This window comes from Arthrobacter sp. NPDC055585, from assembly GCF_053619115.1.
In genome coordinates, this window is record NZ_JBSHIT010000001.1 from 9010 (window position 1) to 124079 (window position 115070).

Below are 115070 nucleotides of genomic sequence, written 5' to 3' on the forward strand. Positions count from 1 at the left end.
CAAAAACAATCCCCTGTTTGGTGGGGGGTGCCAGGGGCGCCGGGTTTTTTTTTTCTGGGGGGGCGGGGGGGGGGGGGGCGGGGTGCGCTGCCCCCCGCCCGCGCCGGCACAGCAGCTAAGGATCAGGCGGTGTGCCCCGGAAGGACGGGCCCCGACGCTGCAGCTACCGCGGCCGCCACAGCCGGTGCCACGCGCGGATCGAGCGGGCTGGGCACAATACGGTCGGCCGCCAGATCCTCTCCCACCAGGTCAGCAATGGCCTGCGCGGCCGCCACCTTCATGGCGGAGGTAATCCTGCGTGCGCCGCTGTCCAGGGCTCCGCGGAAAATGCCGGGGAACGCCAGGACATTGTTGATCTGGTTCGGGAAATCGCTCCGCCCGGTGGCCACGACGGCGGCGTAGCGGGCAGCGACGCCGGGGTGGACTTCAGGATCCGGGTTGGAGAGCGCAAAGATGATGGCTTCCGGGGCCATCGTAGCCAGGATTTCCTCCGGCACCGTGCCGGAGGAAACACCAATAAAGACGTCCGCGCCGGCCATGGCTTCGGCCGGGCCGCCCTCGAGGTTCCGCGGGTTGGTTCGGGCAGCAAGGCCTCCCTTGGCGCCGTCCAGACCACGGCCGGAGGACAGGATGCCGCGGGAGTCAAGGACAACGACGTCGTGCACTCCGGCTTCCAGGAGGATGTTGGCGCAGGCCACGCCGGCGGCTCCGGCACCTGAGATGACCACGCGCAGGGCTGGCATATCGCGTCCGGTGACCCGAGCGGCGTTGGTCAGTGCTGCCAGCACCACGATTGCCGTGCCGTGCTGGTCATCGTGCATCACCGGGCAGTCCAGGGCCTCAATCAGCCGCTGCTCAAGTTCGAAGCAGCGCGGGGCGGAGATGTCCTCAAGGTTCACGGCACCGAAGCTGGGCCGCAGGCGGATGAGGGTCTCGATGATTTCATCCACGTCCGTGGTGTCCAGGACCAGAGGAATTGAGTTCAGGCCGGCGAAGGTCTTGAAGAGCGCGGACTTTCCTTCCATCACCGGGAGTGAGGCGGCGGCTCCGATATTGCCCAGGCCAAGGACTGCAGTGCCGTCGCTGACCACGGCGACGAGCCGGGAGGCCCAGGTGTGGGTGCCCGCCAGCTGCGGATCGGCGGCGATCCCGCGGCTGACCTGGGCCACTCCCGGCGTGTACGCAATGGACAGGGCGCGGGTTGAATCAAGCGGCTGCTTCGTTTCGACGGAGAGCTTGCCGCCCTCGTGGGCTGCGAAGATCTCTGCTTCGGTAATGGCTGCGGATACGGCGGTAGAGGTCATGGCTGTGCTCCTGATGAAGGAAAAGATTAAGGACCGCGTCTGCGACAGCCGGCTGGATCAGCGGCATCGCGTGCGCGAAAAACGCAACGGAACAGTAGGGTTCCGGCATGGGCATCAGGATAGGTACGCCCCTGGCGCCTGCGGCACCGGATATGTGGTGGATCCAGTGCTCTTTGCAGCGGCAGAACCCCAGTGTAGCCACTCAAACTGAGGATTCCGCAAACCGGCACCGCGTACGGCGCGCCCGTGCGCGCAGGCGGGATTCGTGCGGACCGGCCGCGGATACACCGAAGGCCCGCAACACTGTTACGGGCCTTCGGTCAGTTGCTCCCCCGACTGGACTCGAACCAGTAACCCTTCGATTAACAGTCGAATGCTCTGCCAATTGAGCTACGGGGGAAAGCGGCGACAATCAGTCTACACCGTACAGGCCGCTGTCACCGACAGCCTGCGGCGCTTCCCGCGTTCGGAAACCGAAGCAGGAAGAAGGCTCCTGACCTGTTTTTATTCAGGTCAGGAGCCCATTTGCTCCCCCGACTGGACTCGAACCAGTAACCCTTCGATTAACAGTCGAATGCTCTGCCAATTGAGCTACGGGGGAAAGCGCGACTATTACTTTACAGACGAAGCGCCGAGAAACGAAATCCGCGTCTCACTGCATCTCACGCAGGGCGCGGCGCTGCATTTCGAGCTCCATCAGCTCCCGGTTGAGCTGCTGGAACAGGGCCGGATCAGCACTGGGATCCAGCCGCTGCAGCTGCCCCAGCTTCTCAGCCTTCAGGTGCGTCACCTGCAGCTCAAAGAGCCGGTTGAGGATATCCCGGCAGTACATCGCCAGCGCATCCGCGTCCCGGGCGGGAATGGGTGTCACCGCGAGTTCGCTGACAAAACCGCGCAGCGCGTCCGGCAGTTCCTGGCGAACCTGCTCAACCCAGGCGGCAGCAGAAGACGGCACCTCACCGGCGGCGCGGACTGCATTGTGCACGGCAACGTACGCCGGCACGGTGAACCGGGCGGCCTTGAAGCGCTCCCACTGGCCGGCGTCGAGGAGGCCGGGCTGCTGGAGCACGACCTCCAGTGCCTGGCGTTCCATCCTCGCCGCGGGGTCGTTGGGATCCGGGCGGGCGAAGGCCTGCGTCTGAGGCGCCTCCGCGGGATCCTGCCCCGGGTGCTGGGAACGGGCGCCGCCGTCGCGCCCGGGCTGGAGATGAGGCCCGGACTGGTTGTGCTGCCCTGACTGGCCATGCTGGTTTTGCGGGCTGTTCGGATCCCGTGCCTCGCGCTGGCGCTTGGCCGCGGCATTGACTGCGCGCAGGACGTCGTCAACTTCGCTGCCCAGCCAGCCGGCGAGCTCACGCGCATAGGCAGGCCGCATGGCGGAATCACGGATCTCGGCCACCACGGGAGCGGCCGCCCGAAGCGCGGAAATGCGTCCCTCCACGGTGTTCAGGTCGAACTTGGCCAGGGTGGAGCGGATCGCGAATTCAAACAACGGACGGCGGGAACGGATCAGTTCCGCCACGGCAGCGTCGCCCTTCTGCTGGCGGATGTCGCAGGGGTCCATGCCGTTGGGGTCGACGGCCACGAAGGTCTGGGCGTTGAAGCGCTGGTCTTCCTCGAACGCACGCAGTGCCGCCTTCTGTCCGGCGGCATCGCCGTCGAACGTAAAGATCACTTCTCCCCCGGTGCCGTCATCGGAGAGCAGCCGGCGGGCAATCTTGATGTGGTCGGTTCCGAAGGCCGTGCCGCAGGTGGCGACGGCGGTGGTGATCCCGGCCAGGTGGCAGGCCATAACGTCCGTGTAGCCTTCCACGACTACCAGCTGCCGGTCCTTGGCGATGGAACGCTTGGCCAGGTCAATGCCGTAGAGGACCTGCGATTTCTTGTAGAGCGGTGTTTCGGGGGTGTTCAGGTACTTGGGACCCTGGTCGTCCTCGTAAAGCTTGCGGGCACCGAAGCCGATGGTGGCTCCGGTGAGGTCGCGGATGGGCCAGATCAGCCGTCCGCGGAACCTGTCGTAGAAGCGGGAAGCGTCCTGTCCGGTGGAGAACATGCCGGTCTGGGCCAGTTCCTCGCGGCTGAAGCCGCGGCCGGTGAGGTGCTTGAGCAGCGAATCCCAGCCCTGCGGTGCATAGCCCACGCCGAAATGCTCCGCTGCCGCCGGGTCGAATCCTCGTTCGGCCAGGAAGCTGCGGGCTGCGGCAGCGCCGGGTGTGAGCAGCTGCTCACGGAAGAACTCCGCGGCAACCTTGTGCGCATCCAGCAGGCGCTGGCGCTTGCCCACGTCCTCGCGGCGCGGCCCGGTGCCGCCGTCTTCATAGTGCAGTTCGTAGCCCAGCCGGGAGGCGAGTTTTTCCACCGTCTCGGAGAACGTGCCGTGGTCCATCTTCTGCACGAAGGAGATCACGTCGCCGCTCTCCCCGCAGCCGAAGCAGTGGTAGGTGCCTACCTGGGGCCGGACGTGGAAGGACGGGGAGCGTTCGTCATGGAAGGGGCACAGTCCCTTGAAAGATCCGATGCCGGCGGACTTGAGCGTGACATACCCGTCCACTACCGCCTTGATGTCGGTGCGGGAACGTACTTCATCAATGTCTTCGCGTTTAATCAGGCCGGCCATGCTTCTACCTTATTCCCCGGCACCAAACCCGGGTTCCTACCAAAGTGCAGGAACCGGGCCCACCAGGCGTTCGTGCAGGGCCAGAGCGGACCCGTCCGTGAGCGAGGCCACCTGGTCGATGACCACACGGAGCCGGGCGCCGTCGTCGGCAGCTTCCCGCCAGTCAGCAGCAAACATTGGTTCAAGGTGCCGGTCACCGGTGGCGGAGAGCTGGGCAACCAGGTTGGTGAGGACCTCGCGCTGGCGTTCGTACAGCGGCTGTCGCTGGTCCGTGGTCATCACGAAGGTGGTGGCCAGGCCCTTCATCACGGCAATTTCCAGCTGCGTTTCCTCGGGAACAACCATTTCCGCGTTGTACCGGGTCAGCGGGTCCGGTCCGTAGATCTCCCGGGTGGCGTCCATGGCGCTGGAACAGAAGCGGCCGATCAGCTGGCTGGTCATGTCCTTCAGCGCGGCCATTGAACGGCGGCTGCCGTCAGCTTCCCGGACCCAGACGCCTTCGGCTTCCAGCCGGGCCAGTGCGGCGTCGACGGCGGCGGGATCTGCGGTGGGCACGTACCACTGCTGGGTGTAGCCGATGACGCGGGCGCGCTGGTCGGGGTTGTCCAGCCACTTGAGCTGCACGTGCCCGGCCACGATCGCGTCTTCGACGTCGTGTACGGAGTAGGAAATGTCGTCGGCCAGGTCCATGACCTGCGCTTCCACGCAGGACCGGCCCGCCGGGGCACCGTCGCGCAGCCAGGTGAAGACCGGCAGGTCATCCTCGTACACGCCGAACTTGGTGGTGCGGTGGCCGTTGACCAGCGGGGCGTCGACGGCGGACCACGGGTACTTGCAGGACGCGTCCAGGCTGGCGCGGGTCAGGTTCAGGCCGGCCGGCGAACCGTCCGGGGCGATGATCTTCGGTTCCAGCCGGGTGAGCAGGCGCAGGGTCTGTGCGTTGCCCTCGAACCCGCCGATCGCATGCGCAATGTCATTCAGTGCCGTCTCACCGTTGTGCCCGAACGGCGGATGCCCCAGGTCGTGGGAAAGGCAGGCGGCGTCAACGACGTCGGGGTCGCAGCCCAGCGAATTGCCGAGTTCGCGTCCCACCTGCGCCACTTCCAGGCTGTGCGTGAGCCGGGTGCGGACAAAGTCGTCAGTGTCCGGTGCCACTACCTGTGTCTTGGCGCCGAGCCGCCGCAGGGCCGAGGAATGCAGTACCCGGGCGCGGTCGCGGCCGAACTGGGTCCGGTGTGTGCTCTTGGCCGGTTCGGTTACCCAGCGCGCCTGATCGACGTCGGTGTAACCGGCGGTACGGAAAACCTGCGGAAGGGTCATATGTTCTTAGCCACCTGATACGTCGAGTTCGGCTGCCGCAATGATGGCCTTCTGGGCGGGGTTCAGTTCCCGTCCGTCCAGCCAGCCTTCGGGCAGGGCTGTCTTCTTGGGTGTGCCGGCCCGTCCGCGGGGGCCTTCGGCGTCCGCGCCGGGGTACGGTGCGGTCGGGTCGAGCTCCGCCAGGAGCCCGCGGAGCACCTCGAGGGAGGGCACAGTCGCCAGCTTAGCCCGCAGCTCTCCCCCTACGACGTAGCCCTTGAAGTACCAGGCCATGTGCTTGCGGATGTCCCGTAGTGCAATGACTTCATCCCCGAAGGTTTCAACCAGCAGTTCCGCGTGACGGTAGACGCTGTCTGCGACTTCCTTCAGCCCGGGGCGGTGCCGTTCGTCGCGGCCTTCGAAGGCCGCCTGCAGGTCCGCGAAGAGCCACGGGCGGCCCTGGCAGCCGCGGCCAATAACGACGCCGTCAACACCGGTCTGCTCGACCATGGCGATGGCATCCTCGGCTGACCAGATGTCTCCGTTGCCCAGCACCGGCACATCGGGCAGGGATTCGCGCAGTTCGGCAATCGCGTTCCAGTCGGCCTTGCCGGAGTAGAACTGTGAGGCGGTCCGGCCATGCAGCGTCACGGCGGCCACGCCGGCGTCGCGGGCGATCTTGCCGGCCTCTCGGAAAGTCAGATGGTCCTCGTCGATGCCCTTGCGCATCTTGATGGTCAGCGGGATCTCTCCCTTGGAGGCTTCCCGGACTGCCGTCTGGACGATTGCGGTGAACAGGTCCAGCTTCCAGGGCAGGGCTGAGCCGCCGCCCTTGCGGGTGACCTTGGGGACGGGGCAGCCGAAGTTCAGGTCAATGTGGTCGGCCCGGTCTTCCTCCACCAGCATCCGGATGGCTGCACCGACGGTCACCGGGTCCACGCCGTAGAGCTGGACAGAGCGGATCGACTCGTCGTCGTCGTGCTGGATGATGCGCAGCGACTCCGGCGAGCGTTCAACAAGGGCCCGGGACGTCACCATTTCGGTCACGTAGAGTCCGCCGCCGTATTCGCGGCAGAGCCGGCGGAACGCCTTGTTGGTAATGCCTGCCATGGGAGCCAGGATCACCGGCGTATCAATGGTCAGCTTGCCGAGCTGCAGCGGGGGCAGTTCAAGCCTGGTCTTAGTGGTTGCAACGCTCACCTTCCTATTCTCGCAAGCGGGTGCAAATCCTGCGCGCATTCGGCGGAGGGTGTTCCTGCAGCAGGCCTTTTCGAGGCGCTGGCGCGGGCCGACTAGTCCCGGATCCGGTCCTCCGTCGGCGCACCAGACGCCGAGCGCCGGGCCCGGGCGCTGCGCCGTGTACCGGGCTCGGCCGAGGCCGCGGCGGCGGCTCCCCCGGGAACCCAGGCCACGTCACCGGCAGGGTGCAGTTCCGCCGGGCCTTCGGTGCCGGCGCTGTCCGAGCCCTCCCGGGCACCGGACAGTCCCACGGCCTTGACCACCAGGACGGCGACGGCGGTGGTCACCGGGATGGCCAGCACCAGTCCTATCGAGCCGACCAGGGTGCGCACAACCTCTTCGGCCAGTTCCCCGCTGGTCAGGGTTTCCATCAGGGTCCGGTCATACAGGGAGACCAGGATCAGCACCGGCAGCGCGGCACCGGCGTAGGCGAAGGCGATGGTGTAGACCGTTGAGGCAATGTGGTCCCGGCCCACGCGCATCGCTCCGGCAAAGAGGCGCCGGGCGGAGGCTCCCGGAGCCAGTTCGTACATTTCCCAGACGGCGGAGGACTGGGTGATGGTCACGTCATTGAGGACACCCAGGCCGGAGATGATCAGTCCGCACAGAATGATGCCGGAGATTGACAGTTCATCGGAGGCGTTGATGAGCGTGTAGGCGTTCTCGTTGTCGACGCCGATCAGGTGTGCGGCATCCGTGGCCCAGGCAGCCAGCCCTGCCGTGATGCCCAGCCCAAACAGAGTGCCCAGCAGCGCCGTCGAGGTCCGCGCCGAGAAGCCGTGGGCGAAGTACAGGACCCCGATCATGATCACGCTGGATCCAACCAGCCCCAGCAGCAGCGGCGGTTTGCCTTCCACCAGGCCGGGCAGGATGAACCCGGCCAGCACCGCATACGCGCCGCCCAGCCCGATCAGTGCCCGCAGTCCGCGCCAGCGGGCGACGGCGATGACGACGCCGGCGTACAGCACCGCGAGAGCCGCAATGGGAACGCTGCGGACAAAGTCCATAAAGATGTACGGCGGTGCGCCGCTGTCCACCATCACGGCCTCGAGGTTGAGGTAGCGGATGCTGTCCCCCGCCTCGATTGCGTTGGTCTTGGCGACTTCGGGCGGAACTTCCACTGCTACGGCGGAACCTCCGGAAGACGGCAGCACGTGGGCCACCTGGCACTGCGGAGCCTGCACTCCGGCCTCGGTAAGCGTCGCGGAGGACGGGCAGTCCTCGATTCCCACCCGCTGGACGGAACCGGTGTCGATGCTGACGCCCTGGGCGGTGGCGTAGGGGTCCGCGATGGTGATCTCCCCCGGCTGTCCGCTGGGCCAGAGCGCGATCATGCCTGCCACAGCCAGCAGGCCGAGCGGAACAAGGATCGCCGTCAACAGCCGGTTGGCCTTCCGGCGGGCGGCGAGCGCCGCGCGGGTGGGGGTGCCGGCGTCGTGCAGGTGGCTGTGTCCCATGCAGGTCCTCACTGGGTTGGGCTGACCGGATGCCCGGTGCGGGTGCGCATTCCCATTCTCCCCATGCCGCGGGCGGATTACCGAATCCTGCCCGGCAGCGCGCTAGACTGACTGGTCAGTACAAAAAGTCGATTTCCCGAAAGGCACTTCGTGCAACCGGTTATCTCTGCGGAAGAGCTCAGCCTCACCGCCGCCAGGGGCCGCGTCTACGGCCCGCTCAGTTTCACCGTCGCTGATCCGCTCAGCCTGATCTGCGGCCCGGCCGGCAGCGGACGCACCAGCCTGCTGCTCACCCTGGCCGGACGCATGAAGGCAGGCAGCGGCCGCCTTGAGGTTCTGGGCTCTGCCCTCCCCCGGGACGCCCGCCAGGTACAGAAACGCACGGCCATTGCAGGGTTCACCGGTATCGATGACCTGGAGCCCGGAGTCACGGCCGGCGCCGCCCTGCGTGAGCGGCTGGCCTGGCTGTCCCCCTGGTGGCGTTTTGTTCCCAGGGTCTCGGACCGTCAGCTGGCAAGGGCCTGCAGCCCGGTGTTCGGGAGCCTCGGGGCGCCCGCAGCCAACGCAGTGATCTGGGACCTCAGTGAGGAGGAGCAGTTCCTGCTGCGGATCTCGCTGGCCATGCTCTCCCGCCCGGACATCCTGTTTGTGGATGACATTGAGCAGGTCCACGCCAGCCGTGCACGTGTCCTTGTGGAGGAGCGCCTGGCGGCCATCGCAGCATCCGGCACCGCCGTCGTCGTCGGGGCAGCGTCGCTGCCAATCCAATCGTGGAGCGGTTCGGAGACCCAGCCCTCCGCCGTGCTGATCGCCGAGGAGGCGCACTGATGTTTGCCCTGTTTTCCCCAGGCACCGAACTGAGCCGGTTTAGGCGGGGAACCCTGCCCAAAATCGCCGTTGTGGTGATGCTGTTCATTCCGCTGATCTACGGCGCCCTGTACCTGTGGGCCTTTGACTCCCCGGACAAGCACCTGGACGGACTGTCCGTGGCACTGGTCAATGAGGACAAGGGGGCAGACCGGGACGGTGAAGCTCTCAACGCCGGCGACGAACTTGAGCAGAAGCTCCTGGACGGCGCAGACCTGGACTGGCACGCCACGGATGCCGCAGATGCGGCAGACGGCGTCTCCGACGGGACGTATTACCTGTCCCTGACCATTCCGGAAGATTTCTCCGCCAGCGCGGTGTCCGTGGGCACCGAACATCCTGTGTCCGCGAAACTCAAGGTGGACTACAACGACTCCAACAACTTCCTGGCCGGTGTGCTGGGCAAGCAGGCGATGGCACAGGTCCAGGCTGCGGTCTCCTCCCAGCTGGGCAACCAGGTTGCCTCCACGCTCCTGGTGGGCCTGAACGACGCCGGAACAGGCCTGCGGGACGCAGCTGCCGGTGCCGGTGAGCTCACCGAGGGCATTGATTCCGCCGTATCCGGTGCCGGCCAGCTGACCGCTGGACTGGGCAGCCTGGCGGACGGAACGCTCACCCTGCAGGACGGTGCTTTCCGCCTCTCCGCCGGAGCCGGCTCGCTGGCCTCCGGCCTGAACGACCTCTCTTCCGGAACCTCAGCCCTGTCCGCGGGCAGCGGCGACCTCGCAGCGGGTGCGCAATCCCTTTCCGACGGAACCGCCCAGCTTTCCACCGGCGCCTCAGGCGTGGCGGCCGGCGCCCAGTCGCTGGAAGAGAACCTGTCCGCGCTTTCCAGCAAGCTCAGCGGTGCCGTACCGCAGGCCGGACAGCTGGATGCCGGTGCAGCCCAGGTCTCCTCCGGGCTGGACAAGGTGGTGGCCGGGATCACGGCCCAGGATCCGAACAGTCCGCTCCTGGCACAGCTGCAGCCGCTGGCCGAAGGTGCACGCCAGGTGGCCTCCGGAACGGACGCACTCCAGACCGGCATCGGCCAGGCCGCCGACGGCGCGGGCCGGCTCGCCGCCGGAAGCTCAGACCTCTCCGCGGGCGCGGCCCAGGTGTCTGCCGGGGCACAGTCCGCGGCGGACGGGGCATCTGCCCTCTCCTCGGGCGCCTCGGACCTTGCGGCGGGCGCTGCGCAGGTCGACGCGGGTGCCCGGTCCGCTGCCCAGGGTGCCGCTGAACTGAACGCCGGCGCTGCCACACTCAGCGGAGGCACCACTGACCTGGCGGCCGGCGCCGGTGAGCTGCTCGACGGCGGTACCGCGCTGTCTGAAGGAGCCGGGGAACTTTCCGCCGGCAGCCATACCCTTGCAGATGCACTTGCGGACGGCGGGGACGCCCTTCCTCAGGACGATGACTCGCTGATTGAGTCCAAGGCTGCTGTGGCCGCGGACCCGGTGGAGCTCGACGCCGGTTTCGCCACCCAGGCGGACAGCTTCGGTGAAGGTTTCGCTCCGTTCTTCCTGGCGCTGGCTACCTTTGTGGGCGCGCTGATCACCTGGCTGCTGCTCCGGGCCCTGCCCACCCGGGCACTGGCAGCAGGAATCTCCGGTTTCCGGGCCGCATCCACCGGCCTCATCCCCGCCCTGGCCATCGGACTGGGCCAGGTGCTGATCATGATGGCAGTGCTGGTCTGGGGACTGGACATCCATCCCGCGTACCTGCTGGGCACCGGCGCCTTCCTGTACCTGACCACGGTGGCGTTCCTGGCCCTGCAGCAGATGCTGATCATCGTGCTGGGAACCGCTGCCGGCCGGGTGGTCTCCCTGGTGCTGCTGATGCTGCAGCTGAGCTCCTCCGGCGGAACCTATCCGGTGGAAACCACCCCGGGGTTCTTCCAGGCGCTGCATCCGTTTATGCCGGCGACCTACGTGGTGAACGGCCTGCGGGCCCTGATCACCGGCGGCGTGGACGCCCGGATGTGGACCGCCGTCGCCGTGCTGGGCACCCTGACGGCCCTCTGCGTGGCGGTGAGCTCGCTGAGTGCAGGCCGCCAACGGATGTGGACGATCAAGCGGCTGCACCCGGAGCTGCACCTCTAAGATCAAAGGGAACCACCGGAGAAACAAAGGACTCATTGCATGCCACGGGTATCAGGCACCAAGCGGTCGATCCTGGACGCCGCTTTGGAGCTGGCGTCGCTGAACGGGATCACCGGCACCACCATGGAGGACGTCGCGGTGCGCGCCGGCGTGGCCAAGGGCAGCGTCTACTACAACTTCTCCTCCAAGGACAAGCTGTTCGAGCAGCTGCTCCTGGACGGGATCGGCGCCCTGGCCGAAACCCTGCGGCAGGCCAGGGAAGGCAAGTCCGGAGCCGGCGCGCTGGGGGCCATGGTCACCGCGATGCTCGAAGTAATCTCCGGAAACCAGCCGCTGGCCAAGCTCATTGCGGCAGAGATCTTCCGCACCGACCGGTCCTGGCAGACCCATCTGCAGATGGTCCGGCGGGAAGCCCTCGCGGAGTTCACGGCGGTCATCCGGGAAACCCGTCCGGAGCGCACCGACGCAGAGCTGATGGCCGGCACCATTTTCGGAGCCGTCCTGGTGGGCGGCATCGAGTGGCTGGTCTTCTCCCCCGAACGCTCCCTGCAGGAAGTCTCCGAGTCGGTGCTCTTTACCCTCTCCGGCCGGCTCACTGCCTAAAAACCGACACCAAACAACGACGGCGCCGGACCCCCTCAGGGATCCGGCGCCGTCGTTGTTTCGGTCCTGCCGCAGCGTTAGCTGGACAGGATCAGCGTGTCCGCACCGTCCTGCCGGGCGGCGCCGGCTGCCAGCAGCCGGTCCAGGACCCGCACCAGGGCGGTCATCGAGTCATCGACTTCCAGCTGTACCGGGTACTGGTAGGCCAGCATGGCCAGCAGTGATTCAACCGCAGCTTCCGCTTCGGTCTCCTCCAGCGTGGTGTCCCAGCCCAGCAGCACGTCCGCCGGGGCGTCGGTGCGCTCGGAGGTGTAGCTCACGGCGAACGCCGCAATCTTCCCGCCTTCATGCTTCGGCTTGTCCCGCAGCACCACAGCACCGGAGGCACCCGTTGCCTCGTGCAGCAGCATCTGCTGGGCACGGCCGATTCCCATGTCCGCGCGGTCCCAGTCGTGGACGGCGTTGTAGAAGTCGGCGACGGCGCGGGTCAGTTCCACCGAACCGGTTGCCGCTTCCTCCAGCTGCGGTCCGTGGTCTTCGAACACGGGCAGCTTGAGCTTGCCCGGTTCCACGATCACTGAGCGGGCGCGCTGGATGGGCTCCATCCCGGCGGCAGCAGCGAACGCCGCACCCGGAGTGTCCGGAGATACCTTGGCGCGGAGCTTCGTGACGCCCGAAGGCGCGTGCTCGGCTTCCTTGCGCAGCATTCCCAGCAGCGTGGAGCCCAGGCCGGCTCGCCGGTTCTCCCGGGCGACCTCGACATAAGCCCACAGCCGGTCCGGGTGCAGGCTGGTCTCGTAGACCACCCCGGCAGCCACGGGCACGCCGTCGTCCTCCGCCACAATGCAGCGGCTCCACGGCTCGTTCGCCGACGGCCGCAGCACGGAACGGAAGTGCGCAGCCTCTCCGGTCTCCGGGTCGCCCCAGAGCTGGATCAGCGTGAGGTCATCGTCCTCGCGCCATTCACGGAAAGAGATCGCCATTACGCGCCGATCAGCCGTTCGGCCAGGTAGCCCTGGACCTTGTCCAGGCTGACACGCTCCTGGGCCATGGTGTCCCGTTCGCGGACGGTGACGGCCTGGTCTTCGAGCGTGTCGAAGTCCACCGTGATGCAGAACGGGGTGCCGATCTCATCCTGGCGGCGGTAGCGGCGGCCAATGGCACCGGCGTCGTCGAAGTCGATGTTCCAGTTCCGGCGCAGTTGTGCTGCCAGCTCCTTGGCCTTCGGGGACAGGTCCTCGTTGCGGCTCAGCGGCAGCACGGCTGCCTTGACCGGGGCCAGGCGCGGATCCAGGCGCAGCACGGTGCGCTTGTCCACGCCGCCCTTCGCGTTCGGTGCCTCGTCCTCGGTGTAGGCATCCACCAGGAACGCCATGAAGGAACGGGTCAGGCCGGCCGCGGGCTCGATCACGTACGGGGTGAAGCGCTCGTTGGTGGCCTGGTTGAAGTAGCTCAGGTCGGTGCCGGAGTGCTTGGAGTGCGTGCCCAGGTCAAAGTCGGTGCGGTTGGCGATGCCTTCCAGCTCGCCCCACTCCGAACCCTGGAACCCGAATCGGTATTCGATGTCCGTGGTGCCCTTGGAGTAGTGGCTCAGCTTCTCCTGCGGGTGCTCGAACAGGCGCAGGTTCTCCGGGTCGATGCCCAGGTCCGTGTACCAGTTCTTCCGGGTTTCGATCCAGTACTTGTGCCATTCCTCGTCCGTGCCGGGCTCAACGAAGAATTCCATCTCCATCTGCTCGAACTCACGGGTACGGAAGATGAAGTTGCCCGGGGTGATCTCGTTGCGGAAGCTCTTGCCGATCTGGCCGATGCCAAACGGCGGCTTCTTGCGGGAGGTGGTGAGCACGTTGTTGAAGTTCACGAAGATGCCCTGGGCCGTTTCCGGGCGCAGGTAGTGCATGCCTTCTTCGCTGGCCACCGGACCCAGGAAGGTCTTGAGCAGGCCGGAGAATTCCTGCGGCTCGGTCCACTGGCCCTTGGTGCCGCAGTTGGCGCAGGTAATGTCCGCGAGGCCGTTTTCCGGGGCGCGGCCCTTCTTCTCTTCGTATTCCTCTTCGAGGTGGTCGGCGCGGTAGCGCTTGTGGCAGCTCAGGCACTCGACCAGCGGGTCGGAGAAGACTTCAACGTGGCCTGAGGCTTCCCAGACGGCGCGCGGGAGGATGACCGCGGAATCCAGGCCTACGACGTCGTCGCGGCCGCGGACCATGGACTGCCACCACTGCTTCTTGATGTTTTCCTTCAGCTCGACGCCGAGGGGCCCGTAATCCCAGGCGGAACGCGAACCACCGTAGATCTCACCCGACTGGAAGACGAAGCCCCGGCGCTTGGCCAGGGAGATGATCGGATCCAGTTTGGATTTGGTCGAAGCCATGAAATGGTACCGCCGTTCTTTCTGCTCGCGCAGGCCGCTGGGTGCGGTCCGCTTTCGATCCCGTGCCGCCCGGTTTTCCGGCGCTGAAGTGCGCGGATTCCGGGCGGAGGGCAAAACTTATAGATACCAGCTTAAGGTCACGGCGGCGAAAGGCTGTTACCGGCGCTCCCGCCGGGGCCAGGGACGGAATCCGGGCATGTTCCAGGGCAGGGTGGCCACGACGATCGCGGCCAGGGTCAAGGCGGTGCCCAGCACGGTGGCGGCCACCACGACGGAGCCCGGGGCGGGTACGAAAATGTCCAGCAGGAGGGAGCCGATCAGCTGTCCGCCGATCAGGCCGAGGCTGGTGAGCAGCACACCGAGGGTCTTGACCAGCATGGCGCTGACGCCGATGAAGATGCAGCCCAGCGGTCCGCCGAGGTAGAACCACCAGGTGTCCGGCAGCGGGTTGCCGGTTCCGGAGACTGCGATCTTGATCAGCCAGAGGATTGCAAGAGCGGCAAAGCCGGAGACGAAGTTCAGCAGTGTTGCGGTGATCGGGGTTCCGTAGTGCATGCCCGTGGTGCCGTTCATGGCCTGCTGGAAACTCATGGCCATGCCTGCGCTCAGCGGCAGCAGGACGGCCAGCAGCCAGTCCCCGCTTCCGCCGGAGCCGGAGAGCTTGGGGCTCACCGCCCAGGCGACGGCGGCGATGGTCAGCACGGCGCCGACCACCCGCATGATGGTCAGGGTTTTCTTGCCGCCCGGACCAATGCCCATCCGGTCCACCACCAGTCCGGTCAGCGTCTGCCCGGCGACGGTGGCGACCGTGAAGACGGCAACGCCCAGCACGGCGATCGTGAGTGTCTGGGTGAGCACGAACCAGGCGCCGATCACACCGGCCAGAATGTAGATCCGCGGAAAGCGCCGCTCACGCAGGGCCGGCAGGATCTGCCCGAAGCCGACGCGTCCGCGCGGCAGCACTGCGGTGACCAGGATCATCACCACCAGCCCGACGCCGAAGCTCACCAGGGCGGCCGCGAGGGAATCATCCAGCGCGGCGCCCAGCTCCCCGTTGACGCGGGACTGGGCAGGGATCGCCATCCCTGCGGCTAAGGCAAGGGGAAGTCCGACGGCGGCGGGGATGCGGGCAGGCTGTGGCACCGTTTCACCCTACTCCGGCTGCAGGCTCCTCCCCGGCTGCGCCGGGGATCCGTAACTTGCGGCAACCGGCCCGTGCCGGCGTCGTGCGCTTTCTCCGGCAGAATAGGGGCATGAGCTCAACCGATCCCCAGGACCTGCCCATCCGTGACGACATGATCCGCCTTGGCCAGGCGCTGAAACTTGCCAGCCTTGCCGAGGACGGCATTGAGGCGAAGGAACTGATCGAAAACGGACTGGTGAAGGTCAACGGTGAAATCGAAGAGCGCCGCGGCCGGCAGCTGCACGCCGGGGACACCATTGAGGTGAACAGCCAGGCCGTGCGGATCGTCTCCGGCAGCTGAGCCCTACCGGGAGCCGAGGACCGTGTGGGTGAGGAATTCCCGCACGTGTCCCAGTTCCTGCATGTTGATGCTGTGGCCCATGCCCGCGTAGAGCACCTTGGTGAGCTTGGTGTGGCCGTTGAGCCAGGCGTGGGTGTATTCGATCCGCTCGGCGTCGATCACCGGGTCGGCCTGGTCCCGTCCCCAGAAGAACGGCACCTTCAGGGCGGCCAGTTCCTCATCGTGGAAGAAGCCGCTGCCCTCCGCGGGCACGACGAAACCTGAGAGCCCGACGACGGCGGCAAACTCCTCGGGGCGGTGCCGCATCAGGGTGCTGGCCACGGCCATGCCCATGGAGAAGCCGAGCAGGCTCACGCTGGAGTGCTGCTCCCTGATGCCGTCCAGCCAGTCCGAGACGTCCTGGACGGCGGCAACCACCCGGTCCACTGAATACTCCGGTTCGTGCATCAGCGGGAACCATGAGTACCCCGGCCCCAGTGCCTGCGGGGCACGCACCGACGCGATGGTGAACTCCTGCGGCAGGTACTGCGCCAGCCCCATGAGGTCTTCCTCGTTGGCCAGGTAGCCGTGAAAGAGCACCAGCAGCGGCGTTCCGGCCCGCTCTTCCTCCGGCTTGGAGAAGAGCACAACAGGGTTCCAGGGAGAGATTTCAGTCATAAAACCCATTCTGGCATGCAGCTGCGCCAACCTACGGTCGCGTAGCCAGCCGCCCACGGGCAATCATGGTCTGGTGACCGAAAACGTGCAGCATCCTTCCGAACCAGTACCGTCCGCACCGCAGACCGGCTTCGACCCGGCAGTACAGCCAGCCCCGCCGCAGGGGCACCCCGACCATCCCTTCAACCGGTACGTGGCGCTGGGCGACTCGTTCACGGAAGGGATCGGAGACCCCAGCCCGGAGAGCCCCGGAGGCCACCGCGGCTGGGCCGACCGCCTCGCCGAGGAGCTTGCCGCCGGGCACGACGACTTCGCCTACGCGAACCTGGCCATCCGCGGCCGGCTGCTGAACCAGATTGTGGCTGAGCAGCTGCAGCCCGCCATCGACCTGAAACCGGACCTGGTGACCATCTGCGCCGGCGGCAATGACGTCATCCGCCCCGGCGGGGATCCGGACCGGCTGGCCGAAACCATGGACACCACCATCGCCGCGCTGCGCGAAACCGGTGCCACCGTAGTGCTGTTCACCGGCCCGGATATTGGAGCCACCCCGGTGCTGGGCAGCGTCCGCGGGCGGGTGGCTATCTACAACGAGAACCTGCGCACCGTCGCCTTGCGGCACGACGCCGTCATTGCGGACATGTGGGCGCTGCGGGAGCTGAGCAACCCGCAGATGTGGGCGCCGGACCGGCTGCACTTTTCCCCGATGGGACACCAGACCATCGCCGCCATGGTGCTGGAGACACTCCAGGTACCGCATACGCTTGAACCCGCCGTCGTCAAGGAGCTGCCGCCCAAGAACTGGCGGACGGCGCGCTCCGAAGATCTCTTCTGGGCCCGCGAATACCTCATGCCGTGGGTGATGCGCCGGGTCCGCCGCCGCTCCTCCGGTGACGGTATTTCGCCGAAGCGGCCGGATGCCGGCCCCTACTTCGGCAAGCGGATGCCGCAGGGCTCCTCCGAAGGTGCCGGAACCGGGCCGCTCAGCCAGAGCTAGTCCGGTTCGGGCTGTCCTGCCGTCCGGCTGGCCTGAGTCCGGTGCTGCGGCTTCCGCCGCGAGAGCACCAGGTAGGTCAGGAGCGCGGCGCCCCAGGCGAGGAACAGCGGATCCCACAGCCAGGCGTGGCCCTTCAGCCCGTCAAGATCGGCGTCCGGACCGGCGGGGATCCAGCCTGCCAGCACGGCTGACGCCGCTACTGTATTGACCGCGCCGTACAGGCACAGTGCCGCGCCTCCTACCCAGCTGAGCGCGCGGATGAGCCGGGGAAACGGAAACCTGCCGTGGGCTGCGGCCAGCGGAATAACCGCCGCAGCGGCCTTGAGCAGCGCGGCACCGCCGAGGACCGCGGCGGCCTGGGCCGGGGACTCCTGCCGGTTCTGCACGGCGAAGCGGCCTACCGTGGCCAGCAGCCAGTCCCCGCCCAAGGCCCAGTACGCGCTAAACGCCGCATGGACCAGGCCAAGGATGCAGGCTGCCCGGAGGAAGCCGGTGCCGCGCCGGGGCCAGGCGTCCGCTCTGCGCGGCGGTTCCTGCGGTGCACTGCGCATCCCCCCATGGTGCCGCGCAGTTCCTAGGCGAAGAAGTCCTGCCGCAGAACATCCTGGAGCTGGAGCACATCGGTGAGGAAACCGTCGTGTCCAATCGGGGCATTGATCAGGTGCACGCGGTTCTCGCCGGGCAGCGCTGCGGCCAGTTCATGCGACTGTTCGGGGAAGTACAGCCGGTCCGAGTCCACCGCTGCCACCAGGAACTGCGCCTGGGTGCCCGCGAGCGCCTCGGTCAGGCTGCCCCGGCCCCGGGTGACGTCGTGGCTCATCAGCGCCTCGGTGAGGACGACGTAGCTGTTGGCGTCGAACCGGCCGGCGAGTTTTTTGCCCTGGTGGTCCAGATAGCTCTCTACCTGGTACCGGCCGCGCTCAGCCGGCAGCGCTGCTCCCAGCGGGTCCTCCCCCGGCTGCGGTGTCCGGCCGAACCGGTACTGCAGTTCTGCCTCGGAGCGGTAGGTGATGTGCGCGATCCGGCGGGCCAGACCCAGCCCGGCCAGCGGGGCGCGTCCGTTGTAGTAGTCCCCGCCGTTGTAATCCGGATCCAGCCGGATGGCAGCGACCTGAGCCTGGGCGAAGGCGATCTGCTCGCCCGTACTTGCCGCCGTCGCCGCGATGACCGCGCACCGGGCCACCCGTTCGGGTTCAGTGACGGCCCACTCCAGTGCCCGGGCGCCGCCGAGGGAGCCGCCCAGCACGGTGTGCCAGCGGCGGATGCCCAGCTGGTCTGCCAGCCGGGCCTCGGCGTGCACGGAGTCCCGGATGGTGACAAACGGGAACCGGGATCCCCAGGGCAGCCCGTCCGGGTCCGCCGATGCCGGACCGGTGGAACCGTAGCAGCCGCCGACCATATTGATTGAGACAACAAAGAACCTGTTGGTGTCGATGGTCCGGCCCGGACCCACCAGGGGATCCCACCAGCCGGGTTCGTCCGTGCAGCCCTGGGCCACGTGGGTGCTGCCGGTCAGGGCGTGCGGAATGAGGACGGCGTTGGACGCGTCGTCGTTCAGCACACCCCACGTTTCGTAGCCCAGCACCACGTCCGGAAGGACGCCGCCGGTCTCCAGGGCCAGGTCACCGATCGAGGCATACTGCAGCACCCCGTCCAGTACTCGGACAGGGTGCTGCGGTGCAGGAGGATACGTTGTCACGCTGTGCTTCATGCTCCCTTGGCGGCGCGGAAACCGGCGTCGAGGTCCGCGATGATGTCATCGATGTGCTCCAGGCCCACGGACAGGCGGACCAGTCCCGGGCTGACGCCGGCCGCTGCCTGTGCTTCCGCACCGAGCTGGCTGTGCGTCGTCGACGCCGGATGGATCACCAGTGAGCGCACGTCGCCCACGTTCGCCACGTGGGAGTGCAGCTCCAGGCCGTCCACAAAGCGCTTGCCGGCCTCGACTCCGCCCTCGATTTCGAAGGACACGATCGCTCCGGTACCGCGTGGGCCGTACTTGCGTCCCCGTTCGTACCAGGGGCTCGACTCCAGCCCTGCATACGCAACGGAAATGACGTCGTCGTGCGCTTCCAGCCAGCGCGCCACGGCGACGGCGTTTTCAACGTGCCGCTCCACGCGCAGGCTCAGGGTCTCCAGTCCCTGGGCCAGGAGGAAGGCATTGAACGGGGAGAGCGCAGAGCCCAGGTCGCGGAGCAGCTGAACCCGCGCCTTGAGGATGTAGGCCAGGTTCGCGCCGAGGACGCCGTTGGCGCCCAGGTCGCGGGCGTAGACCAGCCCGTTGTAGCTCTCATCCGGGGTGTTGAAGCCCGGGAACTTCTCCGGGTCGGCGCCGAAGTCGAAGTTGCCCGAGTCCACGATCACGCCGGCAATCACGGTGCCGTGCCCGCCCAGGTACTTGGTGGCTGAATGCACCACAATGTCAGCGCCCCATTCGATGGGCCGGATCAGGTACGGCGTGGACAGGGTGTTGTCCACGATCAGCGGGATCCCGGCCTCATGGGCGACGGCGGAGATCCCCTCGATGTCCAGGACGTCCTGGCGGGGGTTGGACACCACTTCGCCGAAGAAGGCCTTGGTGTTGGGGCGGACTGCTTCCCGCCACTGGTCCAGGTTGTCCGGGTCCGCGACGAAGCTGACGTCGATTCCGAACTTCTTCAGCGTGTGCTTGAAGAGGTTGTAGGTTCCGCCGTAGAGGCTGGGGCTGGCCACAATGTGGTCCCCAGCCTGGGCGAGGTTGAGGATGGCGTAGGTCTCGGCGGCCTGGCCGGAGGCGAGTAGCAGGGCTCCAAGGCCGCCTTCCAGGGAGGCGATCCGGTTCTCGACGGCTTCCTGGGTGGGGTTGCCGATTCGGGTGTAGATCGGCTCCAGTTCGGCCAGCGCAAACCGGTTCGCTGCCGCTTCGGCGCTGGGGAAGACGAAGGACGAGGTTTGGTAGATGGGCAGGGCGCGGGCACCGGTTACGGCGTCGGGCTCCTGACCTGCATGGATCTGGCGGGTTTCGAAGGACCAGTTGGCAGACATTGTGCTCCCTTTATGACCAGGGGCCCCACAGGGTCGGGTCCGGGATACTCCGGAGCGACACGTGTGGCCCGCGCTTGCCGGTACGCCTGTTTGCGTACGGCCAGGTCTTCACCCGGGGCACCCCACCGCGGTTGGAGGGTTGCCGGCCAGCAAGCCGGGGCTATCTGCTGGCACTCATGACCTGTACCTATAGAACCAACGCTCCCGCTGTTGCGCAACCCATATGACGCAGCGTGAAAGTTGCTCATTACGCTCCTTAGGCTTGCCTTAGTCGAGACACAGGTCACAACGTGCCAAGATGTTCGCATGCGCCTGGATCACGTCTCTTACGCCTGCGAATCCGACGGCCTGCTGGCCACCACGGAACGCATTGCTGCTGCCCTGGGAACCGACTTCGTCAAGGGCGGAGTCCACCCCCGTTTTGGTACCCGCAACATGATCCTCCCGCTGGCCAACCACCAGTATGTTGAGGTTGTTGAAGTACTGAATCATCCCGCATCGGACAAGGCTCCCTTTGGGCAGGCCGTCCGTGCACGCTCCGAAGCCGGAGGCGGCTGGATGGGCTGGTGTGTTGCCGTTGAGGACCTGGCTCCCTTTGAAGAACGCCTTGGCCGCGCCTCCGTTCCCGGCAACCGCAAGTTCCCCGACGGGCAGGAACTCACCTGGCGTCAGATCGGCATCAACGGCCTGATCGCGGACCCGCAGGTTCCCTACATGCTGCGCTGGGATGAAGACAAGGCCGACCTCCACCCCTCGCGTGCCTTCGAAGGCACTGTCTCGCTGCAGTCGCTCACCATTGCCGGGTCTGCCGCACGGGTGACCGAGTGGCTGGGTATGCCGGTTGAGAGGCCCCTGGAGTCCGTGGACGTCACCTGGGTCTCCCCCAAGGGCACCCCCGGCATCATGTCCGTCACCTTTGCCACTGAGAAGGGTCTCGTCGAGATCTAGTTTCCGGATTCGCTCCGGTTTGGGAAATCGCTCCGGTACGCCGGGGACGATTTCTCCCAAGCCGGAGCTTTTCCACATATTGGGGTCCCTCCCCACGACCTAGCCGCTGCGTCTCCAACTATTGGGGCATGGAACCCGAGTTGATTTTCACTGCCGATGCCGATGCCTATGGGGCCGGCCGATACCTCCTTGCCGAAAGTTGCCGGAGGGGCAGCATCGTGCGGTTGCGCACCGGGGTCTATGTCGATGCTGAAACCTGGCACGGACTGGCGCCGTGGGAACGCGAACGCGTCCGGGTCCGCGCAGCAGTTGCCCAGGGTCAGGAACGCCGGATCCCTGTGCAGGAATCTGCAGCCGTCATGTGGGGAATGCCCCTTCTTCAACTTCCATCCGAGGTGCTCCTCCTGGCCGAAGCCCCCTCCCACGGCCGACGTCGTGCAGGGATCCGGTGGACGGTCAGGAACCTGCTTGAACCCCTCGACGCGGTCTCCGGCGTGAGCATGACGTCACGTACCCAGACCGCCCTGGACATAGCCGCGTACCTGGACTTCGAGGCAGCGGTTCCTGCTTTGGACAAGGTGCTGCGGAGCGCTCCGGCCCGTGGGCTGCCCTGCTACAGCAAAGAACATCTGCTGCGGCTGGCGGAAAACCTTCCGAACAAGAGCAGGCTGAACCGTGCCGTGCGCGTGATTGGCTTTGCCGATGCGCGTTCCGAGTCGGCCGGCGAATCCTACTCCCGGGCGGTCATGTTCAGGCAGGGATTCCCTGCGCCTGACCTGCAACATGAATTCGTTACTGCAGCAGGACGTTTCCGCGCCGACTTCTTCTGGCCGGAGCAGAGCCTGGTTGGAGAGTTCGACGGCGCCTTGAAGTACGGCCGGGGCAACCCCGCGGTTCCACCGCAATGGGACATCCTGATGAAGGAGAAACGCCGCGAGGATGCCATCCGGGCCACGGGCGTGGGCTTTGTCCGCTGGTCCTGGGCCGACATCTCGAGACCCGCATCGCATCCGGAGTCCCTGGTGCAGCGGCTCCTGCGGGCTGGCCTGCCGCTCCCGGGCCGGCCGCGTTCTCGCCGAAGCTGAGTTCGCTCCGCTTTGTGCAGATCGCTCCGCGGCGCGGCGGAGCGATTTCACAAAGTGGAGCGATCTTACAAAGCGGAGCGGTCCCCGCGGAAGGCACGGACAAGGTCAGCGTTCAGCGCGCGGACAGCCTCCGGATCAACCTTGAGCACCTTCCGATCGTAGGTGAGCAGGCCGTTGACCTCATCCTCGACGTCGGTGAGCTGGGTGTAGACGGTGGCGGCAAGGCCTTCCCGCAGCGCCGGCTCAATCTGGGTGCGGTGCAGCGAGGTGTACGCCCGCTCCAGCTCGGCCCGGGTGTGCAGGGTCTTGCCGTAGCCAAAGACCTTGCTGTTCCAGGTATACCCGTCCAGGGGAAGGCTGAAGCCGCCGTACTCGGAGAGCACGATCGCCCTCGGGTCGCGCTGCCAGCGCCGGCGGATCCGGAACGGCACCGCATAGACGTGCAGGCTCTTGGCATCACCGGCGCCCTGGTCGTGCCAGCCGCTGGCATGGTCGATGAGGCGCGTGGGGTCAAGCTTCCGGAGCTCGGGGGCGATGTCCGCAGCGTCGAACTGGCCCCAACCCTCGTTGAACGGCACCCAGAGCGCGATGCTGGGGACGCTGCGCAGCAGGTCGGCGGTTTCCCGCATCTCCCGCCGGAAGGCGTCCCGTCCGGCGGCGTCGCTGCGGCCGAATTTGGCGTACCGACGGTCGCTGCGGCTGCCACGGCCCGGCAGCGGTACGGGCTCAGGTGCCCGGCCCTCCCCCATTCCGCCGTTGACCAGGTCCTGCCACACCAGCATGCCCAGCCGGTCGCAATGGTGGTACCAGCGCAGCGGCTCGATCTTGATGTGCTTGCGCAGCATGGTGAAGCCGAGGTCCTTGGCAGTCTGGATGTCGAACACCAATGCCTCGTCCGACGGCGGCGTGTACAGCCCGTCCGGCCAGTAGCCCTGGTCCAGCAGGCCGAGGTGCAGGTACGGCTTGCCGTTGAGCAGCAGCCGCTGATGGCCGGAGGAATCGGTCCCGGCTCCAAAGGTGCGCAGACCAAAATACGTCTGGACTTCGTCAGCTCCGAGCCGCACCCGGACGTCATACAGGAACGGATCCTCCGGGCTCCACAGCCGCGGCTCCGGCAGGCCCAACCGGAACGGCACGCCGGGAACTAACGGGGCTGAAGCCACCTCAGCGCCGTCGGCGAAGACCACCGCTTCTGCTGCGCCGGCGGAGCCGCTGGACAGCGCACCGCCGGCGAGCACGGTGATTTCGACGCCGTCGAGTGTCTCCAGCGGCGTCAGCACCACGTCCCGGATCCAGGTTTGAGGCACGCGTTCAAGCCAGACGGTCTGCCAGATTCCGGACTGTGCCGTGTACCAGATGCCGCCGCGTTCCAGCTTCTGCTTGCCGCGGGACGCCCCGTTGGTGTCGGTGGCATCGAGCACCCGCACCAGAAGCTCCTGCTCGGCGGAACCGGCGTCGAGCAGCGCGGTGATGTCCAGGGTAAAGGGGAGGTAGCCGCCGTCGTGCGTCCCTGCCGGCTGCCCGTTGACCGTCACGGTGCAGGACTGGTCCACCGCCCCAAAGTGCAGCAGCACGCGCCCGTCCGGCCCGTCAGGAACAGTGAAGGTGCGCCGGTACCAGAGCGCTTGGTCGGGCTGCAGCTGGCGCCCGACGCCGGAGAGCGGCGCCTCGGGCGAGAACGGCACCAGGATCCGGCCGTCCCAGGACTGCGGCGGATCGGTCTGGCGCGCGGAAGTGATGGCGTAGTCCCAGTATCCGTTGAGGTTCAACCAGTTCCCGCGGACCAGCTGCGGCCGTGGGTATTCGGGCAGCACGTTCTCCGGGTCCAGGGCTTCGCCCCAGGGTGTCAGCAGTGCCATCGAGGCGTCAGTCTCCAATTCCAATGGCGGATCCGAACAGGGCAAACCCCACGAACCCGGCGATGTCCACGACGGCGTGGGCGATAACCAGCGGCATCACACGCTTCGTCTTGTAGTAGGCGTAGCCGAACAGCAGCCCCATCAGGAAATTGCCAATTCCGGGGCCGATCCCCTGGTACAGGTGGTAGCTGGCCCGGATGAGGGCGCTGGTGAGGATCATGGCCGGCACGGACCAGCCGAGCGCGCGCAGCCGGGTGAAGAGGTAGCCCACCACAATGACCTCTTCCAGGACAGCGTGCCGCATCGCCGAAAGCACCAGCACCGGAAGGGTCCACCAGTAGGTGTCCAGCGCGGCGGGGACAATGGCAGTGGTAATGCCCATCGCGCGGCCCGCGGCGTAGACGCCTAGCGTGCCCGCGCCGATCACGGCCGCCAGGGCGAAACCGAGCCCGAAGTCCAGTACCGGCCGGGAGAACGTAAATCCGATGCGGCGGAACGCTGAACGGCCCGGCTCTGTGAGCAGGAAGAGCACCAGCGCCACCGGGACAAGGGAGAAGAAGATGCCCAGCAGCTGGTAGACGAGGTCAAAGACGGGACTGTCATCAAGGACCGGGTTGAGGGTGGTGGTCTGGCCCTGCAGGGGCCCCTGCGTCATCTTGTCAATGAGGCGGACGACGGCGTACACGCCTGACTGCCCCAGGGACAGCCCCAGCACGATCAGGATTTCGACGATCAGCCTGCGCCGGGTTCCGGCATCGAGGACGGAGGCGGCGGAAGCAGGGCGCATGTGCCTATTGTGCCTGATCCGGTTCCCGGGCCGCGGCGGCGCCACTTGCGAATAACCGCCCGGTGCATTTCACTGGTTGAAATGCCAATACCACTGTGTGGCATTTCATAGTGCTCTGGCAGATCAGCACGGCCGGCGAACAGACAGGATAACGGTCTTGGTTCTTTCTCCTCAGGGTTTCACCCCGGATACGGCCCTGCCCGTCGAGGTCGGTACAGGACCGCTGGATCCGCAAGCGGTCCTCGCCGTGGCACGCTCCGGGGCCAAGGTGGCTCTGACTCCCGAATCCATCGCAGCGATGCAGGCTTCCCGCGCCGTCATCGAATCGCTGGCCGCTGACTCCAAGCCCCACTACGGCGTCTCCACCGGATTTGGGGCCTTGGCAATAAAACAGATTCCCCCCAGTCAGCGGGCCATACTGCAGCGCTCGCTGGTGCGCAGCCACGCGGCGTCGTCCGGACAGGAAGTGGACCGCGAGGTGATCCGCGCCCTGATGCTCAACCGGCTCTCCACCCTGGCCACAGGCCGTACGGGAGTGCGGCCGGAAGTGGCCCGGGCGTACGCTGCGCTTCTCAATGCGGGCATTACCCCGGTGGTCGGTGAGTACGGCTCGCTGGGCTGCTCCGGCGACCTGGCACCGCTCTCCCACTGCGCACTGGCCCTGATGGGCGAGGGCAGGGTGCGCGACGCCGCCGGCCGGGAACAGGACGCGTCCGCAGCCCTCGCCACGGCCGGCCTGGAACCCCTTGAGCTGCAGGAGAAAGAGGGACTGGCCCTGATCAACGGCACTGACGGGATGCTGGGAATGCTGGTCCTTGCGACCGCCGACCTGCACCGGCTGCTGACGATCGCGGACATTGCCGCGGCCATGAGCGTCGAGGGCCTGCTGGGGACCGACGCCGTGTTCGCCGCCGACCTGCAGAGCCTTCGTCCCCAGCCGGGACAGGCCGAATCTGCGGAGAACATCCGTACCGTCCTGCGCGGATCGGTCCTGGTGGAGGAACAGAAGACGGGCGAGTTCACCCGGGTACAGGACGCCTATTCACTGCGTTGCGCCCCGCAGGTCCACGGTGCCGCCCGGTCAACGCTGGCCCATGCGGAGCAGGTAGCGGCCTGCGAGGTGGCGTCCGCCGTGGACAACCCGGTGGTGACTGTCGACGGCCGGGTTGAGTCCAACGGCAACTTCCACGGTGCGCCGGTAGGTTACGTCCTGGATTTCCTGGCCATCGCCGCCGCGGACGTCGCGTCCATGAGCGAGCGGCGTACCGACAGGTTCCTGGACCGCAACCGCAGCCACGGGCTGAACGCGTTTCTTGCGGATGATCCGGGTGTGGACTCCGGCCACATGATCGCCCAGTACACGCAGGCCGGGATCGTCTCCGAGCTCAAGCGGCTGGCGGTTCCGGCGTCGGTGGATTCGATTCCGTCCTCCGCAATGCAGGAAGACCACGTGTCCATGGGCTGGGCGGCCGGACTGAAGCTGCGCCGGTCGCTGGACGGTTTGGCACGGGTGCTGGCAGTAGAGGTGCTTACCTCAGCGCGGGCACTGGATATGCGCGACGGCGGCCTTGCCACGGCCCGCAGCGCGCCCGTCTCCACGGCTGTGCGGTCCGCTGTCCGGGCCGTAGTCCAGGGTCCGGGTCCGGACCGCTACCTGGCACCGGAGATCGAGGCTGTCTACCGGCTGGTCTCCGGCGGCGAACTGCTTGCAGCAGCCAACGGTGTACTGGATGAGCCGCTGCACTAGGCTGCAGGCATGAATTCGCTGAACACAGGTACCGGATCTGCAGGCTCCCCCGGAGATGATGTCCGCGTTACGGCAGTGGTCCGCGGAGTCGTTCAGGGCGTCGGGTTCCGTTACCGGGTCCTAAGGCAGGCACTCAAGCTGAACCTGAGGGGAACCGCAGTCAATATGCCGGACGGATCCGTGGTGATCACCGCGGAAGGGCTGCCATCTGCACTGGATGGACTGCTGCTATGGGTACGCTCTCCCTCTGCGCCGGGAGTCGTGGAAAGTGTTCAGGAGCACCACTCCCCTGCAACCGGCGAATTCAGCGGCTTCGACGCCGGATAACCGCGGCAGAATCACCGGCCGACGCCGGAACCAAACGGGCCGCGGCGGAACACGAGCGGCCGGGCTCGCCGGACAGAAACCGGGGCAGACCGCTGGGAAACGACTCCAGACATAAAGAACGCCGGACATGAAGAACGCCGGCAGACTGTGGGGTTGGTTGGGGGGAACAACCCTAGTCTGCCGGCGCCGGATAGTTCACTACGCTATCCATTCATCACTCGCACCCTTATGAGGTACTAACTACGTTAGGACAGCGGTCTGGAAAGCTCCTGTCAGCAAGCTGGCAACTTCCTGAGAGTGAGTGGATGCCTACGCTGCGCGCTTCATATCCGGGGCTGCGGCTCCCGGCTTCCCCTGCGCAGCGGGAAGCTGTCCGGTCCGGGGCCTGCCGGACTTCTTCTTCTTGGACGATGCCTTTTTGTTCACCACGGACTTGCCGGCGGCCGGCCTTCCCGCGGGCTGCTTGTCCATCGCGCCGCCGGCGGCCGGCCGGGCAGCTTCCGGCGCGGCGGGCTTCGGTGCTGAGGACTTCGGTGCTGAGGATTTCTGTCCGGAAGGTTTTGGTTCGCTGACGCGCCCCTGGCCTGCAGCGGCAAAACCGGCGGCCGGCCCTATGAGCGCCTGCTCCGCCAAAGAGTTCCGAAGGGAAGGATCCTGTGCGCCCGGCTCCCGGAACACAGGGACCGCAGCAGCACGCTGCTCAGCACCTGCCTTCCAGGCCGATGCTGCCGGCACGCTGCCGGAGCGCGAAGGGCTGAGGGCTGACCGGATCTCTTCGGCTGCGAAACGTGTGGCGTCCACGAATGCCGCTGCAGCTGCGTCCTGGGGTGCAGTCTCGATCCGGCGCACGGCGGACCGCTTCACGAGCCGGTACAGCGCGGAGGCTACAACCAGAATCGCCATGCCTGTGCCGTACATCAGCGCCAGCGAAAGTGCCAGGGACGTCGTACCGCCAGAGAAGGAGCCATACCCCGCCACGGCCAGGATCAGCCACAGAATACTGACGGCGGTGATGATGGAACGGGCTTTGACGTAGAAGGGACGCTGCTGCACGCCGGCAAGCTGCGGCGGCATAATTTCTGGCACTGACGAGACCTCTCAAAAGCACAAACAGCAGGCTTGGAATAGGAAGTTGGCCGGAGCCGGCCTGCTCTTCAACTCTAGGTTTCCCGGCAGCTTCATTCGACCATTCCCGCGCCGTTTGACCGATTCGTTACACCGTAATGATGAGAGATTGGTCACAGCCCCGCGCGGGTAGGTGAAAGGTCCTCGGAGACGTCCAGCACGGGCTGTATTCCGAGCAGCTGGGCAGCGGCCAGTTCGGCTATCCCGGAGGATGTCTGGAACCCGTAACCGCCCTGGCCGGCGAGCCAGAAGAAGCCGGGAACGGCGTCGTCAAACCCCACCACCGGCACGCCGTCTGCTGCCTGCGTGCGCAGTCCTGTCCAGGCCCGAAGGGTACGGCCCAGCTCCAGGCTGGTCAGTGAATTGACCAGTGCCACCAGCTCCGCCACGTCCTCAGGCCGGTGCCTGGCGTCCTCGGCGGGGCTGGGGACGGCTTCGGACGGGGAGATCAGCACGCCTTCCAGATCCGGCCGGTAGTAAAAGTTGTCCAGCGCTCCGGCCACCATGGGACCGTCCGCCGCGGGCGGATTGGCCGCCTCCACGATGGCGGCTGTCCGGCGGTAGGGCTGCAGCCCCCGCGGCCGGGCACCGAACAGCCCGGCAACGGGGTCAGCCCAGGCTCCGGCGGCGTTGACCACTACGCCGGCGGTGAAGGTCTCCCCTCCTGCCGTTACGGTCCAGGTCCCGCCCGCAGTGCGGGCAGCGGAGTCCACTCTGCGCCCGGTGAGGATACGCCCGCCGCCCGCTTCGATCCGGTCACGGTGCCAGGTCATCAGGATGTCCGTATTGCAGGAGACTGAGGTGGTGTCCAGGCCCGCTGCTTCAAAGTTCCCGGCGGCCAGTTCCGGTGCCAGGCCCACCGCCTCGGCCATGGTGATCGGATGCATGTGTCCGCTGGCGCGGTCCCTGACGTCTTCCTCCCGGCCCACGAGCATAAAGGACCGCGGCACCAGGATCGGCTCGGGAAGGCCGGCTTCGAGTTCGCGGATAAGTGCCAGCGTACGCACCGTGAGGTCCTGCACCACGGGCGGGCCGTAGCTGGGGATCAACTGCCGCGCTGAGCGGGAGGACGTGTGATAGCCCAGTTCGTTTTCCGCTTCTAGGAGGACGACGCCGGTGTCCCCGCCAAGCCGGGAAGCCAGGGACAGGCCGGCGATGCCGCCGCCGATGATCAGAACGTCTGCTGCTGTCTCAGGCACCGGGCACCACCGTCAGGATGGTGGCGTCATCGGCTTTCTCGCCGGTGGCGGCCTGCCGCTCCCGCAGCTCAAGAAGCAGCTGCTGTGCACCAAGCGGCGTGGATGCCGCCCGCAGGAAACTGCACGGACTGTCCACCAGTCCCAGTTCCACCGCCCGCCACGCGCCGTCGGAGGCGAGCACCACACGCCGCGGTGCGGGCAGCCGCACCAGATGGGCATGCTGCACTGCTTCCGGTTCACGGCGGGCCACCCACAGCCGTCCGGGCGTGTTGCGCAGTTCCCGGTCCCGGCGCAGCAGTTCCCGCGCCTGGTCCGGATCCGCAGGGTGTTCACGGTGGACGCGCAGGTCTGCGGGTTCGCTTGTTACGTGCACGACGGATCCATCCTCCAGTTCCACTGCCGCGTGGCAGTCAGCCAACACCAGCACTTCGATGCCTTCCGCAGTGAGCTGTGCCAGGGCCACGGCCGCGCTCGGAAAGCGGGTTCGTTCGCTGCCGGCGCGTTCCTCTGCCACCCGGTCCACCCGGCGCAGCGCGTCGGCCACTACGGCGCCGGCTTCGGAATCGGTTTCCTCCGGGACGGGGGCGCCGGCACTCTCGGCGAGCAGCAGGTCCAGTGTCCGGGCGTACCAGGACGGGTTGGATGCCCCGGGCAGGTCCAGCTCCGGGAGAAGGGAAGTAGCTCCATCAATCACCCAGGCGCTGGCCGCTGCAAAGCCGCAGCTGTCTTCAATGACGTGCCCGTCCCCTTCGGTCTGTATACGGACAGAGTGTCTCCAGGAGTTGGGCATAGCTCATTCTGGCACGGCCCCTAGAGCCAGGAGAGGTCATCGGTGAGGATCTCCATGAGAGTCTCCGAGCCCACGAGGTACAGTCCGGGATGCCGCTGTGCGGCTGCCAGCAAATTCGATGCCATGCACAGCGCCCAGCCCCGTGCCCGCAGCCAGACATAGGGATCGGCGTCGTACCGGGTTCCCAGCGCCGCGCGGAAGGCCCGCCGTCCGGCCGGTTCGAACACCAGCCACGCGGCGGCGAGGTCTGCAGCGGGGTCGCCCGCGGTGAGGTCGCCAAAGTCGATGATGGCCTGGAGTGTCCCGTTTCCGGCGATCAGGTTGGCTGGATGCAGGTCCCCGTGCAGCCACACCGGGTCCGAGTTCCAGGCGGGCGCTTCCAGTGCCTCAGTCCAGAGTTCGCCTATCCTGGCGGCGTGCGGCACCATGCCCGCATGCAGCCGTTCCTGGACGGCCGTGTCCTGTGAGGACAGCGGCCCGCCCACCATGGGGTTGCGCGGGTAGTCCTCCGGCGCCGGCTTGTGGAAGGCGTTGAGGAACTCCGCCAGCGGCGCCGCCAGGGCCACGTTCCGGCCTCTTGGCTGCAGCGAGACGTCCAGCCCGTCAAACCAGGTGCTAATGCTCCAGGGGTAGGGATAGGGCTCCTGCGGAACCCCCGCGAACACCGGAGCGGACGTGGCCGTGGGAAGCCCTGCGGCCAGCGCCGGCAGCCACCGCTGCTCCTTGGCCATCAGGGCTGCAGCGTCTTGCCGGCGCGGCAGCCGCACGGCGAAGTCACTGCCAAGGCGGAAGACGTGGTTGACCCAGCCTTCGCCCACTTCCACAAGCGGGTGGTCCGCCAGCTGCGGCTGCTGGGTCCGCAGCAGACCGCGCACCAGCTCTGCATCCACCCTGAGCTGGGACGGCACGCTAGACATGCCTTGCACCCTACCCCGCCCGCAGCCGTTCGGGCAGGGCGGTTAATGCCGAACGGCCCCGGATCCGGTGCATCAGGTCAGGTGACCATCAGCACCGGCTCCGGGGCCGGAGCGGGTTTGGGCGCGCGCTAGGCGGAGACGCCCAGGCGTTCCAGGATCAGCTCGCGTACGCGGCCGGCGTCGGCCTGTCCGCGGGTTGCCTTCATAACGCCGCCGACGATCGCGCCGACGGCCTGGATCTTGCCGCCGCGGATCTTGTCCGCAACGTCCGGCGCTGCGGCCAGGGCGGCGTCGATGGCTTCGAGCAGGGCTCCGTCGTCGGAAACCACGGCGAGGCCGCGCTTCTCGATGACTTCCTCCGGGGTGCCTTCGCCGGCGAGGACGCCGTCGAGGACCTGGCGGGCCAGCTTGTCATTGATTTTGCCGGCCTGGACCAGGCGGTCCAGCTCCACGATCAGTTCCGGGGTGACACCGGTATCCACCGGGTCCACTTCGGCTTCCTTGGCGCGGCGGGCAACTTCACCCATCCACCATTTGCGGGCTACCTGGGCGGAGGCACCGGCGGCGATGGTCTCCTCGATGGCTTCCATGACGCCGGCGTTGACGACGTCGCGGAACTCGGCGTCGGAGTAGCCCCAGTCGGTCTTGAGCCGCTTGCGGCGTTCTGCCGGCGGCTCGGGCAGGCGGGAGCGCAGTTCCTCGATCCACTCCGGGGTGGTGACCACGGGCAGCAGGTCCGGTTCCGGGAAGTACCGGTAGTCATCGGCGTCGGACTTCGGCCGGCCCGAGGTGGTGGAGCGGGTGTCCTCGTGCCAGTGGCGGGTTTCCTGGACGACCTTCTCGCCGGATTCAAGGACGGCGGCGTGCCGCTGGATCTCGAAGCGGACGGCGCGTTCGACGGCGCGCAGCGAGTTCACGTTCTTGGTTTCCGAACGGGTGCCGAACTTTTCCTGGCCGTACGGGCGCAGGGAAACGTTGGCGTCGCAGCGGACGTTGCCGCGCTCCATCTTCGCGTCGGAAACACCGAGGTTCTTCACGATTTCCCGGATGGCTGCCACGTAGGCCTTGGCGAGCTCGGGTGCACGGGAACCGGCGCCCTCGATCGGCTTGGTGACGATTTCCACCAGCGGAACGCCGGCACGGTTGTAGTCCACCAGGGAGAAATCCGCGCCCTGGATACGGCCTGCCGAACCACCCATGTGGGTCAGCTTTCCGGCGTCCTCTTCCATGTGGGCGCGTTCGATTTCGACGCGGAACACGGTGCCGTCTTCCAGCTCAACGTCCAGCCAGCCGTCGTACGCGATGGGATCTTCGTACTGGGAGGTCTGGAAGTTCTTGGGGGTGTCCGGGTAGAAGTACTGCTTCCGGGCGAAGGTGCAGGATTCGGCGATCTTGCAGTTCAGCGCCAGGCCGATCAGGATCGAGTACTCCACGGCGGTCTTGTTCACCACCGGCAGCACGCCGGGCAGGCCAAGGTCCACGGGGGTGACGTTGGTGTTGGGCTCATCGCCGAACACGTTCGGGGCGTCGGAGAACATCTTGGTCTTGGTGTTGAGCTCCACGTGGACCTCGAACCCCAGTACCGGGTCGTACTTCTCCATGGCCGTCTCGAAGGGAAGGGTTTCTTCCTGGGTGTGCACGGACATTACTTCACTCCTCCAAGTACGGGTGCCGAGGCCAGCAGCGGGCCGCCCCACTTCTGCTCCAGCAGGCCTTCAAGTGCCGCGCCGGCACGGTAGAGGCGCACATCTTCACGGGCCGGTGCCAGGAACTGGATGCCAACCGGCAGTCCGTCGGCCAGGCCGCCGGGGATGGAGATGCCGGGGACGCCGGCCATGTTGGCCGGGATCGTGGCGACGTCGTTCAGGTACATGGCCAGCGGATCGTCCAGCTTCTCGCCCAGCTTGAACGCGGTGTTCGGCGAGGTCGGGGAGATCAGCACGTCAGCCTGCGCGAACGCAGCGTTGAAGTCGCGCTGGATCAGGGTGCGGACCTTCTGGGCTGAGCCGTAGTAGGCGTCGTAGTAGCCGGCGGAGAGGGCGTAGGTGCCCAGGATGATGCGGCGCTTGACCTCGTCGCCGAAGCCGGCGGCGCGGGTCGCGCCCATCACGCGCTCAATGGTGAGCGGCGGATCGGAGGGCAGGCGGCGCATGCCGAAGCGGACGCCGTCGTACTTCGCCAGGTTGGAGGAAGCTTCCGAGGGCATGATCAGGTAGTAGGCGCCCAGGGCGTACTTGAAGTTGGGGCAGGAAACCTCAACGATTTCCGCTCCCGCGTCCTTGAGCAGTTCCAGTGACTCATCGAAGCGGGCCTGCACGCCGGGCTGGTAGCCCTCGCCCTGCAGTTCCTTGATGACGCCGATGCGCATGCCCGCGACGCTGCCGTTGCGGGCGGCGTCGGCGAGGTTACCCACCGGATCGGTCAGGGAAGTGGAGTCGCGCGGGTCGTGTCCGCCAATGACTTCCTGCAGCAGCGCGGCATCCAGCACGGTCCGGGAAACCGGGCCGATCTGGTCCAGCGACGACGCCATGGCGATCGCGCCGTAGCGGGAGACGCCGCCGTAGGTGGGCTTCACGCCCACGGAACCGGTGACGGAGGCCGGCTGGCGGATGGAGCCGCCGGTGTCAGTACCGAGGGCCAGCGGGGCTTCGAAAGCGGCCACGGCTGCTGCCGAGCCGCCGCCGGAGCCGCCGGGGATGCGGTCCAGGTCCCACGGGTTGCGGGTGGGGCCATACGCAGAGTGCTCGGTGGAGGAACCCATGGCGAATTCGTCCAGATTGGTCTTGCCGAGCATCGGCATGCGGGCGGCACGGATCCGGGAGATCACGGTCGCGTCGTACGGGCTCATCCAGCCTTCGAGCATCTTGGACCCGGCGGTGGTGGGCTGGCCCACCGTCACAATGAGGTCCTTGATGGCGATGGGAACGCCGGCCAGGGTGTGCAGTTCTTCACCGGCGGCGCGGGCCTTGTCCACACCGGCGGCAACTTCAAGCGCCTCATCGGTGTTGACGTGCAGGAACGCGTTGATGTCCCCGTCCACGTCGGCGATCCGGTCCAGGTGTGCCTGGGTGACCTCGACGGCGGAAACCTCACGGGAGGCCAGTTTCTCCGCCAGGACGGCAGCGGGAGAGGTAATCAGTTCACTCATGGAAGTCTTTACTCCTCATCCAGGATGGCAGGGACCTTGAAGCGGCCTTCGGCGTTGTCCGGCGCGCCGGACAGGGCCTGCTCATTAGTCAGCGTCTGCCCCACAACATCCTCGCGGAACACATTCGCCAGCGGGATCGGGTGGGAGGTGGCCGGGATGTCCTCGCCGGCAACTTCGCTTACGGATTTGATCGAATCCACGATGACGTCAAGCTCGCCGGCCATTTTGTCCAGCTCGTCATCGGTCATCTCAATGTGGGCCAGCCGCGCCAGATGCGCCACAGCCTCACGATTGATCTCAGACATGAGTCTCCCATGCGTCTTATGCAGTATTTTCGGCCTTACGCCGGTATCCGTACCAGTCTACGGCGTTTGGGCCTTCGGTTCGGGTGGCCGGGACATACAGGGCGCGGCTGCCTCTCCGGCAGTCAGAAAGCAGTGCCCGACGCCGGAGGGTGTGTTCCGTCTGGGGTCAGAGTTCCAGCCGGAAGACCCAGAGAACGTAGTCTTCGCCGGGAACTGTCCAGTCCCGCTCAGGCACGCGTTCGAAGCCCAGGGACAGGTACATGCTGTGCGCCCCGAGCATGCTCGTCATGCTGGTCAGCGACACAGCATGGATTCCCTCCAGGCCGCGGGCGTGCTCCACGATCGCATTGACCAGGGTGCGGCCCACTCCCCCGCGCTGGACAGCAGGATCAACGGCCAGCATGCGGAATTCAAGCTCACCTTCGACGGCGATGTCCGTGTAGGGCTGGCCGGCGAACGTTACGGCAGCTGAGCCTGCAACAACCCCGTCCTTTTCCGCCACCCAGAGCTCTGCATGCTGGTCCCGGTGCTCAACGTTTTCGAGTTCCTGCACGTAAGGATTGTCAGCGTCAATGAACCCGGCCTTCAGGTACGCCTCGCGGGTGATCCGGCGGATGTCTTCATAGTCAGCCGGTGTTGCCCGCCGGACGGTGATGCTCATTGGTGTTACGAATCCTTACGTGGGGGTTGATTTCCACGGTCGATTCTAGCTGCGCATCAGCTGGTCCGGACGCCGGAGGTGACGGCGGGCACTTTCGGCCGGGTCTCCGCCGGCGCCGGGGCTGCAGACGAGCTTCAGCGCCGGCGTGACGCTGCGGCGCAGGCGACGCAGAAACGAGCTTCGGGCCGGATTTCCAGGCGCGCCTCGGGGATGGGCTCTCCGCAGCGTTCGCAGATTCCGTAGGCACCGTCGTCGAGCCTCACCCGGGCGTCCAGGAGCTCTACGAGCGAAGCCTCCAGTGCTGCCAGCATGGAAACCTCATTCGCACGTTCAACGCTCACGGTTGTGCCTTCGGGATCATGCTCGTCATCCGCGGGAGTGTCCTTTGCGGCGGCCGTCACTTCCCGGATATCCGCCAGGACTGTGTCGATTTTCGCGCGGGCCTCATCGATGTGCTCATCAATAATGGCGGCAAAGCGGGCGGTGTCCAGGTCTTTGGGCGTTTCCGGCTTTGGTTCCTGGACACGTGCAGTGACGACGGGTGCCAGCTTGCGCGATGCCGCTGTGACTTTACGTGGCATGGTGCGTCCTTCCGGGTCCATGAATGTCGCTAAGTTCCAACAATTATCCGCGTGGTGGCGCCAATTGCCCGCCCCTGGAAGCCCTGCTTCCCTCAGGGCTTAAACCTCGGCTTCAGGTCCGTGATGCGTGTGGCCAGAGTGCTCCCCGGGAACAAAAGCTCAAGATTCGCTCAAGGCTGGCGCAGGAAACCCACAATTGTCTGCCCCTGCCGAAAACAGGTCAGCCGGATCCGCCCGTTCTGCGCCCCTGTTGGCTAGTCTCGCTTCACCGTTCCTGATTGGTCTCGGAACGGAGTTCCAACACTGGGGGTAGGCATGAAACAGGAAATCCGGCTGGCGCCGGGCATGATCGTCAGCTGCCAAAAAGGCATCAGTTCCGTGAAGCTCCGTGTCATGGGGGCCAGCCGCTGCGATGGCTGCAGCAAGATGGGTGTCATTGTCCAGGTCATGGAGGACGCCGTGGTGGACAACTTCCATTATTGGAGGGGGCACGTGATCGTGATGGACCGGGACAAGATTACGGTGGATTCCAAGACGGCAGTGCCGTCCTGGACCGGATCGTACTAACCCGCCCCGGGGAAACGCGGGGCCCGCTGCCCGATGCCGGTTCGGGTCGTACTGCAGACAGCGTTGCCAGGCCGGTGACGGTTGTGCACCAGGCCTCCAGCAGCATGCGGTCATGGCTCAGTGCCAGGACACCCATGCCGCGGGTCTGGACCTCGGTGCTGATTACCCGAACAAGCCACGCGGTGGTGGCAGCGTCCAGCATCGCCGTCGCTTCGTCGCAGATCAGATACAGCGGCTCTGCGGCCAGCGCCCGCGCCAGGCAGGCCCGCTGCAGCTGCCCGTCAGAGACCTCGCGGGGATACCGCTCCAGCAGGTCGGGTGTCAGCTGCACCTCCGCCGCGAGCTCCCTGACGCGGAGCGCCGCCTCTCTCCGGTTCAGCCGGCGCACCCCTTCGGTTATGACCTGGCGCAGCGTCAGCCGCGGGCTGCAGGAGGCGCGGGGCGACTGGAAGAGCATCGCGATGTTGCCTGCGCGCCCCTTGCCTGCGGGGGGAACAGGCTCGCCGTTGCAGGTCACTGTTCCGGCGGCAGCCGGGATCAGGCCGGCCAGCAGCCGGGCCAGGGTTGTTTTCCCCGTTCCGGAAGGCCCCGTGAGGCCCAGCTGGCGTCCCGCGGGCACCCTCACGGTGACATTGCTCAGGACGGGGACGCCGCCGTAGGGAAAGCCTGCGTTTCGGGCTGCGAGTTCAGCGGGCATAACCTGCTGCCTCCTCCGCCCCGGCCGCCAGCCGGCGGGCAGAGCTGTACTCCACGGCAAGGTCCGTCAGCTCCGGAGAGGTACCGGCCATAGCCTGAAGACCGTTAACGGGGAGGGCTGCCAGCAGGTCCCGTGTGTAGGGATGGGCCGGCAGCCGCAGAACCTCTGCCGCCGGGCCGGTCTCCACGATCCGCCCGGCGTACATGACGGACACCTCGTCTGCGGTGCCGGACTCCATGAGGCGCTGCAGATCGTGGGTGATGAGGACGACGGCGGTCCCGGAGTCGGCGACGCGCCGCAGCATCCTCAGGGTCAGCTGCGCCAGGTCCGGGTCAAGTCCGGAAACCGGTTCATCAGCCAGCAGGACCTCGGGCCCGCCGGCCAGCGCGAAGGCAATCGCCGCCCGCTGCAGCATTCCGCCGCTGAGCTCATGTGGAAATGCTTCAAGGGCGTCCCGGTCCAGGTTCACCTGCTCCAGCAGCTCCTCAGCGCCGGCTGCTCCCCCGAGTTCCCGTATTGTTTCCCGCAGCTGGGAACCCACCCTCCGAACCGCCGTCAGATAGGTTGCCGGGGATTGGGGGACATAGCCGATGGTCCGCCCGCGCAGCTGGGCCGCCCTGGCAGCTCCGCTCCGGCCCGCCGTCAGCGGGATCCGGTCGCCGGAAGCGGCCACGTAGTCCAACCGCCCACCTGCCACCGCACCGGGAGGGAGCATGCCGAGAATCGCGGAGGCCAGGGTGGTTTTCCCGCACCCCGATTCGCCCACCACCGCGTGTACCCGTCCCCGGTATGCGCTAAACGTCACGTCGGTTGCCGCGTGGACCCACGCAGCCCTCCGCTGCCTGCGGACCGGAATCCGCACGGTGTGCCCCTCGGCCCGGATAGCGATGCTGTTCATTGTCTTCCTTCCGTTCGGGAGAGGATGCCGTTCCCGCACGCCGCGACGGCCAGGGTAGTCATCAGCAGGAGCAGCGCCGGGAAGACCAGCGCCCACCAGCCGCCGAGCATCACCTCCGACTGCGCTTCTTTCAGGAGAGTCCCGAGGGACGCCTGGTCCGGGGACAAGCCCAGTCCCAGGAAGGAAAGGGTGGATTCGTGCCAAATGGCGTGCGGAAGGAGCATCACAGTGGCCAGCACCCCCTGCGCAAGCGTTCCGGGAAGAAAGTGCCGCCGGAGCACCTGTCCCCGGGTCAGGCCAAGGAGGTAGGCGGCGTCCACATACTCCCGGCTGCGCAGCGAGAGGACCTCGGCGCGGATAATCCTGGCCACCTGGGTCCAGTGCGTGAGCGCGATGGAGGCGATGATGGCTGTCACTGAACCCCGGAACAGCGCAACGATCACCACTCCCAGCAGCAGATGCGGAACCGCGTTGATGCCGTCGATGACCCGCATCATGATTCGGTCCGTCCGGCCGCCGAGCGCCGCCGACGCAGCTCCTGCGAACATCCCGAGTCCCATTGAGAGCAGTGCACAGAGCACCGCGATGAGCAGTGAAACGCGCAGCCCGGAAGCTAGCCGGAGAAACAGGTCGCGTCCGGCATGGTCGGTGCCGAAGAGATGCTCGGACGACGGCGGAAGCCGGGCAGAGCTGAAATCGGTCAGCTTCTCATCCGTGCCGGCAAGCATTGGAACGAAGAGGGCGTAGGCCGTAATCAGCACCAGGACGGCAATCCCCAAGATGGTGCCCGCGGCGCGGAGTCCCCGCTTCCGGGCAGCGGGACCAGTGAGCCGAAGCTCGGCTGCGTCCACGGCGCTAGACATCGGCCCTCACCCTTGGGTCAATCCAGACGTACAGCAGGTCAGCGAGGAGCGAGCCGGCCAGCACCGCTGCCGTCGTGAGCACCGTCAGAGCCGCCAACAGCGCAAAGTCCAGGGCCTGCGCAGAGGAAACCACCGCTGCGGCCAGTCCCGGCCAGGAAAAGACCGTCTCCACCAGCACGGCCCCCACTATGACCTCCGGGAGGCGGGAGCCCAGAACGGCGATGAAAGGAACCAGCGCGGAGGGCATCACGTGCCTGCGGATGACGGTTTCCTCACGCAGTCCGCGCAGCCTCGCCCCGCGCACGGCGTCGGAGGCGAGCGCCTCGGCGGTGGAGGCCCGCAGGGAAAGGACCAGCCAGGGAACCTGCGAAAGTGCGGTAGCCGCAACGGGGAGCGCCATGTGGCGCAGCACCTGCCCCGCGGTCGGCTCCGTTCCCGGATCGCTCAGCCCACCCCCGGGCAGAACCGCCAGGCCGAGAGCAAAAACGGCAAGCAGCCCGAGGGAAATCACAAACGGCGGCAGCCCCTGCAGCAGCGTTGCGGCGGCGGCAGCGGCCCGGTCCAGGATGCCACCGGGACGGCGGGCGCAGCGGGCAGCGATCAGCAGTGAACCGAGGGCTGCCAGGAACAGTCCGGTGCCGGCCACCAGCAGTGTCCAGGGCAGCCGTTCGAAAATCACTGTCGTGACAGGCTGCCGGAACACCCGGGAATAGCCCAGGTCCCCGGACAGTGCTGATGTCACCCAGTGCCACCACGCCTGGATCCAGGAGCTGCCCAGACCAAGGGATTCCGAGAGCACTTCCCGCTGCTCCGCCGAGGTTTGCGCAAAGCGGTCCCCCAGGTACGCGGCGAGCGGGTCGAACGGCGAGACGCTGGCCAGTAGGAACACCAGCAGGGAGACACCCGCTGCGACGGGCAGCCCCAGGGCCAGGCGCCGCAGAATGATCAGGCGCACCTCCCGCAGGCGCCTCCGCCGTCGGGCTGGCCGGGAGACGGCCGGGAAGCCGGGCACCGGGCTAGTCCTTCGTCCAGTCGCGGAGGCTCCACCAGAAACCCCAGCCGACGTCGTGGGCATGCGGTTCCAGGACGGTCTGGACGTTGTTCCAGCCCTGGTCCTCCTGGACGTAGTTGTGGTCGGTGAACGCCAGCATCACGTAGCCGGGATCCTGGATGTACAGGTCCTGGACGGCCAGATAGTGTTCCGTGCGTTCGTCCGCGTCCAGGCTGCTGCGCGCGGCCTGGAGATGGGAGTCCATTTCCGCGCTGCCGGTACCTCCCGGGTTCGCGAAGGGCGAGCCTCCCGGAAGGGGGCTGTGGAGGGTTTCAAAGAGCTGGGTGTCCAGGTCGTAGGGTTTGTCGCCGCCGCCGAGCAGGATGCCCACTTCCCGTCGGCGTTCCTCGATGACGTTCCAGTCCGTGCCCAGGAGTTTCACATCTACACCGAGTTCGGCCATGTCGGAGGCAAAGGCGAGCGCCAGGTCCCGGCGGAGCGTGTCCGTGGCGTTGTACGCAACCTCAAATGCAGCACGTTGTCCGTCCCTGCCCCGGATGCCGTCTTCGCCGCGCAGCCAGCCGGCGTCGTCAAGCAGCTGCCCTGCTCTCTGCGGGTCGTACGGGAAGACGGCTTCGGGGTCGAAGGCTTCTCCGTAGATCTCAGCAACGGGAGTATGCGCCGGCGTGCCGTGCCCGCCCAGGACGTGGTCGACCATTCCCCTGCGGTCGGCAGCCATGTTCATGGCCAGAACGGCGGCGGGATCCGTGGCAAAGGCATTGTCTGCAGGCAGCGAAAGCCCGCGCCAGTCTGCCGTCTTGACTGCCTCGTAGGAGTACCCGGATCTGCCCTCATACTGCGCGGCCAGCAGCGGCGGCAAGACGGTCCCGTCCACCTCCCCGGCCTGAAGCCGCTGGGCGCGGGAATTGTCATCCGGCACGTGGATGACGGTAACGGTCTCCACCTCCGGAACGCCGTTCCAATGATCCTCGTTGGCTGTGAGGACCGCTTCACCGGGGCGGAGCGACGTCACTTTGTACGGTCCGGATCCTACGGGGTCCGTGTTGAGGGAGGATTCTGCCGCCAGGCCCGGAGTCAGCCGTTCGGACGGAGCGATGCCCAGCAGCAGCCGGCTGGGGAATCCCGCATACGGGTATTTCAGACTGAACGTGACTGTTCCGTCCTCGGCTGCTTGGACGTCCTGGAGCATGTCGTAGGACGTTGCCAGTTCCGACGCCGAGGCGGGATCGATGACGGCCCGGTACGTGGCGGCGACATCTCCGGCATCCAGGTCCGTCCCGTCAGTGAACCTCACGCCGGAGCGGACCTGAACGGTCCATTCGGTTCCTTCGGGATTGCTCTCCGGCATCGCCATTGCCAGCCAGGGCTCGAATCCCGGCAGACTTGAAGACCCGTTCGCGGGGGAAAGGCGCAGCAGGCTGTCGTAGATCTGGGACTGGCCGCTGTCCCCGTGACCGCCCACGGGATTGAACTGCCCGGGTTCGTTGGCGTCAGCCAGAACGATTCCCGCGGCCTCCCCCGGTGGGCCGCTGCAGCCTGCCACTGCCCCGAAGATCAATACGGTGCCGGTGGCCAGGGCCCTGCTCGAATGCTTTTCTGCTGACATAGGGAAACCCCTCAACGTATGCATACGTGTGCAGCTATCGGTGGATCAATTCTCGACTCCCGCGCCGGGCCCAGCTAGGGTTCAGGCATCGGAGGGACGTCTCCACCCGGAATTCGTCCGCGGCCGCAACCTGGAAGGGACGTGGAGCATGGGAGCCCCTCCCGGCGGGACCTTGGGAGATCCCATCTCCCGTGCCTTGGACGCCGTTGATGTTCCGGCCTGGTCCACCCGGTTTGAACTGGTTTCAGACCCCACCCGGCTGCAGCTGCTGCTGTGCCTGCACTTCAGCCCCGGCATTACCGTGACCCGTCTGGCTGAGGCCTCCGGAGTCTCACAGACCGTAGTCAGCCAGTCGCTGCGCAGGCTGCGCGACCGCGAATGGGTGGAGGCGGCGAAGGTTGGCCGGGAACACCACTACCGGATTGTGGATGATTCACTGCACCGGCTGCTTCATCTGATCGGCGCCCCGCACTCTGAGCGGAGCGAAGACCACTCAGACATCCATGGCGCGCCTGGATCCGGTTAGGACGGTGCCGCGGTCCACGCCGTAGTCACGGCAGCCAGCCGCTCGGCGTCGTCCATCCTGCGGTCCGGGGAACCTGGACGGCCCACCGTGAGGCCAGCTTCCTCCGCGATAAGTGCGCCGGCGGCGAAGTCGTGCTCGTTCAGGCCGCGCTCCGCGTAGGCATCCAGGGTGCCGTCAGCCACCATGCACAGATCCAGCGCCGCGGACCCGAGCCGGCGCAGGTCGGCATAGCCGTCCATGAGCTCCGCGAGCCCGGCGTACTGTTCGGTCCGGACCTCCGGTTCGTAGGAGAATCCCGTGCCCAGCAGCTTGCCCGTCCGCTCGGGGTCCGGTCCGTGGAGCTGCCGCAGGGTGCCGTGCTCTGCCAGCCAGGCGCCGTGGCCCTTCGCGGCCCAGTAGACACGAACCAGCGCCGGGGCGTGGACCACACCGGACAGCCACTCGCCGTTGGCGTTCACCGCGGCCACGGAGGTGGCGTAGAAGGGAATGTTGCGGATGAAATTGGTGGTTCCGTCCAGCGGGTCCACTGACCAGCGGATGCCGGAGGGTTCCTCGGGAACGCTGGCTTCAAGTTCCTCGCCGGTCACTGTGTCGAAGGGACGCAGCCGGTTGATCACTTCCCGGACGGCGTACTCGGCCTCGGTGTCATAGGCGGTGACCCAGTCGCCGGAGGCTCCCTTGTTCTCGACGTGCAGCCCCGCCTCCGAGCGTTTGGCCAGCACGGCGGCTCCGGCGGCGGCAGCCTGCCGGGCGACGTCGAGCAGTTCCAGCGGATCGGGTGCGGGTGCTTGGGTCATGGCGTGGTTTCCTCGTCCTCTGCGGTGTCTTCTGCGTTGTCCGCCGGAGCTGAGTCCAGCGGTCCGTTTTCAAGCAGTTGCCGGAACCCGTCCTCGTCCAGCACGGGAACCCCCAGCGACTCGGCCTTGTCCAGCTTGGTGCCGGCGTTCTCCCCCGCCACCAGGTAGTCGGTCTTCTTCGAGACGGAGCCCGAGGCTTTGCCGCCGCGGGTGATGATTGCTTCCTTGGCTTCGTCCCGGCTGAAGTTCGGCAGGGTACCGGTGACGACGACGGTGAGGCCTTCCAGGGTCCGGGGCTGGGAGTCATCCCGTTCGTCAGCCATCCGCACGCCCGCACGGGCCCAGGAGTCGACGATTTCAACGTGCCAGTCCTCGGCGAACCATTCTTCCAGCGCCGCAGCGATGGTCGGACCCACGCCGTCCACGTGCGCAAGCTGCTCTTCCGTGGCTGCCCGGATGTTCTCCATGGAGCCGAACGCGGTGGCGAGGGCGCGTGCCGCAGTCGGGCCCACATGCCGGATGGACAGGGCCACCAGGACGCGCCAGAGCGGCTGCGATTTGGCCTTCTCGAGCTCCTCGAAGAGCTTGCGGGTGTTGGCGGAGGGCTCGGACGGCTTCTTCGCGGTGCCCTTCGTGTAGAAGTACGGCACCAGCTCGGTACCCACTACTACGCCCTTGGAGCGCTTGGGCCGTTCGATCCGAACGTCTGCCAGATCTTCGATTTTCAGGTCGAACAGGCGTGCCTCGCTGGTCAGCGGCGCGTTCTCCGGTTCGGCGGGCGAGGTCAGCGCGATGGCAGCTTCCCAGCCCAGGGCCTCAATATCGAAGGCTCCGCGGCCGGCCAGGTGGAACACCCGCTCGCGCAGCTGGGACGGGCAGGAACGGGCGTTGGGACAGCGGATGTCCACATCGCCTTCCTTGGACGGTTTCAGCGCGGTGCCGCAGGAGGGGCAGTGCGTGGGCATCACAAAGTCCCGTTCGCTGCCGTCGCGGAGTGCGGTGACGGGTCCCACGATTTCCGGGATAACGTCCCCTGCCTTGCGCAGGACCACGGTGTCGCCGATCTTCACGCCTTTGGCCTTCACCACGTCCTGGTTGTGCAGGGTGGCCATCTCCACGGTGGACCCGGCCACCTTGACCGGCTCCATCATTCCGTACGGGGTAACGCGGCCGGTGCGGCCCACGTTCACCCGGATGTCCAGCAGCTTGGTGTTCACTTCCTCAGGCGGATACTTGTACGCCACGGACCAGCGGGGCACCCGGGAGGTGTGGCCGAGCGCGCGCTGCAGGGCGAAATCGTCCACCTTGACCACAATGCCGTCGATCTCGTGGGCCAGGCTGTGCCGGTGCTCGCCGTTGGTGGCGATGAACTCCAGCACCTCGTCATAGGTGTCCAGCACCTTGTAGTAGGGCGAGGTGGGCAGGCCCCAGGCCTTGAGGAGCTCGTAGGTCTCCGACTGGCTGGCGGCTCCCAGGCCTTCGCGAGCACCGATGCCGTGCACGTACATGCTCAGCGGACGCTCCGCGGTGACCTTCGGGTCTTTTTGCCGCAGCGACCCGGCGGCAGCGTTGCGGGGATTCGCGAACGGCGCCTTCCCGGCGTCGACCATTTTCTCGTTGAGCCGCGTGAACTCCTTGGACGGGATAAAGACTTCGCCGCGGATCTCGACCTCGGCGGGAAGGTTCTCCCCCTGGAGGCGGCGCGGGATGGAGTCAATCGTGAGCACGTTGTGGGTGATGTCCTCACCGGTGGTACCGTCGCCGCGGGTGGCGGCCCGGACCAGCTCGCCGTTGCGGTACAGCAGGTTCACCGCCAGACCGTCGATCTTGAGTTCGGTCAGCCACCGGACCTTCGACCCCGGTGCGATGGACGCGATGGAGGCTTCGGCGCGCTTGACCCACGCATCGAGTTCATCCAGTGAGAACACGTCTTCCAGGCTGTACATCCGGGAGAGGTGTTCCACCGGGGCGAACGCCGCGGATACTTCGCCGCCGACTTCCTGGGTGGGGGAATCGTTGGTCACCAGTTCGGGATGGAGTGCCTCGAGCTTCTCGAGCCGGCGGTAAAGCTCATCGAACTCGGCGTCGGAGACCAGCGGGGCGTCCTCGTTGTAGTACGCGAAGCGGTACTTCCGGACCTGGTCGGAAAGGGTCTCGTACTCTTCGCGCAGACTGTCGCTGGGAGGGGTATCCGTGCTGACGGCGTCGACGGCTTCTTCGGGGGAGGTCTTGGCTGTGCTCACCTACCCAATCTTGCCGTATGTGCGACGGCGGCGGGAGCTTTGCGGTGCCCGCCGGCTGCCGCGCGTCCCGGGTCCGGCAAAAAACTTCCCGATGGTTGTCGATATCCATGCGGCCCGTTCGACGGCATAGTAGGAGCTGCACCGAGCGCTCCCTCTAGAGGTCAGGAGAATGCCATGAAGTACATGATGATTATGCGGACCACTGATTCGGCCGTTGAAGCATCCAAGGACATGCCGTTTGAAGAAATCATCAACGCCATGGGCGCCTACAACGAGTCGATGATCAACGCCGGTGTCCTGCTGGCCGGCGAAGGACTGGCCGAGGCAACGGAGGATGCCAACTTCCTGGTGGACTTCGCCCAGGACCCGCCGCTGATCACCGACGGCCCGTACGGCGAGACCCACGAGCTCTTCAACGGATTCTGGATCATCCAGGCTTCCTCGAAGGAGGAGGCTGTGGAGTGGGCCAGCCGGTGCCCGCTTGGCCCCGGCGCCAAGCTGGAAGTCCGGCGGGTTACCGATGCCTCTGACTTTGAGGACTTCGCTGACAACGAGTACATCCAGAAGGAAGAAGGGTGGCGCGCGCAGGAAGAGAAGCTGCGCGCAGAGAACCCCTAGCGCCGTGGCGGATGCAGGCAGCGGGGTCCCGGCGGGTGAGGAGACGGCTGGTGAGGACGCGGCGGCAGTCCGCCACCGGATAGACGCCGTGTGGCGGATTGACGGTGCCGGGATTGTCGCGGCCCTGGCCCGTGCCACCGGGGATCTGGGTCTGGCGGAGGACGTTGCCCAGGAAGCAGTGGCTGAGGCGCTGGCCTCCTGGCCAGCTGGGGGCGTGCCGCGGAACCCGGCTGCGTGGTTGACCTCCGTCGCCAAGCGCCGCGCGATTGATGCCTGGCGGCGGGCGGAGCGTCTCGAGGAGCATTACGCGGATCTCGGCAGGGAGCTCCGGGACGAAGCCGCCCCGGCATGGGATCCGCTGCCGGACGACGTCCTGAAACTGATTTTTGTGGCCTGTCATCCGGTGCTGTCCCGTGAAGCGCAGGTGGCGTTGACCCTGCGGATTGTGGGCGGACTGTCCACCGGGGAGATCGCGCGGCTGTTCCTGGTTCCGGTGGCTGCGGTGCAGCAGCGGATTGTCCGGGCAAAGAAGACCCTGGCCGCCGCCCGGGTTCCTTTCGATGTGCCGGAACCGAATGAATGGGGAGCCCGTCTCGGCGGGGTGCTCGCGGTGATCTACCTTCTGTTCACGGAGGGGTACGCGGCGTCTGCCGGACAGTCGTGGATGCGCCAGGACCTTGCAGCAGAGGCACTGAGGTTGGGCCGGCTGCTGTCCCGGCTTGTTCCGCGGGAGCCGGAGGCGCTCGCCCTGGTAGCGCTGATGGAGTTCCAGGCGTCCAGGTTCCGCGGCAGAACGCTTGCGGATGGGTCACCCGTGCTGCTGGCCGACCAGGACCGCACGCTGTGGGACCGCGCCCAGATTGAGCGCGGACGGGCTGCCCTGGCTCAGGCTGATGCTCTGGGGCGGGGCCGGGGCAACTATGCGCTGCAGGCTGCGATTGCGCAGTGCCATGCGGTTGCGCCGAGTGTCGAGGGTACGAACTGGCAGCGGATCGTGTTGCTGTATGAGGCTTTGGGCCGGATGGCACCGTCTCCTGTAGTGGAGCTGAACCGCGCGGTGGCGGTATCCATGGCCACCGGTCCGGCGACGGCGCTGGAGATCGTGGACCGGCTTGCTGCCACGGGTGCGCTCCGCGGTTCATATCTGCTGCCCAGCGTGCGGGGTGAACTGCTGTCCCGCCTCGGCCGGGTCGAAGAGGCACGGACTGAATTCAGTACTGCTGCTGCGCTGGCGCGCAACGACCGGGAGCGGGAGGTCCTGGAGGGCCGCGCTGCAGGAATGCCTTAGCGCGTCAGCAGATCGTGCTCGGTCAGAACGAAGTCGGAGAGGTCTTCCCAACGAAACTTTCCGTGATAGTCACCCGGTCCGGCGATAGTGATTTCCGGGATCTCTCCGCGGTGAATCTGTCCCCCTGCAGCACACCGTACATTCCCGGGACCCGCATCCCGTTGGGCAAGTATCGCTGTGCGCGCCGGCACTCTGGCTCGGCTGCCCTCTCCTCTCCGGTATCGGGGAGTGGTGGCACCAGCCGTAATCTAGTCACCGGGTCACCCCCGGAATGCCAGGGACGGCAACCGGTTCTGGATCACCTGAACATCCTGCGCCTGCGACGCCGGCACCACCGTCCAATACACCCCGGCATCAGCCTTGTTCAGCCCCAAAGCCTCAGCCCGGTCCGCGTTATGCCCGGTATAGAACAACCGGTAGACCTGCCCGTCCCTACCCTGGGCAACGTCGGTGATCCTGAACGGCTCCCCCTGCCACGAACACGTCGCCAGCAGCTCATAGAAGTCCTGAATCTCCCCCAGCCCTACCGTCCGGCGCCAAACCCCCTTCGGGGTCCGCTCAAAACCCTCCGCTCCGGGATCCGATGTAGCCGCCACTTCAACGGAACGGCCCTCGTCCACCAAATCAGCACGGAACACCTGCCCCTGCCACACCGCCGACCAGCCCATAATGTGCGACGGCATATGAGCACCAGGCCGGGAAATCCCCGAGGCATCGGATACACCCCAGCCGGTCGCCACCTCAAAATAGACGGCAATCAGTTCCTCAGGCTGCCCGGCCCGGATCCGCCACAGCTCAGCTCCCGGCGGAATGGCACATTCATCCAGGAAATACACCGGAACCACACCACCGGACCACGCCGCGAAACCCGTCCCCGTAAACGGTGGACGGTCCACAAACTCCGGACCTGCCGCATCGTGCACATAAACGGACAACGGCACCTGGAACCGCAGCACATCAACGTACCCGGCAGCCCGGTCCCACGGCGACCCCGGGAAATCCAGGCCATGAACAGCAAACAAGTCCTCCGGCGTCCGCGCATCCGCCGCATCCCCGGCATTCACCACAAACCCCGAAACCGTATCCCGGTTACCACCCACCAGAAAATCAACCTGCACCGGACTCAAAGCCTTCTGAAAATAAGCCACTGCTGCCCCTCGGTAGATCAATCAGTCCGTGCCAAACGGAATAGTTTCTACTCTGATATCCCGAACCCGGTCTGCGGGAAGCCAGCCGGCAACGAATACGTATTCCAATGGTTCATTCTCGCTAAACGGCGTGAAATTGTGGTTGTTGATGAGTTGACGCTTGTACTGCGTCGCCATCGGGTCAATACTTTGCACGGCCAGCTTCCCCTCATCATCTTCCGCGATGACCACAAAGTTACGTCCCCGGCCCATATTCCCAGTCACCTCAACACTGTGACGGTTGGTAACTTCTCCTGCCGGGACATCGAGGCTGTGGGCAAGAGGGGTCTTTGCAAATCGGTTGGGAAAGGTCGCAGTATGCCATTCCGGGCCCGGTGAGTCGCCGCCGTTCTGAACCAGGGTCAGATACCCCTCATATGGTTTCAGAGACCACAGCTCGAACTCTTGCCCCTTCCATGTCCCGTAATTTCCCGTGAGTTTTGACCCATCTCTTCTCCACATAATTACAGGCTTACCCATCCGGTTTTTTGATTAAAGACTCCCACTAATACTTCGTTCCCGTCTCTGTCGATCCGCCACATTTCCGCGCCCGATTCCATTATCACACCCCTGTCGACCTTGAGTTCCGGAACCACAGGCAAAGCGTCCACCCTGCTGCTCGTTAGGCCGTGGCCGGTGTTCGGCCATTCCGCGCGGTCAGCAAGTGTTCCTGCCCCTGATTCGGTATTCGCGTGTTCCCGGTAGATTGCGATGTCCTGCTCCATGAGCCGGATATCTTCGGGCGTGAGCGCTCCGTCGGCTTCTCTGATCTGCTCTGCGACCCGGTCACGGCGCAGCTCCTCGACGCGGAGATGGTTGGAATAGTCAGGGATGTGGATAGGTGCCGCCTTTTCTGCGTGGAACCGGACCGCATAAACAGCTTCAGTTCCTCCGACCTTGTAAGGCATGCTGCCGTCGGGAAGAACGTAGTCCAACCGCAGGCCCAGGATAATCTCGTCTACTGTTCGCAGTAAGGCGGTGTCGGACGCCTGCGAGATGAACCCGCCCATACTGCCTGCAAAGCGGTCCTCATTGGCTAGGACAACGCGGGCATCGTCAGCGCCCATGATCTTCTGGAACGGCTGGCTGATGTCGCCGCTGCCCAGCAAATGCCGGACATCGTGGACCATAATCGCCTGTGCATCGGTCAGGTCGTAGTAATAGCGAGTCGGGATTCCGCGCAGTGCATTCTCCAGCGGGCCGGCACCAGGGTGAACCGGTCCCCGGGCCTCGCCGGCGAAGGCCTTCTCCAACAGGTCAGCAACCTGGGACTCCACCACATTCGGCGGCAGCTTGCCGTCCGGGCCGCGCAGCCCATCCAGGGTCTGGAACTCTGCCGGCGAAAGATGGGTCCCAAGGAAATCGTCGGTGTTCTTCCACGTCGCAGGATCCAGGGAACGCTGCAGCTGCGCAATCTGGTCATTCCGGGTCGAGACAGTGTGCGTACGTTCCCCGAGGTCCACCTTCTCGGCCCGACCTTCAGCGTCGTAGTGCACAACCGGCTTGGGCGCAGGCGCATCCATTGCATCCGGCGCATCAGCTGACGCGGGCGAATCAGCGTCACCGTTCCGCGGTCCACCGGCAGCATCGTCAACCGCAGCAGCACCAGGGGGCACATCGTCGGCATCGCCCTTTCCACCCGGACGGGCGTCGTCGCCATGCACACGTCCCGCTGGAGCAGACGTCTCCGTTGTGTTGCTCGACGGCGTGCGGTCCTCCGGGACGGCATGGCCAGGCTTGCCCGACGGCGGCTCTGCGCCAGAACCGTTGCCGCGCGCTGGGACATCCGGTGCAGATGACCGGCCGTTACCGGAGGACTCAGGAACGTTCGTGCGCACCGGGGCATCCGGTGTCGCCGTCGAATGCGGGACCGTGGACCCGGCACCCGAACCGCCGCCGGTGCGGGCCGGCGGAGTGTCCGGAGTGAAGGCCATGACGCGGGGGCCTGCCCCGCCGGCACCAGCCAGCGCAGGAGTGCCAAAACGGCCGTGCCCGGCATTGGCCAGCACAGTATCCACCTTGTTCACGGCCGCCCGGCCCGAGTCGATCAGGAACTGATCCGCTGCCTGCCACGCAGCGCCGACCTTCCCGACGGTCACGCGGGAGGTGTCCACCACCGTGGTGATGGCGTTGATCTTGAATGCCTGCGCGGCGTCGGTGACCTTCACCGTCACCCCGGCTACCTTGCCGATACCGGTGGCATTCACCACGGCCGAGACCTTGCCCGAGGCATTGGCGACATCGCCGATCTTCCCCGCTACCGAACCGACCTTCGCCGTGGCACCGGCACCGGCTGTGAGCAGGATCGTAGCCAGGTCGAACGACGTCGCTCCGGCAGCGTACGCGGGATCGGTCTGCCACTCGTCCCAGTGGATGGCAGCCTTGCCAACTGCCAGCAGCTCATCCCCCGCCTGCCGAACACGGTCACTGTTACCGCTGGCGTGCAGGGCAATCTGGACCACAGGGCTGGTCACGATGGCCAGGTTGACCGCGAGGTTACCCAGGCCCTTCCAGGTCTGTTCAAAGGCCTCCGCGCCGCCGAGCCCAACCATGTTGCCGAGCCCGGTGACGGTGCCGGTAACACCGCTCCACACACCCTTGCCAAAGGACGCCACCCCGTCCCAGGCGTCCCGGTACCAGGGTTTGTCCCATTCGGTGGGCTGTCCCCAGGGCACGTTGCCCTCCACCGCTGCGGCGTCGAGCTGTTCCCCGCTGAAGCCGAACTCCACTTCGCCGGTCCCGGCGCCTTCTTCGGTGGTCAGCACATACTTCGGGCCGCCGTAGATGGCGCTGATCGCGTTGGCGCAGACGCGCTGGGCTTCCTGGAGATCTGAGTACAGCCGGTTCAGGTCGCCGATGATGTTCTGCTCGGCCTGGATCACGCCTTCGTCGTCGTCCCAGTCATCCTGGCTTCGGCCGCGAATCCGGGAGAAGAAGTTTGCAGCGTCGGCTTTAACCGCGTCCAGCCGCAGCTTGAGGGAGTCCACGGTATCCGCGTAGGCCAGGACCGCTGTATCGACGGTGCCAACGTCCGAATCGAGATCTGTGGCGGAGGACGTAACCGGGCGGAAAGCGTTGAACACCACTTCGGAACCGGCAATGTCGTAAACATCCGGTGACTGCAGGTGTCCCCATGCGACGGCCGATTCCTCCGCGGTGTCCACGACCTCGCCGACGGCGCTGACGAGCGCGGCGGCGGCTGCCCGGATCGCTTCCGGATCCGGCAGCACAGCTTCGAATGCTGCGATGTCGATGCTCAATGGATTCCCCCGGTTTGAACTGGATACGAGTGCTGGTGCGCCTGCGGCAGGACTAGACGGCTTGCGGACCCGGCCCGTAGTGGGCCGCAGGTTCCGGAGCCGGCGGCGGATCGTCTGCGGCAGCCTGAGCCGCGCGTATTGAAGCCTCGCGGGCATCGGCGTCCATCTGTGCGTCCGCTTCCAGCAGGATGTTCAGTACGTTGTTGACGGCGTTCACGGCGTTTGAGGAGCGGCCGGCAATGTTCGTAAACGCCGGGTTGATCAGCTTCTCCGTCAGTGCGCCCAGTTCGGCTGCCACCGGCTCGGCCATGCAGGCTGTGGCCAGCTCGCTGATTCTCTCCCCCACAGCCGTGAATTCTGTGCCGTAATCCTCCAACAGGGGGGCTACCTGCTGGAGGACACCGGCCACGGCGCCGGGGCTGACGTTGTAGCTCACCGGCTAGCCAATGTTCTGGACAGCGCTCCTGGCGCGGGAGCCGGCGCTGGAAGCGGTCTGGTCGTTGAGGTTCAGCGTCTGCTTGACCAGGGCAATGATGTTGCGGGTCTCGTTGGCGGCGTTGCGGAAGCGGTTCTCCACCGCCTGGTACTCCTCGGAGACTCCGTCGGCCTGGAAATCGGACATGGCCGCGTTCACGGCCTTCTCCCGTTCTCCGATCAGGGACTCAAGCCGGGCAACAATGGCCTGGATGTCCCCCTGCACGGCAGCGGAAGTGTCGGTGTCATAGCTCAAACGGTCCTGGGACATGGCGATTCCTTCTCTAAGACTGTGTAAAAGGGCGGGAGTTAGCGCGAGGAGCCGAAACGTGCTGCGTCAAAGCTGGCTGCGCCCTGCTGCTGGGCTGCGTTGTCCGCGGATTCCTGGTCGCCCATTTGGAAGGAACGGTCCATTTCCGACTGGCCCATCAGGATCGCTGACAGTGAGCTGTTGAGCTCATTGGCGATCTCATCCGTGCGGGCCTTGAATTCGTCGAAGCGCACCCGGCCCTGGCCGTTGAACTTGCCCTGGAGCGGGGTGACAGCGTCCATGAGGTTGCGGACCAGCTGGCCCAGGTCCTCATTGGAGTGTCCCGTCTGCTGCGTCAGTGTGCCGAGGGTCGATGACCCCATATCGAATTTCATGCTCAAACCACCTCCGGCACCTGCGTGCCAATTGTCCGGTCATTCCCCCCGCTGCCGGTCCCCCTGCCACGTAAGTGGCCTGGCCGCCGCGCGGTACCCCCTCATACAAGCCGCACATCTACCGGCCCGCAATGGGGAGAACTACCCATGTTGATAACCGCCCGGCCGCGCCGGGAAAGGCGCCGGGGCATGTAAGGATAAGGAGCGTACTTGTGATTGGGGGACTACGCATCGTGGCAAGCGACTACGACAACCAGCTCATTGAGTCTGTTGCTGTCCGCCGGAACCGGCTGCTTACGGCCCTGCTCTACGGAAGCAATCCCAACGAACGCCGCTGGGCAGACACCGTCAAGCTGTTCCTCTTCAGCATTGCCGTCGCGGCACTGATCGCAGCTGTCTGCGTCGGGTACTCCTTTGTCACGAATCTGCTGGAACAGAACCGCGCCAAGCAGGAACAGCAGCAAAGCACCGCTGCGGGTCCCGGAACGGCCTACGACGACGGATCGGCAGCTGGCGCAGGCGCCGGCACGGACAGCAGCACGGGCCCTGCCAACACAAGCATCGAACACCTCAGCTACGAGACGGGAGCCTGGCAGCCATGGCGCATGCCTACACACGGGTGACACTGGTGGGCCAGCAGCGTCATCTGGATCTGCTGCTGCCCTCGGACCAGCCGGTGGCGGCGCTGATGCCGCAGGTGCTGGACCTTCTGGGCGATGAACCCGCCGCGGACGTCGCCGCCAAGGTCCTCGTTGCTCCGGACGGGTCCGAACTTGCTCCTACGGACACCCTGGCGCAGGCCCAGGTGCTGGATGGCACGGCCCTGCAGCTATGCGATGCCTCCGAAGCCCCGCCCGCTCCGATCGTGTACGACGTCACCGACCTGGTGGTCGCCGAAACCGAAGCCGTGCGCGGGCGCTGGAACCGGCACTGGAAAAACGCCACCGCCGGCGTCTTCGCAGCAGCCGGGCTCTGGGCAGGAGCAGAGCTGCTCCTCGCGGCAGTGGCGCCGGAAGCCGCATGGTGGCTGCTCGCCGCCCTCTCTGCCCTCGCCGCAGCGGCAGGAGTCCTGGTTTCCCGGCGCAGCCCCGGCTCCGCTGCCGGCCCGGCCGCGCTTGCGGCAGGATGGCTTGCCGGACTCGGGTCCGCCCTGCACACCGGCAGCATGGACGACGGAAACTACGGACGCGCCGGGCTGGTTCTGGCTGCTGCAACAGTCCTGGCTCTGCTCGCACTGGGTGCCTCCAACCGTCGGCCAAAAGCCATGTACACCGGCGCCCTGGTGGCCGCCCTTGCTGCCGCGGCATGGACCGGTGCAGCCCTGCTGACCGGCAGTGCCGTCCAGGCGGCTGCACTGGCTGGCATCGCCAGCGTGCTGCTGCTCGGCCTGCTCCCCGGCATGGCGCTGGCCGCCTCGGGACTGGCGGCACTGGATGACCGCCGGGCCAAGGGTGGCCAGGTGGGACGGCCGGACGCACTGGTCGCTGTCGCCTCCGCACACACCGGCCTGGTGGTCAGCACCGCTGCCGCCGCGGCTTCGGCTGCCCTGGGCTTCTGGCTTTTGGGCACCGATACAGCGCAGCAGGCCTGGTCGCTGCCTCTGCTGGCGGTGCTCACCCTCGCGGTGTTCCTGCGTGCCCGGGCTTTCCCTCTGGCACCGGAGCGGCTGGCACTCTATGCCGCGACCGCCGTCGGGCTTGCAGCACTCGCGTCCGGGAGCAGCAGGTGGTTCAGCGACCAGCCCTGGGCTCCCGGGGTCATGGTGCTGGTGCTCGCGGCCGCCGTCTGGATCGCCTTGTCTCTGGACCTGCCGGATCATGCCCAGGCCCGGTTCCGGCTGGCGGCGAAGCGGCTGGAAACCCTCGCAATCCTCGCATCCGTCCCGCTGGCCGCAGGAATGTTCGGAATCTTCGCGCAACTGCTGGAGAGCTTCTAGATGACACAGATAACTTCGGGCGACGGCTTCGGTGCGCCGGCAACGGCCCAGGGCGACGGTTTTGAGTCCACTCCCCAGCGGCTGCGCCGCACACTGCGCACCCGTCCTGCCGAAGGTCCGGCCCGCCGGTTCCTGCAGCAGGCCGCAGACATGTTCCGCGGCGATGACTATCCGCAGTCGCTGGCCGAGGCCGCGGCCGGCGTCCAGCAGCCGGTAACCACTGGGCGCCGGATCGCCGTTGTGGGGTCCCGCGGCGGCGCAGGCCGGAGCACGGCCGCCGCCCTGCTGGCCCGCACCTATGCTTCGCTGCGTTCCGACGCCGCGGCCGCTGTGGACCTGGCCGAAGCCGGAACGCTCGCGCTGCGCCTGGCCGCTCCTGCGGCACCGTCGCTGGACGCCGCCGCGGCGCGGCTGGGACGCACCATTCCGGGTTCGCTGGCAGGGGTGCGGGAGTTTCTTGCCTCGCCGGGCCCGGAGAACCTGCTGGTCACCGGACGCCGTCCGCCCGGCGGAACGAAGACGGCCGACGACGACGTCACCCATCTTCCCCGGGTGCTCTCCCGCTACTGTCCGGTCACCCTGTTCGACTGCCCGCCCGGCCTCGGGCCGGACGCAGTCCGCTGGGCGCTGGGCGAATCCCATCTGGCCCTGTTCGTCACTCCCGCCAGCGTCGCAGGCCTTGACGACGCCGAGCGCGCCGCCGACCTGTGGCGGACCCGGCCGGATCTTGGCTCGGTTCCGCTGCTGGTCCTGCTCACCCGGACCTCGGCGCGCAGCCCCTTCAAACCTGAGGCCGAGGCGCGCAGGCTCGCCCGGTCCGGCGTTGATACCGCTTACCTGGACTATGACGCGCACCTGGCTGCTGGTGTGGAGATCCAGCCGCGGCTGCTTTCCCGTGCAACCCGGCTGCAGGGCACCGAGCTGGCTGCCCGCGTGCTCTCCGCCGCGTCCGCCGCAGCCGGCCGGCCCGGCGCACCCGTTGCCGCCCGGCGCGCCGAAGCGGGATCCGGCCGGAGGGCCCGCACATGAGTGTGAAGCTGCTGCACCGTCCGGCCCGCACCACTCCCCCGGCACGCAGCATGGATCCCTTCACCCTGGACGCGCCGCCGCAGATCGAAGGCGGCAAGGGCGGAATGAACATGATGTCCCTGGTGCCGCTGCTCGGCGCAGGCGTCTCGATGACCGTCATGATGCTGTTCCGCGGTTCGCCGCTCGCCGCGGTGGGCGCGCTGATGATGATCGTAACCATCCTCGCCTCGATCGTGATGATGGTCAGCCAGCGCGGCAAGCAGGGACGCGCCCGCCGGGAGCAGCGCGAGAACTACCTTGAATACCTCGAACGCTGCCGCACCACCCTGCGGCTCCAGGAACAGGAGGCCGCCGCCGTCGCGCGTGCCGCCAATCCGCCGCCGGAAGCGCTCTTCGACATCATCCGCAACCACCGCCGCGTGTGGGAACGCCGCCGCCACAACGAGGATTTCCTGCAGACCCGCATCGGCACCGGCACCAGGACCAACCGGGAAATCACCGTCCTGGACTCCGGTTCCGCGCTGGCCCGCGACGACACCTTTATGACCACCGAGCTGCAGATCCTCAAGCGCCGCTACGAGGCCAGCCCCGATCTGCCGGTCACGGTGCCCCTGGACGGCGCCGGAACGGTCAGCGTGGTCGGGTCCCGGCCGTTCGTACTGCAGGTGGCGCGTCTGCTGCTGCTCCAGTCGGCTTCTTTCTCCTCCCCCGAAGACCTGCACCTCGCCCTGGTTTCCCCAGAGGAAACCCGCGCGGACTGGGAGTGGGCCACCTGGCTGCCGCACCTGGCCGACCAGGACAAAACGCACCGGACCGGTCCGGTGCGCCGCATTGCGCCGAGCGTGGATGCGCTGGCTGATCTGGTGCAGGATGATCTCTCCCGCCGCTCCAACATGGCTGCGGAAGCCCGCAAGAACTTCCTGCGCGGCGGCATCGGCTCAGCGCTTCCCCGGCTGCTGGTGGTGGCCGACAGCTACGGCACGCTGCCCTCGGAGCTGCCGCTGCCGGACCGCCAGGCCGCGCCCGGGCAGCTGGGCATCACCACGGTCTTCCTCGCAGCCGAACGCGGACAGGAACCCGGCGAGGTGGCCGTCCGCATCTCCGAAACCGAGTCCGGTTTTGTGCTGGAGAACTACCGTGAAGATCCGGTGGATCCGCAGGTCGGCACCGGCACCCTGGATTCCCTTCCGGTCGCCCTCGCGGAGTCGCTGGCCCGCTCCCTGGCGCCGCTGCGACTGTCCCCCGATTCCCTGGAACACGAGAGCACGGGCAGCTCCGAAGGCTTCCTGGACATGCTTGGGCTGTCCCCGAACCTGGACGAAGCAGACATCCGCCGGCTCTGGCAGCCGCGCAGCGAGGTGGACTTCCTCCGGGTTCCGCTCGGCGCTGACGACCGCGGGCGGCCGGCACTGCTGGACCTGAAGGAATCCGCCCAGTTCGGCCACGGCCCGCACGGTCTGTGCGTCGGCGCCACCGGCTCAGGCAAGTCCGAAATGCTCCGGTCGCTGGTGGTGGGCCTGCTCGCCACACATCCCCCGGATCTGCTGGCCATGGTCCTGGTGGACTACAAGGGCGGCGCCACCTTCGCCCCGTTTGCGAACGCGCCGCAGGTCACGGGCGTGATCACTAACCTCTCCGACGACGTCAGCCTGATCGAACGCGTCTACGCCAGTCTCTCCGGCGAAATCCAGCGCCGTCAGGAAGTGCTCAAGGACGCCGGGAACCTGGCCAACATCACTGATTACCAGCTGCACCGCAAACACCGGCAGGGGCAGGGCGAAGAGCTCCCGCCGCTGCCCCATCTGGTGGTCATCATCGACGAGTTCGGTGAGCTGCTCACCGCGCGCCCCGACTTCATCGAACTCTTCCTATCCATTGGCCGCATCGGGCGGTCCATCGGCGTGCACCTGCTGCTCTCCAGCCAGCGGATCGAGGGCGGCAAACTGCGCGGCCTGGACACGTACCTCTCCTACCGGATCGGCCTGCGGACCCTCTCCGAATCCGAGTCCAGGACTGTCCTGGACACCCCGGATGCCTTCCACCTTCCGCCCGTGCCGGGCTTCGGATACCTCAAGGTGGACACCACCACCTACACCCGGTTCAAGGCCGGGTACGTCTCCGGCCCGCTGGAAGACGCTGCAGCCCCCGCGGAACAAGACGAGGACGAACAGCCTCCAGTGCTGGAAGTCCCCCGCTACGCGGCCTCGCTGCAGGCCCCCGGCGACGGCGGCGGCGCGCCCGCGGCGGCCACGGCGTCGTCCGCCAAACGCACCACCGGACCCACTGTGCTCTCCACCCTCATGGACACCCTTGCCCGCTTCCCGCGCGCCGTGGACCCGATCTGGCTGCCGCCGCTGCCCCGCGGCCTGGCCCTGGATACGGCGGCTGGCGGGGTGCTCACCACCAGCCAGGGACTCCGGCTGAACGCCGGCGGCAACCTGTCCATCCCCATCGGACTGCTGGATGACCCGGCCAAACAGTGGCAGGGCATCTGGAACCTGGATCTGGCCGCCCACGGCGGGAACGCCGCCATTGTGGGCGGGCCCTCCACCGGCAAAAGCACCGCCCTGCGGACCATCGCCGCGTCCCTGGCACTGACCCACACGCCGTCGGAAGCCGGCATTTACGCCGTGGACCTGCTGGGCAGTTCCCTGCTGCCCCTCGAAGGCCTGCCGCACGTAGGCGGGGTGGCGGTGCGTACCAACCGCGAGGTGGTCCGCCGAACCGTGGACGAGATCCTCGGGATGCTCGCCCAGCGTGAACGCATTTTCGAGAAGCACCAGATCGATTCGCTGGGAACGCTGCGCACGCTCCATGCCCAGGGCCGGATTCCGGAGCTGCCCAGCGCTGACATTGTGCTGCTGGTCGACGGTTACGGGCAGCTCTCGGACGAGTTCGAGGACATCGAGAAGTCCGTCCACGCACTGATCTCCCGCGGCGGCGGCTACGGCATCCACGTGGTGGTCACCTGCTCGCGGATGAATGAGATCCGAATTGCACAGCAGAGTTTCTTCGGCAACCGGATCGAGCTTCGGCTGGCAGATCCCGGCGAATCCGCGCACGGACGCAAGCTGGCCGAGGCGCTGAGCCCCGGCACACCGGGGCGGGCGCTGACCGACCGGAAACTGCAGGGACACCTTGCCCTGCCCCGCATCGACGGAAACCCGGACGAAGGTTCCGCCATCCAGGGGACGCGGGATCTGGTGGCTGCTGTCGCCGCGTCCACCGACGGCCGGGCTATGGCCGTGCGCGTCCTTCCCTCCGTGGCGCCGGCGGATCCGGCAGCGGTGCCGTCGGTGCCGGGCCTGGTGCCGCTGGGGCTGAGGGAAACCGACCTGGGCACCGAGAACCTGGACCTCCAGGGCCGCGAGCACCACCTGGTGGTCGTGGGCGATGACGCCTCGGGCAAGTCCAATGTGCTCCGCAGCGTGGTCCGCACGCTGGCTGCGCAGCACACTGCCGAGAACATTGTGTTCGCGGTCTTTGATCCGCGCCGTGCCCTGGCCGGCGAGGTGCAGGAAGATTATCTGGGCGGCTACGCCACCAGTGCTGCCATGGCCGAGAAGCTTGCCGCCGCCGTCGCCGCCGAACTGGAGAAACGGGTAGGTGCTTCACCCGAGGAAGTCGCAGCCGCACCGCGCGTCGTCCTGGTGATCGATGACTATGACGTCCTGACGGCGGGCGGTTCCTCCCCGTTGGCTCGGCTGACCCCGTACCTGCCGCTCGCCCCGGAAATCGGACTGCACGCCGTGCTCACCCGCCGGGTCCGGGGCGCCAGCCGGGGCATGTACGAATCTTTCTTCACAGCACTGCGCGACTCCGGCAGCGCCGCCCTGATCCTCTCCGGCGACCGGACCGAGGGCGGACTGATCAACGGAGTCCGGGCCCGTGTGCTGCCGCCGGGCCGCGCCCAGCTGATCCAGCCCGGCCGTCCGGTGCAGATGCTCCAGCTGTTCCTCAATGATCCGGCCGGCGCTGTCACCTCGGTGGGGACGGGCCAGTGAGTTCGCGCTGGGTGGTGGTGAGCACCGGCGAACCGGACCGGCGCACCGTCGTCGAGGCCCTCGCCAGCACCACGCCGGACATGAGCATGCGCGAAGCCGCCGCCGGGGAGGTCCTGGAGATCCTCGACGGAGACAGCGTCCCTCTGGTCATTGAACTTCCCCGCCTGATCCGGCTCCCGGGCGAGGTGATGCGCCTGCATCCGGGCGCGGAAGTCAGTGCGCCGGCAGGATCCGCCATTCCGGAGTTCTTCACCGCGGAAGGCACCGGTTCGCCCGCACCGCTGTGGTGGCTTGAGGTGTATGCGGCGTCAGGGGCGCCCGACGGCGGCAGGCTGGCCGATGCACTCAGCCACGCCATTGCGCGGCTTGCCGGCGGCGTGGTCCTGCTCCCGGACGGAGTACGGGCCTGATGCACGATTCCGCCTACGATTTCCTCACCGCGTCCACGGCTATGGTGTTCTGCGACCAGCCCGTCGTGGGGCTGAGTCCCTGGCTGGCCCGGGCGCACGCAGGCGCCGTGGAGTCCGGCCGGCGTTTTGTGCTGCTGACCCCGTCTGCTTCCTCCATCACCCTTCCGCTCTCGGCGCTGTTCGACGGCGAGTCCTCCGCGTGGCTGGCCACCGGCTCCGACGGCGGGTTCTTTGACGCAGTGACCGGCCAGACGCAGGTCTGGAACGGTGCCGATCTGATGCCCGGCGGGTCCGTTGTCGATGACTTCCTGGCCGCCGAGCGGATCCCCACCGCCTACGTCCACGTCCGCGCCGCTGTGCTGCACCCGGCGTCGCTCTCTACCCGTGCCGGATCCTTCAGCGCACGGATCTTCGAAGCGGTCACCGGCTCGGCGCCGCTGGGCTGGGGGCTGTACGAACCGGTGAGCGAAATCTGGGACGAGGCCGCTTTCTCCGACTACTGCTACCGCCGTGCACCGCGTCCCAGCCGGCTGATCGTCCTCGGAGCCGCATACGGCAGTGCGGGCAGCCCGGGGTCCGCGGCAGGATCCATCGCCGTCGTCACGGTGGAACGCACCCGTGCGGGTGTGGTGGAAAGCATTGAACTGCTGGCCGGGGCTGATGCCCCGCTGGACGCCGCCGGGCAGGATGCCTTCCTGTCCGCCATGCACCGTGCCCGGGCACGTACCGCAGTGCTGGCCTACGGGCTGGGTTACCGGGACCTGCTGCGTCCGGCCCGGTTCACCGGAACAGCCGTTCCGGGTGCCGCGCTCTATGGCCCGGAAGCCCTCGCCGGACGGCAGGCTTCAGCCGTGCTGGCCTCCGCCGGTCCCCGTGCGGAGCTGCTCGGCACCGCACCGGCGCAGTCCCTGGGTGTGCGGTATTCGCTGGAACAGGTGCCGGGAGAACTCCATCCGCTGGAGGCCTACGCGCGCCTCGCCGCCGAGCTCTCCTCCCCCTCGAGATAGCAGAAACTGCACGTTACAGCGCTGTATCGTGCAGTTTCTGTAATCTCGATGAGCGCCTCGCCTAGGTCAGCCGACGGTGAAGTGGCGGTCCCCGAAGTAGACGGTGCTGCCAGACGGCGCGAGCACGGGACTGTGCGCAGCGAGGGCTTCGTGGCGGCCGTCGGGAGCCACGATGGAGCTGCCGTTGGTCGAGTCCCGGTCAGTGATCCAGAGCCCGGTTGAACCGTCTGCCTGCAGATGCAGGTGCGTCTTGGACACGGACCGGCCCATATCTGCGAAGTCGATAAGCTGGTTGACCTTCTCACCAATAGCCGGGGCAGGGTTGCGGCCCAGCAGCGCGGTGCCGGTAATGCGGACGGCCGCGCCGTCGTCGAACACCAGGCGGCAGCCGGCCCCCTGGCCGCGGGAAACGATGCGCGTGAGCTCAGCGTCCTCTTCATCTTCCGCCGGGGGCATGTTTGCTGCAGGCTGGACGGCGGTTGCTGTCCGCACCCCGGGCACGCTGCTGATCGGAGCGGCCGACGGCGGCGTCGCAGCCGGCTTCGCGGCAGGCGCCGGTTCGGCGGACCGCGGCACCCATCCGGCAGCGGGTTCGACAGCCGGGGCCTGTTCAGCGGGTCCCTGCCCGGGAGCCGCGCCGCCCGCCCAGCGCCCACCGGTCGTCAGAGGATCCCGGCCTGCCCGGACGTCCACCACCAGGGTGCGGGCGGCCTTGTCATGCCAGCCCTGCCGGCGGGTGGGATGGTCGAAGAGATTGGTGACCGTCAGGATCCAGGGGCCCACCACTGTCACGGCGGAGACAGTCAGCAGAAGGTTCCGCACCAGGACTGCCCCAAATCCAGGGGCGAACCCGTCTTCATTGACGGTCCGCAGGCCGACCACCCGGTTTCCCGGAGTCTGTCCGCTGGCTGCTTCCCAGAGCCAGGTCCAGGCGAGGTAGCCCGCGGCGCCCACGGCGCACAGCAGCAGAGCCAGCTGTCCCGGAACCAGCAGCGCCACCAGCACCAGGGCCAGCAGCGGCACGCTGTCGACGGCACGGGCCGCCAGCCGCTGACCGGCGGTGGCGTTCACAAGATTCGGGTTGGCTGCCATTACCTCTTCGTTCCTAGCTTCAAATCGAGATCCGCCCGTCAGGCGTCGGAGTCTGTGGAGACCTGGTCCAGCAGGACCAGGTCTGCGGCGGTCACCAGCTGGGAAGTGACCGCGTGCTCTACCAGCCGGGCCCTGCGGTTGACCGCCAGTTTGCCGGGCCCGCCGCGCAGGCCGGCGACTCCTACCCGGTCCAGTTTGTCGCACACGTTGTCCAGCTTGCGGTTGAACCTGGTCTGCGACCAACCCAGCCGTGCAGCAGCATCTGCTGATGTGGGGAGGGCGCTGTAGCCCGTACCGTCACGGCGCAGCATCGGTTCGGCAAGCGCCACGATGACGGCCCGCTGCGACTCGGTGAACACTACCGGCCCAATGGTGGTTTCCCCGGATCCTGAGTCATCCAGCGGATCCGGGCGGAACGCCGGCGTCTTCAGATGCACGTCGAATTCGTAGGTCGTCGGTCCGGCGGTGAATACCACCCGGGTCTGCTCGAAGACCAGCGGTATGCGGGCTCCGGGGGCAACCCAGGCCTGCATGCCGCCCTTTGAATCGGAAATGGTCGCGGAGATCCGGCTGCCAATGTTCGTCAGCCACCAGATTCCGTGTTCCTGCGAGATGGTCAGGAATTGCCGGTGCAGGTACGGATTGTCGTCGATGGCGAGGTCCCCCTCGCGCCCAATCCGGAACACCGTTCCGTCTCCCGGCTCATACCATTCCCCGCTGAAATCTATCGCCAGATCCCCCAAGATCCCTCTCCTTCGTAGCGGCTCCGGCGCAACTGCGCGCGGAACCTTGCCCAGGCTGCACCGCTCGGCGCTCCCCCGAGGCTCATTATGTCCCATCCCTGCTTTACTCCCGTGCCCGGCGCTCCCTCACACCGGCGGCTGCCTATCCGGCACAGACGGCCACAGGTTCTGAGGCCCGCCCGTTGGCGCGTGCCACCTGCACCTCAATGCAGGTCTGTGCACCCGCGGCCGGCAGGACGGCCTCGGCCTGCGATGTGCGCACCAGCTCCCCTTTGGCCGTGGCGGTCACGCTGCGCCAGAGGTAGATGTCGCCCGCCTGCGGTTCGGGGTTTTCCCAGGTGAACACGGCTTCGCCGGCTTCGTGCACGCCGGAAACCTCCGACGGCGGAGCAACGGAACCTTCCAGGCCCCCCAGTGCGTTCGACGGCGGCTGGGACGGCGGCGATGCATCCTGACGCGGTGGCGGGTCCGGTGCCAGCACCAGTGCTGCGGCCGCGGCTGCCACCAGGGCGGCGCCGGCAACACCTGCCAGGATGCGCCCGCGCTGTGTTGCCTTCTGCCCTGAGCCGGCCGGTGTTCCGGCGGAGACGTTCGTCCCCGGAATCGGTGCTGCTGACGCTTTCCCGTCAGCTGGTGCCGCGGTGGACGGCCCGGCGTCGGACTGCCCGGCCTGGCCTTTGGTACGCAGCGGCCCGGCTTCCCTGATCGGCGCCTGGGCGCGCAGCACCGTCCCCTCCGCCGTGTGATCGGCGGCCGCGGGGGCAGCGCCCATCAGGTTCCCCCCGTTGCGGAGGGTGGGCGGGAACGTTGTCGCCGCCGGGTCGATCGAGACGATCCTGCGCACCCGGGTGCGGTCGCCGTCGTCGTGGGCTGCCTCCTGGCGTCCGGCCTCATCAAGCACCGCGAACTCGGTAACGGAGAGATTCAGCTCGGCCTGGATCCGCTGCAGCGCCAGGGCGAATGCATAGGCAGAGGAGTACCGCGATTCGGGGCTCCTTGACATCGCGGTGGCCAGTGCCAGTTCCAGTGACTCCGGCACGTCGCTGCGGCCGGTGGGCGTGAGCTGTTCGGACATGATCCGCGCCACCAGATCGCGCTGGGCGTTGCTCCGGCCGGGACGCAGAAAGGGCGACCGCCCGGCGAGCAATGTGTAGAGCGTGGCTCCCAGGGAGTAGACGTCGGCACGGACGCCGTCCACCCGCGCACCGCCAAGTGCCTCGGGCGGCGACCACGGAATGGACATCCCCACGTCGCCGTCTTCCTCGCTGTCCATGGTGCCGGAGATCCCGAAGTCCGTCAGGGCAGGCCGGTTGTAGTCCGTGGTAAGGATGTTCGCGGGCTTGATGTCGCGGTGCGCGATTCCCGCCCGGTGCGCAGTCTCCACGGCGGAGGCTACCTGGACCCCGACGGCGAGCACCTCCGCCAGCGGCAGGCCGCCCTGGCGGTACCGGGCGTCAAGACTGGGCCGGGAGCAGTACTCCATGGCCAGGTAGGACCGGCCCTCTGCGGTGGTGTCCGCTTCATAAATCGTGACGATGTAGGGGTGGGTGGACAGCTGCGCCATAAGGTTGGCCTCGGCTTCGAAGCTCGCCCGGGAGGCTTCCCCGCGCAGGTCGGAGAGCAGCACCTTCACCGCTACCCGGCGGCGGGGCCGGTCCTGTTCATACAGATAGACGTCAGCGAAACCGCCCGAGCCCAGATGTTCCAGGAAGCTGAACCCTGGTATCCGGGGAGGCGGCGCGGGCGGCCGCTTTTTCATGCCAGTCCTTCAAACCGCAGCGTCACGCCGTCGCCCAACTCAGCGATGTCCCCGTCAAGCAGGATCGCCGCCTCGCCCTGTGCCAGGCGCCGGGGCAGGGAACCCTCGCGGATGAGCACCGTTCCGTTCGTCGAGAACAGGTCCCGGAGCATCACGTGCCAGCCTTCCAGCCGCACCTCGGCGTGGGAGCGGGAGATGTCCCCGCTGTCACTGGGAACTTGCACCATCCGGGGCAGGGCAGCCCCGGCAACACGCGACGCCGAGGGCTGGCGGCCGATCACGATGTTCCGGTCCAGTTCGTACACTGCACCGGTGGACAGCCGCATCAGTCCCAGGCTCGGCCGGGATACGGGACGCGGTTCCCCGGACAATTCTGCCCCGCAGGACCGGCAGGCGGAAGCGGTGGGCGGGTTGATGTGGCCCTGCGGGCAGGTGCGGGCCAGGACGGTGGGACCGGTGTCCGTGCCCGGAACAGGACCAGTGGCCGGCACTGGTCCAGCGGCCGGAATTGGTCCAGCGGCCGGAACTGAGGCCCCGGGAGCCGGAGCGGAACGGATGGTTTCGCCGTCGTCGTCTTCCGGGCCGGCCGGAGCCGCAGAATCGGGTGCCGGTGCACCGGGAAGCGGTGTCCCGGGCAGCGCTGTACCGGGCTGGGGCCTGAACCCCATGACCGTGTTGCCGTCATGGTCCACCGGGGGAAGGGTTTCGGTGGGCTCGCCGCTGTCGGGAACGCTCTGGGATTCCTCGTCCTCCGGGAGCGCGGTTTCAGGTGAGAGCGGCGGCGGGGTGAGGTTCAGCCAGGGTATTGCCGCACTGAGGTCAGGCCCGGAGACGGCGGCAGGTGCGTCCTCCCCGACAGCTGGTTCAAGGGATTCAGCTTCAGCCGGTTCAGCCGGATGCGCACGGTCTACGGGTTCGGCATGCACTACCGGGGCAGCCGGTTCAGCCGGCGCAGACCGCACGGCAGGAGCGGGCCGGGATTCAGTACCGGGCCCGGCAACAGCGCCGAGAGTGATTTCGATGCCCTGGACGGCCGCCATTCCCTCACGCAGGAAGAGCACCGGCCCGGCGGCAGTCCTGTCTGAGGCTGAAGACCGCAGCACAAGCCGTCCGGAAGCAGGGTAGACCTGCTCGCTCCAGGTCCGCAGGTTCCGTCCGGACGCCGCCGGAGAACCGTCGACTTCCAGCTCCAGGTCTCCGCGCAGCAGCACGTTGACCTGGCCGTCGACCGAAATCAGGCCGAAAGACGGCAGCGCGCTCAGTGAACCGGCGAGCCCGCCGGTGACGGCGTCGAACACGTCCTCCAGCGAAGCGCTGCCCTGCAGCGACGCCCAGACCTCGTCCAGCCGCTGCTGGCTGGTCTCCGCCGGCAGAAGCACCACCCGGGGACCACGCACCAGCACCAGCCAGGCGGCTCCCGGAACCGACTGATACCGCAGTCCGTCCATCAGCTGATCACTGTCCGTTTTCTGCCGGTCCCACCGCGTCGGGTCCGGGGTTGTTTCCGGTGGCGTCCGCGGATCCGCCGGAGGCCGGGCTGTCCTGTGCGGCCAGTCCGGGCAGAGTAATGGCTCCGGAATCAGGGTTGGCAGAACCGGAGTGGGCGTCGATCACCAGCACCGTGATGTTGTCCCGCCCGCCGGCGCGCAGGGCTGCCTGCACAAGTGCCGCGCACGCATCCTGCGGGTTGGGCACGGAGGAGAGGATCTGGAAGATGTGGCCGTCGCTCACCTCGCCCGTGAGGCCGTCAGAGCAGACCATCAGCCGGTCCCCGGGCTCCACCGGAATCAGCCAGAAGTCTGCGTTGGTGTCATTCCCGGTGCCCAGCGCGCGGGTGACCACGTGGCGGCGGGGATGGACCAGTGCCTCGTCAGGGGTGATCTGGCCCAGGTCAACCAGTTCCTGCACCTCGCTGTGGTCAACGGTGATCTGTTCCAGTGCACCGTGCGCCAGCCGGTACGTCCGTGAATCGCCCACGTTGAAGACCAGCCAGTAGGGGCGGGATTCTTCCTGCACCAGCACCGCACCGGTGAGGGTGGTGCCGGCGCGCCCGCCGGTCGCTTCACGGATCTGCCGGTCTGCCTTGGCCAGCAGCTCCTCGATTTCGGCAGCCGGAACCTCGGGCAGGTGTTCGCCGACCAGCCGCGAATCGGCCAGGGTGCGCACGCAGATGCTGCTTGCGATCTCCCCGGCTTCATGTCCGCCCATGCCGTCTGCAACGGCGAAGACTGGATCCGCTGCAATCAGCGAGTCTTCGTTCAGTTCCCGCCGCAGGCCGCGGTCGGAGGCATACCCAAAGACCGCTTCCAGTTCCAGGGGCTCAGATGTCGTTTCGTCGGAGTTCATTCACGCCCTATCCGGAAGCTGCTCACTGTAGTGATCTGTCTTACCTGTTCTCTCCATTACCCTAACGGACCTTGGGTGTCTTGAGCAGCGCCGGTGCGGCGGGTCACTTTTGCAGCGGCACGGTGTACCCGCTGCGTTATTCCCGCCGTCCTGGACCGGGCACCGCCGGGGCGGGCTGTGAGGCGTGATTCGAGGCGCAGTGAACGCAGTGAATACCGGGCGCGCTGCCGCTGCCAGAACCCTGCCGTTCCGGTCAGGGAGAGACGGACGCGTTCAACGTCCTCCCAGTAGCCGCGGACCTCTTCTTCGGTGGGATTACCCGGTCCGAAGATCCCGGCGTCGGCACGGCGGGCGAGCGCTGCCGTGGCTTCGGCACCGATGGGGAAGGCGCGACCCAGGGCGGCAGCATCTTCGCGGCGTGTGCGCCGCCCGGTGACTGCAACTCCCAGGTCCGCTGCGGCGCCGAGGACTTCGCGCCAGCCGCCGGCAACCCGCTGCGCCGTGCCTCCAGCCGTCCGGCGCTTGTTCCGCAGCCGGCGCTTGAGCAGCAGGATGAGCAGCAGCGGCCCGAACAGGACCAGCAGCGGGAGGGACGCCAGCCCCAGAATGCGCAGGAACCCTGACACACTCTCCCACAGGTCTTCGTCCTTCTCTTCAGCGTCCTGCGGGTCAGCTGCTGTGTCCGGCGGGAGTTCCGCCGGTTCCTGCGGCGGTGGCGGCGGCTGGAGCACCTGCGGCTTGGGTGTGGATTTGGGTTGCTGCTGCGGAGGAACGGGTTCGTTGTCCTCATCCGGGGTGGGGAAGAATGGCACCCAGCCAACACGTTCAAACTCAACCTCCACCCAGGCGTGGACGTCGTCACCGGTGATATCGATCTTCCCCGGCGCTCCTCCCAGCTCATCCCAGTCCGGATAAAACCCCATCACCACGCGTGCCGGGATTCCCAGCTTCCGGGCCATCAGGGCCATCGCCACCGCATACTGTTCGTCATCGCCCACCATCTGCTCGGCGTCGAGCAGGCTGACCATGCGGGCGGCACCGTGGCCGGGCATGGATGGCGTCTGCCCGTCCTTGCCGTTGCTGAAGTAGCCTTCGGTGGCCAGGATCTGCTGCAGCTTCCGGACCCGCTGGATAGGGGTGGTTTCCTCTCCGGCGAACTCGGCGGCCCTGGCCCCGATGATCGGCGGGTCCTGCTGCAGCCGCGGCATTGCGGTCTGGGCGAAGCCGTACTGGGCCAGCTGCGCGTCGTCGTACTCATCGGGGAAGACGACGGCTGTTTCATAACTGTCCCCCGGGCGGATGCCCGCGGCGGAGAGCAGCGTGCCGCTGCCGGCGTCGTGATAGAGCCCGCCGGCGATCTCCCGGGCGCGCTCCCCTGCCGGGCGGAGCGCACGGACCTCACCGCCGGAGGGCAGCCAGGCACCGCTGTAGTCCCGGATCTCGAACCGAAGTGTTGCCTCCGTTCCGCGCTCCGTGTCCGGTCCGAGCGCTCCCGCGTCGCCTACCCTGGCGAACCCGCCGGAGGCCTGGCCACTGACGTTGTAGACCACCCCGTCATAGGCGTCCATCGCTGCGAGGCGGACGCGCTGGCCTTCCGGCAGCCCCTGGACCGTGAACAGCGTGGTGTCCGCGTTGTCCTTTACGTAGCGCCGGAAGTCGGTGAGCGGGCTGGGAAAGTTGAACAGGTCCACGGGAGGCTCGACGGCGTCGCGGAGCACCTTGCGCTCCACGTCCGCGCCCAGCAGCGGGGACGCCGCCAGGGACAGGGCCGCGGCCGCAGCGACGACGGCACCTCCGTAGAGCCGGCGGCGCAGACGGGCTGCCCTGGCCGGTGCCGAGCTCAGCGCAGCCTGGGGCGCCGCGGAAAGTGACTGTGCCTGGTTCCGCCGGTAGGAAAGGAACACCAGCAGTCCGCCTGCCAGCAGCAGGGCACGCAGACCGGGCAGCGGCACGTCCTTGGTGCCAAAGGCGATGCCCGCCGCGAAGAGCACCAGCACCGGCAGCGCCGGCCAGTACGCTCCGCGCGCCCGCCAGCAGAGCAGGCCCGCGGCGAGTCCGGCCAGCAGGCTGAGCAGGAAGGGAACCACCAGCATGCCGCCGGCGGTACCCACGGGCGGGGCAACCGTCAGCAGGTCCTTCCAGGCGAAGACCACCCCCAGCACCAGAACGCGCAGGGAGGACAAGGTTGGCAGCACCCCTCCGGCGGCTTCCACGGGGGCAGCCAGAACGGAGCCCAGGAGAAGGTAGGTGCCGGTTGTTGCACCGGCGGTGGTCCACAGACCCCAGCGGCGCGCGGCGGCGGCTCCGGCCAGGAGCAGTCCCAGGATCACACCGCCCAGGCCTGCGGCCAGGTAACGGGGGTCTCCGCCAAACCCCGGGCCGAATCCCAGCACACCGGCGCTCAGCAGGACGGCCAGCGCCGCAGCTTCCAGTAGACGCTGCAGCATTACCGGGCTGAGTCCCGCGGGTCGGGTGCCGGGCGTCCGGTTCCGTTCCCGGGGGCGAAGCGGTGTCTGGGTGCTCACGCTGTTCCCTTCCGGATCAGCGCGGGCAGGTCATCCAGGCTGCCGCAGGTCAGCACGGTCAGGTCTGCGATGTCCCGCCGGCCGGCAGGTTCGCCTTCGGCGCAGCGGACCGCGAGGGTGCGGATACCCGGAGGAATCGCTGCTGCCGCGGTGCGCAGTTCAGCAGCGCCCGGCACCGAACCTGTGACCAGGATGACCACGGAGGCGTTGGGCACGGTGTCAGCGGTGAGCGCTGCCAGGTCCCGGGTGCCTTCGCGCCGGTCGGCGTTTTCCACCCGGGTCAGACCGTCCAGCAGGATGGTTCCGCTGCCGCTGCGCAGCACGCCGTCCTGGGTCAGCATGCTCAGGTCCCGCTGTTCCCGCAGCGCCTGCAGGCCCAGCGATCCGGCGGCTGAGACGGCCAGTTCAAAATCCGCATCGCTGAGGTAGTCGGACCGCCGGGTGGACAGGGCCACGGCCAGGTGTGATCGGCGGGTTTCCTCAAACTGGCGGACCATCAGCGTTCCGGTCCGGGCGCTGGTCTTCCAGTGGATGTGCCGCCGGTCATCGCCGGGCACGTATTCGCGCAGCGCATGGAAGGACACGTCAGCGGTGCTGAGGTCCCGGGTGGGCAGTCCCTCAAGGTCCTTGATGAACCCGGTGGCCGAGCCCTGCAGGTTCACGGTCCGCGGGTGCACAAACAGGTCCACTGGGTCCGTCCACCGAAGCCGGCGGCCCAGCAGCCCGAAGGGATCCCGGCGCACCGATTCGACCGGGCCCACCACAATCACGGCGCGCTTCTGCGTGGGGATGCGGAACAGCTCCTCGTGTTCCGTCCCGGGAGCCATGCGCGGCAGTTCAAAGACAGCGGTGGCAGCTCCCACCGGAAGTTCCAGCAGCGCCGGCAGCAGCAAACGGGCGCCCGGGTTGCGCACAGTCAGGGACCCGACGGCGTCGTCTCCCACGGCGACCCGGGTGCGGCTGAGATCCAGGTGGACGGCGTAGGCCTGGCGGCCCAGAATGAACACGACGGCGGCTGCGAGCACCAGCGTGAGCGTCAGCCCGGCGATCAGCGCCTCGCGCCAGCCCAGCACTCCCCCGGCCAGCCAGCACACACCGGCCAGCGCTGCCACGGTCCAGCCGAGCGGAGTGACGGCATTAAACGCTGCCGCCGGGACACGGCGGTAGGCAGCGGGTATTCGGGGAAAACCGGGCACGGGCGCGGTCCTAGGTGTTCACGCGCTGCTGCGGCGCTGCGGTGGAAGCCAGCACCTGGTCCAGTACGGCGGAGGCGGTGGCGCCGGAGAATTCGGCTTCCGGATCCATGACCAGCCGGTGGGTGAACACGCTGGGGGCGAGCGTCAGCACGTCGTCGGGCAGGACGTAATTCCGGCCCTCGGACGCTGCCCAGACCTTCGCGGCCCGGACCATGGCCAGGGCGCCGCGGACGCTGACGCCGAGCCGGGTTTCGGGGGCCTCCCGGGTGGCTGCGGTCAGGTGGGCAATGTACTCCAGCACCGAGGTGTCGGTATGGACGGCGGCGGCGAGGTCTGCCATGTCCCGCACCGCCTCGGATGTGATCACGGCGGTCAGTGCCGCCGACCGGTCCCGGGTGGCTGATCCGGCCAGCAGCTCCACGGTCGCGGAGTGGTCAGGGTAGCCCATGGAGGTCTTGATCAGGAACCGGTCCAGCTGCGCCTCGGGCAGCCGGTAGGTGCCGGCCTGCTCGATCGGGTTCTGGGTGGCAATGACCATAAACGGGCGTTCCTGGGTGTACGTGGTGCCATCCACGGTCACACGGGATTCTTCCATGACTTCCAGCAGTGCGGACTGGGTCTTCGGGGAGGCACGGTTGATTTCATCGGCCAGCACCACGTTCGCGAAGATCGGGCCGCGGTGGAATTCGAAGGCCTGGGTCTTCTGGTCATAGATGGTGATGCCGGTGACGTCCGAGGGCAGCAGGTCCGGGGTGAACTGGATGCGCGAGGTGGTTCCCTGCACGGTGGCGGCCAGGGCGCGGGCCAGCATGGTCTTGCCGGTGCCGGGGGCGTCTTCAAGCAGCACGTGGCCCTCGGCCAGCATGGACGTGAGGATCAGCCGCACGGCCTGGGGCTTGCCCAGGACGGCCTTGCCCACGTTGGTGACCAGCTGGGCGAAGGTCTCAGCGAACCAGGCGGCCTGTTCTTCGGTCATGGACATGGTGGTGTTCCCCTAGATGGTGCGGATGAAGTGCGTCGAAGCTGGTTCAGCATCGGCCCATCCCGCCGGGCGGGTTGTTGCCGAAGCTGGTGTGGGTGCCCTTGATGTGCAGGCCGTCGTTCTCCGGCCGGCCGGAGTGCTGCCGGTACCAGATGGATCCGCCGCCGCGCGCGATGTAGCAGCGGGTATCTATGCGGTCCCCGATGTAGGCCCAGTGGCCGCCACGGCAGCCGGGGTCGGTGAAGTTGGTGGAGCCCACCGGGTCCATGCAGGTGCGGCGGTCCCCGCTGGAGAGCTGGTTGCCCACCGTCAGGGTCCAGGTGGCCGGCGGCGGCTCGGCACCTGTTCGCGCGGAGGCTGTGGCCTCAGCGCCGGGTGTTCCCTGCGAGTTCAGCACCCGCACGCGGATGCTGTGCGACTGGTCGTACCCGTTGCCGACGCTGCGGCTGCCGGAGACGCCAACGTTCTCCCAGCCCCCGCCGTTGATCGAGATCTGGACCTGCGCGACGTCGTGCGCATTCTGGTCCGGCGGCGACCAGCTCAGTGTGGCGCTGCGGCTGCCCTGCCCGCCGTTGGAACCCGACGCCGACGGCGTACCGGGGCTGCCGAACACGCTCACGGCCGGCGACGCGGCAGAGGGCGGGCTGTCATAGGCGGAGCCGTCGGAATTAACCACTGCCGTGAGCTGGGCGGTGATGCCGGCACCGTTGGTGAAGCCGGTGATTTCCTGGCCGCTGCTGACTGTCATGGACCGTCCGTCGCTGAAACTGGCACGGTAGCTGATCTCCTCCGCCCGGGCACCGTTGCGCGCGCTGGCGGAGAGCGGCGTGAAGGAGATGGTGACGGCCCGGCCCTCGGCGCCGGTGCGCGACGCGGACAGGGACGGTGCTGCGGGGGCATCCGGAACACCGACGGCGCGGCGCGGCGCGGACACTGGCCCCCAATCGCTCCAGCCTGCCTTGTTGTAGGCACGGGCCGAATAGGAATAGTCCTGTTCGGAGTTATCCACGCGGACCGTCATGTTGGAGGGCTTGCCCGCATCATGGGTGCGGACCAGGGTGGACCCGCGGTATTCGCGCAGCTGGTATCTGGTGACCTCTGCTCCGTTAGGCGCCGCGTCGGTCCAGTCCACGGTGAGCTGGCTCTGGACGCCCACCGAGTTCGCCTTGGCGGTGGTGGGCGTCCCGGGTGCTTCCGGCACTCCGGCGGGGATTTCCGGTGAGGAGTAGTCACTGAAGCCGGACGGTTCCGGGGCGGCGTTGCGCGCCTGCACCCGGACCCGGTAGCTGGTGCCGTTGGCGAGTCCGGTCCAGGTGGTGCGGTTCATCGACGCCGGGACGCTCTTCTGCGCAGCTCCGCCGGGAGGTGCCGGGGAGATCTGCAGGTCGTAGGTCTCGATCGGTGAGCCGTCGTTTTCCGGCGCGGTCCAGGTAATGTCCAGCTGCCGGTCGCCGAAGGCCAGGTTCGGCGGCGCGGGCTGCGCCGGCTGGGTGTCCGGCCGGGCGGCCGCGGACTGCGGGGACGGGTCAGAGGTGCCGTTGGCGTTCGTGGCCGTGACGGCGAACGTGTACTCGACATTGTTCGTCAGTCCGGTAAGGGTGCAGGTAGTGGCCGGGCATTCCTGGCTAAAGCCGCTGGATCCGGTGACCGTGTAGCCGGTGATCGGCGATCCGTTGGCGGCGGGCGGGTCCCAGGCCAGCACCACCGTGCGGCTGCGGGTGCTTTCGACCACCGGGGTGGACGGCGCGTCCGGGCGGCCCTGCACGGAGAGCCGGACCTGCGCCGAAGCCTGGCGGTCTGCCTGGCCCGTCTTGTCCTCCACCCGGTACTGCACGCTCATGCTGCCCACAAACTCGGCGTCGGGCGTGACCACAATCGAGTCGCCCTGAACTTCTGCGGTGCCGTTGCCCTCAGCGGTGGCTTCCAGGATCCGCAGCGGCGTGTCCGGGAACGGGTTGTCGTCATTGGCCAGCACGTCAACAGTGACCGGACGGCCCTGGACGGCGTCGTCCACTGAATCGTCCGCGGCGACCGGCAGCGGGCGGGTGGACGCGAGGACTGTGAGATCAACGCGCCCGGGCACCGGGTCGCTGCGGCCGTCCGTGACGGTGACGGCCAGCTGGCCCAGGGTGCCGACGGCGGCGTCGTCGGCAGCGGAGACCTCCAGGACGGTGCCGGAGAGGCTGGCTTCGAACCCTTCCGGGACCGGTCCGGCCAGCGCGAAGCTGAGGCGTCCGGCGTCCTCCGGATTGGGGTCGGCAGCCAGCGGCGCCAGGTCAAGCGTCACCGCGTCTTCACCCTTGGCGGCCTCGAGCGACCCGGGGCTCATGGCCGGGAGAAGGTTCTGTTCCGGCTGCGGGCTCACGTTGACCAGGACGGTGAGGGTCGCCTTGAGGCCGTCGGGATCGTCGGGGCCGGACCCGTCGGTTACCTCGAACGTGATCGAGCCCAGGCCGGCGTAGTCCTCGTCGGCGGTGTAGGCGAGAGTGTCTTCATCCGCGACCCAGGTGTCCCGGTTGGACGAGCCGATGGCGCTCACCTTCGCCGTCTCGGTAATCCGCGGCGTCCTGCCCTCACGCACTTCCACCAGCTCCCCCAGCTCCAGGTCCAGGGTGTCCCCCGCCTGGATTTCCTGGACGGCGCTGCTGAGCAGTGTTGGGTACTGGGCGCTCAGGCCCGGCACCCAGAGCACGGCGGTGGCCGTTCCTCCGTCCATGTCCTCAACCGTGTAGGGAATGGCCTGTGCTTCGTCGGTCAGTTCCACCCGCACTTTGTCTCCCACAACAGAGGCAGTGATGCGGGAGGGGTCCACGGAGACCTGCAGATCCTCTGCGACGCCGTCGGGATCCTCGTCGTTCTCCAGTACTGCAGCATCCACTGCTGTGCGGCCGCGGATCTCGGAGACCTCAACCCGGTCATCCCGGGCGATCGGTGCCAGCAGCTCGGAATTCGGATCGGAGACGACGGCGACGTTGCCGTTCGCGGCGCCGCCCCGGTTGTCCTTCACCGAATAGCGAACGTTGTAGGTCCCGGCTTCCGCGGGCACGGTGAAGCGCACCCGCGGCCCGTCAGCTCGGGCGTCCATGGACGGTTCCTGGCTGGTCACGCCGTCCGGGTCCAGGGAGATCGGATCGCCGTCGGGGTCTGAATCGTTCGCCAGGACCGGCACGGCGACCTCGCGTCCCGGACGCACGCTCACGGCGTCGTTCACTGCCACGGGTTTCTGGTTCGCCTCGGCGGCCGGAGCAATTCCCACCCGCACGGTGCCGGTGTTCACCAGACCCAGCCGGTCCCGAACCGTATAGGTGAAGGAGTCGGTTCCTGCGCCGGTGGCGGAGGCGGTGTAATCGATGTAGTCGGGGCCGGGAACGGCAGCACCCTGGGCCGGGGCGGCGGCGATGCCGTCCAGGAACACCGAGTCTCCGTCCGCGTCGAGACCGTTCAGCGGCACCGGAATCCGCACGGTGGTTCCGGCGATCGCGCGGCCCTCCAGGTTGCGGGGAACCGGCGGGGTGTTCTTCTCGTCATCGCGGGGCCGGATGATGATCCGCACCTGCGCCGAGTCGCTCTGGCCGGTGGAGTCTCGGACCTCGTAGATGGCGTAGACGGTTTTGGCGGTGTCGCCGGCGACGAAGCGGAGCGTGTTTTCAGAGACAAACAGCTGCCCGTCGGCCGGATCGACGTCCTGCGCCGGCACCGGATTCAGCGTCAGTTCATCGCCGGTGGGTGAGGTGTCATTCTCAAGGACCGGGATATCCACGACGTCGCCCACCCGGACGGTGGCGGTGTCGGCCGCGGCTGAGGGCGGCAGCAGGGTTTCCGGCGGTTCCACGGGCAGCACGCTGACCTCACCGCTCGCGCTGGCCGTGCCGTTGGAAACGGTGTAGCGGATGGCGCCCTGCTGCTGTATGCCGCGCACATCATGGATCTGCAGGATGTTGTGGTCCAGCACTTCCACGTCCAGCGGTGAGCTGGCCCCGGCGTTGACCGACTGGACCACCAGCACTCCGCCGGTGGGGTCGGTGTCATTGCCCAGTACGTCCACCAGCACGCTGCCACCGCGCGGCAGGAGGGCGACGTCGCGGACGGCTACGGGTGCGCCCTGCCGTCCGGATTCGGCGGCGTCCACCCGGATCAGGCCGGCGGCACTCTGCGGGCCGTTGGTCACCAGGTATTCGAGGTAATAGGTCGACGCCGCTGCCGGGGTGAAGGACACGGCGCCGGTTTCGTAGTTGGGGACGAGTTCGGAGCCGTCGTCGTCCTCCGGGTCCACGCGGGCGAGGCTGAGCTGGCCGCCGGCAGGGTCCAGGTCATTCTGCAGCGGATAAAGCGTCACCGCTTCTCCGACCGTGGCCGTGAAGTGGTCAAAGTTGGTGACCGGCGGCAGCACACCGGCCGGGCGGACGTCGAACGTGACGGTGCCGGCGGCGGTCTCGGTGCCGTCGGAAACGGTGACGGCCACGTCCTTGACGCCCTGGGTTTTGCCGATGTCCCGGAACGTCAGCAGCCCGTCCGAGCGGGTTCGCACCTGGTCGCCGTCGGCAGTTGGCTCCGCGGAGAGCAGAACCAGGTCATCGCCGTCGGGATCCATCCAGTCGTTAAGGATGTTCTGGCTGACAGTCTGGCCCTGTTCCACCAGGATCCGGGTGGAACGGCGGGGTTCGGGCGGGGCGTTCTCCCCCGCGGCCCGCACCTGGACGATAGCGGTGGCCGACGCAGTGCCGCCGCGTCCGTCGCGGACTTCGTAGCTGAAGGTGCTGGTTCCCGTTGCCTCGGCCGGCACCACGATCTGCAGGCCGGCGCCGTTGTAGATTTCCTGGACCGTTCCGGCTGCGGGCTGTTCCCCCGTGGGCTGGACGGTGAGCAGGTCGCCGTCGGGATCGGTGTCATTGTCCAGGACGTTCAGGATGGTGGTGCGTCCGGCGCGGACCCCAAAGCGGTCATCGGAGGCAACCGGCGGGCGGTTCTCCCCCGTGCGGTCCGGCAGGGTGTTGACTGGGTTCTCGCTGGCGGATTCCTCTTCGTCATCGCTGGAGTCCTGCTTGGGCGGAATCACATCCCCCCAGTTGTCCACCAGCTGCATGTTTTCCAGCACCAGCCACACGTTGCCGCCGTTGATGTCGTTGAGGACCACAACAGAGCGGTTCACGCGGAACACCAGGTCGGAGGACGCGCCGATGCCCTGGATCTCTTCGCGGAGATTCTCGGATTCATCCGCACAGTTGCGCAGGTAGGTTCCGGCACCGGCCCAGGCGGCGTGCACGCAGCCGTCCACCAGCACCGGCGGAGCCGGGGTGCCGCTGCTGCCGATCTCGGTGACAGTGGCGTCGGAACCGTTCAGCGGCTGCTCGATCAGGGAAGTCGCCGTTGCCAGTGCCACAAAACCGGCGTCCGGTCCGGAGTCCTGGAGCTGGGCGCCGCGGGTGTCCTCGAACGTCACGGTGCGTCCGCCGGGCAGCACCATGGTGCCCGACTCGGCGTCGAACACCACCGGCTTGCTGCCCACGGCGGCGACCTGCACGTCACCGAATCCCGTCAGCTCTTCGGACTCGGTGGTCTGCGGTTCGCCGTAGCTGCCGTCCGGGGCCACCTGGTAGGTGTGGATCCGGCCGCCGCGGGGGTCTGCGATCACTGCGGTGCCGTCCGGTGCAACATCGGCTGCGGCGCCTGGTGAGTTTTCAAGTGCGGGCTCCAGCTCGGTGTCGCTGAAGAACGGCAGGGAGCCGGTGCTGGTCAACCAGACGTTGCCGCCGGCGGGGTCGGTGATGGCCACGGCGGTTCCGCCCTGGCTGAGCACAGCCGACGCCGGGAGCTGCACTTCGGTGCCGCGGGATACGTTGGCGACATCCACGGGCGAAACTTTGGACTGGTCGGTATTGGCGTGGAAGACAGTGCCCTCATGCTGGGTGATGTCGAACCGGTCGCTGTTGGCCGCATAAGCGCCGTCAAGCATCCGGGAGGGATAGTTCAGGTGCCCCACCATGCCCTGGGTCTGGTTCGTGACCCAGACGCCGCCGTCGTTCAGGTCCACGTCTGCACTGGCGAACCCGGGATACAGGATGGCCGTGGCGACGAGTGCGCCTGCGGCAGCCACGGCGGAGCCGGCAGAGATGGCTTTTCGGCGCGCACGCAGACGCGCAGGCAGAGCCCCCCTCAAAGCTGACACGTGGATCCCCCTGTTGCGTTCCCCAAATGGCTGTGCCGGTTCTCCAGCGCCCGTGATGTGCGGTGTCCAGTCGCACGGCGGCAGCAGAACGGCAGGCAGACGGACTTAGTGTCCCATATTGCTAAGCTTCCTGCCCAAACCGTTACCGGCGGGGCTGGGCCGGTGCGGTGGGCTGGGCCGGTGCGGGGTGCGGGGAGGTGCGGGGCCGTACGGGGTGCGGGGCCGTGCGGGATCTCCGCTAGACCAGGATGCCCCTCCGTTTTGGGACATTCCTTCCAGTTCGGGACTTTCCTGCCACGGCGCCGCGCAGGATAAGCACGAACTGGCAGTGAAGTCCCGAAGTGAAGGAAATCCGGGGTTGAGGAAGCCGGGCCGCGGCGCAATCGCTCCGGATTGGGAGAAATCGGACGCCGCGTACCGGCCGAAAACTCCCAAACCGGAGCGATCGTCTTCCAAACGGGCGGCGGCGCGGCCGGGACCAATAGCTGCGACGCCTACCCTTTATCCGGGCTGGCCCGACGGTCCCTCATCCGGGCCGGCCGGCGCCCGTGCGGCACCCCTGGCACCGGGGTTTCCATCCTGTGGGGCGATACCGCTGTATAGGGTCCTCCGTCGAACTCCTGTGCTGCGATAACGTCCCTCTGAACCCGGGAAAGCGACGATATTGCAGCACAGGATGAACAGGCCCACCTCAAAGCGGCGGTATTGCGACACAGGATGCCCCAACACGGCCCAGCCCCGCCCAAACCGGCCCGGCCCCGGCGCAGCACCAAACCGACCAGCCCGGTCCCACACTGCGGCCGAGCCGCGGCGTGACCTGCACCCTGGCCGCAGCAGGTTTCGAAAAGAACCTAGTCCAGAACCAGGCCGGGGCCGGTGCCGCGGGCCAGGGTCACCGGGTGGATTTCCCCAAATCCGCGCACATTCCGCGGGGAATGCGGGATCAGGATAAAGCGCTCGTTGTTGCGCAGGGCCGCAGCAGTGGAGGCATCCGTGAGGACCGTGCCGGGCTCAGCCAGGGAGGTCAGTCGCGAGGCCAGGTTTACCGTGGGCCCGTAGATGTCCCCGAGGCGGGAGAGCACCCGGCCCCACACCATGGCCACCCGGGCCGACGGCAGGAGCTCGTCCTCGGTGAAGGCCTTGGCCAGCGCCAGGGAAATCTCCGCCCCGGCTTCCGGAGTCTCCGCGTTGAACAGGACTTCGTCGCCGATCGTCTTCACCAGGCGGCCGCCGCCCACGGAGATAATCTCGGAGCACTTGTGCTCGAAGCGCTGCACCATCTGCGCCAGGGTCTTCTCGTTCATCTGGCGGGAGAGGCTGGTGTAGGACACCAGATCGGCAAAGCCGACGGCGCGTGCCAGCGGCAGCGGGTTGTCATCGGTGTCCGAGTCGTGGCTGGCGAGGCCGGCTTCGGCCCGCAGCGCCAGCCGCTGGACGGCGGCGTTCAGCTGCCTCTTCCAGGCGTAGACCAGCGTCTTTTCCAGGGGTTCAATCAGGTCCGGCAGGGCGGCGACGAGCCGCTTGCGTGCCTCGGCGTCGGTAATTCCGCGCTGGACCACCATTTCCTCGACCAGCGCTTCGATCTGCCAGACGACCATCCGGTCCGTCATCTGCCCGATCGACCGCATGATGGAGATGGCGGCTTCCTCGGTCAGGCGTTCTTCGCGGACCAGTTCGATCACGGTGCTCAGGGCATCCCGGTCGGCTTCGGTGAAGAACACGGCGTCGTCGTCGAGGTTCGGGAAACCCATGGCACGCCAGAGCTTGCGGGCCGACAGCAGTGAAACCCCGGCCCCGGCCGCGGCTTCACGCCGCTTCAGCGTTCGGGGCCCGCCGATGAGCTGGGCTTCCAGCCGGCGGACGTCTTCACGGTCGATTGCCCCGGAACCTTCCGGCACCACGGGTTTGTCCGGCATCGGCACTGCGTTCATCGACAGCGTCAGCGGCTCGGGCTCGGCGGCACCATCGGGTGCGTCCTGGCCCTGCTCACTCATCGGTGCTCCATTCGTCGTCGTAGCCCGCGCTTCCTTCAATATCTACACCATCGAACATAACGGTCATTGGCAGGTCTTCTATGGTGGCCAACACAATTGACTTGAACCTGTGCACTTCCGGCACCGACGGGTAATCGATGATCCGGCCGCGGCCCAGGTCGATGCGCAGGGTGCCTGCACGCTGCAGGCGCTGGGCAATCCCCTGCCGCGCCTCCAGCTGGTAGATCGAGGCGAGCGGCAGGTCATGCTCGCGCCGGCGCAGCACTCCCCTGCGGTGGATCATCCGGCGGTTGGTGAGCACATACCGGGTGGCATTCCAGCGCAGCACCGCAGGCAGGCAGAAGCGCAGGAGGACCAACAGCACCAGAACAACGACGGCGGGAGCCAGCAGGGGCGTCCATTCCGCCAGCGAGGCCGGTACGGTGTCCCGGCTGAGGTAGCCGAGGGCGAAACCGCCGAGAGCGCACGCAGCAGCAGCCAGCAGCACCGGTCCCGCCAACGGACCCGCGTGCGGCCGGGCCGCCACGATCACCTGTTCCCCCGGCTCCAGCCTCATCCGCACCGGAATCCGGCGGATCGAAGAGTCTTCATGCCTGCGCGGGCCTCAGGTGAACGACGTCGGCAGCCGTGACGGTGCGCCGCTCCCCGGCCTCCGCATCCACAACCACCAGGCCTCCGTAAGCATCCAGTTCCACGGCCCGGCCGGTCAGCTGCCCTCCGCCGGGAAGCTCGGCACGGACCTGCTGGCCCAGCGTGAGCATGCGTCCGGCGACCCGGTCCCGCAGGCTCCCGCCGCCTGGCCAGGGAGCCAGCGCATCGCCGTCGACGGAGCAGAAGGCACGGTAGTCCTCGGCCAGCTGCAGCAGATAGTCCTGCAGCAGGACGTTCCGGTCGGTGGTGGAGGCGTACTCCATCAGCAGGCTGGTCGCGGTGGGAACCGGCTGGTCCTCGTCCGTCAGGGAGACGTTCAGGCCGGTGCCGACCACCACTGCGGGCGGGTTGCCTGACGTCTCGGGCACCAACTGGGCCAGGACACCTGCCAGTTTCCGTCCGTCCACGAGCACGTCGTTCGGCCACTTCAACCGGGGTTCGACGCCGGTGCGCGCCGCCACACTCTTGGTCAGGGACAGCGCGGCCAGCAGGGACAGCCAGCCGTAGGACTGGGTGGGCAGGGGCCGGCCTTGGGCATTTACCGGGCGCAGCAGGACGCTGACAAAAAGCGAGGAGCGTTCCGGCGCCTGCCAGGCACGGCCCAGCCGGCCGCGGCCGGCGGTCTGCAGCTCTGCGGTGAGCACGGACAGGTCCGGGTACTGCGAAGGAACCAGCCGGGCGGCGTCGGCCAGGTCAGTGTTGGTGGAGCCGGTTTCGGCGACGACGTCCAGCCGGGCCAGCGGGCCCTCCGGGGCTACGAGGCGGCTCTGGAGACGCTCCGGTTCCAAGGGCGGACGCTCCATGCTGGAGTAGTGCAGGTGCATGGTTCCGATCTTACGCGTCCCCTCCCCCGGAGCCCTGTGGCCCGGCATCCGGCAGCCCTGGGCGGGCCAGCCGGTTTGGTTACAGGAAGAAATCGGCCATCAGTTTGTCTTCGGGCGCACCCAGGCTGTACCTGGTGAAGTCGCTGACGCCCTCCTGGCGCAGCACCTCTTCATCCGTGTAGAAGTTGCCGGTCGCTTCCCGCCCGGAGCGGGTGAGGATGGCGTGCGCGGCGTCGGCCATAATGTCCGCGCTGCGGGAGACACGGGCCAGTTCCGAACCGCCGGGCATGTTCCGGATGGCAGCGGTGTCGATCGACGTGCACGGCCACAGCGAGTTCACACCGATCCCGTCCTTTTTCAGCTCCTCCGCGAGGCCGAGGGTGGTAAGTGACATGCCGTATTTGGCCACCGTGTAGGCGAGGTAGCTTCCGGCCCACTTCGGGTCCAGGTTCAGCGGCGGGGAAAGCGTCAGGATGTGCGCGTTGTCCGATTCCCGCAGTGCCGGCAGCGCGGTCTTGGAGAGCAGGAACGTGCCGCGGGCGTTGATGTCCTGCATCAGGTCATAGCTCTTCATGGTTACGTCGTCGGTTTTCCGCAGGTCGATCGCGGAGGCGTTGTTGAGCACGATGTCGATGCCCCCGAAGTGCTCCACGGTCGCCGCCACAGCGTTGGCGACGTCTTCGTCGCGGCGCACGTCGCCGATGATCGGCAGGGCCTTGCCGCCTGCAGCTTCGAGCTGTTCGGCCGCCGTGTACACAGTGCCTTCCAGCTTCGGGTGGGGCTCAGCGGTCTTGGCGAGCATCGCAATGTTGGCGCCGTCGGCAGCGGCTCGGAGCGCGATGGCCAGCCCGATTCCCCGGCTGCCGCCGGACATAAGGATGGTGCGCCCGGCCAGCGAACGCGAAGAAGTTGGTGTGTTCGAAGTCATACGGACAGGGTAATGCACCCGCGGGAAAAATGTTACTGGCCAGTAACATCCGCGGGTGCACTACCTCAGCGGTGCGGGTTTTCTAGCTGTGGTTGCCCCTGGGGCGCATTGTCAGTGCCAGTACGGCAGCACCGGCGATCAGCGCACCAAGACCCAGCACCATCACGCCGGCAGAGGACGAGGTGCCCTCGGTGCCGGTGTAGGCAAGAGCCGTCTGAGTGCTGCAGGGACGGGCCGGGTCAGTTGCCCCGGCGCCCGGCACGGTTCCGGCGCCGGGTACGGTTCCGGCGGCACCGGCACCCGGATCAGCATTTCCCTGCCCGGCATTAGGACAGATGCAGGACGGGAAGGAAGTGCCTGGCGTGGGGGTTGTGGTGTCCACTGGCGCGGCTGTCCCGGTCGGGGTCCCGGTATCCGTGGGAGTCGGCCCCGGCGTGGTCGGTGTCGGCCCCGGCGTGGTCGGTGTCGGCCCGGGGGTGGTTGGTGTCGGCTCCGGCGTGGTCGGAGTCGGCCCCGGCGTGGTCGGCGTCGGCTCCGGTGTAGTGGGTGTTGGCGTCGGTGTTGGCGTAGTCGGCGTGGGTGTCGGTGTTGGCGTCGGCGTCGGGCACGGCGGCTGCACGCAGTTGTTGGCGAGGATGGCCTTGTAGGCGTCATCCTGCCACCGCGCGCTGCCCTCATACCCCTCGAACGGCGGAATGATGTCCTCGGGATGCGAGTCGTGCCCTTGCTTCAGGATCGACGACGGGTCCGTCCTAATGAGGACGTAGGGATTAGAGGCCGACGACGTCGCGTGGCAGAAAGCGATGTTCTTGCCCGGAGGCGCACCGACCTGAGCCGGAACGGCACCCTGCGCGGGTGCAGCAACGCCAACTAGCAGCAGCCCAAAGACAGCCGCTAAGGAAAGAAGATATACCCGGAAGAGACGGATTCTGTGCATGGACTGCTCCTTGTGCTCGCGTGCACTGCCTGTTCAGAAAGGGGTGAGGAGGCTGGGTTGCTGAGCCGAGACTACGTGCGCCTGCAGGGGCCGGACAGAGTAATTGAGCGGACTGATCCAAGTAATACGAAGAATGCTGCGGGTGGATGGCCCGGCACCCGGGTGTCAACCCGCGGGGCCGCTTTTCGTCCTGCCAAGGCTCAGGGACACAAATTGTAGGTTTCCTACACCCGGCATGCGTGTTGACGCTCACTAGACTGGGTGAATCGCCCGCAGGCTTGTAAGAAACCTACTGAAGCCGCCGTGTGGCGCCCCGGATGGCGATCCGCCTGCCATTCCTCAGAACCAGCACCGGAGAGTAAATGAGCATCGACCAGGACATCGATCTGCAGACAACCGCCGGGAAGATCGCCGACTTCCGGCGCCGCCAGGCGCAGGCCCAGATTCCCTCCGGCGCCGCTGCAGTCGAAAAGCAGCATGCCCGCGGCAAGCACACCGCCCGCGAGCGCATTGACCTGCTCCTGGACGAAGGCTCGTTCGTTGAATTCGATGCCCTGGCCGTCCACCGTTCCACTGCGTTTGGAATGGAAAAGAAGAAGCCCCTCGGCGACGGTCTGGTTTCCGGCTACGGCACCGTGGACGGACGTCCGGTGGCGGTCTACAGCCAGGACTTCACGGTGTACGGCGGCTCCCTCAGCCAGGTCAACGGCGAGAAGATCGTCAAGGTTCAGGAGTTCGCGCTGCGCAACGGCTGCCCCGTGGTTGGCATCCTGGACGGCGGCGGAGCCCGCATCCAGGAGGGTGTTGCCTCGCTGGCGATGTTCGCCGATATCTTCCGCAACAATGTCCACGCGTCCGGCGTCGTACCCCAGATCTCACTGATCATGGGCCCCTCCGCCGGCGGCGCCGCCTACTCCCCCGCGCTCACCGACTACGTGGTGATGGTGGACAAGACCTCCCACATGTTCATCACCGGACCGGACGTCATCAAGACCGTCACCGGCGAGGACGTGGACATGGAAACCCTCGGCGGCGCGCGGCAGCACAACGCCACCACCGGCACCTCCACCTACCTCGCCTCCGACGAAGAGGACGCCGTTGACTTTGTCCGCGAGCTGCTGGATTTCCTGCCCAGCAACAACCTCGCTGAAGCGCCGCTGGCGCCCTTCGCGCAGGAAGAAGAAACCAACGACGGCGACCTGGCCCTCGATGAGCTGATCCCGGACTCCGCAAACCAGCCCTATGACATGCGGACCGTGATCGAGCAGGTCGTGGACGACGGTCACTTCCTGGAGATGCAGGCCCTGTACGCACCGAACGTCATCATCGGCTACGGGCGGCTGGAAGGGCACACCGTGGGCGTCGTCGCCAACCAGCCCATGCAGTTCGCCGGCACCCTGGACATCGCCGCTTCGGAGAAGGCCGCACGGTTTGTGCGCAACTGCGACGCGTTCAACATCCCCATCCTCACCTTCGTGGACGTGCCCGGCTTCCTGCCCGGCAAGGACCAGGAATTCAACGGCATCATCCGCCGCGGCGCCAAGCTGCTCTACGCCTATGCGGAGGCCACGGTTCCCAAGCTGACCGTGATCACCCGCAAGGCCTACGGCGGCGCGTACATTGTCATGGGCTCCAAGAAGCTCGGCGCGGACCTGAACCTGGCCTGGCCCACCGCGCAGATCGGCGTGATGGGTGCCCAGGGCGCCGTGAATATCCTCTACCGCAGCCAGCTCGCAGCCGCAGCAGCCGAGGGCCGCGACGTCGAAGAAGTCCGCCAGGACTACATCACCGCCTATGAAGAGGAACTGCTGAACCCGTACCAGTCGGCCGAGCTGGGCTATGTGGACGCCGTCATTGCGCCGTCCGAAACCCGGCTCCAGCTGATCCGCGGGCTGCGGGTGATGCGCGAGAAACGCGCCACCCTGCCGCACAAGAAGCACGGGAACATTCCGCTGTGAGCGTCTTCGACTACGCCCCCGAACCGGCTGCACCGGCTGTTCCTGCCGAACCGTTCCTGCAGGTCCTCTCCGGCAACCCCACGGAGGAGGAACTGGCGGCGCTTACCGCCGTCGTTATTGGCCTGGGAGCCGCTGCCCCGGGTGCCGGCCTGCCGCCCGGAACCTCCCGGGCGCTGGACCCCGCACGCACCCGCAGGGCGTGGACGCGGCGCCGTGCGCTGAGCCTGCAGCCGGCACCCGGTCCGGGCTCCTGGCGGCGCAGCTACCGCTGACACGCTACGCTCGGACGTGTGACTGAACAGACAACCTCATCAGATAACCTGTCCAACGCCGGCTCGCGCACCCCCACTGCGATTGACGCCGTCGCCGAAGCTTTCACGGAGAATCTGCTCACGCTGGATCCGTCCTTTGCCACCACTCTGGGCATTCCGGGCCACGAAACTGAGTACGCCGACTACTCCCCCGCAGGCCTTGAATCCATGGCCGAAGCAATGCGGGAGACCCTCGAGCGCCTTGAGGACCTCCAGCCCGCGGACGACGTCGACCGCGTAACCCTGGACGCCATGCGCGAGCGGCTGGGCCTGGCCCTGGAGATCCACGATTCCGGCTGGGACCTGGCCGACCTGAACAACATCGCCTCCCCAGCGCAGGACATCCGCGCCATCTTCGACCTCATGCCCACGGACACCGTGGAAGCCTGGGAGCACATTTGCGGCCGCCTGCATAACCTGCCCGACGCCGTCGCCGGGTACATCACCTCGCTGCGCAGCGGCGCGGAACAGGACCGCGTTGCCGCCCGCCGCCAGGTTCAGATCGTCATGGAACAGGCCGCAAAGTACGCCGAAGACGGCGGTTTCTTTGACTCCTTCACTTCCGGCGCCAAGCTGGGCGACGGCTCCGCGCTGCCCGAGCAGCTGCAGGCCGCACTGAAGGAAAACGCCGACGGCGCCCGCGCCGCCTACCGCTCACTGGTCAGCTTCCTGGAAAGCGAACTGCTGCCCGTGGCTCCCGAGAAGGACGCGGTCGGCGCAGAGCGCTACGCGCTGTTCTCCCGGCAGTTCCTCGGCTCGGCCGTGGACCTGGAAGAGACCTATGCCTGGGGCGTGGCGGAGCTGGACCGCATCATCGCCGAGCAGGAGCAGGTGGCGAACCAGATCAAGGAAGGCGCCTCCGTCCGCGAAGCCATGGACCTGCTCGACGCCGACCCCGAGCGGCAGCTGCACGGCACCGCCGAGCTGCAGGCCTGGATGCAGGAACTCTCCGACCGCGCCGTCGCCGAGCTCTCCGAAACGCACTTCGACATCACCGGCCCGATGCGCCGCCTTGAGTGCATGATCGCCCCCACCAATGAGGGCGGCATCTACTACACCGGCCCCTCGGACGACTTCTCCCGCCCGGGCCGCATGTGGTGGTCCGTTCCCGAGGGCGAGGACACCTTCACCACGTGGAAGGAAACCACCACGGTCTACCACGAGGGCGTTCCCGGCCACCACCTGCAGATCGCCACGGCTACCGCCGCCCGCGACACGCTGAACAGCTGGCGCCGCAACGTCTGCTGGGTCTCCGGCCACGGCGAAGGCTGGGCACTCTACGCCGAGCGGCTGATGGAGGAACTGGGCTACCTCTCGGACCCCGGAGACCGGATGGGCATGCTGGACGCCCAGCGCATGCGTGCCGCCCGTGTGGTCTTCGACATCGGCGTCCACCTGGAGCTCGAAATCCCGGAGCGCTGGGGATCGGGCACCTGGACCCCGGAGAAGGGCTACGACTTCCTGAAGCAGAACATTGCCATCTCCGAGGGACAGCTGAACTTCGAGTTCACCCGCTACCTTGGCTGGCCGGGACAGGCACCGGCGTACAAGCTGGGCCAGCGGCTCTGGGAGCAGATCCGGGACGAAGTGCGCAGCCGCGAAGGTGACGCCTACGACGCGCGGACCTTCCACACCCGCGCCCTGCGCCTGGGCTCGGTGGGCCTGGACACCCTGCGCCGGGCACTGCTGGAAAACTAAGCTCCGCAGACGCCCGGCCGGATTTTCCGGCCGGGCGTTTTGCTGCCCTTGGGGATGCGGAGATAGGACAATCGTCACAACCGCCTGCGGGAATAAGAGCGGACATCCGCGGCCCTGCGCCACAGAACCCGGTTTTGGCGCGGATTCTCAAGGACGCACCCTCCAGCCGCGTGTAACATTTCGCAATCTCAAAACGGCTCTGGTAAGTGAACCCGTCTAGCATCAACGGGTGACATCACCACAGACCCCCACACAGTCCCCCGCCGCAGCCGAGACCCGGCGCAGGCTTCCACGCTGGGCCACCTCGTTTGGCCCGCAGATCATTGCAGCCCTGCTGATCGGCCTCGGCCTGGGCCTGCTGGCCAAGAACATGGGCACCGTGGACGGCGAGCCCAACTGGCTCACCGCCACGCTCTCGACCATTGGCTCGAGCTACGTCTCGCTGCTGAAGGCCGCCGTCGTCCCCCTGATCTTCACCGCCGTCGTCAGTTCCATCGCCAACCTGCGCCAGGTCTCCAACGCCGCGCGGCTGGCCTGGCAGACGCTGCTCTGGTTCGCCATCACCGCGCTGATCGCCGTTGCGATCGGCATTGCGCTTGGTGTTCTCCTGCAGCCCGGCGCCAACGCTGATGCCACCGCACCGGACGGGTACGACGGCGGCACCGGCAGCTGGATCGGGTTCCTCACCGGCCTGATCCCGGGCAACTTCCTGGGCCTGACCGCCTCCACCAGCGAAACCCTCACCACCACGCTGAACTTCAACGTGCTGCAGGTACTGGTCATCGCCATCGCCGTCGGCATCGCTGCCCTGAAGGTCGGCAAGCCCGCTGCACCGTTCCTGGCACTGAACGCCTCCGCCCTGGCCGTCATCCAGAAGGTCCTGTGGTGGATCATCCGGCTGGCCCCGCTGGGTACCGTTGGCCTGATCGGCCGCGCCGTAGCCACGTACGGCTGGGACACCATCGGCTCGCTGGGCACCTTCACACTGGCCATCTACCTGGGCCTGGCCCTGGTGCTGTTTGTGGTCTACCCCGTGCTGATCAAGGCCCACGGCCTCTCGGTGCGCCAGTGGTTCTCCGGCGCCTGGCCTGCCATCCAGCTTGGCTTCGTCTCCCGCTCCTCCGTGGGCACCCTGCCGCTGACGCAGCGGGTCACCGAGCGGAACCTCGGCGTTCCCCGCGCCTACGCGTCCTTCTCCGTGCCGCTGGGGGCCACCACCAAGATGGACGGCTGCGCCGCAATCTACCCGGCCATCGCTGCGATCTTCGTGGCACAGTTCTTCGGCATTGAGCTGAACATCGGGCAGTACCTGCTCATCGCCGTCGTCGCCGTCCTGGGCTCCGCGGCAACTGCCGGCACCACCGGCGCCGTCGTCATGCTGACCCTGACGCTCTCCACCCTTGGCCTGCCGCTCGAAGGCGTGGCACTGCTGCTCGCCGTCGACCCGATCCTGGACATGGGACGCACCGCAGTGAACGTTGCCGGCCAGACTGTAGTGCCGACGATCGTCGCCAAGCGCAACGGCCTGCTGCAGCCCGAGCTGTACGACGCCAAGCGCAACGGCGACCCGTTCGATGACGATTCGGACACGGTTACCCCGGATTCGTCCGAACTTCCGTCACAGGAGGAAACTTCTTCCACTACCGCTTCTGCGGGAGCTGCGAACAGAGGGTAAGGTTTTCTCTGCTCGCACTTATCTGAGAACGGCCGTCCCACTGCTGGGGCGGCCGTTCTTCGTTTGCCCACTAGGCTGGGAAGCGTGACTGAACTGATTCTCGCCTCCGCTTCCCCGGCCCGCACCAAACTCCTCACCAACGCCGGCATTGCCCACCGTGTGCTGGTTTCCGACGTCGATGAAGATGCGGTAACCGCCCGCTACGGCCTCACTGACCCGCACGACACCGCACTGCTGCTGGCCCGGGCCAAGGCCGAAGCCGTGGCCTCGCTCCCCGAATCCGAGGGCGCACTGGTGCTTGGCTGCGATTCGGTGTTCGAGTTCCAGGGCGAGGCGCACGGCAAGCCGTGGGAGGCCGACGTCGCCCGCGAACGGATCCGCCGGATGAGCGGAAACGTTGGGGTGCTGCATACCGGCCACTGGCTGGTTGACTGCCGCGACACTGATGAGGACGGCTCCGGCGCCACCCTGGGTGCGGTCAGCTCGGCCGAGGTCCACTTTGCCAAGCTGCTCGATGATGAGATCGAGGCCTACATTGCGACCGGTGAACCGCTGGAGGTGGCTGGCTCCTTCACGATCGATTCCCTGGGCGGGGCCTTCATCGAGAAGGTTGTTGGGGATCCGCACGCCGTGGTGGGCCTTTCGGTATCCACCCTGCGTCACCTGCTGGCCAGCGCCGGCGTGGGCGTGACCTCGCTCTGGAAGTAAGTCCGGGGTCCGGAGGGGCAGCGGGAGCGTGGCCGGCTGCGGGCAACTTTCGGGGAGGTAACGTCGCTTGGCGTCCCGTGCAGTCAACTCTCGGTGAGATAACGTCGCTTAGCTCAGCCCTTAACTGCGACAACTCACCGAAGGTTCAGGCGCAGGGTTTCCAAAGTGCAGTATCTCCCCGAAGGTTATGGACTAGCTGAGCGCGTCCAGCCACCCAGCTTCAGGCCACGTGCAACCTTTCCGGCCACCCATCCGGAGCCCCGGCGCATGTCCAGGGCGGACACCTTCACCTGATACCAGCCAAGCTCGCTCACCAGGAGGTCCCGGTTGTGGTCGCGGAGCTGCTGTTCACGGGTCAAGTGATGCTCGCCGTCGTACTCCACACAGGTCCGGAACTCCGGGCAGCCCAAATCAGACCAGATAACCGGCCGCCCCGCGCTGTCCAGCAGCGCAAAGTTGGGGTGGCAGGCGGGCAGCCCGGCGGCGTGCAGCAGAAGCCTGAGGTACGTCTCGGGCGGCGAATCGACACCGACGCACAGCAGCTCCAGAGCCTGGCGTGCAGCACGGATCCCAGGGCTTCCTCCCCAAGCCAGGACGCGGTCTCTGAGCTCGACCAGGGAAACAACCGCAGTCCGTGGCCTGCCGTAGCTGCGGCCGTGCTCTGAAACCAGCCAGTCCCCGGCTGCTACCAATGCGGGAAGCGGTAATAGACGTGCGAGATCAAACCATGTGCGGGCCGGGGACGTGGCGCTGAGTCCCTGTTGGAAAAGCACCACATCCTCGGCCGAAAGGGCCAGTCGATGGCACCGTACATTCCTACGTCGGGCTGCTGGCTTCTCCGGGGCACGCGCCAAATGCAGCACCGGTTCGGCGCGGTACGCCGCCGGCAGCGGGATTCCGTGCAGGAGCGCCGCCGATGTATGGCTGAGGACAGCATCCGGCAGCAGCTGGAGGTACGGCCGGGCCCGGGCCGCCAGCTCGGCAGGCCCACCGGCAACACCACCGTCCGATGCCCGCGGCACCCGGATCCCCCGGCTCGGAATCCGCAGGTCTGAGGCACGCAGCCGCCCCACTGTCAGCCCCATCTGCAGCGCATCAGCGGCCAGGAACGGCTCAGAGAACGACGGCGGAAGCGGCTCGGGAGGGCGCATCCCCCTGTTTTACCGGTAAGGCGGCACACGCACCTGCGTTATCCACAGACACAAACAGGTCCAGGCCGGGGACGCCCTTTGTAGGGTCCCCACAACGAAAGCCGCCGCCCCACGCAGAAACAGCACGGTTTATGGCGGGAGACAACAAAACCGCGCTACGCTCCCAAGAGATCAAAGGAGCCAGTGCATTTCATGAGCCAGTTCACCCCCGCCCCGCTGGGCAAGGTCCTGATTGCCAACCGCGGTGAAATTGCCGTCCGGATCATCCGGGCCGCCCGCGACGAAGGTATCGGTACGGTCGCCGTTTACGCCGACCCGGACAGGGACGCCCTGCACGTCCGGCTGGCCGACGAGGCCTATGCCCTGGGCGGAAGCACCGCCGCAGACTCCTACCTGGACATGGAGAAGGTCCTTGCCGCCGCAGCGCGTGCCGGCGCCGACGCCGTCCACCCCGGCTACGGGTTCCTCTCCGAGAACGCCGAGTTTGCCCGCCGGGTAATCGGGGCCGGCCTGACCTGGATCGGCCCGTCTCCGGAATCCATCGAGCAGCTCGGCGACAAGGTCCGTGCGCGGCACCTGGCCGCCAAGGTGGGCGCCCCGCTGGTGCCGGGCACCTCCGATCCCGTCTCCAGCGCGGACGACGTCCTCGCTTTCGCCTCCGAACACGGCCTTCCCGTCGCCATCAAGGCAGCGTTCGGCGGCGGCGGACGCGGCATCAAAGTTGCCCGGACGATGGAAGAAATCCCCGAACTCTACGACTCGGCCGTCCGCGAAGCCACCGCAGCCTTTGGCCGCGGCGAGTGCTTTATCGAACGGTTCCTGGATTCCCCGCGCCACGTTGAAACCCAGTGCCTGGCAGATGCCCACGGCAACGTCGTCGTCGTATCCACCCGCGACTGCTCGCTGCAGCGCCGCAACCAGAAGCTTGTGGAGGAAGCACCGGCTCCGTTCCTCAGCGAGGATCAGACCCGCCGCCTCTACGAATCCTCCAAGGCCCTGCTCCGCGAAGCCGGCTACCAGGGCGCCGGAACCTGCGAGTTCCTCGTCGGCACCGACGGCACCATCTCCTTCCTTGAGGTGAACACGCGCCTGCAGGTGGAGCACCCCGTCTCCGAGGAAGTCACCGGCCTGGACCTGGTCCGCGAACAGTTCCGGATCGCCCGCGGCGAAGAACTCGGCTACACCGACCCGGAAATCCGCGGCCACTCCTTCGAGTTCCGCATCAACGGCGAGGACGCCGGCCGCGGCTTTATGCCCTCCCCCGGCACGGTTGAAACCCTGCGCCTGCCCACCGGCCCCGGCGTGCGCGTCGACTCCGGCATCGAAGCCGGCGAAACCGTCGGGGGCAACTTCGACTCCATGCTCGCGAAGCTGATCGTCACCGGAGCTACCCGCACCCAGGCGCTCCAGCGGGCCCGTCGCGCGCTGCAGGAAATGGAAATCACCGGGCTGCCGACTGTGCTCCCCTTCCACGCCGCCGTCGTCGCCGATCCGGCTTTCGCTCCCGAAGAGGGTCCGTTCAGCGTCCACACGCGCTGGATCGAGACTGAATTCAACAACACGATCGCACCCTTCAGCGGTGAACCGGCAAACGGTAACGACGACGACGCCTCCCGCCAGCGCCTCACGGTTGAGGTGGGCGGCAAGCGCCTTGAGGTCATCCTGCCGGCTGGCCTGGCCTCCGCCCGCAGTTCAGCTTCGCCGAACGGCAAGCAGCGCAAGGGCCGGTCCCGGTCAGCAACCGCTGCTGCAACAGGCAACGACCTGACCTCGCCCATGCAGGGCACCATTGTGAAGGTCGCCGTCGAGGACGGCGCCCAGGTGGCCGAGGGCGACCTGATTGTGGTGCTGGAAGCCATGAAGATGGAGCAGCCGCTCACCGCGCACAAGGCCGGCACCGTCAGTGGTCTCACCGCAGCTCCCGGGGCAACCGTGTCCGCCGGTGCAGTTATTGCGGCCATCGTCGACTAAAAGGTCGCCTGCCCCGGGCAGGCATCCGCAGGCACCGACGCTTTCAGTTACACACAGCAAAGAGGCCCGGATCCAATCGGATCCGGGCCTCTTGCGTACCAGCAGGAACTAGCTGGAGTGGTTTACGTAGTCCACGTCCTTGGTTTCGCGGGTAACCCACAGTGCGATGAACGTCAGGACGGCCATCGAGGAGAGGTACACGCCCACCAGCCACGGGCTGCCGTCAGCGGCCTGCCACAGTGCCACGGCGATGAACGGAGCAACAGCTGCGCCGAGGATCGAGGAGACGTTGTAGGCGATGGCCGAGCCGGTGTACCGGACGTTGGTCGGGAACAGCTCGGGCAGAACGGCGCCCATCGGGCCGAAGGTGAGGCCCATCAGGGTGAAGCCGATGATCAGCATCGCCATGGTGCCCACGAAGCCGCCGCCGAACAGCGGATCGAAGGTAAAGCCGAAGGCGAAGATCGCGCCGGTGACCCAGAGCAGGGTCTTGCGGCGGCCGTACTTTTCAGCCAGCGGACCGGCAACCATGGTGAAGATGCCGAAGAAGACGACGCCGACGATCAGCATGATCAGGAAGTCGTTCCGGGCGTAGCCCAGGCCGGAGGCGAAAGTGTCCGGATCGAAGGCCTTGCCGGCCGCTTCTGCCTTGGCAGCAGCTTCTTCCTCAGTCTTGGCTGCGGTGCCGTAGGACAGGGTGAAGGTGGTCATCAGGTAGAAGAGCACGTAGGTGGCCAGCATGATGAAGGTGCCCGCGATCATCGGGCGCCAGGAGAACTTGAACGCAGCAGCCAGGGGCAGCTTGCTCACTTCGCCCGAGTCCATGACCTTCTGGAACGCCGGGGTTTCCACCAGCTTCAGGCGGACGTAGAGGCCAATGATGACCATGACAGCGCTGGCCAGGAACGGGATACGCCAGCCCCAGGACATAAACGCGTCCTCGGACAGGTTGAAGCTGAGGATCAGGAACAGGCCGTTGGCCAGGATGAAGCCGATCGGCGCCCCCAGCTGCGGGAAGGTGCCGTAGATGGCGCGCTTGTTTGCGGGGGCATTCTCAGTGGCCAGCAGCGCCGCGCCGGACCATTCGCCGCCGAGGGCCAGGCCCTGGGCGAAGCGCATAACAACCAGCAGAGCCGGTGCCCAGAAGCTCCAGCCGTCCATTTCCGCCGTCGGCAGGCAGCCGATCAGGAAGGTGGCGATGCCCATGGTGAGCAGGGAAGCCACCAGGGTGCCCTTGCGGCCAACCTTGTCTCCGAAGTGGCCAAAGACGATTGAACCCAGCGGGCGGGCAATGAAGGCCACACCAAACACGGCGAAGGAGCTCAGCAGTGCAGTGACACCTTCAGCGTTCGGGAAGAAGAGAATCGGGAAGACCAGGACTGCAGCCGTCGCGTAAACGTAGAAGTCGTAGAACTCGATGGAGGTACCGACCAGAGACGCGACGATCACGCGTCCGCGGGAATTGGCCGGGGCCTTTTCAGTCTCGGCACTTGGAGTGTTAGTTGACATAGCAAGTCTTTCGGATGCGGGTTGGAAAGTAGGTTCATCCTAAAACCCGGCGTCCGCCATTCGGACATTGGTCCACTATGTGGACGTAACGTTGGACAAACCCTGAAATTCCGCGTCAAACGGCCCGCTTCCGGAGCGTCGAAAAAGTCCATAAGCGGGCAACCCACTCCCCCCAGATAGCAGAAACTGCCCGTATCAGGGCTGATACGGGCAGTTTCTGCTATCTCGTTTGCGGGGCTGAGGACCGGGCTAGATGTGCACGTGCAGCCGGCGGGCGGCTTCGGAAATCGAGCCGGTCAGCGACGGGTAGACCGTGAAGGTGTTGGCGACGTCGTCAACGTGCAGCTTCTGTGTCACGGCCAGCGCGATCGGGAAGATCAGCTCCGAGGCGCGGGGACCGACGACGACGCCGCCAATCACCGTTCCGGATCCCTTGCGGGCAATGATCTTCACGAAGCCTTCCTTCACGTCCATCATCTTGGCCCGCGCGTTGGTGTGCAGGGAAAGCTTGATGACGTCGCCCTGGTAGCGGCCGGCATCGACGTCGGCCTCGGAAACGCCCACGGAGGCGATTTCCGGCGAGGTGAAGATGTTGGAGGCAACGTGCTTGAGTTTGAGCGGCTTCACGCTGTCACCCATCAGGTGCGCGATCGCAATGCGGCCCTGCATGGCAGCCACCGAGGCCAGGTTGAAAACACCGGTGCAGTCGCCCGCGGCGTAGACGTTGGGTGCGGTGGTCCGGGAAACGCCGTCCACCTTGATCTGGCCGCGGTCATCGAGGGCGATGCCGGCTTCCTCCAGCCCGATCCCCTGCGTGTTGGGAATGGCGCCGACGGCGACCAGGCAGTGCGAGCCTTCCACCGTACGTCCGTCGGAGAGGGTGACCAGCACGCCGTCGCCGGTGTTCTTCACGGAATCGGCGCGGGAGCGGGAAAGAACGGTCATGCCGCGGGCCTGGAAGACGTCTTCCAGCACACGGGCGGCGTCGGCGTCCTCACCGGGCAGCACCCGGTCGCGGCTGGAGATCAGGGTGACGCGCGAGCCCAGGCCGTTGTAGGCGGAGGCGAACTCCGCGCCGGTGACACCGGAGCCGATCACGATGAGGTGCTCGGGAACCTCGGTGAGGTTGTAAATCTGCTTCCAGGTGAAGATCCGCTCACCGTCCGGCATGGAGGTTTCCAGCTCACGCGGGTTGGCGCCGGTGGAGATCAGCAGCGCCTCTGCCTCGACCGTGGTGGTGGTGCCGTCGTCGGCGGTTGCCTCGATGGTGTGGTTGTCCACGAGCCGGCCGTTGCCCAGCACCACGTTCACGCCCATGCGCTCAAGCGTGCGGCGGATGTCGTTGGACTGTTCGCGGGCCAGTGCCAGCAGGCGGTGATTGACCATCTTCAGGTCTGCCGCAACCGGCCTGGCGTCGCCGAAGTCCACACCGAGGTTGGAAGCTGAGCTGAATCGGGTCATCACATCAGCAGTGGCGATCAGGGTCTTGGACGGCACGACGTCGGTGAGGACGGCTGAGCCGCCCAGACCGTTGCGCTCAACAATGGTGACGTCCGCCCCCAGTGATGCTGCCACCATAGCGGCCTCGTACCCGCCGGGACCGCCGCCGAGGATTGCGATTTTTCGGGCAGTGAAATCTAGTTGGCTCGTCACAACTGTCCATTGTGTCTCATCCTGTGAAAGCGCTCAAACGGGGCATCGGGGACCAGCACCGGCAGGGTTGGCCAACTCACGGTAAGTTGTACGGGTGAGCAACGACGAACCCTTTGAACTTGCCCGGCACGCTGCAGCGTACATTGCCGAGAAAACCGGCGTACCCAGCCATGACATCGCCCTGGTCCTGGGCAGCGGATGGGGTGAGGCAGCTGAGCTGATCGGTGAAATCACCGCCACCATCCCGGCGTCGGAAATCCCAGGCTTCTCCGCCCCGGCGGTGCAGGGCCATGTGGGAACCATCCGGTCCATCCTGACCCCGGGCGGCAAGCGCGCCCTGGTGCTGGGTGCCCGCACCCACTACTACGAGGGCAAGGGCGTCCGCGCCGTTGTCCACGGCGTGCGCACCGCAGCAGCGGCCGGCGCCAAGGTGATGGTGCTGACCAACGGCTGCGGCGGCCTGAACCTGGACTGGAAGCCCGGCACCCCGGTGCTCATCAGCGACCACATCAACCTCACGGCCACCTCACCGCTTGAGGGCGCAACGTTCGTGGACCTGACGGACCTCTACTCTCCCCGCCTGCGCGACCTGGCCCGCAGCATTGACCCGACCCTGGCCGAAGGCGTGTACGCCCAGTTCCCCGGCCCGCACTACGAAACCCCGGCCGAAGTCCGCTATGCCAAGACGATCGGCGCCGACCTCGTGGGTATGTCCACCGCGCTGGAGGCCATCGCCGCACGCCACGCCGGTATGGAGGTGTTCGGCATCAGCCTGGTCACGAACCTCGCCGCCGGCATCAGCCCGCAGCCGCTGAGCCACCAGGAAGTTCTGGAAGCCGGTGCCGAAGCCGGCCCGCGCATCTCCAGGCTGCTGGCCGGAATCATCGGCGCCATCTAGCAACGAACCCTATATAACAGGACATCCCATGAGCTTGACCGCCAACGAACGCGACGAACTGCTGGAAAACGCCCGGAGCTGGGCGGCCACGGACCCGGACCACGCCACTGCCGCCGAACTGCGCGCGCTGCTGGCGGACGCCGCAGCCGAAGGGGAGGCAGCCGAGGCAGCACTGGCTGACCTGGCCGACCGGTTCTCCGGAACCCTTCAGTTCGGCACCGCAGGGCTGCGTGCCGCCCTCGGCGCCGGGCCGATGCGCATGAACCGCGCCGTCGTCCGCCGCACCGCAGCGGGCATTGCTTCCTTCCTGCAGGACAAGTCCGACGGCTGGACCCCCAGCGCAGTGATCGGCTACGACGCCCGCTACAACTCCAAGGCCTTCGCCCTGGAGACGGCGGCGGTCTTCAGCGCCGCCGGGATCGAAGCCTTCCTGCTGCCCTGCACGCTCCCGACGCCGGTGCTCGCCTACGCAGTGCGGGCGCTGGACACGGATGCGGGCGTGATGGTCACAGCCAGCCACAACCCAGCACAGGATAACGGCTACAAGGTCTACCTGGGTGGCCGGACGGTCAAGGGGCCGGGGCGGGGCGCGCAGATTGTGCCGCCGTACGACGCCGAGATCGCCGCGCGCATCGACTACACCGTGCCGCTGTCCTCGATTGAGACGGCGCCGGAAGGCTGGACGGATGTGTCCGAGTCAATCGTGGCGGACTACATCAACGCCGTCGACGCACTGGTGTCCCGCGACGGGTACCCGGCCCGGGACCTGAAGATCGTCCTGACCCCGATGCACGGTGTTGGCGGGGAAACCATGATGTCAGTCCTGCGCGACGCGGGTTTCACCGCCGTAAAGCTGGTTGCTGCACAGGCGAAGCCGGACCCGGACTTCCCCACGGTTGCGTTCCCCAACCCGGAGGAGCCCGGGGCGCTGGACCTCGCCGTGGCCATGGCCGCGGAGACCGGGGCGGACATTGTCCTGGCCAACGATCCCGACGCCGACCGCGCCGCCGTCGCTGCCAAGGACCCGGCCACGGGCGAGTGGCGGATGCTCCGCGGAGACGAGACCGGCGCCCTGCTGGGCGCCCACCTCGCCACCCGGATCCGTTCCGGGCATTTGAAGCTGCGCGGCAATGCCGGCCGCTCCCCGGTGTTTGCTAACTCCATTGTTTCCTCGCGGCTGCTGGCGCGGATCGCGGCTGCCGCGGGGTTCGCACATCAGGAGACGCTCACCGGCTTCAAATGGATCTCCCGCGTCCCCGGCCTGGTCTACGGCTATGAAGAGGCCCTGGGCTACTGCGTGGCACCGGGACTCGTGCGGGACAAGGACGGCATTTCTGCCGGACTGCTGATCGCTGAACTGGCTGCCTCGCTGAAAGCTTCCGGGCGCACCCTGTTCGACATGCTGGATGATCTAGCCTTGGAACACGGCCTTCATGCCTCAGACCAGCTCTCGGTACGGGTGGCTGACCTGGCGCTGATTCCCCAGATGATGACGCGCCTGCGGGAGCAGCCGCCGGTGTCCCTGGGCGGCTCTGCCGTGATGTCCGAGATAGATCTCTCCGCAGGTTCGGCAGATCTTCCGCCGACGGACGGCCTGCTCTACCTAACCGGGGACGATACCCGGATCATTGTGCGGCCTTCCGGCACGGAGCCGAAGCTGAAGTGCTACCTGGAAGTCATCGAGCCGGTCTCCGGACGCGAAGGACTTGCTGCCGGCCGTGAGGCGGCGGCGAACCGCCTGGCGGCCGCGAAGGCTGACATCGCGGCCGCACTGGGACTCTGATTCCGGCCCGGGTGCACACGCCTAGCCTGCGGCGGGCACCTGGGACCGGCTCAGCGGAAGCCGTGTGCCCTCCAGCAGGATCCGGGCAACCTGCGCTGCCTCCAGCGGCCGGCTGAAGTAGTAGCCCTGGCCGCTGCTGCAGCCCAGGGACAGCAGGTCAACGGCCTGCTCTGCGGTCTCGATTCCTTCGAAGACGGCTTCCATGCCTGCGGCCTGGATCAGTCCGTGCACAGCGTCCACGAACCGGCGCTGCCCCGCGTCGGCACTCATGTCGCGGATGAGGCTGCGGTCCACCTTCACGGTGTGGACTGGCAGGCGGCGCAGGTAGCTGATGGAGGAATAACCTGTTCCGAAGTCATCTATCTCAATGCCGACGCCCAGCGCGTTCAGCGACCGGAGCGAATACATCTCCACGTCCCCGCCTGTGACAAAGGCGCTTTCGGTAATCTCGATGATGAGACGCGACGCCGTTATGCCGGTTTGCTCAAGCGCCTGGCGGACATGGTCCACCAGATCCAGCCGTTGAAGCTCCATCGCGGAGAGGTTCACGCGCACCTTGAAGTCTTCGGGAAGCAGTGCCTCGCTTTCCCACTGCGCCACCGTTTCAAGAGCGGCGCGCAGCACCCAGCGGCCGAGCTCGAGGATGATGCCTGTCTCCTCCGCGATGGGGATGAAGTCATCCGGCATCACCAGCCCGCGGGTGGGGTGCTGCCAGCGGATGAGTGCCTCAACGCCGGTCATTCTGCCGGAGGCAAGGTCAACAACGGGCTGGTAGTCCAGGAACAGCTCATTCCGGCCAATTCCCTTCCTCAGTTCAGCTGCCATGTCCCGGCGCAGCTGCCGGGCGTAAAGCATCACCGGCTCGAAGACTTTGTTCTGGCTCCTGCCCGCTTCCTTCGCTGCGTACATGGCGGTGTCTGCGCGCACCATCATGCCCTCGGAGCCCTCGCCCTCAGCCGCTGTGTGGACGCCGATGCTGGCGCACGGCCAGACTTCAAGCTCTTCGACCCGGATGCTCTCACCCAGGGATTTCTGGATGCGGTCAGCTACACCAAGGGCGGAAGACAGACCACCGCGGGGAAGCAGAACGGCGAACTCATCGCCGCCCAGCCGGGCAACGGTGTCTGCTTCACCGGTGGCTGCGCCGATCCTGCGGGCCACCTGAACCAGGACCTGGTCCCCCACCTCATGCCCAAAGGTGTCGTTGATGTCCTTGAAGTTGTCCAAGTCGATCATCAGGACGGACGGCCCCTGGGGCGGGCGGGCAGCAAGTGCCGCGGCGACCTCCTGCATCAGGGCAGCACGGTTGGCGGTACCTGTCAGGCTGTCGGTCAGCGCCATCTCGCGCATCTGCAGGTGGGCGGCCCTAAGCTCACGGGTGCGTGTCTCCACGCGTTCCTCAAACTCCTGGTAGACAGTATTCAGTTCCTCGGCCAGCAGGTTGATACCGGTGATCACTGCATCAACGTCATCCCGCGCCGGTGACGTGCTGATCCGGGTGGTCAGGTCACCTGCCGCGATCCGGACGATGCCGTCCACCAGCTGCTGCAGCCTGGTATCCGCCGGGCCTTCCGACCCGCTCATTGAGCGCGGCTCTCCAGCCATGCCAATGCCTCACTGCGGGAGGAAAAATACCGGGTGGGGCACTGGGGCAGGTCGCCGCCGAGCAGGAAGTTGGCAATGACCCGGTCTACCTGGCTTGCGCCCAGCACAGCTACTGCTGATACGGATTCGGCCGCAGCGAAAACACCGCGGGCTCCTCGCGTGATGGCTTCAACTCCGGTCACATCCAGCAGCAGCGGCTGCTCACCGGATTCTGTCAGCTGCCCGAATTCTTCAGCTGCCTGCGCCGCCACTGGCCCGGTGACCACCCGCCCGGCGGGCAGGGTGATCCTGACATACCCGGGGAACCCGGACACTTCTGCCTTATCCGCGGCGGCAGCATCACTGCCGCATGGTGCGTCTTCCGCGGCGCCGTTAGCAAGTTCCTCTTTTACCGCCATGACGCCCCCAATGCGCTCGACGCTCCAACGTACCTTGCGCCGCTGTGAACAGCGGTTTCCTGCAGGACCAACACTCGAGACTGATTCAAATTTCCCCCCACCAAACTCCCCCATTAGATTCCGGCGCACCGTTTCCGGCCCCCGGCTCCGCTAGGTTCGGCCATCCTAGCGGATTCATGCACTCGTATGCAGTCTTATCTAGTTGACTACCCCGCTGTGTCCCAGACCGGCGAGAAACTCCTTTGCCTGCTGGGCCCGCAGCCCCGCTCCGGCCCGGTCGAATACCTCTACGCTGGCCTCTGCTTCGGCCACGGCCATTTGGAAATCCCCTGTTTCGAACAGAATCCGCGCATAAAGCAGCCGGCCGTCACCTTCACTTAGCGGCGTCATGGACTGAACTTGTTCCAATGCCGCCGCCATCTGTGACCGGGCGGCATGGAATTCTCCGGTTACATACCGCCAGTGGGCCCTGATTATCTCGATATCCAGCTCATCCTGCGGGCTCCCGCCGCTGATGGAAAGAGCCATTTCCGCCCGTTCAATGCACTGGAGAGTCTCAGGTTCCACGAGTTTGGCGGACAACCGCATGAAGGCAGAGGCCTTGTTAAACAGCGCCCACAGGCCAAGATCGTTAATCCGGGACAAACTGTCCGAAGCCAGCCGGTGGAAGCGGACACCATCTGAATCACGCCCCAGGAGGAAGGCAACATTGCCCACCACCCAGTATCCTTTTCCTGCCTTCTCCGGCGATGTTTCCGCATTGATCATGCCGGCCAGCGTCTCGGCTTCTTCCCAGGCATCATGAAGATTTCCGGTTTCAGCCAGAACAGCTACAAGCACCTGCTGCGCTTCGAGCTTTCCCCGGCTTCCATACGCCGTGTCGGGGAAGTTGACCGCTGCTTCCCGCGCTGCAGCCAGTGCTTCAGGGAGCTGTCCAAGACTTCGCAGCCCGGCCGAACGGATGGCATTCGCCCTGGCCATCAGCTCGGGATCAGTCAAGGTCATCTCGTGTGTTGTGAGCTTCAGGGAAGTTTCAGCGCTTTCATCCATATGGCCCAGTTCGAGCTGGCATTCAGCGAGCAGGCACGTCATGCGCCACCATCCGGCCTGGTCTCCGCGGCCGGCGGCGGCATCAGCAGCTGCTCTTATGTACTCGATAGCCGCCGAATACTCACGCTTTTCCCACAGCTGACGGGCCCTGTACTCGTTGAGTATGAAATCGTCAATCATCCAAAGCCACGGCACTTTCTCGCTCTCGCCCATCGGCTGTCTGTTCAGCAATACATTACGTTCCATTCTCTCCCCCCGTAACATCCAGCCCAACATTACGGTCAAGGAGGCGTAATGCACCGCGAATTTGACGCGCGGTTCCCGCGCTCCCATGAAAAGCGGCATAGGTATCTCCATCGGGCGATTTCTTCTGTACCATAAAGAAGTCAGCCAACTAGGCAGCATTCACACTTGAGGAGCTCTTATGAAAAAACTTGGCGTATCGGTTCTGCTCGCCGCAGCCATTGCCGCCGTTGGCGTAGCAGCCCCCGCTAACGCAGCACCTTCCTTCGGGAACGGCGGCGGAAACGTCGCTCAGCCGCTCGTTGGCAACTGGCCGCTCTAGGCTCAGAAACAAAGCCGGGCAGATACCTTCGGGATATCTGCCCGGCTTTTTTGTGCCCGGCGGCACCCCTTGATCTGCGGCACTGTTCCGGGCCGTCATATGGGAGACTGGAATTTCAGTTTTGGAAAGGACCGCCATGCCCACGAACGCCGCGCCTGAAGAGACTCCGCAGACCGCGGACCTCGCCTCCTACATTGACCACACCCTGCTGAAGCCCGAGGCTTCACGTGAAGACATCCTGCGGGTCTGCGAAGAAGCAGCCCAGTACGGCTTTAAGTCCGTCTGCGTTAACCCGCTCTGGGTCTCCACAGTGCACACTGCGCTGAAGGACTCAGGAGTGGACACGTGCTCCGTCATCGGATTCCCGCTTGGAGCCACCACCACCGAGGTAAAGGTCTTCGAAGCTCACGGAGCGCTTCAGGACGGCGCCGATGAGATTGACATGGTCATCGACATCGCCGCTGCCCGCCGCGGAGACCGGGAAACCCTGGTCCGTGACATCGCTGCTGTTGCCGAAGTTGTCCACGAAGCCGGCGGGATCCTGAAGGTCATCATCGAGACCTCGCTGCTCACCGACGAGCAGAAGGTCCTCGCCTGTGAAGCCTCCGTGGACGCCGGCGCCGACTTTGTGAAGACCTCCACCGGATTCAACGGCGGCGGGGCCACGGTCGAAGATGTTGCACTGATGCGCCGGACCGTCGGTCCTGACTTGGGTGTAAAGGCATCCGGAGGCGTCCGCAGCCGCGAAGATGCGCTGGCGATGATCAACGCCGGCGCCACACGAATTGGAGCTAGCTCCGGAATCGCTATTGTTAAGGGTGGTAACGGCGGGTCCGGTTACTGATCCGTCCGCCGCTGAAAACTTTTTGAAACGGAGAAACTCCCATGGCACGAACCCAGGCCAAACAGCCCACCCACTCGGGCGAAGGACACCTGGTCTCGAACCTCGTCACCTTCATCGTCTTCTTCGGGCTCTTCTGCGCCTCGATTTACGCCCTGAACTGGCTGACCCTCGACGTGATCTGGCCGATGGTGGTCTGCCTCGTCGTTGGTACGCTCGTCTACCTCATCCCGTTCATGATGGGCCGCTCGGACACCACCGTTGAACTAGCTGAAGGCAAGTCCCACAACGAGTAATTCACGGCGGCCGCTTCCCGGCGAAGCGCCCCGAGATAACAGAAACTGCCCGTTAGACCTGGTCTAACGGGCAGTTTCTGTTATCTCGGGGAGGAAGCAGGGAAATCGTGGAAATAGGTAGGACTCTCCAGGAAACAGGTAGTAAGTACTCTTAGCAGCTCTCCGGCGCCGTTCCTACGCTCGTGCGCATGAGCACAACACTGACGCGCAGGCAATGGCGGGCTGAACGCAGCCGCCAGCAGCGGTTTACCCGAATCTCCTACTCAGCCATCGCAGCCCTGGTGCTTGCAGCTGCCGTCGTCTTCGCGATCGCCATCCGGACGTAGGGAACCCGCCAACCGCCGCGCAACGGGCGCACCTGCTATCGCGCTGGCTGCCCCGCAATACGTGAACTCCAGGAAAACTCCGGATCATTGGAGTACCAGTCCCACGCCACCAGTTCCGGCACCAAGGTCTCCACCAGGGCGGACACCAGCCACTGTTCCTGCCCCGGATACGGAACGGACACCGACGCTTCAGGGAAGCTCCCGCCCACGGCGACGATCTGCGCTCCGCGCGGCACCATCCAGTCCAGCGCCTGCTGGTCCCACTGCGACCCCGTGAACACGAGCGCACGGTAGTCCAGCGTCTTGGAAAGATACACGTCCACATGGGACCAGTCGCCGGTTTCGCTGCCGTACGCAGGGCGGCGGGGCACTTCGCGGATCATCAGCGAACCCTGGCCTGCACTGGAGAAGCGCTCGGCAGGCGCCAGGAGGAAGGTTCCGTCCGGTCCCTGCAGGATCCGGGAAACCACCGGGAGCCATTCGGCAGACGTTTCCAGCAGAGTCCGGCTCCCTTCCGCAGCACGCTCTGCTGTTTCGGCAAGCGATCCGTAGGCGGCGCCGTAGCGCTCCAGGAGTGCGGCAAGCACCAGCAGGGAGTGCCGGAAGTTGCGGCAGGAAATCCCTGAGACCTCCTCCCCCGCATTCATCTGGACGGTGTAGTCGGCCATTGCGGCCAGCGGTGATTCGGGTTTGTTGGTGACGGCCACCAGGCCGCCGGTGCCGCGGTAGCGCTCAGCGGCGGCCAGCACTTCAACGCTGGTTCCGGTAGCCGACACCGCCACGACCACCAGGTCCGGTGCCGGCGCCGGCAGCAGCGCCGTGCTGGCCAGCTCAACCTGGACGTTAACGCCGTCGGCCCGCGCCTTCCGTGCAGCCGTAGCCGCGGCATAGGCACTCGACCCCATGCCCAGGATCAGGATCCGCCCGGCCGGCGGAAGCTCCGCCACTCCGGGATAACCGTTCTCCAGCAGCGCCGCCATGCGGCCCAGATAGTCCGGGACCTGCTCCAGGTCTTCTATAAAGCGGGAGGTGTCCACGCGGGCTCCTTTGTCTGTGTGGTGCGGGCGGGGTCCCGCTTGAAACGATGGGTAATGGCACCGTCTGCGGCGTACTGCCAGCGAGGCAGGTAGCGGTGGGCGTAAATGAGCTCACGCAGCAGCTGCTCAGCGATCAGGCCGGGCAGCATCGCCGGATCGAGCAGGTCCGGATACCCGGCGCCTGCTGCGGTGGATTGGTAGGCCTGGACCAGCTGCTCCTGGGCGTCCCGTGCCCAGCCGTAGAGCCGGTCCAGCGAAGCCGCGTCTGCCACCTGCAGGCGTTTGGCAGCCACGGAGGCCACCATTTCCAGGCTGGCGGTCAGGTGTGCGACGTCGCGGGCTGCTGTGTCGGGACGGTCACGTTCGGCGTCTGGCAGCTGGGGGTCCCCGTCAAAGTCCAGCAGCCAGTACTTGTTCCCGGAGCGCAGCACCTGTCCCACATGCAGGTCACCGTGCAGGTCGAAGGCCGGTGCGGCACTTTCGGGGATGGCGGCCAGCAGGGCACGCAGGTTATCGGCCCGGTTCGCCAATCGCGTTCCGGCGTCGCCTTTCGTGAGCGTCAGTGCAACATCCAGCACGCCGTCGGCACGCGCCCGCACCTCTGCCGCGCCCGGCGCCGGCAGCGGATCGGCCGCAAACAGGGCGGTGTGCACCTCGGCCGCCAAACGTCCCAGTGCCGCCGGCAACTCCGGCAGGGCACCTCCGCGGAACCAGGCAGCGACGTCGTCCGCCGCCCAGGTCCACCCGTCTTCTGCATCCGGAATGACGGCGCTGACCAGGGCCAGGGTGCTGCGTCCGCGCTCGGGATGATCCCACTCCAGGGAACCGTAGTAACCGGGCACAGCGTCCACGCCGGCATCCGCCAGCCGGGCCAGCAGCCGTGCGGAGCGGTTGGCTCCGCCCCACTGGCGCACCAGCTTGATGATCTTGTCCCCGCCGACCACAACGGACAGGTTGGTCATGTCCACGGGCACGGCGGTCTCGTCCAAGCCCGGGCCGGCCGCCAGTCGGGTGCGCACCGCATGCAGCTGGCCGGCAGAGGCCGCCAGAGCCCCCGCGTTCCCGGCAATTATGGCAGCCGTGAGATCCGCGGCCAGGCCCGCACCCGCCGCCGCGGGCAGGCCCCGGGCATCCAATGCCATCAGGGCGCCGTCGGGCTCCAGCCGCAAACAGCCGTGCACGGCCCGCACTTCATCCATGGATCCACCTTCACATTCCTTGCACGCTGATTCAAGGACCGATTGTTAAATGCTTGTTACGGCTAAAAATAACCGTTGTATTCCTTGAACTCTAATGCAAAGATCAATTCACCACCCAGCCGGGGTGTGATCCAACACACAAGCGCAAGAGTAGGAGCCATCGTGAGTTTCCAGCGCGTTTCACGGACCGCCGCAGTAGCAGCAACAGCGGTCCTTGCCCTGTCGGCTTGCGGCGGAGGAAGCGGGTCCGCGGACCTGGACCCCGATGCCGACATCAGCCAGCAGAAGCTCGTCGTCGGCATCTGGGCCGACTACTACCCCGAGGACCTGGCCGAGACCTTCGAGGCAGAGACGGGAGTTCCCGTCCAGATCGTGCACCACGCCACGAACGAAGAAATCATGGCCAAGCTGACCGCCGGCGGTGACTCCGGCATCGACGTCGCCTTTGTCTCCGGCCAGTACGCCCAGGCCCTCAACGAAGGCGGAATGCTCCAGGAACTGGACCACTCCCTGATCCCCAACATCGAGAATCTCTACCCCGAGGCCATGGAAATGGCTTACGACGACGGCAACACCTTCTCCCTTCCCTACGCGTGGGGAACCACCGGCCTCTGCTACCGCTCGGACCTGCTGCCGGCAGAGCCCACCTCCTGGGATGACCTGCTGGAGCCGGCCGCAGAGGTTGCCGGCAAGACCACCATGCTCTCCACCGAACGCTGGATGGCACTGCCGGCGCTGAAGGCGCTGGGCTACTCGGTCAACTCCGAGAACCCGGACGAGCTGGCTGCCGTGAAGGAACAGCTCACCGCCACCAAGCCCACCCTGCTCTCCTTCGATGACACCACCTTCTACTCCAAGCTCGTCACCGGTGAGGCCGTGCTGACAGAGGCCTGGGACGGCTGGTGCAACTACGGCATCACCGAGGATCCGAACATCAAGTTCACCGTCCCCGAAGAAGGCAGCGACCTCTGGGTGGACACCATGACCGTGCTGAAGTCCTCGCAGAACAAGGAGGCCGCCATGGCCTTCCTGAACTACGTACTGGAACCCGAGGTTCACTCCTGGGCTGCAGAAAACATCCTCTACAAGGTGCCCAATAAGGCCGCCATGGAGGCACTGGACCCGGAGCTGCTCGCCACCTACCCGAACCTGGCCATGACCCCTGCCGAACTGGCAGAGCAGGAAGTCATCGTCGACCTGGGTGACTACAGCACCGAGTACACCCGCCTCGCCACGGAAATCTCCGCGAAGTAGCTTCCCGTGCCTGCTCTCCGCTCCGCAGCCTCCGGCGCCGCCTGGCGCCGGAGGCTGGCCGGGTTCCCGATCCTCGGACCCGGCGTCATCTTCCTGTTTGTCCTGGCCGTCCTGCCGGTGGCACTGGTCACCGTCTACGCCTTCTTTGAGCGCGGCCGGTTTGGCGGCGTCGAATACAACTTCACGCTGGAGAACTTCATCCGCCTGGCAGACCCCCTCTACCTGGGCGTGGTGCTGAAGTCCATCCTGATTGCCGGTGCCGCCACCGGCATCGCCCTGCTGATCGGCTACCCCGCCGCCCTGTTTATTTCCCGGCTGCCCAAGCGCTGGCGCACCCTGGCATTGATCGCCGTGCTGCTGCCGTTCTGGACCAACTTCCTGATCCGCACCTACGCCTGGATCCTGCTGCTGAACAACGCCGGCTGGATCAACCAGGGGCTGCAGGCCCTGGGCATCACCACCGAACCGGTGGCCATGCTCTACACCGAACCGGCCGTCGTCGTCGGGCTCGTCTACATGTACCTGCCGCTGATGATCCTGCCGCTTTACGCCTCGCTCTCCTCCCAGGATCCGCAGCTCACCGAAGCCGCCACCAACCTGGGCTCCTCCCCGTTCCGGGTTTTCCGCACCGTAACCCTGCCACTTTCCGCCCCCGGTGCACTGACCGGCTGCATCTTTGTGTTTGTGCCCGCGATGGGCAATTTCATCATTCCGGAGCTGATCGGCGGCGGTAAGACCGTGCTGATCGGCAACCTCATCCGCGACCAGTTCCTCAAGGCCCGCGACTGGCCCTTCGGCGCGGCGCTGGCACTGGTCATGACCGCGTTCCTGGTGCTCCTGCTGGTGCTCCAGCAGCGCGCGTCGCGTGCCGTCAGCGAAGGCAAGACCCCACGGAAGGCGGACGCATGAGCACCACCGCAGCCACATCCGGCACCGCCGCTTCCCCCCGCCGGGCCGGAGCGAAAAACGTACGACGCCGCGGCGCGCGGTCCGGGAGCGGCTGGCACCTGCGGGTGCCGTTCTGGGCCGCCATCGGCTTCCTCTACCTGCCGATCCTCGTGGTCACCGCCATGTCCTTCAACGCCTCCTCCAACCTGTTCTCCTGGTCCGGGTTCTCACTGAAGTGGTACGCGGAGGTCTTCCGCTCCCCGGAGATCCTGGCCTCGCTGGGCAACACCCTGATAGTGGCCGCAGCAGCAGCATTCCTGGCCACCGTGCTGGGCACCCTGACCGCCGTCGGCATCCACCGCTACACCAGGGGCGGGCTGATCCGGGCAATCGCAATTGCCCCGGCCATGCTCCCTGACCTGCTGCTGGCCATCGGCCTGCTGAGCCTGTTCACCCTGCTGAACTTCACCCTGGGCCTGCTTTCGGTGATCCTGGCGCACACCGTGTTCGCCATGGCCTTTGTGACCGCAATTGTCCTGGCCCGGCTCGCCCAGGTGGACCCGTCCCTGGAGGAAGCCTCCCGTGACCTGGGTGCCTCCCCCGCCCGGACCCTGCTGAAGGTGACCGTTCCGCAGCTCGGACCGGCCATCATCTCCGGCGGCCTGCTCGCGTTCACCCTCTCCCTGGACGAGTTCGTGATCGCGTTCTTCACCACCAGCCCCACCGTCTCCACCCTGCCCATCAACATCTACTCGATGGTGCGCTTCGGCGTCTCCCCCGAAATCAATGCACTCGCCACCATGCTGCTGGGCCTGACCGTCCTGGCGGTCCTGGGCACGCAGCGCCTGACCAAGATTGCGGATTCACTATGACCACCGGACCGAACACCGTTTCCGCGGACCAGCCGCTGCTGCAGCTGCGCTCCCTCAGCCACAGCTACGGCTCCGTCCAGGCACTGCACGGGATTGACCTGGACATTGCCGGCAATGAGTTCTTCGCCCTGCTGGGTCCCTCCGGCTGTGGCAAGAGCACCCTGCTGCGCTCCATCGCCGGCTTCGAGACTCCCGCCGAAGGAGAGATCCTGCTCGACGGCGAACCCCTCACCCGGCTCCCGGCCCACCGCCGGCCGGTGAACATGATGTTCCAGTCCTACGCCCTCTTCCCGCACCTGAGTGTGGAGAAGAACGTGGCCTATGGCCTGGAGGCCGAAGGTGTGGGCAAGACCGAGGTGCGCCGCCGGGTCGGCGAAGCGCTGGAGACCATCGGCCTGACCCGGTTCGCCAAGCGCCGCCCCGGACAGCTCTCCGGCGGCCAGCGCCAGCGGGTGGCCCTGGCCCGCGCCATCGTGAAGCGCCCCCGCCTGCTGCTGCTGGATGAGCCGCTCTCCGCCCTGGACCGCAAGGTCCGCGCCGAAATGCAGCTGGAGCTCAAGCGCCTGCAGCATGAAGCGGGCATGACGTTTGTTGTGGTTACCCACGACCAGGAAGAAGCCATGTCCATGGCGGACCGGGTGGCTGTGCTCAACGCCGGCAGACTGGAGCAGGTGGACACCCCGGTGGCGCTTTACGCCGCCCCGCGCACCCGGTTCGTGGCCGACTTCATCGGCACCGCCAACCTGCTGGACGGCACCGCCGTCGCCGGCGGCATCGCCCTGGAAACCGGGCTGGTGCTTCCCGCGGACCACACGCTGCCTGCCGGAACCGCAGCCACCGCCGTCGTGCGTCCGGAGGACGTCACCCTGGCACCGGCCGGAGCGGGCACACTGGAGGGCACCGTGGTGGACACGTTCTTCCTGGGCGGCACCTCCACCGTGTCAGTGCAGGTGCCGGGCCTGGCTGCTCCGTTTACCTGCAACGTGCGCGCCGTCCAGGTGCCGCAGCGCGGGTCACTGGTGGGCCTGGTGATCGACGCCGCCCGAACGGTGGCCGTGGAGGACGACCGCAGTGCATCCCCACATGCCGCGGCTCAGGAAACGGTCAGCACATGAGAGGTTGCGATCCGCGCGTAGTCGGCAATCAGCCCGGCGGCTGCCTCGGCGTCGATGCTCGGATGGCGGGCAATGATGCGGTAGCCGTAGGCGTCTTCCAGGGCCACCAGGTTCCGGGCCACGGTCAGCGGGTCCTGCGCCAGGGTAAACACGCCGCGGGCGGCCCCCTGTTCCAGGACCACCAGGTACATTCCCACCTGCCGCTCATACAGCGAGGTCAGCAGGGTGGCAGTCACCGGGTTGTTGCCGGCGGAACCGCCCAGCGCACAGAGCATGGCCACCTGGGCGTCATCGGGGCCGGACGGCAGGCCGGAGCGGATCAGGGCCAGCAGCCTCGCGGCCGGGTCATCGGGCAGTGCCGCGAGCATCTGCACCCGCTGTTCGTAGAAGCGTTCCATCGCTTCCCGGTTGGCCTCCAGCATCAGGTCGTCAATGTTCGGGTAGTAGTACAGCACCGCCCCGCTGGTCAGCCCGGCTTCTTCGGCCACGCGGTTCAGGCGGGCTCCGTCCGGTCCGTGCTTGGCAACCGCCCGCTGCGCGGCCGCCACAATTTCGCTGCGGCGTGCGGTCTGGTTCTTCGGGCGTGCCATGTAAAACCTTCCTCGATTGGACTGAGTCACCACAATAGGGCACGTCCGCCGCAATAGCCGCATTTCCTAAAAGTAATTTGCATCACCCATCTGATTCCAGGAGGCACCATTGACAAATTCACGTACTTTTCTTTTCATGCCGGAAAGTGCCTACGGGCCCACGAATAACTGCATTGGAATCGGCAACGAACTTCTGAAGCGCGGGCACCGGGTGGTTTTCGCCGCCGAATCCTCCTGGCAGGGCAAACTCGCCCCGCTGGGCTTTGAGGAGGCGCTGGTCGACTTCGCTCCCCCGGCGGAGGACGACGGCGAGGCAGGGGCCGGTGATTTCTGGAAGGAATACATCAAGGCAATCTCCCCGGAATTCCGGAAATCCACCCTGGAACAGGCAGAAACGGTTATCCGCCCCATCTGGGAAGGTGCGATTGACGGCGCTAAATACTGCGAACCTGAATTGCGCCGCATAATCGCTGATGTAAACCCGGATGTAATCATCGAAGACAACGTGGTGGCATTTCCTGCGCTGGTCACCGCAGGCAAGCCGTTCGTGCGGATCGTCTCCTGCAATCCGCTGGAAGTTCCCGGTCCCGGCATCGCCCCGGCCTACTCCGGCCTGGGCCAGGATGATGAAACCGGCTGGGAAGAGTACCGGGCCGAATACGAGCGCACCCACAAGGATCTCTGGGAAGACTTCAACGCCTGGGTCCAGGAACAGGGCGCCCCGGCGCTGCCGCGCATGGAATTCATCCACAGCGGCGTGCACAACATCTACGTCTACCCCGAGGAACTGGACTACACCGCCCGCCGTCCGCTGGATTCCAGCTGGACCCGCGTGGACTCCGCTGTACGGGAGACCGAATCCGCCGTCGAGCTTCCCGAGCACTTCACGGACGGCACCAAGCCGCTGATCTATTTCAGCCTCGGCTCCCTCGGCGGCGCCGACGTCGAGCTGATGCAGCGCACCGTGGACATCCTTGGTACGGCCGGTGAGTACAACTTCATCGTGTCCAAGGGCCCGCGCGCGGATGAGATCACCCTGGCGGAGAACATGTGGGGCTGCGAGTTCCTGCCGCAGACCCGCATCATTCCGCACGTTGATGTGGTCATCACACACGGCGGCAACAACACCACTACCGAGGCGCTGCACTTCGGCAAGCCGATGATCCTGCTGCCGCTGTTTTGGGACCAGTACGACAACGCCCAGCGCGTCCACGAATCCGGGTACGGCCGCCGGCTGGAGACCTACACCTGCACCCCTGAGGAACTGCTGGGCTCCATCGCCGAGCTGCTGGGCGACGCGGACCTGCAGGCCCGCTGCCGTGCCGCCGGGGAACGGATCCGCGCCGCCGACGGCCTGTCCGCCGCGGCGACCGCGCTGGAACAGGTCGCTGCAGCACACTAACTAACCGCTCCACATCTCCACATCAACACCAATGCAAGGAACCACCATGGCATCCGGAACTTTCATCTCCAACGACTACCGCGCTTCCAACGGCGAGGTGCAGGAGCTCATCAACCCCGCCACCGGCGAAGTCTCAGGCACGCTCACTGCGTCCACCGTGGACGACGTCGACTCCGCCGTCGCGGCTGCCCGCGAAGCCGCGGCGGGGTGGGCCGCTCAGACCCCGGGCCAGCGTGCCCGCGTGCTGCTGAAGCTGGCCGACGCGCTGGAGGAGGACGCCGAGGCACTCACCGAGCGTGAAGTGACCGAGGGCGGCAAACCCTGGACCACCGTGCTGGACGGCGAAATTCCGTTCGGCGCGGACAACCTGCGCTTCTTCGCCGGCGCGGCCCGGTCCGTGGACGGCACCGGCGCCGGCATGTTCTCCGACGGCTACACCTCCATGATGGTGCGCCGCCCGGTGGGTGTGGTTGCCGGTATCACGCCGTGGAACTTCCCGCTCATCATGGCCCTCTGGAAAGCAGGCCCCGCGCTGGCCGCCGGCAACACCGTGATCCTCAAGCCCGCTCCGCTGACCCCCGGCTCCACGCTGCGGCTGGCCGAGCTGGCTGCCTCCGCCGGCCTGCCCGCCGGTGTGCTGAACGTGGTGACCGGCGGCGGTGACATCGGTTCCGCCCTGGCCGGACACCGCGGCGTGGACATGGTCTCGGTGACCGGGTCCACGGCCACCGGACGCGCCGTTATGCAGGGTGCGGTCAAGGACGTCAAGCGGGTGCACCTGGAACTGGGCGGCAAGGCTCCGGCCCTGGTCTTCGCCGACGCCGATGTGGCCCAGATGGCGCGCGCCGTCGCCCTGGGTGCAACCTACAACACCGGCCAGGACTGCACCGCCGCCACCCGCGTCTACATCCACCGGAGCATTTTCGACGACGCCATCGCCGCCCTGCGCGCGGAGCTCAAGGGCATCAAGATTGGCGATCCGCACGATCCTGCCACGCACATCGGCCCGCTGATCTCCGCAGCACACCGGGAGAAAGTGGCCGGGTTCGTGAGCCGGGCGGTCGACGCCGGCGCGCAGGCGCTGGAGGGCGGCACACCCATGGAGGGCCCGGGCTTCTATTTCCCGCCGACCCTTGTGGTCGGTGCCGGGCAGTCCTCAGAACTGGTGCAGGGCGAGATCTTCGGCCCGGTATTGGTGGCCCTGCCCTTCGACACGGAGGACGACGCCGTCGCCCTGGCCAATGACAGCGCCTACGGCCTGGCGTCCTCGGTCTGGACCGCCGACGTCGGACGTGCGATCCGCGTCAGCCACCGGCTCGAGGTGGGCGTCACCTGGATCAATGACCACCTGCCGCTGGCCTCGGAAGCTCCGCACGGCGGAGTGAAGGGATCCGGTTTCGGCAAGGACATGAGCATCGAGCCGCTGCTGGACTACTCCGTGACCCGCCACCTGATGATCCGCCACGCGGTGCCCCCGGAAACCACGGGCTACCGCCCGGCCTGATCCGGCCCCTGCATACACCTGCGAACCACCACCGATCGAAAGCAGATACCGTGCCCCGCACTACCCCAACCGCCTACGACCTGGCCGAGAAGCGCATCCCGGCCGCCGCCGTCACCGCAGCGCTGTCCGATGCCTCCCCCACCACCTACTGGCTGGACCGCCCCGAACGTCCCGCTCCCTTGCCTCTGCTGGCAGCGCCAATGACCGCTGACCTCGTGGTGGTCGGCGGAGGGTACACCGGCCTGTGGACCGCGCTGCTGGCCAAGGAACGCAACCCATCCACCACCGTGGTCCTCCTGGAGGGACAGGAAGTCGGCTGGGCGGCGTCGGGCCGCAACGGCGGCTTTGTCTCCGCCAGCCTGACCCATGGCTACAGCAACGGGGTCAAGCACCTGCCCAAGGAGGTGGACCTGCTCAAGGAGATGGGCGACGAGAACCTCGCCGAATTCGCCGAAACCATCCAGCGCTACGGCATCGACTGCGGCTTCGAGTGGAACGGCACCCTCGCGCTGGCCACCGAACCGCACCAGGTTGACTGGCTGCGCGAGGAGGCCGCCCATGACGGCACCGAGTTCTTCGACCGGGACAAGGTCCAGGCCGAGGTGAAGTCCCCGCTGTATCTGGCCGGGGCGTGGAACAAAAAGGGCAGCGCCCTGGTCGATCCGGCACGGCTGGCGTGGGGCCTGAAGCGCGCCTGCCTGGAGCTGGGTGTGCAGATTTTCGAGCACTCCCCGGTGCGGTCGCTGGCCAAGTCGGGCCACGGCGTCGAGGTGAAGACCGACGGCGGCACTGTCTCGGCGTCGAAGGTTGCTCTGGCGACCAACGTCTTCCCGTCGCTGCTTCGCCGTGCACGGCTGCACACCGTGCCGGTCTACGACTACGCGCTGATGACCGAGCCGCTGACCGAGGAACAGCTCGAATCGATCGGCTGGTCGCGGCGCCAGGGGCTGGACGACGTCTCAAACCGGTTCCACTACTACCGCCTAACCGAGGACAACCGGATTCTCTTTGGCGGCTACGATGCGCCGTACCACTACGGACGCAGCATGAAGCCGGAGTACGACCAGAGCGAGGAATCTTTCCGCCGCCTGGCCGCTCACTTCCTGGCAACCTTCCCGCAGCTCGAAGGCATCCGCTTCAGCCACAAGTGGGGCGGGGCGATCGATACCTGCAGCCGGTTCTTCTCCTTCTTTATGAAGGCCTACGGCGGTCGGGTGGCGTACGCGGCCGGTTTCACCGGTCTGGGTGTCGGTGCCAGCCGCTTTGCTGCCAACGTGCTGCTGGACCTGCTCTCCGGCTCTCCCACCCGGCGGACTTCCCTGGAGCTGGTGCGCAAGCTGCCGCTGCCCTTCCCGCCGGAGCCCGTTGCCTGGCTGGGCGTGAAGATCACTACCGCTGCCATGGTCCGCTCGGACCGCCGGCAGGGTAAGCGCGGTCCGTGGCTGAAGCTCATGGACGCCGTCGGCATGGGGTTCGACTCCTAGCGGCGTTGCCGGCGTCCCTTTTGGTGTCTCCCTATTTGGGGGCTTGGGGCTGCCGGCCTCTAAACTGCGTGCCTCCTTCGGCCTATTCCCCCTCCCGAAGGAGGCACGCTTTTTCTGCGCTGCGCCCGCCGGGGACCGGCTGGTGCTAGACCGCTCCCCAAAAACCTCGGGGAGATAACGCTGTCACGGGAGCCGATTAAGGACGTTATCTCCCCGAGAGTTGACCGGGAACCACGCTATAGGACGTCATCTCCCCGAGGGTTGCCGGCCGGCATGAGCGCGGTCAGCGGTTGAGGTCCTTGAAATAGCGCGCTACTGGCCAGCGCTCGAACCCCATGGCTTCATAGGCCAGCCGGGCCGGGGCGTGCCCGCCGTCGTCGCCGGTGTCCACCATGGCCATCACCATTCCTGCATTGCGGATCCTGGCGAATGAGTGCTCCATCAGCGCCCGTCCGACTCCGTTGCGCTGGAACCTGGGGTCAACGGCCAGGACATAGATCTCACCCATGCTGTCCCCGGGATGAAGTCGTGTGCACACCCATCCCGCCGGTTTCCCGCCATCCAGTGCGACGTCGATGTTCTGCGGCTCGCCGTCGAGTACCTCGGCCAGATCGCTGCGTTGGCGGTTTTGCCAGCC

At 66.8% G+C, this 115070-nt stretch carries 99 protein-coding genes, 2 tRNA genes and 1 riboswitch (1 of these 102 running past the window's edge); of the genes, 38 read left to right on the forward strand and 63 right to left on the reverse strand.

Annotated elements, in window-relative coordinates:
- Positions 1–122: 122 nt before the first annotated feature.
- The 7 genes from ACWGQ2_RS00050 to ACWGQ2_RS00080 form a co-directional block, all read right to left on the reverse strand.
- Positions 123–1304: an NAD(P)-dependent malic enzyme gene (locus ACWGQ2_RS00050; RefSeq protein WP_452012971.1), complete on the reverse strand. Its 1182-nt coding sequence runs from the start codon at positions 1302–1304 to the stop codon at positions 123–125.
- A gap of 327 nt (positions 1305–1631) precedes the next feature.
- Positions 1632–1704 (reverse strand) — tRNA-Asn (locus ACWGQ2_RS00055).
- Positions 1705–1832: 128 nt separating this feature from the next.
- Positions 1833–1905: transfer RNA gene (locus ACWGQ2_RS00060), tRNA-Asn, on the reverse strand.
- Positions 1906–1956: 51 nt separating this feature from the next.
- Positions 1957–3921 carry a DNA primase gene (gene dnaG / locus ACWGQ2_RS00065; protein ID WP_452012974.1) on the reverse strand — a complete coding sequence of 655 codons (1965 nt, stop codon included), beginning with the start codon at positions 3919–3921 and terminating at the stop codon, positions 1957–1959.
- Between the two features lie 36 nt (positions 3922–3957).
- Positions 3958–5241 carry a deoxyguanosinetriphosphate triphosphohydrolase gene (locus tag ACWGQ2_RS00070; protein WP_452012976.1) on the reverse strand — a complete coding sequence of 428 codons (1284 nt, stop codon included), beginning with the start codon at positions 5239–5241 and terminating at the stop codon, positions 3958–3960.
- A 6-nt stretch (positions 5242–5247) separates the two neighbouring features.
- A complete protein-coding gene (gene dusB, locus ACWGQ2_RS00075; RefSeq protein ID WP_452012978.1) occupies positions 5248–6420 on the reverse strand; it encodes a tRNA dihydrouridine synthase DusB in 1173 nt (390 codons plus the stop codon).
- A gap of 92 nt (positions 6421–6512) precedes the next feature.
- Positions 6513–7916, reverse strand: a complete 1404-nt coding sequence (locus ACWGQ2_RS00080; protein WP_452012981.1) for a YibE/F family protein — start codon at positions 7914–7916, stop codon at positions 6513–6515.
- A 150-nt stretch (positions 7917–8066) separates the two neighbouring features.
- Between ACWGQ2_RS00080 and ACWGQ2_RS00085 the strand changes: the two genes are divergently transcribed.
- Genes ACWGQ2_RS00085 through ACWGQ2_RS00095 form a run of 3 tightly spaced genes read left to right on the forward strand, consistent with a single transcriptional unit; the run spans position 8067 to position 11470 of the window.
- Positions 8067–8744, forward strand: coding sequence for an ATP-binding cassette domain-containing protein (locus ACWGQ2_RS00085; protein ID WP_452012984.1), 678 nt, complete (start codon positions 8067–8069; stop codon positions 8742–8744).
- Positions 8744–10867: a YhgE/Pip family protein gene (locus tag ACWGQ2_RS00090; RefSeq protein ID WP_452012986.1), complete on the forward strand. Its 2124-nt coding sequence runs from the start codon at positions 8744–8746 to the stop codon at positions 10865–10867. The genes ACWGQ2_RS00085 and ACWGQ2_RS00090 overlap by 1 nt, the downstream gene beginning before the upstream one ends.
- Positions 10868–10906: 39 nt before the next feature.
- Complete coding sequence (locus ACWGQ2_RS00095) at positions 10907–11470, forward strand: TetR/AcrR family transcriptional regulator (protein WP_452012989.1); 564 nt, start codon at positions 10907–10909, stop codon at positions 11468–11470.
- Between the two features lie 77 nt (positions 11471–11547).
- Here the strand turns inward: ACWGQ2_RS00095 and ACWGQ2_RS00100 are convergent, their stop codons facing one another.
- From ACWGQ2_RS00100 to ACWGQ2_RS00110, 3 genes are all read right to left on the reverse strand, one after another.
- The gene (locus ACWGQ2_RS00100; RefSeq protein ID WP_452012991.1) at positions 11548–12453 is read right to left on the reverse strand and encodes a GNAT family N-acetyltransferase; all 906 of its coding nucleotides are present in this window, start codon (positions 12451–12453) and stop codon (positions 11548–11550) included.
- A complete protein-coding gene (locus tag ACWGQ2_RS00105) occupies positions 12453–13841 on the reverse strand; it encodes a glycine--tRNA ligase (protein WP_452012994.1) in 1389 nt (462 codons plus the stop codon). Before ACWGQ2_RS00105 ends, ACWGQ2_RS00100 begins: the two co-directional genes overlap by 1 nt.
- 156 nt (positions 13842–13997) lie before the next feature.
- Positions 13998–14984 carry a DMT family transporter gene (locus ACWGQ2_RS00110; protein ID WP_452012996.1) on the reverse strand — a complete coding sequence of 329 codons (987 nt, stop codon included), beginning with the start codon at positions 14982–14984 and terminating at the stop codon, positions 13998–14000.
- 110 nt (positions 14985–15094) lie between these two features.
- Here ACWGQ2_RS00110 and ACWGQ2_RS00115 point away from each other — a divergent pair, with 110 nt between their 5' ends.
- The gene (locus ACWGQ2_RS00115) at positions 15095–15325 is read left to right on the forward strand and encodes an RNA-binding S4 domain-containing protein (RefSeq protein WP_152228558.1); all 231 of its coding nucleotides are present in this window, start codon (positions 15095–15097) and stop codon (positions 15323–15325) included.
- A gap of 3 nt (positions 15326–15328) precedes the next feature.
- Here the strand turns inward: ACWGQ2_RS00115 and ACWGQ2_RS00120 are convergent, their stop codons facing one another.
- Positions 15329–15982, reverse strand: coding sequence for an alpha/beta hydrolase (locus ACWGQ2_RS00120; protein ID WP_452012999.1), 654 nt, complete (start codon positions 15980–15982; stop codon positions 15329–15331).
- A 193-nt stretch (positions 15983–16175) separates the two neighbouring features.
- Between ACWGQ2_RS00120 and ACWGQ2_RS00125 the strand changes: the two genes are divergently transcribed.
- Complete coding sequence (locus ACWGQ2_RS00125; RefSeq protein ID WP_452014451.1) at positions 16176–16979, forward strand: SGNH/GDSL hydrolase family protein; 804 nt, start codon at positions 16176–16178, stop codon at positions 16977–16979.
- Here ACWGQ2_RS00125 and ACWGQ2_RS00130 read toward each other — a convergent pair.
- Genes ACWGQ2_RS00130 through ACWGQ2_RS00140 form a run of 3 tightly spaced genes read right to left on the reverse strand, consistent with a single transcriptional unit; the run spans position 16976 to position 20003 of the window.
- On the reverse strand, positions 16976–17530 hold the full coding sequence (locus ACWGQ2_RS00130; protein WP_452013001.1) for a DUF3995 domain-containing protein: 555 nt from the start codon (positions 17528–17530) through the stop codon (positions 16976–16978). The two genes, ACWGQ2_RS00125 and ACWGQ2_RS00130, sit on opposite strands and share 4 nt — an antisense overlap.
- A 23-nt stretch (positions 17531–17553) precedes the next feature.
- On the reverse strand, positions 17554–18690 hold the full coding sequence (gene metX / locus ACWGQ2_RS00135) for a homoserine O-acetyltransferase MetX (RefSeq protein ID WP_452013004.1): 1137 nt from the start codon (positions 18688–18690) through the stop codon (positions 17554–17556).
- Positions 18687–20003, reverse strand: a complete 1317-nt coding sequence (locus ACWGQ2_RS00140; protein ID WP_422402167.1) for a bifunctional o-acetylhomoserine/o-acetylserine sulfhydrylase — start codon at positions 20001–20003, stop codon at positions 18687–18689. Before ACWGQ2_RS00140 ends, metX begins: the two co-directional genes overlap by 4 nt.
- Before the next feature lie 65 nt (positions 20004–20068).
- A riboswitch (SAM riboswitch) is annotated at positions 20069–20185 on the reverse strand.
- A 124-nt stretch (positions 20186–20309) separates the two neighbouring features.
- Here ACWGQ2_RS00140 and ACWGQ2_RS00145 point away from each other — a divergent pair.
- Complete coding sequence (locus ACWGQ2_RS00145) at positions 20310–20951, forward strand: VOC family protein (RefSeq protein WP_452013006.1); 642 nt, start codon at positions 20310–20312, stop codon at positions 20949–20951.
- A gap of 128 nt (positions 20952–21079) precedes the next feature.
- Positions 21080–22036 (forward strand): hypothetical protein, encoded by a 957-nt coding sequence (locus tag ACWGQ2_RS00150; RefSeq protein WP_452013009.1) that lies wholly within the window; start codon positions 21080–21082, stop codon positions 22034–22036.
- A gap of 65 nt (positions 22037–22101) precedes the next feature.
- Here the strand turns inward: ACWGQ2_RS00150 and ACWGQ2_RS00155 are convergent, their stop codons facing one another.
- Together ACWGQ2_RS00155 and ACWGQ2_RS00160 are read right to left on the reverse strand one after the other, a co-directional pair.
- On the reverse strand, positions 22102–23919 hold the full coding sequence (locus ACWGQ2_RS00155; RefSeq protein WP_452013012.1) for a glycoside hydrolase family 2 protein: 1818 nt from the start codon (positions 23917–23919) through the stop codon (positions 22102–22104).
- Positions 23903–24682, reverse strand: coding sequence for a CPBP family intramembrane glutamic endopeptidase (locus ACWGQ2_RS00160; protein ID WP_452013014.1), 780 nt, complete (start codon positions 24680–24682; stop codon positions 23903–23905). Before ACWGQ2_RS00160 ends, ACWGQ2_RS00155 begins: the two co-directional genes overlap by 17 nt.
- Positions 24683–24839: 157 nt before the next feature.
- On the opposite strand from ACWGQ2_RS00160, the gene hutH reads away from it, so the two are divergent.
- Positions 24840–26429, forward strand: coding sequence for a histidine ammonia-lyase (gene hutH / locus ACWGQ2_RS00165; protein ID WP_452013017.1), 1590 nt, complete (start codon positions 24840–24842; stop codon positions 26427–26429).
- A gap of 9 nt (positions 26430–26438) precedes the next feature.
- Positions 26439–26756, forward strand: coding sequence for an acylphosphatase (locus ACWGQ2_RS00170; protein WP_452013019.1), 318 nt, complete (start codon positions 26439–26441; stop codon positions 26754–26756).
- Positions 26757–27065: 309 nt separating this feature from the next.
- On the opposite strand, the gene ACWGQ2_RS00175 is transcribed toward ACWGQ2_RS00170, so the two are convergent.
- The 9 genes from ACWGQ2_RS00175 to ACWGQ2_RS00215 all read right to left on the reverse strand — a co-directional run bounded on the left by ACWGQ2_RS00175 (position 27066) and on the right by ACWGQ2_RS00215 (position 35482).
- Positions 27066–27842: a hypothetical protein gene (locus tag ACWGQ2_RS00175; RefSeq protein WP_452013021.1), complete on the reverse strand. Its 777-nt coding sequence runs from the start codon at positions 27840–27842 to the stop codon at positions 27066–27068.
- Between the two features lie 152 nt (positions 27843–27994).
- Positions 27995–29080: an NAD(P)/FAD-dependent oxidoreductase gene (locus tag ACWGQ2_RS00180; protein ID WP_452013024.1), complete on the reverse strand. Its 1086-nt coding sequence runs from the start codon at positions 29078–29080 to the stop codon at positions 27995–27997.
- The gene (locus ACWGQ2_RS00185; protein ID WP_452013026.1) at positions 29073–29870 is read right to left on the reverse strand and encodes a hypothetical protein; all 798 of its coding nucleotides are present in this window, start codon (positions 29868–29870) and stop codon (positions 29073–29075) included. Before ACWGQ2_RS00185 ends, ACWGQ2_RS00180 begins: the two co-directional genes overlap by 8 nt.
- A 20-nt stretch (positions 29871–29890) precedes the next feature.
- Positions 29891–30787: an aminoglycoside phosphotransferase family protein gene (locus ACWGQ2_RS00190; protein ID WP_452013029.1), complete on the reverse strand. Its 897-nt coding sequence runs from the start codon at positions 30785–30787 to the stop codon at positions 29891–29893.
- A gap of 128 nt (positions 30788–30915) precedes the next feature.
- A complete protein-coding gene (gene gatB / locus ACWGQ2_RS00195; protein ID WP_452013031.1) occupies positions 30916–32433 on the reverse strand; it encodes an Asp-tRNA(Asn)/Glu-tRNA(Gln) amidotransferase subunit GatB in 1518 nt (505 codons plus the stop codon).
- Positions 32433–33935, reverse strand: a complete 1503-nt coding sequence (gene gatA / locus ACWGQ2_RS00200; RefSeq protein ID WP_452013033.1) for an Asp-tRNA(Asn)/Glu-tRNA(Gln) amidotransferase subunit GatA — start codon at positions 33933–33935, stop codon at positions 32433–32435. Before gatA ends, gatB begins: the two co-directional genes overlap by 1 nt.
- Before the next feature lie 8 nt (positions 33936–33943).
- Entirely contained in the window at positions 33944–34240 is a 297-nt protein-coding gene (gene gatC, locus ACWGQ2_RS00205) for an Asp-tRNA(Asn)/Glu-tRNA(Gln) amidotransferase subunit GatC (protein ID WP_091606413.1), read from the reverse strand.
- A gap of 166 nt (positions 34241–34406) precedes the next feature.
- Complete coding sequence (locus tag ACWGQ2_RS00210; protein ID WP_452013035.1) at positions 34407–34901, reverse strand: GNAT family N-acetyltransferase; 495 nt, start codon at positions 34899–34901, stop codon at positions 34407–34409.
- Positions 34902–35035: 134 nt separating this feature from the next.
- Positions 35036–35482 carry a TraR/DksA family transcriptional regulator gene (locus ACWGQ2_RS00215; RefSeq protein WP_452013037.1) on the reverse strand — a complete coding sequence of 149 codons (447 nt, stop codon included), beginning with the start codon at positions 35480–35482 and terminating at the stop codon, positions 35036–35038.
- Between the two features lie 315 nt (positions 35483–35797).
- Between ACWGQ2_RS00215 and ACWGQ2_RS00220 the strand changes: the two genes are divergently transcribed.
- Entirely contained in the window at positions 35798–36049 is a 252-nt protein-coding gene (locus ACWGQ2_RS00220; RefSeq protein WP_452013040.1) for a hypothetical protein, read from the forward strand.
- Here ACWGQ2_RS00220 and ACWGQ2_RS00225 read toward each other — a convergent pair.
- From ACWGQ2_RS00225 to ACWGQ2_RS00245, 5 genes are all read right to left on the reverse strand, one after another.
- Positions 36000–36746 carry an ABC transporter ATP-binding protein gene (locus ACWGQ2_RS00225; RefSeq protein ID WP_452013042.1) on the reverse strand — a complete coding sequence of 249 codons (747 nt, stop codon included), beginning with the start codon at positions 36744–36746 and terminating at the stop codon, positions 36000–36002. The two genes, ACWGQ2_RS00220 and ACWGQ2_RS00225, sit on opposite strands and share 50 nt — an antisense overlap.
- Positions 36736–37644 carry an ATP-binding cassette domain-containing protein gene (locus ACWGQ2_RS00230; protein ID WP_452013045.1) on the reverse strand — a complete coding sequence of 303 codons (909 nt, stop codon included), beginning with the start codon at positions 37642–37644 and terminating at the stop codon, positions 36736–36738. Before ACWGQ2_RS00230 ends, ACWGQ2_RS00225 begins: the two co-directional genes overlap by 11 nt.
- A complete protein-coding gene (locus ACWGQ2_RS00235) occupies positions 37641–38507 on the reverse strand; it encodes an ABC transporter permease (protein ID WP_452013047.1) in 867 nt (288 codons plus the stop codon). Before ACWGQ2_RS00235 ends, ACWGQ2_RS00230 begins: the two co-directional genes overlap by 4 nt.
- A complete protein-coding gene (locus ACWGQ2_RS00240) occupies positions 38500–39462 on the reverse strand; it encodes an ABC transporter permease (protein WP_452013050.1) in 963 nt (320 codons plus the stop codon). Before ACWGQ2_RS00240 ends, ACWGQ2_RS00235 begins: the two co-directional genes overlap by 8 nt.
- Before the next feature lie 61 nt (positions 39463–39523).
- Positions 39524–41125, reverse strand: a complete 1602-nt coding sequence (locus ACWGQ2_RS00245; RefSeq protein WP_452013052.1) for an ABC transporter substrate-binding protein — start codon at positions 41123–41125, stop codon at positions 39524–39526.
- Positions 41126–41273: 148 nt separating this feature from the next.
- On the opposite strand from ACWGQ2_RS00245, the gene ACWGQ2_RS00250 reads away from it, so the two are divergent.
- Positions 41274–41651 carry an ArsR/SmtB family transcription factor gene (locus ACWGQ2_RS00250; protein ID WP_452013054.1) on the forward strand — a complete coding sequence of 126 codons (378 nt, stop codon included), beginning with the start codon at positions 41274–41276 and terminating at the stop codon, positions 41649–41651.
- Here ACWGQ2_RS00250 and ACWGQ2_RS00255 read toward each other — a convergent pair.
- Together ACWGQ2_RS00255 and ligA are read right to left on the reverse strand one after the other, a co-directional pair.
- The gene (locus tag ACWGQ2_RS00255; protein ID WP_452013056.1) at positions 41648–42448 is read right to left on the reverse strand and encodes an inositol monophosphatase family protein; all 801 of its coding nucleotides are present in this window, start codon (positions 42446–42448) and stop codon (positions 41648–41650) included. The two genes, ACWGQ2_RS00250 and ACWGQ2_RS00255, sit on opposite strands and share 4 nt — an antisense overlap.
- On the reverse strand, positions 42445–44691 hold the full coding sequence (gene ligA, locus ACWGQ2_RS00260; RefSeq protein WP_452013058.1) for an NAD-dependent DNA ligase LigA: 2247 nt from the start codon (positions 44689–44691) through the stop codon (positions 42445–42447). Before ligA ends, ACWGQ2_RS00255 begins: the two co-directional genes overlap by 4 nt.
- Before the next feature lie 174 nt (positions 44692–44865).
- On the opposite strand from ligA, the gene ACWGQ2_RS00265 reads away from it, so the two are divergent.
- Together ACWGQ2_RS00265 and ACWGQ2_RS00270 are read left to right on the forward strand one after the other, a co-directional pair.
- Entirely contained in the window at positions 44866–45309 is a 444-nt protein-coding gene (locus ACWGQ2_RS00265; RefSeq protein WP_452013060.1) for a YciI family protein, read from the forward strand.
- A 79-nt stretch (positions 45310–45388) separates the two neighbouring features.
- Positions 45389–46597 carry an RNA polymerase sigma factor gene (locus ACWGQ2_RS00270; protein ID WP_452014453.1) on the forward strand — a complete coding sequence of 403 codons (1209 nt, stop codon included), beginning with the start codon at positions 45389–45391 and terminating at the stop codon, positions 46595–46597.
- 260 nt (positions 46598–46857) lie between these two features.
- On the opposite strand, the gene ACWGQ2_RS00275 is transcribed toward ACWGQ2_RS00270, so the two are convergent.
- From ACWGQ2_RS00275 to ACWGQ2_RS00300, 6 genes are read right to left on the reverse strand one after another with little or no spacing between them, the layout of a single operon-like run.
- Positions 46858–47715: a hypothetical protein gene (locus tag ACWGQ2_RS00275; protein ID WP_452013063.1), complete on the reverse strand. Its 858-nt coding sequence runs from the start codon at positions 47713–47715 to the stop codon at positions 46858–46860.
- A 51-nt stretch (positions 47716–47766) separates the two neighbouring features.
- Complete coding sequence (locus ACWGQ2_RS00280; protein ID WP_452013066.1) at positions 47767–48264, reverse strand: hypothetical protein; 498 nt, start codon at positions 48262–48264, stop codon at positions 47767–47769.
- Positions 48249–51044: a hypothetical protein gene (locus ACWGQ2_RS00285; protein WP_452013068.1), complete on the reverse strand. Its 2796-nt coding sequence runs from the start codon at positions 51042–51044 to the stop codon at positions 48249–48251. Before ACWGQ2_RS00285 ends, ACWGQ2_RS00280 begins: the two co-directional genes overlap by 16 nt.
- A gap of 52 nt (positions 51045–51096) precedes the next feature.
- Positions 51097–51480 carry a DUF6507 family protein gene (locus tag ACWGQ2_RS00290; protein ID WP_452013070.1) on the reverse strand — a complete coding sequence of 128 codons (384 nt, stop codon included), beginning with the start codon at positions 51478–51480 and terminating at the stop codon, positions 51097–51099.
- Positions 51481–51483: 3 nt separating this feature from the next.
- On the reverse strand, positions 51484–51789 hold the full coding sequence (locus ACWGQ2_RS00295) for a pore-forming ESAT-6 family protein (RefSeq protein ID WP_055240354.1): 306 nt from the start codon (positions 51787–51789) through the stop codon (positions 51484–51486).
- Positions 51790–51827: 38 nt separating this feature from the next.
- Positions 51828–52163, reverse strand: a complete 336-nt coding sequence (locus ACWGQ2_RS00300; protein WP_055240353.1) for a hypothetical protein — start codon at positions 52161–52163, stop codon at positions 51828–51830.
- A 212-nt stretch (positions 52164–52375) separates the two neighbouring features.
- Between ACWGQ2_RS00300 and ACWGQ2_RS00305 the strand changes: the two genes are divergently transcribed.
- From ACWGQ2_RS00305 to ACWGQ2_RS00330, 6 genes are read left to right on the forward strand one after another with little or no spacing between them, the layout of a single operon-like run.
- The gene (locus ACWGQ2_RS00305; protein ID WP_452013073.1) at positions 52376–52786 is read left to right on the forward strand and encodes a hypothetical protein; all 411 of its coding nucleotides are present in this window, start codon (positions 52376–52378) and stop codon (positions 52784–52786) included.
- The gene (eccD, locus tag ACWGQ2_RS00310; protein WP_452013075.1) at positions 52762–54099 is read left to right on the forward strand and encodes a type VII secretion integral membrane protein EccD; all 1338 of its coding nucleotides are present in this window, start codon (positions 52762–52764) and stop codon (positions 54097–54099) included. The genes ACWGQ2_RS00305 and eccD overlap by 25 nt, the downstream gene beginning before the upstream one ends.
- Positions 54100–55128 (forward strand): MinD/ParA family ATP-binding protein, encoded by a 1029-nt coding sequence (locus ACWGQ2_RS00315; protein ID WP_452013077.1) that lies wholly within the window; start codon positions 54100–54102, stop codon positions 55126–55128. It abuts the gene before it with no gap.
- Positions 55125–59132, forward strand: coding sequence for a type VII secretion protein EccCa (eccCa, locus tag ACWGQ2_RS00320; protein WP_452013079.1), 4008 nt, complete (start codon positions 55125–55127; stop codon positions 59130–59132). The genes ACWGQ2_RS00315 and eccCa overlap by 4 nt, the downstream gene beginning before the upstream one ends.
- Positions 59129–59542 (forward strand): hypothetical protein, encoded by a 414-nt coding sequence (locus tag ACWGQ2_RS00325; RefSeq protein WP_452013082.1) that lies wholly within the window; start codon positions 59129–59131, stop codon positions 59540–59542. The genes eccCa and ACWGQ2_RS00325 overlap by 4 nt, the downstream gene beginning before the upstream one ends.
- Positions 59542–60549 (forward strand): DUF6177 family protein, encoded by a 1008-nt coding sequence (locus ACWGQ2_RS00330; RefSeq protein ID WP_452013084.1) that lies wholly within the window; start codon positions 59542–59544, stop codon positions 60547–60549. The genes ACWGQ2_RS00325 and ACWGQ2_RS00330 overlap by 1 nt, the downstream gene beginning before the upstream one ends.
- Before the next feature lie 66 nt (positions 60550–60615).
- Here the strand turns inward: ACWGQ2_RS00330 and ACWGQ2_RS00335 are convergent, their stop codons facing one another.
- The 15 genes from ACWGQ2_RS00335 to ACWGQ2_RS00405 all read right to left on the reverse strand — a co-directional run bounded on the left by ACWGQ2_RS00335 (position 60616) and on the right by ACWGQ2_RS00405 (position 82363).
- Entirely contained in the window at positions 60616–61641 is a 1026-nt protein-coding gene (locus ACWGQ2_RS00335; protein WP_452013087.1) for an RDD family protein, read from the reverse strand.
- A 38-nt stretch (positions 61642–61679) separates the two neighbouring features.
- Positions 61680–62384: a hypothetical protein gene (locus ACWGQ2_RS00340; RefSeq protein ID WP_452013089.1), complete on the reverse strand. Its 705-nt coding sequence runs from the start codon at positions 62382–62384 to the stop codon at positions 61680–61682.
- Positions 62385–62526: 142 nt separating this feature from the next.
- Positions 62527–64143, reverse strand: a complete 1617-nt coding sequence (locus tag ACWGQ2_RS00345) for a serine/threonine-protein kinase (RefSeq protein ID WP_452013091.1) — start codon at positions 64141–64143, stop codon at positions 62527–62529.
- Complete coding sequence (locus ACWGQ2_RS00350; protein WP_452013093.1) at positions 64140–65591, reverse strand: FHA domain-containing protein; 1452 nt, start codon at positions 65589–65591, stop codon at positions 64140–64142. Before ACWGQ2_RS00350 ends, ACWGQ2_RS00345 begins: the two co-directional genes overlap by 4 nt.
- Before the next feature lie 7 nt (positions 65592–65598).
- On the reverse strand, positions 65599–66489 hold the full coding sequence (locus tag ACWGQ2_RS00355; RefSeq protein ID WP_452013095.1) for a PP2C family protein-serine/threonine phosphatase: 891 nt from the start codon (positions 66487–66489) through the stop codon (positions 65599–65601).
- 56 nt (positions 66490–66545) lie between these two features.
- Positions 66546–69014 carry a transglutaminase-like domain-containing protein gene (locus tag ACWGQ2_RS00360; RefSeq protein WP_452013097.1) on the reverse strand — a complete coding sequence of 823 codons (2469 nt, stop codon included), beginning with the start codon at positions 69012–69014 and terminating at the stop codon, positions 66546–66548.
- Positions 69011–70210, reverse strand: a complete 1200-nt coding sequence (locus ACWGQ2_RS00365; RefSeq protein WP_452013100.1) for a DUF58 domain-containing protein — start codon at positions 70208–70210, stop codon at positions 69011–69013. Before ACWGQ2_RS00365 ends, ACWGQ2_RS00360 begins: the two co-directional genes overlap by 4 nt.
- Positions 70211–70220: 10 nt before the next feature.
- Positions 70221–71192, reverse strand: a complete 972-nt coding sequence (locus tag ACWGQ2_RS00370; protein WP_452013102.1) for an AAA family ATPase — start codon at positions 71190–71192, stop codon at positions 70221–70223.
- 46 nt (positions 71193–71238) lie between these two features.
- Complete coding sequence (locus ACWGQ2_RS00375; protein WP_452013105.1) at positions 71239–77358, reverse strand: Ig-like domain-containing protein; 6120 nt, start codon at positions 77356–77358, stop codon at positions 71239–71241.
- 851 nt (positions 77359–78209) lie between these two features.
- A complete protein-coding gene (locus ACWGQ2_RS00380; RefSeq protein WP_452014454.1) occupies positions 78210–79274 on the reverse strand; it encodes an adenylate/guanylate cyclase domain-containing protein in 1065 nt (354 codons plus the stop codon).
- Between the two features lie 70 nt (positions 79275–79344).
- Entirely contained in the window at positions 79345–79908 is a 564-nt protein-coding gene (locus ACWGQ2_RS00385; protein WP_452013108.1) for a PH domain-containing protein, read from the reverse strand.
- Between the two features lie 31 nt (positions 79909–79939).
- Positions 79940–80827, reverse strand: coding sequence for a biotin--[acetyl-CoA-carboxylase] ligase (locus ACWGQ2_RS00390; RefSeq protein ID WP_452013111.1), 888 nt, complete (start codon positions 80825–80827; stop codon positions 79940–79942).
- A 79-nt stretch (positions 80828–80906) separates the two neighbouring features.
- Positions 80907–81755 carry an SDR family oxidoreductase gene (locus ACWGQ2_RS00395; protein WP_452013114.1) on the reverse strand — a complete coding sequence of 283 codons (849 nt, stop codon included), beginning with the start codon at positions 81753–81755 and terminating at the stop codon, positions 80907–80909.
- 82 nt (positions 81756–81837) lie between these two features.
- Positions 81838–82137 (reverse strand): hypothetical protein, encoded by a 300-nt coding sequence (locus ACWGQ2_RS00400; RefSeq protein ID WP_452013117.1) that lies wholly within the window; start codon positions 82135–82137, stop codon positions 81838–81840.
- The gene (locus ACWGQ2_RS00405) at positions 82082–82363 is read right to left on the reverse strand and encodes a hypothetical protein (RefSeq protein ID WP_452013120.1); all 282 of its coding nucleotides are present in this window, start codon (positions 82361–82363) and stop codon (positions 82082–82084) included. The genes ACWGQ2_RS00400 and ACWGQ2_RS00405 overlap by 56 nt, the downstream gene beginning before the upstream one ends.
- A 691-nt stretch (positions 82364–83054) precedes the next feature.
- Here ACWGQ2_RS00405 and ACWGQ2_RS00410 point away from each other — a divergent pair.
- From ACWGQ2_RS00410 to ACWGQ2_RS00430, 5 genes are all read left to right on the forward strand, one after another.
- Positions 83055–84650 carry an acyl-CoA carboxylase subunit beta gene (locus tag ACWGQ2_RS00410; RefSeq protein WP_452013123.1) on the forward strand — a complete coding sequence of 532 codons (1596 nt, stop codon included), beginning with the start codon at positions 83055–83057 and terminating at the stop codon, positions 84648–84650.
- The gene (locus tag ACWGQ2_RS00415; RefSeq protein WP_452013126.1) at positions 84647–84922 is read left to right on the forward strand and encodes an acyl-CoA carboxylase subunit epsilon; all 276 of its coding nucleotides are present in this window, start codon (positions 84647–84649) and stop codon (positions 84920–84922) included. The genes ACWGQ2_RS00410 and ACWGQ2_RS00415 overlap by 4 nt, the downstream gene beginning before the upstream one ends.
- 18 nt (positions 84923–84940) lie before the next feature.
- The gene (locus ACWGQ2_RS00420; RefSeq protein ID WP_452013129.1) at positions 84941–86659 is read left to right on the forward strand and encodes a DUF885 domain-containing protein; all 1719 of its coding nucleotides are present in this window, start codon (positions 84941–84943) and stop codon (positions 86657–86659) included.
- A 334-nt stretch (positions 86660–86993) separates the two neighbouring features.
- Positions 86994–88334: a dicarboxylate/amino acid:cation symporter gene (locus ACWGQ2_RS00425; protein ID WP_452014456.1), complete on the forward strand. Its 1341-nt coding sequence runs from the start codon at positions 86994–86996 to the stop codon at positions 88332–88334.
- Positions 88335–88418: 84 nt separating this feature from the next.
- Positions 88419–89042, forward strand: a complete 624-nt coding sequence (locus ACWGQ2_RS00430; protein WP_452013132.1) for a Maf family protein — start codon at positions 88419–88421, stop codon at positions 89040–89042.
- 185 nt (positions 89043–89227) lie between these two features.
- On the opposite strand, the gene ACWGQ2_RS00435 is transcribed toward ACWGQ2_RS00430, so the two are convergent.
- Positions 89228–90193: a hypothetical protein gene (locus ACWGQ2_RS00435; RefSeq protein ID WP_452013134.1), complete on the reverse strand. Its 966-nt coding sequence runs from the start codon at positions 90191–90193 to the stop codon at positions 89228–89230.
- Between the two features lie 192 nt (positions 90194–90385).
- Here ACWGQ2_RS00435 and ACWGQ2_RS00440 point away from each other — a divergent pair, with 192 nt between their 5' ends.
- Positions 90386–92164 carry an acetyl/propionyl/methylcrotonyl-CoA carboxylase subunit alpha gene (locus ACWGQ2_RS00440; protein ID WP_452013137.1) on the forward strand — a complete coding sequence of 593 codons (1779 nt, stop codon included), beginning with the start codon at positions 90386–90388 and terminating at the stop codon, positions 92162–92164.
- Between the two features lie 108 nt (positions 92165–92272).
- Here ACWGQ2_RS00440 and ACWGQ2_RS00445 read toward each other — a convergent pair whose 3' ends face one another.
- Positions 92273–93673: an MFS transporter gene (locus tag ACWGQ2_RS00445; protein WP_452013140.1), complete on the reverse strand. Its 1401-nt coding sequence runs from the start codon at positions 93671–93673 to the stop codon at positions 92273–92275.
- Between the two features lie 249 nt (positions 93674–93922).
- On the reverse strand, positions 93923–95326 hold the full coding sequence (locus tag ACWGQ2_RS00450) for an NAD(P)H-quinone dehydrogenase (RefSeq protein ID WP_452013143.1): 1404 nt from the start codon (positions 95324–95326) through the stop codon (positions 93923–93925).
- 94 nt (positions 95327–95420) lie between these two features.
- Here ACWGQ2_RS00450 and ACWGQ2_RS00455 point away from each other — a divergent pair, with 94 nt between their 5' ends.
- Positions 95421–96224: a purine-nucleoside phosphorylase gene (locus ACWGQ2_RS00455; RefSeq protein ID WP_452013146.1), complete on the forward strand. Its 804-nt coding sequence runs from the start codon at positions 95421–95423 to the stop codon at positions 96222–96224.
- A gap of 28 nt (positions 96225–96252) precedes the next feature.
- The gene (locus ACWGQ2_RS00460; RefSeq protein WP_452013149.1) at positions 96253–98007 is read left to right on the forward strand and encodes a phospho-sugar mutase; all 1755 of its coding nucleotides are present in this window, start codon (positions 96253–96255) and stop codon (positions 98005–98007) included.
- Positions 98008–98028: 21 nt separating this feature from the next.
- On the opposite strand, the gene ACWGQ2_RS00465 is transcribed toward ACWGQ2_RS00460, so the two are convergent.
- The 3 genes from ACWGQ2_RS00465 to ACWGQ2_RS00475 form a co-directional block, all read right to left on the reverse strand.
- On the reverse strand, positions 98029–99591 hold the full coding sequence (locus ACWGQ2_RS00465; RefSeq protein ID WP_452013151.1) for a putative bifunctional diguanylate cyclase/phosphodiesterase: 1563 nt from the start codon (positions 99589–99591) through the stop codon (positions 98029–98031).
- The gene (locus tag ACWGQ2_RS00470) at positions 99588–100010 is read right to left on the reverse strand and encodes a DUF7793 family protein (RefSeq protein WP_452013154.1); all 423 of its coding nucleotides are present in this window, start codon (positions 100008–100010) and stop codon (positions 99588–99590) included. Before ACWGQ2_RS00470 ends, ACWGQ2_RS00465 begins: the two co-directional genes overlap by 4 nt.
- 198 nt (positions 100011–100208) lie before the next feature.
- Entirely contained in the window at positions 100209–101273 is a 1065-nt protein-coding gene (locus ACWGQ2_RS00475) for a hypothetical protein (protein WP_452013157.1), read from the reverse strand.
- A 211-nt stretch (positions 101274–101484) separates the two neighbouring features.
- On the opposite strand from ACWGQ2_RS00475, the gene ACWGQ2_RS00480 reads away from it, so the two are divergent.
- The 4 genes from ACWGQ2_RS00480 to ACWGQ2_RS00495 all read left to right on the forward strand — a co-directional run bounded on the left by ACWGQ2_RS00480 (position 101485) and on the right by ACWGQ2_RS00495 (position 103088).
- Entirely contained in the window at positions 101485–101625 is a 141-nt protein-coding gene (locus tag ACWGQ2_RS00480; protein WP_452013160.1) for a hypothetical protein, read from the forward strand.
- A gap of 136 nt (positions 101626–101761) precedes the next feature.
- Positions 101762–102469, forward strand: coding sequence for a deoxyribose-phosphate aldolase (deoC, locus tag ACWGQ2_RS00485; RefSeq protein ID WP_452013162.1), 708 nt, complete (start codon positions 101762–101764; stop codon positions 102467–102469).
- A 41-nt stretch (positions 102470–102510) separates the two neighbouring features.
- Positions 102511–102762 carry a hypothetical protein gene (locus tag ACWGQ2_RS00490; RefSeq protein ID WP_452013164.1) on the forward strand — a complete coding sequence of 84 codons (252 nt, stop codon included), beginning with the start codon at positions 102511–102513 and terminating at the stop codon, positions 102760–102762.
- 188 nt (positions 102763–102950) lie between these two features.
- On the forward strand, positions 102951–103088 hold the full coding sequence (locus ACWGQ2_RS00495; protein ID WP_452013167.1) for a hypothetical protein: 138 nt from the start codon (positions 102951–102953) through the stop codon (positions 103086–103088).
- 35 nt (positions 103089–103123) lie between these two features.
- Here the strand turns inward: ACWGQ2_RS00495 and ACWGQ2_RS00500 are convergent, their stop codons facing one another.
- Positions 103124–104125: an SIS domain-containing protein gene (locus tag ACWGQ2_RS00500; RefSeq protein WP_452013169.1), complete on the reverse strand. Its 1002-nt coding sequence runs from the start codon at positions 104123–104125 to the stop codon at positions 103124–103126.
- Positions 104104–105324, reverse strand: a complete 1221-nt coding sequence (locus tag ACWGQ2_RS00505) for a hypothetical protein (RefSeq protein ID WP_452013171.1) — start codon at positions 105322–105324, stop codon at positions 104104–104106. Before ACWGQ2_RS00505 ends, ACWGQ2_RS00500 begins: the two co-directional genes overlap by 22 nt.
- A 162-nt stretch (positions 105325–105486) precedes the next feature.
- Between ACWGQ2_RS00505 and ACWGQ2_RS00510 the strand changes: the two genes are divergently transcribed.
- Genes ACWGQ2_RS00510 through ACWGQ2_RS00525 form a run of 4 tightly spaced genes read left to right on the forward strand, consistent with a single transcriptional unit; the run spans position 105487 to position 109453 of the window.
- Complete coding sequence (locus ACWGQ2_RS00510; protein ID WP_452013173.1) at positions 105487–106578, forward strand: polyamine ABC transporter substrate-binding protein; 1092 nt, start codon at positions 105487–105489, stop codon at positions 106576–106578.
- A 6-nt stretch (positions 106579–106584) separates the two neighbouring features.
- Positions 106585–107487: an ABC transporter permease gene (locus ACWGQ2_RS00515; RefSeq protein WP_452013175.1), complete on the forward strand. Its 903-nt coding sequence runs from the start codon at positions 106585–106587 to the stop codon at positions 107485–107487.
- On the forward strand, positions 107484–108338 hold the full coding sequence (locus tag ACWGQ2_RS00520) for an ABC transporter permease (RefSeq protein ID WP_452013178.1): 855 nt from the start codon (positions 107484–107486) through the stop codon (positions 108336–108338). Before ACWGQ2_RS00515 ends, ACWGQ2_RS00520 begins: the two co-directional genes overlap by 4 nt.
- A complete protein-coding gene (locus tag ACWGQ2_RS00525; RefSeq protein WP_452013181.1) occupies positions 108335–109453 on the forward strand; it encodes an ABC transporter ATP-binding protein in 1119 nt (372 codons plus the stop codon). The genes ACWGQ2_RS00520 and ACWGQ2_RS00525 overlap by 4 nt, the downstream gene beginning before the upstream one ends.
- Here ACWGQ2_RS00525 and ACWGQ2_RS00530 read toward each other — a convergent pair.
- Positions 109432–110043, reverse strand: coding sequence for a TetR/AcrR family transcriptional regulator (locus ACWGQ2_RS00530; RefSeq protein WP_452013184.1), 612 nt, complete (start codon positions 110041–110043; stop codon positions 109432–109434). The two genes, ACWGQ2_RS00525 and ACWGQ2_RS00530, sit on opposite strands and share 22 nt — an antisense overlap.
- Before the next feature lie 136 nt (positions 110044–110179).
- Between ACWGQ2_RS00530 and ACWGQ2_RS00535 the strand changes: the two genes are divergently transcribed.
- Genes ACWGQ2_RS00535 through ACWGQ2_RS00545 form a run of 3 tightly spaced genes read left to right on the forward strand, consistent with a single transcriptional unit; the run spans position 110180 to position 114433 of the window.
- Positions 110180–111445, forward strand: coding sequence for a nucleotide disphospho-sugar-binding domain-containing protein (locus ACWGQ2_RS00535; protein ID WP_452013186.1), 1266 nt, complete (start codon positions 110180–110182; stop codon positions 111443–111445).
- Positions 111446–111491: 46 nt separating this feature from the next.
- Complete coding sequence (locus ACWGQ2_RS00540) at positions 111492–112949, forward strand: aminobutyraldehyde dehydrogenase (protein ID WP_452013188.1); 1458 nt, start codon at positions 111492–111494, stop codon at positions 112947–112949.
- A 50-nt stretch (positions 112950–112999) separates the two neighbouring features.
- Positions 113000–114433: an NAD(P)/FAD-dependent oxidoreductase gene (locus tag ACWGQ2_RS00545; protein ID WP_452013191.1), complete on the forward strand. Its 1434-nt coding sequence runs from the start codon at positions 113000–113002 to the stop codon at positions 114431–114433.
- Positions 114434–114716: 283 nt separating this feature from the next.
- Here the strand turns inward: ACWGQ2_RS00545 and ACWGQ2_RS00550 are convergent, their stop codons facing one another.
- Positions 114717–115070: the 3' portion of a GNAT family N-acetyltransferase gene (locus ACWGQ2_RS00550; RefSeq protein ID WP_452013193.1), read on the reverse strand. It continues 153 nt past the right edge of the window; the window shows 354 of its 507 coding nt (coding positions 154–507); its start codon lies beyond the right edge, outside the window — the gene reads right to left on this strand; its stop codon occupies positions 114717–114719.

Coding starts and splice junctions, on each gene's coding strand:
- ACWGQ2_RS00050 (WP_452012971.1), bottom strand. CDS start 1,304: ATGACCTCTACCGCCGTATCCGCAGCCATTACCGAAGCAGAGATCTTC.
- dnaG (WP_452012974.1), bottom strand. CDS start 3,921: ATGGCCGGCCTGATTAAACGCGAAGACATTGATGAAGTACGTTCCCGC.
- ACWGQ2_RS00070 (WP_452012976.1), bottom strand. CDS start 5,241: ATGACCCTTCCGCAGGTTTTCCGTACCGCCGGTTACACCGACGTCGAT.
- ACWGQ2_RS00080 (WP_452012981.1), bottom strand. CDS start 7,916: ATGGGACACAGCCACCTGCACGACGCCGGCACCCCCACCCGCGCGGCG.
- ACWGQ2_RS00090 (WP_452012986.1), top strand. CDS start 8,744: ATGTTTGCCCTGTTTTCCCCAGGCACCGAACTGAGCCGGTTTAGGCGG.
- ACWGQ2_RS00095 (WP_452012989.1), top strand. CDS start 10,907: ATGCCACGGGTATCAGGCACCAAGCGGTCGATCCTGGACGCCGCTTTG.
- ACWGQ2_RS00100 (WP_452012991.1), bottom strand. CDS start 12,453: ATGGCGATCTCTTTCCGTGAATGGCGCGAGGACGATGACCTCACGCTG.
- ACWGQ2_RS00105 (WP_452012994.1), bottom strand. CDS start 13,841: ATGGCTTCGACCAAATCCAAACTGGATCCGATCATCTCCCTGGCCAAG.
- ACWGQ2_RS00115 (WP_152228558.1), top strand. CDS start 15,095: ATGAGCTCAACCGATCCCCAGGACCTGCCCATCCGTGACGACATGATC.
- ACWGQ2_RS00120 (WP_452012999.1), bottom strand. CDS start 15,982: ATGACTGAAATCTCTCCCTGGAACCCTGTTGTGCTCTTCTCCAAGCCG.
- ACWGQ2_RS00130 (WP_452013001.1), bottom strand. CDS start 17,530: ATGCGCAGTGCACCGCAGGAACCGCCGCGCAGAGCGGACGCCTGGCCC.
- metX (WP_452013004.1), bottom strand. CDS start 18,690: ATGAAGCACAGCGTGACAACGTATCCTCCTGCACCGCAGCACCCTGTC.
- ACWGQ2_RS00140 (WP_422402167.1), bottom strand. CDS start 20,003: ATGTCTGCCAACTGGTCCTTCGAAACCCGCCAGATCCATGCAGGTCAG.
- ACWGQ2_RS00145 (WP_452013006.1), top strand. CDS start 20,310: ATGCGCCTGGATCACGTCTCTTACGCCTGCGAATCCGACGGCCTGCTG.
- ACWGQ2_RS00150 (WP_452013009.1), top strand. CDS start 21,080: ATGGAACCCGAGTTGATTTTCACTGCCGATGCCGATGCCTATGGGGCC.
- ACWGQ2_RS00160 (WP_452013014.1), bottom strand. CDS start 24,682: ATGCGCCCTGCTTCCGCCGCCTCCGTCCTCGATGCCGGAACCCGGCGC.
- ACWGQ2_RS00170 (WP_452013019.1), top strand. CDS start 26,439: ATGAATTCGCTGAACACAGGTACCGGATCTGCAGGCTCCCCCGGAGAT.
- ACWGQ2_RS00185 (WP_452013026.1), bottom strand. CDS start 29,870: ATGCCCAACTCCTGGAGACACTCTGTCCGTATACAGACCGAAGGGGAC.
- ACWGQ2_RS00190 (WP_452013029.1), bottom strand. CDS start 30,787: ATGTCTAGCGTGCCGTCCCAGCTCAGGGTGGATGCAGAGCTGGTGCGC.
- gatB (WP_452013031.1), bottom strand. CDS start 32,433: ATGTCCGTGCACACCCAGGAAGAAACCCTTCCCTTCGAGACGGCCATG.
- gatA (WP_452013033.1), bottom strand. CDS start 33,935: ATGAGTGAACTGATTACCTCTCCCGCTGCCGTCCTGGCGGAGAAACTG.
- gatC (WP_091606413.1), bottom strand. CDS start 34,240: ATGTCTGAGATCAATCGTGAGGCTGTGGCGCATCTGGCGCGGCTGGCC.
- ACWGQ2_RS00210 (WP_452013035.1), bottom strand. CDS start 34,901: ATGAGCATCACCGTCCGGCGGGCAACACCGGCTGACTATGAAGACATC.
- ACWGQ2_RS00215 (WP_452013037.1), bottom strand. CDS start 35,482: ATGCCACGTAAAGTCACAGCGGCATCGCGCAAGCTGGCACCCGTCGTC.
- ACWGQ2_RS00220 (WP_452013040.1), top strand. CDS start 35,798: ATGAAACAGGAAATCCGGCTGGCGCCGGGCATGATCGTCAGCTGCCAA.
- ACWGQ2_RS00225 (WP_452013042.1), bottom strand. CDS start 36,746: ATGCCCGCTGAACTCGCAGCCCGAAACGCAGGCTTTCCCTACGGCGGC.
- ACWGQ2_RS00230 (WP_452013045.1), bottom strand. CDS start 37,644: ATGAACAGCATCGCTATCCGGGCCGAGGGGCACACCGTGCGGATTCCG.
- ACWGQ2_RS00235 (WP_452013047.1), bottom strand. CDS start 38,507: ATGTCTAGCGCCGTGGACGCAGCCGAGCTTCGGCTCACTGGTCCCGCT.
- ACWGQ2_RS00245 (WP_452013052.1), bottom strand. CDS start 41,125: ATGTCAGCAGAAAAGCATTCGAGCAGGGCCCTGGCCACCGGCACCGTA.
- ACWGQ2_RS00250 (WP_452013054.1), top strand. CDS start 41,274: ATGGGAGCCCCTCCCGGCGGGACCTTGGGAGATCCCATCTCCCGTGCC.
- ACWGQ2_RS00255 (WP_452013056.1), bottom strand. CDS start 42,448: ATGACCCAAGCACCCGCACCCGATCCGCTGGAACTGCTCGACGTCGCC.
- ACWGQ2_RS00265 (WP_452013060.1), top strand. CDS start 44,866: ATGAAGTACATGATGATTATGCGGACCACTGATTCGGCCGTTGAAGCA.
- ACWGQ2_RS00280 (WP_452013066.1), bottom strand. CDS start 48,264: ATGGGTAAGCCTGTAATTATGTGGAGAAGAGATGGGTCAAAACTCACG.
- ACWGQ2_RS00295 (WP_055240354.1), bottom strand. CDS start 51,789: ATGTCCCAGGACCGTTTGAGCTATGACACCGACACTTCCGCTGCCGTG.
- ACWGQ2_RS00300 (WP_055240353.1), bottom strand. CDS start 52,163: ATGAAATTCGATATGGGGTCATCGACCCTCGGCACACTGACGCAGCAG.
- eccD (WP_452013075.1), top strand. CDS start 52,762: ATGGCGCATGCCTACACACGGGTGACACTGGTGGGCCAGCAGCGTCAT.
- ACWGQ2_RS00315 (WP_452013077.1), top strand. CDS start 54,100: ATGACACAGATAACTTCGGGCGACGGCTTCGGTGCGCCGGCAACGGCC.
- eccCa (WP_452013079.1), top strand. CDS start 55,125: ATGAGTGTGAAGCTGCTGCACCGTCCGGCCCGCACCACTCCCCCGGCA.
- ACWGQ2_RS00330 (WP_452013084.1), top strand. CDS start 59,542: ATGCACGATTCCGCCTACGATTTCCTCACCGCGTCCACGGCTATGGTG.
- ACWGQ2_RS00335 (WP_452013087.1), bottom strand. CDS start 61,641: ATGGCAGCCAACCCGAATCTTGTGAACGCCACCGCCGGTCAGCGGCTG.
- ACWGQ2_RS00345 (WP_452013091.1), bottom strand. CDS start 64,143: ATGAAAAAGCGGCCGCCCGCGCCGCCTCCCCGGATACCAGGGTTCAGC.
- ACWGQ2_RS00350 (WP_452013093.1), bottom strand. CDS start 65,591: ATGGACGGACTGCGGTATCAGTCGGTTCCGGGAGCCGCCTGGCTGGTG.
- ACWGQ2_RS00355 (WP_452013095.1), bottom strand. CDS start 66,489: ATGAACTCCGACGAAACGACATCTGAGCCCCTGGAACTGGAAGCGGTC.
- ACWGQ2_RS00370 (WP_452013102.1), bottom strand. CDS start 71,192: ATGTCCATGACCGAAGAACAGGCCGCCTGGTTCGCTGAGACCTTCGCC.
- ACWGQ2_RS00380 (WP_452014454.1), bottom strand. CDS start 79,274: ATGCCGGACAAACCCGTGGTGCCGGAAGGTTCCGGGGCAATCGACCGT.
- ACWGQ2_RS00385 (WP_452013108.1), bottom strand. CDS start 79,908: ATGAGGCTGGAGCCGGGGGAACAGGTGATCGTGGCGGCCCGGCCGCAC.
- ACWGQ2_RS00390 (WP_452013111.1), bottom strand. CDS start 80,827: ATGCACCTGCACTACTCCAGCATGGAGCGTCCGCCCTTGGAACCGGAG.
- ACWGQ2_RS00395 (WP_452013114.1), bottom strand. CDS start 81,755: ATGACTTCGAACACACCAACTTCTTCGCGTTCGCTGGCCGGGCGCACC.
- ACWGQ2_RS00410 (WP_452013123.1), top strand. CDS start 83,055: ATGAGCATCGACCAGGACATCGATCTGCAGACAACCGCCGGGAAGATC.
- ACWGQ2_RS00435 (WP_452013134.1), bottom strand. CDS start 90,193: ATGCGCCCTCCCGAGCCGCTTCCGCCGTCGTTCTCTGAGCCGTTCCTG.
- ACWGQ2_RS00440 (WP_452013137.1), top strand. CDS start 90,386: ATGAGCCAGTTCACCCCCGCCCCGCTGGGCAAGGTCCTGATTGCCAAC.
- ACWGQ2_RS00445 (WP_452013140.1), bottom strand. CDS start 93,673: ATGTCAACTAACACTCCAAGTGCCGAGACTGAAAAGGCCCCGGCCAAT.
- ACWGQ2_RS00460 (WP_452013149.1), top strand. CDS start 96,253: ATGAGCTTGACCGCCAACGAACGCGACGAACTGCTGGAAAACGCCCGG.
- ACWGQ2_RS00465 (WP_452013151.1), bottom strand. CDS start 99,591: ATGAGCGGGTCGGAAGGCCCGGCGGATACCAGGCTGCAGCAGCTGGTG.
- ACWGQ2_RS00470 (WP_452013154.1), bottom strand. CDS start 100,010: ATGGCGGTAAAAGAGGAACTTGCTAACGGCGCCGCGGAAGACGCACCA.
- ACWGQ2_RS00475 (WP_452013157.1), bottom strand. CDS start 101,273: ATGGGCGAGAGCGAGAAAGTGCCGTGGCTTTGGATGATTGACGATTTC.
- ACWGQ2_RS00480 (WP_452013160.1), top strand. CDS start 101,485: ATGAAAAAACTTGGCGTATCGGTTCTGCTCGCCGCAGCCATTGCCGCC.
- deoC (WP_452013162.1), top strand. CDS start 101,762: ATGCCCACGAACGCCGCGCCTGAAGAGACTCCGCAGACCGCGGACCTC.
- ACWGQ2_RS00490 (WP_452013164.1), top strand. CDS start 102,511: ATGGCACGAACCCAGGCCAAACAGCCCACCCACTCGGGCGAAGGACAC.
- ACWGQ2_RS00495 (WP_452013167.1), top strand. CDS start 102,951: ATGAGCACAACACTGACGCGCAGGCAATGGCGGGCTGAACGCAGCCGC.
- ACWGQ2_RS00505 (WP_452013171.1), bottom strand. CDS start 105,324: ATGGATGAAGTGCGGGCCGTGCACGGCTGTTTGCGGCTGGAGCCCGAC.
- ACWGQ2_RS00520 (WP_452013178.1), top strand. CDS start 107,484: ATGAGCACCACCGCAGCCACATCCGGCACCGCCGCTTCCCCCCGCCGG.
- ACWGQ2_RS00525 (WP_452013181.1), top strand. CDS start 108,335: ATGACCACCGGACCGAACACCGTTTCCGCGGACCAGCCGCTGCTGCAG.
- ACWGQ2_RS00530 (WP_452013184.1), bottom strand. CDS start 110,043: ATGGCACGCCCGAAGAACCAGACCGCACGCCGCAGCGAAATTGTGGCG.
- ACWGQ2_RS00535 (WP_452013186.1), top strand. CDS start 110,180: ATGCCGGAAAGTGCCTACGGGCCCACGAATAACTGCATTGGAATCGGC.
- ACWGQ2_RS00540 (WP_452013188.1), top strand. CDS start 111,492: ATGGCATCCGGAACTTTCATCTCCAACGACTACCGCGCTTCCAACGGC.